Origin of the sequence: Paenibacillus xylanexedens, assembly GCF_017874615.1 — a bacterium.
GTDB lineage: Bacteria > Bacillota > Bacilli > Paenibacillales > Paenibacillaceae > Paenibacillus > Paenibacillus xylanexedens.
The window spans coordinates 1-115343 of the sequence record NZ_JAGIKV010000018.1; the positions used below are offsets into that span (position 1 = coordinate 1).

The 115343-nt window shown below is 47.9% G+C and carries 100 protein-coding genes and 1 riboswitch; of the genes, 24 read left to right on the forward strand and 76 right to left on the reverse strand.

Going from position 1 to position 115343, the window contains the following annotated elements:
• Positions 1–562: 562 nt before the first annotated feature.
• The 17 genes from J2Z28_RS21140 to J2Z28_RS21220 form a co-directional block, all read right to left on the reverse strand.
• A complete protein-coding gene (locus J2Z28_RS21140; protein WP_211084175.1) occupies positions 563–1783 on the reverse strand; it encodes a TraB/GumN family protein in 1221 nt (406 codons plus the stop codon).
• 1110 nt (positions 1784–2893) lie between these two features.
• Complete coding sequence (locus tag J2Z28_RS21145; RefSeq protein WP_036613157.1) at positions 2894–3319, reverse strand: MarR family winged helix-turn-helix transcriptional regulator; 426 nt, start codon at positions 3317–3319, stop codon at positions 2894–2896.
• 92 nt (positions 3320–3411) lie between these two features.
• On the reverse strand, positions 3412–3756 hold the full coding sequence (locus tag J2Z28_RS21150) for a DoxX family protein (protein ID WP_211084176.1): 345 nt from the start codon (positions 3754–3756) through the stop codon (positions 3412–3414).
• A 576-nt stretch (positions 3757–4332) separates the two neighbouring features.
• Complete coding sequence (locus J2Z28_RS21155; protein WP_211084177.1) at positions 4333–5628, reverse strand: ABC transporter permease; 1296 nt, start codon at positions 5626–5628, stop codon at positions 4333–4335.
• Entirely contained in the window at positions 5621–6523 is a 903-nt protein-coding gene (locus J2Z28_RS21160) for an ABC transporter ATP-binding protein (RefSeq protein WP_211084266.1), read from the reverse strand. Before J2Z28_RS21160 ends, J2Z28_RS21155 begins: the two co-directional genes overlap by 8 nt.
• Positions 6524–6543: 20 nt before the next feature.
• Positions 6544–7440 carry an ATP-binding cassette domain-containing protein gene (locus J2Z28_RS21165; RefSeq protein ID WP_211084178.1) on the reverse strand — a complete coding sequence of 299 codons (897 nt, stop codon included), beginning with the start codon at positions 7438–7440 and terminating at the stop codon, positions 6544–6546.
• 15 nt (positions 7441–7455) lie between these two features.
• The gene (locus J2Z28_RS21170) at positions 7456–7845 is read right to left on the reverse strand and encodes a GntR family transcriptional regulator (RefSeq protein ID WP_036613231.1); all 390 of its coding nucleotides are present in this window, start codon (positions 7843–7845) and stop codon (positions 7456–7458) included.
• Between the two features lie 89 nt (positions 7846–7934).
• Positions 7935–8648 (reverse strand): hypothetical protein, encoded by a 714-nt coding sequence (locus J2Z28_RS21175; protein ID WP_211084179.1) that lies wholly within the window; start codon positions 8646–8648, stop codon positions 7935–7937.
• Positions 8649–8961: 313 nt separating this feature from the next.
• Positions 8962–9333, reverse strand: coding sequence for a hypothetical protein (locus tag J2Z28_RS21180; protein WP_211084180.1), 372 nt, complete (start codon positions 9331–9333; stop codon positions 8962–8964).
• A gap of 142 nt (positions 9334–9475) precedes the next feature.
• The gene (locus tag J2Z28_RS21185; RefSeq protein WP_017690833.1) at positions 9476–9940 is read right to left on the reverse strand and encodes a DUF420 domain-containing protein; all 465 of its coding nucleotides are present in this window, start codon (positions 9938–9940) and stop codon (positions 9476–9478) included.
• A 35-nt stretch (positions 9941–9975) separates the two neighbouring features.
• A complete protein-coding gene (gene ctaG / locus J2Z28_RS21190; protein ID WP_211084181.1) occupies positions 9976–10899 on the reverse strand; it encodes a cytochrome c oxidase assembly factor CtaG in 924 nt (307 codons plus the stop codon).
• A gap of 110 nt (positions 10900–11009) precedes the next feature.
• The gene (locus tag J2Z28_RS21195; protein ID WP_211084182.1) at positions 11010–11330 is read right to left on the reverse strand and encodes a cytochrome C oxidase subunit IV family protein; all 321 of its coding nucleotides are present in this window, start codon (positions 11328–11330) and stop codon (positions 11010–11012) included.
• 3 nt (positions 11331–11333) lie between these two features.
• Positions 11334–11960 (reverse strand): cytochrome (ubi)quinol oxidase subunit III, encoded by a 627-nt coding sequence (locus tag J2Z28_RS21200; protein ID WP_211084183.1) that lies wholly within the window; start codon positions 11958–11960, stop codon positions 11334–11336.
• Entirely contained in the window at positions 11957–13807 is a 1851-nt protein-coding gene (gene ctaD / locus J2Z28_RS21205) for a cytochrome c oxidase subunit I (RefSeq protein ID WP_415841475.1), read from the reverse strand. Before ctaD ends, J2Z28_RS21200 begins: the two co-directional genes overlap by 4 nt.
• 71 nt (positions 13808–13878) lie before the next feature.
• Positions 13879–14931 (reverse strand): cytochrome c oxidase subunit II, encoded by a 1053-nt coding sequence (gene coxB, locus J2Z28_RS21210; protein WP_047840266.1) that lies wholly within the window; start codon positions 14929–14931, stop codon positions 13879–13881.
• 565 nt (positions 14932–15496) lie between these two features.
• Complete coding sequence (map, locus tag J2Z28_RS21215) at positions 15497–16258, reverse strand: type I methionyl aminopeptidase (protein WP_211084185.1); 762 nt, start codon at positions 16256–16258, stop codon at positions 15497–15499.
• Between the two features lie 133 nt (positions 16259–16391).
• Complete coding sequence (locus J2Z28_RS21220) at positions 16392–16580, reverse strand: hypothetical protein (protein ID WP_017690840.1); 189 nt, start codon at positions 16578–16580, stop codon at positions 16392–16394.
• A 399-nt stretch (positions 16581–16979) separates the two neighbouring features.
• On the opposite strand from J2Z28_RS21220, the gene J2Z28_RS21225 reads away from it, so the two are divergent.
• Positions 16980–17255 (forward strand): transposase, encoded by a 276-nt coding sequence (locus tag J2Z28_RS21225; protein ID WP_211084186.1) that lies wholly within the window; start codon positions 16980–16982, stop codon positions 17253–17255.
• 195 nt (positions 17256–17450) lie between these two features.
• Positions 17451–17789, forward strand: a complete 339-nt coding sequence (locus J2Z28_RS21230) for a DUF4870 domain-containing protein (protein ID WP_047840268.1) — start codon at positions 17451–17453, stop codon at positions 17787–17789.
• Between the two features lie 266 nt (positions 17790–18055).
• Here the strand turns inward: J2Z28_RS21230 and J2Z28_RS21235 are convergent, their stop codons facing one another.
• The gene (locus J2Z28_RS21235) at positions 18056–19417 is read right to left on the reverse strand and encodes a nucleobase:cation symporter-2 family protein (protein ID WP_036613194.1); all 1362 of its coding nucleotides are present in this window, start codon (positions 19415–19417) and stop codon (positions 18056–18058) included.
• A gap of 1 nt (position 19418) precedes the next feature.
• Positions 19419–20006: a xanthine phosphoribosyltransferase gene (locus J2Z28_RS21240; protein ID WP_036613196.1), complete on the reverse strand. Its 588-nt coding sequence runs from the start codon at positions 20004–20006 to the stop codon at positions 19419–19421.
• A 300-nt stretch (positions 20007–20306) separates the two neighbouring features.
• Positions 20307–20406, reverse strand: a riboswitch (purine riboswitch).
• A gap of 271 nt (positions 20407–20677) precedes the next feature.
• On the opposite strand from J2Z28_RS21240, the gene mscL reads away from it, so the two are divergent.
• Positions 20678–21172, forward strand: coding sequence for a large conductance mechanosensitive channel protein MscL (mscL, locus tag J2Z28_RS21245; protein WP_211084187.1), 495 nt, complete (start codon positions 20678–20680; stop codon positions 21170–21172).
• Between the two features lie 240 nt (positions 21173–21412).
• On the opposite strand, the gene J2Z28_RS21250 is transcribed toward mscL, so the two are convergent.
• Entirely contained in the window at positions 21413–21715 is a 303-nt protein-coding gene (locus tag J2Z28_RS21250) for a hypothetical protein (RefSeq protein WP_211084188.1), read from the reverse strand.
• Positions 21716–21794: 79 nt separating this feature from the next.
• Between J2Z28_RS21250 and J2Z28_RS21255 the strand changes: the two genes are divergently transcribed.
• Positions 21795–22490, forward strand: a complete 696-nt coding sequence (locus J2Z28_RS21255; protein ID WP_211084189.1) for an NUDIX hydrolase — start codon at positions 21795–21797, stop codon at positions 22488–22490.
• Between the two features lie 280 nt (positions 22491–22770).
• Here the strand turns inward: J2Z28_RS21255 and J2Z28_RS21260 are convergent, their stop codons facing one another.
• On the reverse strand, positions 22771–23574 hold the full coding sequence (locus J2Z28_RS21260) for a TrmB family transcriptional regulator (RefSeq protein WP_211084190.1): 804 nt from the start codon (positions 23572–23574) through the stop codon (positions 22771–22773).
• Between the two features lie 73 nt (positions 23575–23647).
• A complete protein-coding gene (locus J2Z28_RS21265) occupies positions 23648–24463 on the reverse strand; it encodes a zinc ribbon domain-containing protein (protein ID WP_211084191.1) in 816 nt (271 codons plus the stop codon).
• Positions 24464–24812: 349 nt separating this feature from the next.
• Between J2Z28_RS21265 and J2Z28_RS21270 the strand changes: the two genes are divergently transcribed.
• Positions 24813–27395, forward strand: a complete 2583-nt coding sequence (locus J2Z28_RS21270) for a UvrD-helicase domain-containing protein (RefSeq protein WP_211084192.1) — start codon at positions 24813–24815, stop codon at positions 27393–27395.
• Between the two features lie 94 nt (positions 27396–27489).
• Complete coding sequence (locus tag J2Z28_RS21275; protein WP_169480750.1) at positions 27490–27858, forward strand: hypothetical protein; 369 nt, start codon at positions 27490–27492, stop codon at positions 27856–27858.
• 141 nt (positions 27859–27999) lie between these two features.
• On the opposite strand, the gene J2Z28_RS21280 is transcribed toward J2Z28_RS21275, so the two are convergent.
• The 3 genes from J2Z28_RS21280 to J2Z28_RS21290 form a co-directional block, all read right to left on the reverse strand.
• Positions 28000–28719, reverse strand: coding sequence for a hypothetical protein (locus J2Z28_RS21280; RefSeq protein ID WP_211084193.1), 720 nt, complete (start codon positions 28717–28719; stop codon positions 28000–28002).
• Between the two features lie 450 nt (positions 28720–29169).
• The gene (locus tag J2Z28_RS21285; protein ID WP_047840275.1) at positions 29170–30240 is read right to left on the reverse strand and encodes a Gfo/Idh/MocA family protein; all 1071 of its coding nucleotides are present in this window, start codon (positions 30238–30240) and stop codon (positions 29170–29172) included.
• Positions 30241–30287: 47 nt separating this feature from the next.
• Positions 30288–30764, reverse strand: coding sequence for a GNAT family N-acetyltransferase (locus tag J2Z28_RS21290; protein ID WP_211084194.1), 477 nt, complete (start codon positions 30762–30764; stop codon positions 30288–30290).
• A 249-nt stretch (positions 30765–31013) separates the two neighbouring features.
• On the opposite strand from J2Z28_RS21290, the gene J2Z28_RS21295 reads away from it, so the two are divergent.
• Positions 31014–32078, forward strand: a complete 1065-nt coding sequence (locus J2Z28_RS21295; protein ID WP_211084195.1) for a copper amine oxidase N-terminal domain-containing protein — start codon at positions 31014–31016, stop codon at positions 32076–32078.
• 656 nt (positions 32079–32734) lie between these two features.
• Here the strand turns inward: J2Z28_RS21295 and J2Z28_RS21300 are convergent.
• From J2Z28_RS21300 to J2Z28_RS21350, 11 genes are all read right to left on the reverse strand, one after another.
• Positions 32735–33136 carry a RidA family protein gene (locus J2Z28_RS21300; protein WP_076332718.1) on the reverse strand — a complete coding sequence of 134 codons (402 nt, stop codon included), beginning with the start codon at positions 33134–33136 and terminating at the stop codon, positions 32735–32737.
• A 234-nt stretch (positions 33137–33370) separates the two neighbouring features.
• On the reverse strand, positions 33371–34345 hold the full coding sequence (locus J2Z28_RS21305) for a M15 family metallopeptidase (protein WP_211084196.1): 975 nt from the start codon (positions 34343–34345) through the stop codon (positions 33371–33373).
• A 240-nt stretch (positions 34346–34585) separates the two neighbouring features.
• The gene (locus J2Z28_RS21310) at positions 34586–35398 is read right to left on the reverse strand and encodes a hypothetical protein (RefSeq protein WP_211084197.1); all 813 of its coding nucleotides are present in this window, start codon (positions 35396–35398) and stop codon (positions 34586–34588) included.
• 46 nt (positions 35399–35444) lie between these two features.
• Positions 35445–38648: a DEAD/DEAH box helicase gene (locus J2Z28_RS21315; RefSeq protein WP_211084198.1), complete on the reverse strand. Its 3204-nt coding sequence runs from the start codon at positions 38646–38648 to the stop codon at positions 35445–35447.
• Positions 38649–38875: 227 nt separating this feature from the next.
• The gene (locus J2Z28_RS21320; RefSeq protein WP_211084199.1) at positions 38876–39307 is read right to left on the reverse strand and encodes a chemotaxis protein CheW; all 432 of its coding nucleotides are present in this window, start codon (positions 39305–39307) and stop codon (positions 38876–38878) included.
• A gap of 704 nt (positions 39308–40011) precedes the next feature.
• Positions 40012–40959, reverse strand: a complete 948-nt coding sequence (locus tag J2Z28_RS21325; protein ID WP_211084200.1) for an aminopeptidase — start codon at positions 40957–40959, stop codon at positions 40012–40014.
• A 94-nt stretch (positions 40960–41053) separates the two neighbouring features.
• Positions 41054–43006, reverse strand: a complete 1953-nt coding sequence (locus J2Z28_RS21330; RefSeq protein WP_211084201.1) for an alpha/beta fold hydrolase — start codon at positions 43004–43006, stop codon at positions 41054–41056.
• Positions 43007–43066: 60 nt separating this feature from the next.
• Positions 43067–43633: a TetR/AcrR family transcriptional regulator gene (locus tag J2Z28_RS21335; protein ID WP_036607516.1), complete on the reverse strand. Its 567-nt coding sequence runs from the start codon at positions 43631–43633 to the stop codon at positions 43067–43069.
• 489 nt (positions 43634–44122) lie between these two features.
• On the reverse strand, positions 44123–45421 hold the full coding sequence (locus J2Z28_RS21340; protein ID WP_036607334.1) for an ABC transporter substrate-binding protein: 1299 nt from the start codon (positions 45419–45421) through the stop codon (positions 44123–44125).
• Between the two features lie 594 nt (positions 45422–46015).
• Positions 46016–46852 (reverse strand): carbohydrate ABC transporter permease, encoded by an 837-nt coding sequence (locus J2Z28_RS21345; RefSeq protein ID WP_211084202.1) that lies wholly within the window; start codon positions 46850–46852, stop codon positions 46016–46018.
• Positions 46852–47733 carry a carbohydrate ABC transporter permease gene (locus tag J2Z28_RS21350; protein WP_036607341.1) on the reverse strand — a complete coding sequence of 294 codons (882 nt, stop codon included), beginning with the start codon at positions 47731–47733 and terminating at the stop codon, positions 46852–46854. Before J2Z28_RS21350 ends, J2Z28_RS21345 begins: the two co-directional genes overlap by 1 nt.
• A 143-nt stretch (positions 47734–47876) precedes the next feature.
• On the opposite strand from J2Z28_RS21350, the gene J2Z28_RS21355 reads away from it, so the two are divergent.
• Together J2Z28_RS21355 and J2Z28_RS21360 are read left to right on the forward strand one after the other, a co-directional pair.
• Positions 47877–49706, forward strand: a complete 1830-nt coding sequence (locus J2Z28_RS21355) for a cache domain-containing sensor histidine kinase (RefSeq protein ID WP_211084203.1) — start codon at positions 47877–47879, stop codon at positions 49704–49706.
• Positions 49707–49711: 5 nt separating this feature from the next.
• Positions 49712–51340 (forward strand): response regulator, encoded by a 1629-nt coding sequence (locus tag J2Z28_RS21360; RefSeq protein ID WP_211084204.1) that lies wholly within the window; start codon positions 49712–49714, stop codon positions 51338–51340.
• Between the two features lie 358 nt (positions 51341–51698).
• On the opposite strand, the gene J2Z28_RS21365 is transcribed toward J2Z28_RS21360, so the two are convergent.
• Positions 51699–52664 carry an arsenic resistance protein gene (locus J2Z28_RS21365; protein WP_211084205.1) on the reverse strand — a complete coding sequence of 322 codons (966 nt, stop codon included), beginning with the start codon at positions 52662–52664 and terminating at the stop codon, positions 51699–51701.
• 225 nt (positions 52665–52889) lie between these two features.
• On the opposite strand from J2Z28_RS21365, the gene J2Z28_RS21370 reads away from it, so the two are divergent.
• Positions 52890–53648, forward strand: a complete 759-nt coding sequence (locus tag J2Z28_RS21370; protein ID WP_017690869.1) for a tryptophan-rich sensory protein — start codon at positions 52890–52892, stop codon at positions 53646–53648.
• Between the two features lie 112 nt (positions 53649–53760).
• On the opposite strand, the gene J2Z28_RS21375 is transcribed toward J2Z28_RS21370, so the two are convergent.
• The 4 genes from J2Z28_RS21375 to J2Z28_RS21390 all read right to left on the reverse strand — a co-directional run bounded on the left by J2Z28_RS21375 (position 53761) and on the right by J2Z28_RS21390 (position 57796).
• Positions 53761–54135 (reverse strand): RidA family protein, encoded by a 375-nt coding sequence (locus J2Z28_RS21375; RefSeq protein ID WP_017690870.1) that lies wholly within the window; start codon positions 54133–54135, stop codon positions 53761–53763.
• Positions 54136–54283: 148 nt separating this feature from the next.
• Positions 54284–54964, reverse strand: a complete 681-nt coding sequence (locus J2Z28_RS21380) for an oxidoreductase (protein WP_017690871.1) — start codon at positions 54962–54964, stop codon at positions 54284–54286.
• A 50-nt stretch (positions 54965–55014) separates the two neighbouring features.
• Positions 55015–56172: an MFS transporter gene (locus tag J2Z28_RS21385; RefSeq protein WP_244988453.1), complete on the reverse strand. Its 1158-nt coding sequence runs from the start codon at positions 56170–56172 to the stop codon at positions 55015–55017.
• 208 nt (positions 56173–56380) lie between these two features.
• The gene (locus tag J2Z28_RS21390) at positions 56381–57796 is read right to left on the reverse strand and encodes a sensor histidine kinase (protein WP_211084206.1); all 1416 of its coding nucleotides are present in this window, start codon (positions 57794–57796) and stop codon (positions 56381–56383) included.
• A gap of 240 nt (positions 57797–58036) precedes the next feature.
• Here J2Z28_RS21390 and J2Z28_RS21395 point away from each other — a divergent pair, with 240 nt between their 5' ends.
• Positions 58037–58690 (forward strand): phosphatase PAP2 family protein, encoded by a 654-nt coding sequence (locus tag J2Z28_RS21395; protein WP_211084207.1) that lies wholly within the window; start codon positions 58037–58039, stop codon positions 58688–58690.
• Between the two features lie 4 nt (positions 58691–58694).
• Here J2Z28_RS21395 and J2Z28_RS21400 read toward each other — a convergent pair whose 3' ends face one another.
• The 7 genes from J2Z28_RS21400 to J2Z28_RS21430 form a co-directional block, all read right to left on the reverse strand.
• On the reverse strand, positions 58695–60206 hold the full coding sequence (locus J2Z28_RS21400) for an HD domain-containing phosphohydrolase (protein ID WP_127551160.1): 1512 nt from the start codon (positions 60204–60206) through the stop codon (positions 58695–58697).
• Between the two features lie 191 nt (positions 60207–60397).
• Complete coding sequence (locus J2Z28_RS21405; RefSeq protein WP_211084268.1) at positions 60398–61381, reverse strand: anti-sigma factor; 984 nt, start codon at positions 61379–61381, stop codon at positions 60398–60400.
• Positions 61378–61974 (reverse strand): RNA polymerase sigma factor, encoded by a 597-nt coding sequence (locus J2Z28_RS21410; protein WP_211084208.1) that lies wholly within the window; start codon positions 61972–61974, stop codon positions 61378–61380. Before J2Z28_RS21410 ends, J2Z28_RS21405 begins: the two co-directional genes overlap by 4 nt.
• Positions 61975–63116: 1142 nt before the next feature.
• A complete protein-coding gene (locus J2Z28_RS31315) occupies positions 63117–63428 on the reverse strand; it encodes a hypothetical protein (RefSeq protein ID WP_244988454.1) in 312 nt (103 codons plus the stop codon).
• 263 nt (positions 63429–63691) lie between these two features.
• A complete protein-coding gene (locus tag J2Z28_RS21420) occupies positions 63692–63799 on the reverse strand; it encodes a hypothetical protein (RefSeq protein ID WP_017690879.1) in 108 nt (35 codons plus the stop codon).
• A gap of 43 nt (positions 63800–63842) precedes the next feature.
• Positions 63843–63947 carry a hypothetical protein gene (locus tag J2Z28_RS21425; RefSeq protein WP_017690880.1) on the reverse strand — a complete coding sequence of 35 codons (105 nt, stop codon included), beginning with the start codon at positions 63945–63947 and terminating at the stop codon, positions 63843–63845.
• 283 nt (positions 63948–64230) lie between these two features.
• Positions 64231–64578 (reverse strand): putative periplasmic lipoprotein, encoded by a 348-nt coding sequence (locus J2Z28_RS21430; protein WP_211084209.1) that lies wholly within the window; start codon positions 64576–64578, stop codon positions 64231–64233.
• A 159-nt stretch (positions 64579–64737) separates the two neighbouring features.
• Between J2Z28_RS21430 and J2Z28_RS21435 the strand changes: the two genes are divergently transcribed.
• Entirely contained in the window at positions 64738–65142 is a 405-nt protein-coding gene (locus J2Z28_RS21435) for a hypothetical protein (RefSeq protein ID WP_211084210.1), read from the forward strand.
• A 183-nt stretch (positions 65143–65325) separates the two neighbouring features.
• Here J2Z28_RS21435 and J2Z28_RS21440 read toward each other — a convergent pair whose 3' ends face one another.
• Positions 65326–65652, reverse strand: coding sequence for an MTH1187 family thiamine-binding protein (locus J2Z28_RS21440; protein WP_017690882.1), 327 nt, complete (start codon positions 65650–65652; stop codon positions 65326–65328).
• Between the two features lie 773 nt (positions 65653–66425).
• Here J2Z28_RS21440 and J2Z28_RS21445 point away from each other — a divergent pair.
• The 4 genes from J2Z28_RS21445 to J2Z28_RS21460 all read left to right on the forward strand — a co-directional run bounded on the left by J2Z28_RS21445 (position 66426) and on the right by J2Z28_RS21460 (position 72198).
• Positions 66426–68744 (forward strand): ribonucleoside-diphosphate reductase subunit alpha, encoded by a 2319-nt coding sequence (locus J2Z28_RS21445; protein ID WP_074093315.1) that lies wholly within the window; start codon positions 66426–66428, stop codon positions 68742–68744.
• A gap of 209 nt (positions 68745–68953) precedes the next feature.
• Positions 68954–69985: a ribonucleotide-diphosphate reductase subunit beta gene (locus tag J2Z28_RS21450; protein WP_211084211.1), complete on the forward strand. Its 1032-nt coding sequence runs from the start codon at positions 68954–68956 to the stop codon at positions 69983–69985.
• 182 nt (positions 69986–70167) lie between these two features.
• On the forward strand, positions 70168–71142 hold the full coding sequence (locus J2Z28_RS21455) for an SMI1/KNR4 family protein (RefSeq protein WP_211084212.1): 975 nt from the start codon (positions 70168–70170) through the stop codon (positions 71140–71142).
• 21 nt (positions 71143–71163) lie between these two features.
• A complete protein-coding gene (locus J2Z28_RS21460) occupies positions 71164–72198 on the forward strand; it encodes a phosphotransferase family protein (protein ID WP_211084213.1) in 1035 nt (344 codons plus the stop codon).
• A 184-nt stretch (positions 72199–72382) separates the two neighbouring features.
• Here J2Z28_RS21460 and J2Z28_RS21465 read toward each other — a convergent pair whose 3' ends face one another.
• From J2Z28_RS21465 to J2Z28_RS21545, 17 genes are all read right to left on the reverse strand, one after another.
• Entirely contained in the window at positions 72383–74194 is a 1812-nt protein-coding gene (locus tag J2Z28_RS21465) for a S9 family peptidase (RefSeq protein WP_211084214.1), read from the reverse strand.
• A gap of 107 nt (positions 74195–74301) precedes the next feature.
• A complete protein-coding gene (locus tag J2Z28_RS21470; RefSeq protein ID WP_211084215.1) occupies positions 74302–75108 on the reverse strand; it encodes a 4'-phosphopantetheinyl transferase family protein in 807 nt (268 codons plus the stop codon).
• Positions 75109–75138: 30 nt separating this feature from the next.
• Positions 75139–76362, reverse strand: a complete 1224-nt coding sequence (locus tag J2Z28_RS21475; protein WP_211084216.1) for a M16 family metallopeptidase — start codon at positions 76360–76362, stop codon at positions 75139–75141.
• Complete coding sequence (locus J2Z28_RS21480) at positions 76355–77662, reverse strand: M16 family metallopeptidase (protein ID WP_211084217.1); 1308 nt, start codon at positions 77660–77662, stop codon at positions 76355–76357. Before J2Z28_RS21480 ends, J2Z28_RS21475 begins: the two co-directional genes overlap by 8 nt.
• A gap of 25 nt (positions 77663–77687) precedes the next feature.
• Positions 77688–78665 (reverse strand): LpxL/LpxP family acyltransferase, encoded by a 978-nt coding sequence (locus J2Z28_RS21485; protein ID WP_211084218.1) that lies wholly within the window; start codon positions 78663–78665, stop codon positions 77688–77690.
• A 2-nt stretch (positions 78666–78667) separates the two neighbouring features.
• Entirely contained in the window at positions 78668–79849 is a 1182-nt protein-coding gene (locus J2Z28_RS21490) for an arginase family protein (protein ID WP_211084219.1), read from the reverse strand.
• 27 nt (positions 79850–79876) lie between these two features.
• Entirely contained in the window at positions 79877–81265 is a 1389-nt protein-coding gene (locus J2Z28_RS21495; RefSeq protein WP_211084220.1) for an MATE family efflux transporter, read from the reverse strand.
• 18 nt (positions 81266–81283) lie between these two features.
• Positions 81284–82252 (reverse strand): hypothetical protein, encoded by a 969-nt coding sequence (locus tag J2Z28_RS21500; RefSeq protein ID WP_211084221.1) that lies wholly within the window; start codon positions 82250–82252, stop codon positions 81284–81286.
• Positions 82245–83402: an acyl-CoA dehydrogenase family protein gene (locus J2Z28_RS21505; protein ID WP_211084222.1), complete on the reverse strand. Its 1158-nt coding sequence runs from the start codon at positions 83400–83402 to the stop codon at positions 82245–82247. The genes J2Z28_RS21500 and J2Z28_RS21505 overlap by 8 nt, the downstream gene beginning before the upstream one ends.
• Positions 83399–84124, reverse strand: a complete 726-nt coding sequence (locus tag J2Z28_RS21510) for a hypothetical protein (RefSeq protein WP_211084223.1) — start codon at positions 84122–84124, stop codon at positions 83399–83401. The genes J2Z28_RS21505 and J2Z28_RS21510 overlap by 4 nt, the downstream gene beginning before the upstream one ends.
• Before the next feature lie 15 nt (positions 84125–84139).
• Positions 84140–85096: a 3-oxoacyl-[acyl-carrier-protein] synthase III C-terminal domain-containing protein gene (locus J2Z28_RS21515; RefSeq protein WP_211084224.1), complete on the reverse strand. Its 957-nt coding sequence runs from the start codon at positions 85094–85096 to the stop codon at positions 84140–84142.
• A gap of 20 nt (positions 85097–85116) precedes the next feature.
• A complete protein-coding gene (locus tag J2Z28_RS21520) occupies positions 85117–85995 on the reverse strand; it encodes a hypothetical protein (protein ID WP_211084225.1) in 879 nt (292 codons plus the stop codon).
• On the reverse strand, positions 85995–86255 hold the full coding sequence (locus tag J2Z28_RS21525; RefSeq protein WP_211084226.1) for an acyl carrier protein: 261 nt from the start codon (positions 86253–86255) through the stop codon (positions 85995–85997). The genes J2Z28_RS21520 and J2Z28_RS21525 overlap by 1 nt, the downstream gene beginning before the upstream one ends.
• 18 nt (positions 86256–86273) lie before the next feature.
• Positions 86274–87560: a diaminopimelate decarboxylase gene (lysA, locus tag J2Z28_RS21530; RefSeq protein ID WP_211084227.1), complete on the reverse strand. Its 1287-nt coding sequence runs from the start codon at positions 87558–87560 to the stop codon at positions 86274–86276.
• A complete protein-coding gene (locus J2Z28_RS21535; RefSeq protein WP_211084228.1) occupies positions 87561–88949 on the reverse strand; it encodes a preATP grasp domain-containing protein in 1389 nt (462 codons plus the stop codon).
• Positions 88888–89898, reverse strand: coding sequence for a 3-oxoacyl-[acyl-carrier-protein] synthase III C-terminal domain-containing protein (locus J2Z28_RS21540; protein ID WP_211084229.1), 1011 nt, complete (start codon positions 89896–89898; stop codon positions 88888–88890). The genes J2Z28_RS21535 and J2Z28_RS21540 overlap by 62 nt, the downstream gene beginning before the upstream one ends.
• Positions 89899–90019: 121 nt before the next feature.
• Positions 90020–90211: a hypothetical protein gene (locus J2Z28_RS21545; RefSeq protein ID WP_091018551.1), complete on the reverse strand. Its 192-nt coding sequence runs from the start codon at positions 90209–90211 to the stop codon at positions 90020–90022.
• A gap of 184 nt (positions 90212–90395) precedes the next feature.
• Here J2Z28_RS21545 and J2Z28_RS21550 point away from each other — a divergent pair, with 184 nt between their 5' ends.
• A complete protein-coding gene (locus tag J2Z28_RS21550) occupies positions 90396–91646 on the forward strand; it encodes a helix-turn-helix domain-containing protein (RefSeq protein WP_211084230.1) in 1251 nt (416 codons plus the stop codon).
• A 129-nt stretch (positions 91647–91775) separates the two neighbouring features.
• Here the strand turns inward: J2Z28_RS21550 and J2Z28_RS21555 are convergent, their stop codons facing one another.
• Positions 91776–91979, reverse strand: coding sequence for a hypothetical protein (locus J2Z28_RS21555; RefSeq protein WP_017690907.1), 204 nt, complete (start codon positions 91977–91979; stop codon positions 91776–91778).
• Positions 91980–92114: 135 nt separating this feature from the next.
• Positions 92115–92534, reverse strand: coding sequence for a metallothiol transferase FosB (fosB, locus tag J2Z28_RS21560; RefSeq protein WP_211084231.1), 420 nt, complete (start codon positions 92532–92534; stop codon positions 92115–92117).
• A 155-nt stretch (positions 92535–92689) separates the two neighbouring features.
• Between fosB and J2Z28_RS21565 the strand changes: the two genes are divergently transcribed.
• From J2Z28_RS21565 to J2Z28_RS21580, 4 genes are all read left to right on the forward strand, one after another.
• Positions 92690–93589, forward strand: a complete 900-nt coding sequence (locus J2Z28_RS21565) for an SDR family oxidoreductase (protein ID WP_211084232.1) — start codon at positions 92690–92692, stop codon at positions 93587–93589.
• A gap of 152 nt (positions 93590–93741) precedes the next feature.
• Positions 93742–95352, forward strand: coding sequence for a gamma-glutamyltransferase family protein (locus J2Z28_RS21570; RefSeq protein WP_211084270.1), 1611 nt, complete (start codon positions 93742–93744; stop codon positions 95350–95352).
• A 367-nt stretch (positions 95353–95719) separates the two neighbouring features.
• Entirely contained in the window at positions 95720–96727 is a 1008-nt protein-coding gene (locus J2Z28_RS21575) for a BMP family lipoprotein (RefSeq protein WP_211084233.1), read from the forward strand.
• 26 nt (positions 96728–96753) lie between these two features.
• The gene (locus J2Z28_RS21580; RefSeq protein WP_211084234.1) at positions 96754–98406 is read left to right on the forward strand and encodes a methyl-accepting chemotaxis protein; all 1653 of its coding nucleotides are present in this window, start codon (positions 96754–96756) and stop codon (positions 98404–98406) included.
• Between the two features lie 1042 nt (positions 98407–99448).
• On the opposite strand, the gene J2Z28_RS21585 is transcribed toward J2Z28_RS21580, so the two are convergent.
• From J2Z28_RS21585 to J2Z28_RS21595, 3 genes are all read right to left on the reverse strand, one after another.
• Entirely contained in the window at positions 99449–101128 is a 1680-nt protein-coding gene (locus J2Z28_RS21585; RefSeq protein ID WP_211084235.1) for an NAD(P)H-hydrate dehydratase, read from the reverse strand.
• A 202-nt stretch (positions 101129–101330) separates the two neighbouring features.
• On the reverse strand, positions 101331–101963 hold the full coding sequence (locus J2Z28_RS21590) for an NAD(P)-dependent oxidoreductase (protein WP_036607440.1): 633 nt from the start codon (positions 101961–101963) through the stop codon (positions 101331–101333).
• A 319-nt stretch (positions 101964–102282) separates the two neighbouring features.
• On the reverse strand, positions 102283–102711 hold the full coding sequence (locus tag J2Z28_RS21595; RefSeq protein WP_211084236.1) for a GNAT family N-acetyltransferase: 429 nt from the start codon (positions 102709–102711) through the stop codon (positions 102283–102285).
• A 111-nt stretch (positions 102712–102822) separates the two neighbouring features.
• Between J2Z28_RS21595 and J2Z28_RS21600 the strand changes: the two genes are divergently transcribed.
• Positions 102823–103710 carry a hypothetical protein gene (locus J2Z28_RS21600; protein ID WP_211084237.1) on the forward strand — a complete coding sequence of 296 codons (888 nt, stop codon included), beginning with the start codon at positions 102823–102825 and terminating at the stop codon, positions 103708–103710.
• 556 nt (positions 103711–104266) lie between these two features.
• Here J2Z28_RS21600 and J2Z28_RS31545 read toward each other — a convergent pair.
• Entirely contained in the window at positions 104267–106978 is a 2712-nt protein-coding gene (locus tag J2Z28_RS31545; protein WP_280530849.1) for an S-layer homology domain-containing protein, read from the reverse strand.
• A 396-nt stretch (positions 106979–107374) separates the two neighbouring features.
• Here J2Z28_RS31545 and J2Z28_RS21610 point away from each other — a divergent pair, with 396 nt between their 5' ends.
• Positions 107375–109663, forward strand: coding sequence for a helix-turn-helix domain-containing protein (locus tag J2Z28_RS21610; protein ID WP_244988455.1), 2289 nt, complete (start codon positions 107375–107377; stop codon positions 109661–109663).
• A gap of 353 nt (positions 109664–110016) precedes the next feature.
• A complete protein-coding gene (locus J2Z28_RS21615) occupies positions 110017–111555 on the forward strand; it encodes an extracellular solute-binding protein (RefSeq protein ID WP_415841474.1) in 1539 nt (512 codons plus the stop codon).
• A 96-nt stretch (positions 111556–111651) separates the two neighbouring features.
• Here the strand turns inward: J2Z28_RS21615 and J2Z28_RS21620 are convergent, their stop codons facing one another.
• The 4 genes from J2Z28_RS21620 to J2Z28_RS21635 form a co-directional block, all read right to left on the reverse strand.
• Complete coding sequence (locus J2Z28_RS21620; RefSeq protein ID WP_036607453.1) at positions 111652–111891, reverse strand: YezD family protein; 240 nt, start codon at positions 111889–111891, stop codon at positions 111652–111654.
• Between the two features lie 156 nt (positions 111892–112047).
• On the reverse strand, positions 112048–112923 hold the full coding sequence (gene cysW, locus J2Z28_RS21625) for a sulfate ABC transporter permease subunit CysW (protein WP_211084240.1): 876 nt from the start codon (positions 112921–112923) through the stop codon (positions 112048–112050).
• A 67-nt stretch (positions 112924–112990) separates the two neighbouring features.
• Positions 112991–113827: a sulfate ABC transporter permease subunit CysT gene (gene cysT, locus J2Z28_RS21630; RefSeq protein ID WP_127547780.1), complete on the reverse strand. Its 837-nt coding sequence runs from the start codon at positions 113825–113827 to the stop codon at positions 112991–112993.
• A gap of 87 nt (positions 113828–113914) precedes the next feature.
• On the reverse strand, positions 113915–114994 hold the full coding sequence (locus tag J2Z28_RS21635; RefSeq protein WP_036607530.1) for a sulfate ABC transporter substrate-binding protein: 1080 nt from the start codon (positions 114992–114994) through the stop codon (positions 113915–113917).
• Between the last annotated feature and the right edge of the window lie 349 nt (positions 114995–115343).

The following is a 115343-nucleotide window of genomic DNA, read 5'->3' on the forward strand; positions in this document are numbered from 1 at the left end:
AGCCAGGATCAAACTCTCCAATAAAGTATTGAAAAGAGCGATAAGCTCATTTTGAATCTGACGAGATTAAAAATCTCATTTGTGCTCCAGCCGATTCAAGCCAAGGCTTGTCTCAAACTTTCGCGTTCATTCTGCAAGCAGAATGTTTACTCACTCGTTGTTCAGTTTTCAAAGATCAAACTTATTCCGTTACCGAATGTTGTTCTCTTCAGCAACTCTTATATAATATCATGTCCGAACCAACTTTGCAAGCTCTTTTTTTAAGTTTCTTTCGAAGCTTATTTCAATCGCTTGCCGTACCGTGTATCTCGTGTTTTTTTGGCCGGAAATAGAATATACCATGTAGAACACACACTTGTAAAGAGTTAATTTCAAAACTTATCAAATCCACGATCTAACCATATTAAGGACCTTCAATCTACCATGAACTCTTAGGTTCAATTTTATTATCCTGCAGCTTAATCTTCTTTATTTAAATCTGTCTTTCTTCTATATATAAGAAGGCAACCCTCTCAACTCTTATATTCGAGACGAAAGGGTTACCTTCTATAGTAATCTATATTTATTTACGTTCTACTTTATATCCCTTATCCTCAAGCAGTTTCACGATGCCGTGATCGCCCAAGTAGTGTGCCGCACCAACAACAATGAAATATTCCTCACCTTTGCCGTTTTTCAAGTAACCATCGATTTTGTCCGCCATACCCATGTTACGATCAACCAGCATTGCTTTGTTATATTCCTCGTTAGTGGAGAAACTGTTTGTCAGTTCAAGCAGTTGCTCGTCATTACCCGTTTTCCACATCTCAGCCATTTCTTTCACACTGTTATCCAACACGTCGAAGTTTTCGATTGTCGCTTTCAGTGTTTCCTCTTGTGTTTCTTTGGAAAAGTCGTTAAACATGCCAAGTTGAGATTGATAACTCTCCAACTCAATAACTGGAAGTTTGCGCTCGATCGCTTTCTGGATGAAATACAGATCCACTCCTGCTGACGCTTCGTATCCTGCCGTTGTGGACTTCAAACTTGCAAGTGTACTCTCTACTACCCAAGGCTTAAATGCATCCAAGGCGTTAGACTCCAGACCATTTTTCTTCAATACATCACCCAGCTTAGTATACGTTTCACTGGAAATGTGATCTTTCAGTGTTGTTCCATCTTGATACGAACCCAGACTTAGAACCAGCTTTTGCTGCTCTTCGTCAGCGGCTTTGCTAATATCAATCTCTACCCCGAGATAATCAGCTTCCGCAAAGGCTTCTTCAAACTCCGGACGCAATGGATAGAAGCTCTCATCCGCAATATGCATGGACCCTACCAGATAGATCGTGTTGCCATTGCTTTCTACTTCCCACATGAAGCCACGTCCACCGGTTTGCGCAGTTTCAGTTGCTCCCCCTTTGGATACCAACAGCACGGTGCGCGTTGCAGCATCCCAGCGAACTTCGTAACCTGCTGCATCACCAACGATACGGATTGGCGCATACGTTACACCGTTGATACGTGTAAGCTTGCTTTTGAGTGTAATCGTTTTGCCATCTACTACAGCAGTGATCGTATCATCTGTCGCAGTTGTTAGCTTCACATCCATAGCATCCAGCGTAGTCCGCAGTGGAACCAATGTTGTACCTTTCTCCAAGATCGGCGCTCCTGTAGCATATTTCACAGCTTGGTCATTAACCTTGACGGAAGTTCCTTGTGGAGCAGCCATAGCTGGTACTGCAGATGCGAGCAACCCTACCGAGATTGTAAGAGATAAGAGCATGTGTTTCCATTTCTTCATATTATGAATTCTCCTTTATTGAATATAGTTGCCAATCCAATTTTTAATAGAATAGACATACTTAGATACTACGGTTAAAGATGGGAATTGGTGCCACTCCACAAACGGAGCAGCACGTTCTCCCTTCATTATTACTCTCATTAGATAAGAAACAATAAATAGGAAACCATCATATAGGTTCAATGTTAGATATTCGCAAAGTCTAAGCTATGCCAAGATAAATAGATACTTATCAGCGCTAGGAAAAAAAGGCTATAGAAACCTTGGGATTGCCCCACAGCTTCACTCCATATGCGACGAAGAAAATAGCGATAGCTAATTTAGAGATGCTTTGGTAGTTGCCCTGCTCTGAAAAGGCTGAACTGCTAAATACAATTGAAAGTAGTAGTGTAGTCAGGATCGATCAATGCTTTAAACCACAGAGGTTCCCTCAAAAACTGTATATAGAACCCTTTTAACTGCTGCATGATCATCGACCCTCTCCTGAACTCGATTTAATATGACCACCGACATAGCACACCACTTGTCATAATTAGTGAGAAAAAGTCATCAATAAAGCTTATCTATCAGGACATATTTTCATGATAAGTAGGAAAAAGCGCAAAACTCATTTTGCATCTTCATGCATGCTAATATATACGGATTTTTGGGATATTTTATCTTAATTATACATAGCAAAAAGACCACTATCTAGTATTAGATAACAGTCTCATTTTAGAATACTTTATTCATTTAAATTAAAATCATTCCGTCTTCTATTCTTCTACAGAAAAATAAATACCTAATCGTATGCGAATTGCCGCTATCTCAAAACCAGTTAGAATCATAATCCAGTGATCTTTCCTCCCCTTCTTTCTCTAGTAATATGTTCAGGAAAACATCAAGCAGCTCCTATCAGCTTGAGTACAACTAAAAATATTGCTGGGATAATCGAATTGATGGAATTAAATATTCAGTGAACGATGATATTCGACCATATATTTCTGATAGCTCCTTTTAAAGTAAGTAGAAGCTGGATCCTTATTCTTGCCGCTTCATTCGGAAAAAATCTCACAAATTTTGTGCTTCGGCATGTAGTTGTCATGATTCATCCTCTGGTATAGAGTCTAACTAATCTTCTTGCACATTTCGGTACAGTTTATCTAATATCGTTTTTAACTGATTTAATTCATCGTGTTCCAAACCTCGTGTAACATAGTCATGCGCGTTTTTAACTGTTAACAACAGCTTTCCTTTAACTTCTTGACCTTTAGAGGACAAATATAAATAATGTGAGCGCTTATCTTGATCATGAACAATACGTCGAACCATGCCCTTGCGTTCTAAAGAATGTATCATTCTCACTACCGTTGTTTGATCCCTATCGATGGCCTCCGCCAGCTCTTTTTGAGTCATAGCTTTATCTATATCAAGACAGGAGATAATGCTCCACTGCTCCGGTGTGACCTTGTAGGGCTTTAATTGTTTCGTAAAATAGTTTGTAAGCTTGACATCTGTACGATGGATCAAGAAGCCGGTAATATTATATAAGTCCATTGCAGTACCCTCATTTATCATTTTCTTAAATCAAATATAGTCGATCTCTCAAAGGTTACACATGAAATCCGTCAAAAATTCGTTAATTTCGTTTAGAAAAAATGATACATGGATACAATCAAGCTAAGTATGAACAAAATGAGTGCTGGAATGGCCTTCTGAAACGGATCTTTAGCTAAGACTATTAAAGTAAACGCTCCAGCAAGCATTGTTCCGGCTAGAAGCAAACCAGCTAAAATTGCTGCGACAGGCATCCAGATGCCAACGATCATACCAGCTGCCCCCACAATCTCGAACGAACCAGTCAAAACATTAAAGAACGATGGCAGTCCAAAACGTTTAAACTCATTGGCCATTTTACCGGAAATAATTTTGCTTCCTGTAAAAAGGAAAAAACCACCTAATAGAACCTGTAAAACTGTGATAAAAATGAACATATCTACCCCTCTTTCATAAAGTTATGCATATGAATTTATTACATGCTATAGCATGTATTTTGTTTGAAATTTTATATATTGTCAACCCTAAAATAAAGCTTTATAGATTATAGCCCTTTTATGTCCTTTTAATTTTTCTAAGATTATCGTTCCAAAGGAAGCTTTCTTTTTCACATATCGTTAATATTTCTAGCATGGATAATTCAATTTCTGTTCTTTGTTGAACTGTGGTAAATTTCTCTGTAATCAGCCAATTAAAAGCCTATGCTTCTTACTTTCAATAAATTTAGTAACAAACAAAGGTAATTTACTTAACTTATTGTCAATTCGACCCACGGAATGTAATTTAGCTTGTTTATACAAAAATCAACATCCCAAATTAAATATAACTTCTAAGTAATTATTCGTTCTTGACTGTTTGTATCGAACACCATTAAACAACATGTAGCGCGTTCAACATTAAATTGGCCACCAATGGCTGCAAGCTAATTTCAAATAGAGATATGCACATTTATGTATAAATATGCATATCTCACTAATTATGACAACGCACACACACACATAGCACCATCTATATTAGATCTTATATGCCTTCATGGCTTTAAACAATTCCTTAAAGGTTGGGCGTTTACCGTACATCAGCACACCCGTGCGATAGATTTTGGCTGCAAGCCATCCGAAGATGATAATGGATACGATGAGAATCGCTAAGGACGTTAGAATCTCCCAAGTTGGCGCAACTCCTGCACCGATTCGTACCAGAATCGCGGTCGGCGACGTGAATGGAATGAAGCTTGCGATTTTCAACAATAGAATGTTCGGCGTAGAAATACTGAAGATCGCAATATAGAAGGAAACAAGCGACAACATCGTAATCGGCAGAACAGCCTGACCGAGTTCCTCAGTACGGCTTACCATTGAACCAATGGCAGCGAACAACACGGCATACAGGAAGTAACCCAGAATGTAGAATATAAGTCCGTACACAATAACTGCACTATTCACATCACTCAGACTCATATTGAAGTCACCTAATACTGCACGGTTATGCGGCAGCAAGATATTTCCGGCAACTACCGCTCCGAAGATCCCGATTTGCAGCATCCCCACCATGAATATACCGATGATTTTACCAAACATCTGACTGAGCGGTGATACACTCGTAATCAAAATCTCCATAATACGTGAGCTCTTCTCAGCTGTAATCTCGGAGGCAATCATGTTACCTGTCATCATCGTTGAGGTAAACAGCAGGATGATCAGCAAGTACACCACAATATAGTTAATCGGGCTCATTGCACCTTCAGACGCAGTACCTGCTCCGCTCTCATCTGTACTCAAACTTTGCTCGGTGAGCTTCACAGGTGTTGTAATCAGTTCCTTCTGCTCAGCTGTGAGTACATCCTTCACAACCACATCCAGCTTCACACTCTGTAATGCAGCTTCAATGGATGCAATGATCTGAGGTGATACGTCTTCTGCTGAATATAAAATGGGCTGCGGGAACTCTTGCCCGGAAACTGCTTCAAACTTCAGATAACCATCAGTAACTCCAGCTTCCGCATCGGCTTTGAGAGCCGCCTCATCTTTGTCACCACTGTTGATGAATCGATAAGCCTGATCTCCTTGAGCCGCAGAGAAGCTTTCCAGTTTCTCGGAAACTTCAGGCTGCCCCGTGCTCAAGAGACCAATATTTACAGGGTTACTGCTTGAAGCTCCGCCAATGGAGCCCCCATTGAATAAGGTAATGAAATACGGAACATTGAGTCCGATTGAAATTAAAAGTGCAAGTACAATGGTCGTTACCATGAATGATTTCGTTTTAACTTTGTTTTTAAATGTAAAACCCGTAATCGTTCCCATTTTATTCATTCGACTCACCTACCTCACGAATAAAGATTTGGTTAAGCGTTGGTTCCTTCAGTTCAAAGTGTTCCACTGTCGTCTGAGTCATGGCTGTTCTCAGAATCTCTTGAGCCGCTTCCACCTGACTAATATGTATCAGGTAACCACGCTCATTCCGCTCGACTTTCTTCACACCAGGCAACTGTTCAAGTCCTTCCACACTACCAATCGTACCCAGGAATACCTGTTCACGCGGATACCGGCCCTTGATCTCCTTGATCTCTCCTTGTACCACCGTGTTGGAACGATGCAGAATAGTGATCTGACGACACAACTCTTCAACGTGCTCCATACGGTGTGTTGAGAACAGAATGGCCGTGCCTTCGTCACGTAGCTCCTTGACGGTGGATTTGAGTAATTCCACGTTGACAGGATCCAGTCCACTGAACGCTTCATCCAGAATGAGAATCTGCGGTCTATGCACTACAGCCGCGATAAAGCCCATTTTCTGCTGATTACCTTTGGATAACTCCTCGATCTTCTTATCGTAATACTCAGGTACCTCAAACCGATTCAGCCAGTACTTGAGGCTCTGGTCTGCGTCCTTACCATTCATGCCACGAAGTCGTGCCAGATAATTAATCTGTTCGCTGACTTTCACCTTCGGGTACAATCCGCGCTCTTCCGGAAGATAACCCATAATCTGTTGCAGCTCCGTATTATAGGGCTTGCCGTTGTACAGGATATTCCCTCCGTCCGGGTGAATCAGTCCGAGCACCATGCGCATTGTTGTTGTTTTGCCTGCACCATTCGCTCCGAGCAGTCCGTAAATCTCCCCCTCTTTTACATTGAGCGTGACTCCATTAACGGCTGTTTTGTCTGCATATTGCTTAACGACTTGCTTCAATTCCAATCGGTTCATCATTTATCGTCTCCCTTCGGTTATTTCCACTGTACGGGTGCATACCCGGCAATCCAGAATGCCAGCACTTCATCCAATTCCAAGTTACGGATTTTCAATACTCGGTTATTCGACAGCTCCAGCCTTTCCTGCGCTTCGCTGACCCGGGTTGTAATTACGCGAACCAGACCTCCCTCTTCTATAGAAGATTCCACAACACCAGGAATACTTTCTGGCCTTAAATCTCCTTCATACCAGACTTCCTTCCACTGATCGAGCACCATATCTTTCTCGGCCATCCCCAGTGACTGACCACGGTGCATCAATACGATGTAATCCGCAAGCCTTTTGACTTCGTCTGCAATATGTGTGGCAATCAGAATCGTGGTGTCTCCCCCCGCCATGAAGGTACGGAACTGCTCAACCATCACTTTCCAGGCAAAGGGGTCCAATCCTGATGAAGGCTCATCCAAAAGCAATAGTCTTGGGCGAGCTGCAATTGCAGCTGCAATCTCAAATTTTCGCCTTTCTCCCTTGGACATCTTGTTCAGCTTCACATCAACAGGTACTTCCATATCCTGAATCAGTTGGTCGAACAACTTCATATCCCAACGTGGGTACCAGTACGCCCGGAAATGGGCCGCTTCTTGTGCTGTTATCCGGTTCTCTTCTGAACCAGCGTTATCTGCCACAAAACCAATCTGTTGTCTCAGTTCAATGGGAAGTGGCCCATCATGTTCCTGACCAAACCATATAATCTGCCCAGCATCTGGCAGCACCACTTGCTGTAACATGTTAAGAAGGGTGCTTTTGCCTGAACCGTTGTGACCGAGAATAGCCACTATATACCCTTCCGGGATGGTCAGATCAATTGGGCCAATAACTCTGCGTTTTCGCATTTTGGATACGCCGTTCAACTGGATTGCTATCGGTTCCACGTATGAATCACTCCCTTACTTCACGTAAATAGCCTTCAGGACTTCCCGGAATAGGCTCTCCATCTCTTCTTCCGTACAGCCTACCGATTTCCCGGACTGCACCGCTGCTTGCATCGCTTCCTGTGCGGCCTTTAATCTATAATTTTCTCTGTCACCGGCTTCTACCTGGGCCACAAATGTACCTGTCCCCTGCTTCGTACGAAGCAAGCCTTCATTCTCCAGATCCTGATAGACCCGTCTAACCGTAATAACACTGCAATTCAGTGCTCCGGCGAACTCACGAATGGACGGCAAATGTGTTCCCTCCCCCAACTGACCCGTAATAATTAACGATCTTAACTGATTTTCAATTTGGTGGTATAAAGGTTCAGCGCTATTTTCATTAATTTGAATGGGTATTTTCACATCTTGCACCTCGCCCTCCGGTACACTCCAGTCTGTTACCTGACCGTGCCGGTTTCATCCTGTATTCGTACATAAGCTCAATTCTCATTTTAATTCAAATCCCGATGAACCAGCTTCTTCAGCGTAAAACGACTAGACAGCCATAATCCCGCTACGCCAGCCACCAGAGAAATCCACATGATCGGGGAAAGCAGCCCCCATGATTTACTTCCATCCATTACAATCCGCAATCCGTAACTGCCTGATATTCGAATCAGTATGGATATGCCAATGGCGAATGGTATAAAAAGCGTACTGAGAAGCAAGTATTTCTTGCCACTGTTCAGAAACTCTCCGTAAATATAGAATCCTGTTACCAAAAGGCCATAACCTGTACAGGTAAGGCTAAAGGCCAGATACTGATCCCATCGGAATCCTTCGGCATGAAGGTTAACCACGTATAACGATCCGTAGAAAAAGATTCCATTGTACGTAAACGCCATCAGAGACTGCTGTAGCCTGGACCACATCACCACTTGTTCAGGGATGGGAATTCTGCGATAGTAGGCCAGCATCTGCGTATAAGAATCCTCCTGTATGTAACGGAAGGAGCGCCTGCAGAACATAAACCCTTGAAATGGCAACATGATTAAAAAGAAGGAATCCACTACTGGATTAATAATATCTGTCTGTTGTTGTCCTAAAAACATCACACCGCTCATGCCGCCAGTGTATATCATGAATAATGCAGACCATAGCCATTGGAGCCTATCCTTACTCATCTGGCTGCGGGTCAACCACCACGCCTGCTTCCATTCGTTCATATGCATGCCTGCCTTTCACCTGTCATTCACTCACTCATCTTGCTTACTGTGATTACTGTATATATCAATATACACAGTATACAGACCTATTTCTCATTCCGTCAACCCCTAATTTTCCTGAATCAGGAAGACGGGATGGGACACTTTTCACAGCGACAGTGGTGGGGGTAGTGGCGGCGGGGATTAGGGGATTAGGGGAATAAACGAAATTCCCCAAGCACAAAAGAAGGGCTGTACCCATTATTGTGTAAACACAATTCGGGTACAGCCCTTTGCCGTTCTCTAGCACCTGTTAGGAGAAGAGGTCTTACGATTAAACGAGGTTGTAGCCACTAGGCAGACTGCGATCCCTGCGAATTGCGCGAATCTCGGCCAGAGTCAGCCGCTGATTCGTAGAGATCAGGGATTCCACGTCATCGCCACGGATCAGATCATCCAAATCTCTCAAGTTGGTGTTGCCTCGGAAGACCCGGAATCCACCTTGGAAGTTAGGACGTGTAAACACAACCAGTGTTGCATTGGAACTTGTCGAGAAGAAACGCAGGCTCTCTACCCCACCCAGGATGTTGTCCAAATTACGGAGACCCGTGTTACCACGGTAGATGCGGCTTCTCCCTCTGTAGTTCTCTTCTGAATACACGGTAAGACGTGGATAAGTCTGACTGACGTTGACTGTTTTTTTCATTTTGTTTCCCCCTCTCGAACTCATTCTATGAATGAATAAGAGAGGAAGTGTGGACCAATCATCTGCTAGATTCGTCCATTTTCATATTTTCAGAATATCATAGTGACACATTCACAATTAGCCTGAGGTTGTGTCTCTACTTTTATACGCCGAGGATAACTTCCCATACCGGACGTGTATGACCACCAGGATATAAGATATATAGAAGAACATACACCACAACACCTGTTAGCGCTGACCCGAACCAGATCATGGACGTAAACTTGCCCCAGCGACGATGTTTTCCAAACTTCTTTTTGAACCCCAGTACCAATGTGGAAATGCCAAATATTGCTGCCACGGTAGCCAAGATAATATGAAAGATCAGAAATATCCGGTAAAAGATCTCCAGATCCGGGTCCCCGCCCCAAGCTGTATTACCCACGAACACCGTGCGTGACATATAGATTACAAAGAAGATTAGAGCTGCAATCGCACCTGCTACCATGGCGGACTGATGAGCCTCACGTTTACCCCGAATAATCAGTACCCATCCAATCCCCACCAGTACTGCACTAATCACAATGAAAGAAGTACTGATCGTTGGTAGCCAAAAATACATATCCATCGTGTGTTCCCCCTCTTGTCAGAACATTGACTTAATTATTTGGCAGCCGGATTGAGCGGCCCTCCTGCGCCCCCTGCAGGATACGAATCATCATCATCTTCCTGCTTCTCTTTCCGATACCATTGGAAAAAGACATAAGCCAGCATGGAGGCAAAGATTCCTTCCTGAATAAACTTCATTACAATGCCACCGACCTGCTGATCTTCTTTCGCAGAAGACAGGAAGTTGAAGAACGCAGGCCCACCGAATGAGCGAAGTAATGCCGTAGAATCTCCAGACACACAATACCGCATTGCTTCAGCCCATACTTCCGGGTTGCTGTACGTCTGATACAACGGCTCGGACGCAAAAATAATCAATCCACACGCAGGCGTGAGCAGTACCATATTCAGAAAAATAAAACCAATCTTGGATAACCCCGATGCTTGTCTGCCTTCTGGTAACGGATTCAGCAATGTCCACCACATGAGCATCGAGGTGATGAACAATGCAATATAATACAACCGGTGAACGGTAAAATTCAGCATGACGTAATCATGTACAATCGGTAGGTGATACAGCGAGAACAGCCCGTTAAAGAGCACTGCCGCAACGATCGGATGAGCCAGGAACGATAGCTGCCGTGTAGGCAACCAGCGTACGATTCTGCGCCATACCCAGATCGGCAAACCTTTCATCATCAGCGGCGGAGCTACCAGATAGGAGAACGCCATGCTCACCATGTGGAAGCTAAACATCACGTGACCAAGCAGATTAAAGGGTCCAGCTTGAGCCAGATACAGAACGAACAGCCCTGTAATAAACATGATTTTCTGTGCAGCAGTCGCAGGTTCTGCATCCTTTATTTGCTCGCTTAACGGTCCCACAAGCACCAGATACGCCGCAGCAATGATCAGAAATAAAGCCAATATAAGCGGACTCCATAAGTCGTTGAAGCTAAAATATTGCAACCCGAGCATACGGGAAACCTCCCCGTGACCTAATTTTAATAAATGCCTGAAATTCCTGTAAGAAGATTCACTGGCCTAAAAGGGGAAAAGACGGCGGCATTGCGCCGCCGCCATCTCTTTTACCACCAGACCCAATAGAGTGCCATAATGATGCCTGTAAAGGCTACGAAAAAGCCAAAGGCCATGAACAGAATTGGCATCAGATGCCCTTTGTCCTTCAAGTGCATCCAATAACCCAATTGAACGAATACTTGAAGAATAGCCATGACGAGCAAAATAATAATAGTGAACGTTGTGTTGACCCCTCCAGCAGAAGCAGCCGCAAACGCAATCAGCGTGAGAATAATGGAGAAGATAAACACCACGACGTGTTTCTGTGGCCCTTCCGTCCGGTGACGGTGTTTCACAGGCTGTTGATCTGTCTTATCCTGTGCCGACATGTGCTACCCCACCTTTCCGAGCAGGTACACGACCGTAAAGATGAACACCCAGACCACGTCAATAAAGTGCCAGTACATTGCGGAGACGTATACTTTAGGTGCAGTTACGACCGTCAATCCTTTTTTGAACAGCTGACCGATAATGATTCCGATCCACACAATACCAAAAGCAACGTGGGCTCCGTGGAACCCGACCAGTGTATAGAATGCTGAACTGAATGCACTCGTGGTCATGCCAAATCCTTTATGTTTCACATACTCATAGAACTCGTATATCTCCAGTCCGAGGAATCCGAGACCCAGAACTACCGTGATGCCAAGCCACAAGGCGAGTTTGTTCCGGTTACCCTTATGCATGGCCTGAATTGCAAATACACTCGTTAAACTACTGACCAGGAGAATGAACGTTGCAGCGGCCACGAGTGGCAGGTGGAACAGTTCATTCGCCGTAGGTCCATCATTGGTTTGGCCACGAAGAGCCAGGAAGGTAGCAAAGAGTGTACCGAACAGTACCGTCTCGCCGCCAAGGAACAACCAGAAGGCGATAAGCTTGTTACGGCCTTCCAGCGTTGCTTTCTCCGGTTCATGTGGCAATTTGTCGTTCACCGGTTCGGCATGTGAGGTTGTCATGTTCTAGCCCCCTTCTCATCCTGATCCTCCGGTTCAATATGCCAGCCATGATCATCATAAAGTGAACGCAGTGCCATTGATCCAAATGTAATCAGAAGACCGATGACAACTACAATATAATTGTTAAACAATCCATTCATAAACGCATTACCGAATTCATCCTTGCTGAACATCAGGCCAAGTCCGGCAATAAAAATCCCTACGGACATTACAAATGGCAACGGCGTTGCTGACGGCATATGAATCGAACCTACGGGTTCTGCCGGTGTCATCTCCGTATGTCCGGCCATCTTTTCCTTCCAGTACGCATCAATTCCACGTACCAGTGGAGTCTGCTTGAAGTTGTATTCCGGTGGCGGTGAAGGAATGGACCATTCCAGGGTACGACCGTCTTCCCACGGATCGTTTGGCGCGCCAGCCGGTTTTCTCATTGTGATTACGATGTTCACGAGGAATATAATAACCCCCACACCCATCAGAAATGCACCGACGGAGCTGACCAGATTAAGCAGGTCAAAGTCCTGATTCGGCAAATATGTAACGATCCGGCGCTGCATTCCCATTAGACCGAGGAAATGCTGTACAAAGAACGTTAATTGGAAACCGATCATAAATGTCCAGAATGTCCATTTGCCCAGTGTTTCGCTGAGAATACGTCCGAACATCTTAGGCCACCAGTAATGCAGTCCCGAGAACAAGCCAAGCACCAGTCCCCCTACAATAACGTAGTGAAAGTGGGCCACAACAAAGTACGTATCATGGAACTGGAAATCCGCTGGAGCAGATGCCAACATGACACCAGTAACGCCGCCCATAACGAAGGTTGGAATGAATCCAACTGCGAACAGGTTTGCCACCGTAAAGCGAATCTGTCCACCCCACATCGTAAAGAGCCAGTTAAATATTTTGATCCCTGTTGGTACAGCAATCAGCATGGTCGAGATAGAAAAGAGCGCATTAGCTACATTTCCCAGACCCGTTGTAAACATGTGATGCGCCCACACCATGAAGCCCAGGAAGGCAATCAGGATGGTTGCAAACACCATGGAGCTGTAACCAAACAATCGTTTGCGCGCAAAGGTTGGAATAACTTCCGAGATAATACCAAATGCCGGCAAAATGAGAATGTATACTTCAGGGTGCCCGAAGATCCAGAAGATATGTTGCCAGAGTACGGGGTTACCGCCACCTGCGACATCGAAGAAATTCGCTCCCAGTATACGGTCAAACGTTAACAGAACCAATCCTACCGTAACGGCAGGGAATGCAAAAAGAATGATAGCTGATGTAATAAATGTCGTCCATGTAAACATCGGCATCCGCATGTAGGACATTCCCGGAGCACGCATCGTAATGATGGTGGCGAGAAAGTTAATGCCCCCGATGAGTGTTCCCAGACCGGCGATCTGAAGACCGATCGTGTAGAAATCCACACCGTGCGTTCCACTGTACTCACTGCCCGAAAGCGGCGTATATGAGGTCCAGCCCGCATCCGGTGCCCCTCCCATAACCCAGCTCAGGTTCAGCAACAATCCACCAAACAGGAATGTCCAGAAACCCAGCGCGTTAAGAAACGGGAAAGCAACGTCCCGTGCCCCGATCTGCAAAGGCACGACTGCATTCATAATGGCAAAAATAAGTGGCATGACACCAAGGAAAATCATCGTTGTTCCATGCATTGTAATCAATTCGTTGAAGACCTGTGCCGATACAAAATTATTCATAGGCTTCATTAGTTGAATCCGAATCAAAATGGCTTCAATGCCGCCGATTCCAAAGAAAAATCCACCCGCAACCAAATAGAGAATGGCGATTTTTTTGTGATCGACGGTGGTGATCCAATCCATCAAGCCCCTGTACCTCTTGACGCTATGCGCATGAGCCAAGGTTGTGTACCCCCTTCTTCGTCCTTGCTGTTCTATTCATAGTCCAATTTGTAGTTGGCCAGATATTCGGCAATTCCGTCGATTTCTTCATCCGTCAACCCAAGATCTTTGGGATTCGGCATGGTATTGCCCGGCTTCACGGATTGTGGATCATGGAGCCATTCTTTCATGTTATCCAGTACCGGACTACCTTCTTCCTGTCCCTCACGAGAATTCAGCAAAATGCCTGCGACAGATTCCTTGCCGCCGATTCCCGTCAGGTTAGGTGCAACCGGTCCACCTTGATCACCAACAGCGTGGCAAGAAAGGCAGTTTGTTTTGAACTTTTCGGCCAATTGAGTGTCTTCAGGAAGGACTGCGGGTGCTTTCATCTGGTTCACCCATCTGTCAAAGGATTCCTGACTCACTGCTTTTACCTTAAACTCCATGAAAGCATGCGATCTGCCACATAACTCGGCACATTTACCGCGGTAAACGCCTTCATTCGGTGCAGAGAAACTGAATTTGTTAAGTGTTCCATCCGGGTTTGTGTCCATTTTGCCCGCAAGTGACGGCACCCAGAAGGAGTGAAGCACGTCAGCGGTTTTTAATTCGAATGCGATTTTTGTTCCGGTCGGGATGATGAGATCTTGAGCGGTGGTTACGTCATATTGAGGATAAGTGAATTCCCACCAGTACTGATGCGAGGTGACTTGGACCTTAAGTGCGTTTTTGTCATTCGACAAATCTTCGCCTTGGGCAAAAATCGTTTGGACCGTCGGTACTGCCAGCACAATAACCAACAATAACGGAATGGCTGTCCATATTACTTCCAGCTTGAAATTACCTTCAACCTGTTCGGGCATCTCAGTCTGCCCGGCTCGTCTACGAAACCGGATCAGAACATAGGCCGCTATGGCAAATACAATGATGAGCACCACGATCATAATCGCGATGGATAGCTTCATCAGATCATATTGGCCTTGCGCTACAGGACCCTGAGGTTTCATTACCGACAAGTCTTCCCGCCCGCATGCGGATAGCAGCAAAGAGAACACCGCCAGCAAGGGGAGAATTCGCTTTGCAACCTGCCACTGTTTCATCATTGATCTACCCCACTTTTTTACATTTTCGTAGATTACCGTTGTCGTTCGGTAGAAAGGCAACAAAAGGTACGTTTCAGCACGATACGCATAATCCTCTTCATCATACAGAACGCTTACAAAAATAACGCTTCCAGTACTCCCGTCATTTCCTGCACAGGGCATGTCTGCGCATTCTTCCAATTCATTCTATATGCTTCAATCACTTATTAAATATAAGTTGAGGGTATGATTTTGTCAATCTTTGGACACATGTTCACAAATTGTTCACTTTATGTAAAAAACCGCTCTACAACTTGATTTGCAAACGATTTCAGTTAAAAGTATTACACTCTACATTTGAAAATTTTTGCCAAATTTCGGTGATAAAACTCGATTTATTGGTGATTTTTCTCACATTGAAAACATGTGCTATTATGCAAAAGAAAGATCAGAATTTATGGAAACCCTCTTCCATATCCATTCAGAAGACATGCCTATCGCTCCATACCGCTATCTTCAAGCCCAAAACAGCATGGAGCATTTTGGAGAAAGGTCAACTCAAGTCCTCTTCTTCACTGACTTCATCTCACGTGCCATCGGTCAGAATTAAGGGGCCATTCCCAGTAATCGCAACCGTATGCTCATACTGGACCCCCCAGCTGCCATCTACCGTCCTTACCGTCCATCCATCTTCATCCCACACAACGGCCCCGGAACTGCCTTTTGTAAAGATTGGTTCAATCGTAATAACCATGCCCTCGGTGAGCATCGTGCCCGTTCTGCGTTTGCCGTAAGGCAGCACATTTGGGGGTTCATGAATATATTGACCAATCCCATGACCAATGAGAGGCTTCACAATTCCGTACCGATACAATCTGGCTGTTCGTTCAATGGCACTTCCAATATCTCCGAGTGTATTCCCTGGAACTGCCTGGGCAATCGCCCGCTCAAGTGCCTTCTCCGTGCGTCTCATCAGCTTGCGAATGGATCTGCTTGGTTCGCCAATTCCATATGTCCAGGCCGAGTCAGCAAGCCAGCCGTCTTTGTTCACCACCATATCGATGGTCACTACATCCCCGCTCGCCAGCTCCTCTTCCCCCGGAAATCCGTGGCAGACCACTTCATTAACAGAGGCACACGTCGCGTACGGATATCCTTTATATCCTTTTTGCTCTGGTGTGGCTCCTCGTGCTGCCAGAAACTCTTCCACCCGCTCATTAATCTCTGCGGTCGTGATACCGGGTATCATCCACTGCTCAATATGCTGGTGACAACTTCGCAAAATTCGTCCAGCTTCCCGCATGTAGCCAATCTCTTCTTTGGTTTTCAAAATAGGGTCCACATGCATTCATCCTTCCTGCTGTAGGTGTACTCCCATATATATGCAGCAGGAACGCAAAAAAAACCGCCTGCCGGAGCTTATCGCCCGGGAGACGGTTCTATTCATTATCGGAACAGTATAATTAGAGTTGTGTGTTGTTTCAGGACACGGAAGAATCCATCTTGACAAGCTCATGCTCAACCACAGAAGTCAATTCTTCCTCATATCCACCCGTAATCCGGTATTTTCTCACGTACTCCTTCACGAATTTTTTTGGATCTTTAGGACGGAAAATCCGAGTCATTTCCCTCAAACTTTCTTTGACCTCATTGTGACCTTTCGTTGCCATTGTAATTCCCTCCCAAAACGTTGAAAGTGAATGCTCCGTTTAGAGAATGCCGAATAAGTCTTAAATGCCATCCATGAAGTTGTGTGCGCGGCTTAAAGCAAGCTTTAGGTCGGGAACCTCGCTAGAAAGCAAGTACCTGACACTATAAATACCCGATATGATTCGGAATGAATCATAATCTTATTGTAGCATATTCGGAAGTATCTTACGACTTGACGATTTTCTCTAATAAATATAACGGTTTTCATGCCCAAAAAGTTTAATTCCGAATCATAAGTTATAAATGCCACCATTCTATACGGAATTAATATATCCAGCATAACACTGAACTATTCGGGGGATATTATCACAGACAACCCATACAGTTAAATTACTGGTATCCAAAGGAGGCGTCTTCTCATGGACCGCAACGAACAAGATATGCTGCCCCTTTCGCATGAAAAGGTGGAAGTAGACGGAGTTTACATCAATGAAGCCGGACGTGAGGAACATCTGCACCGGGGGCAGCATTTCCCGGCCGATCCCGTTCTTGGCAAGTCGGAATGGAAACTGACCGAATATGCATATGATAATCATCACGAAGGACGAACCGATGAGCGGTTGGTTCCCAAAGAAAACGACACCGATAAAATTGGCAAGATTACAAACCCTCGCAGACAGATCGAGGGAGGATAACGATTTCGTTTAAATCAACGTTTAATCGTAAACGATAACAGGGGCAGAGCAAGCTGTACAATGGCTTGCTCTGCCCCTGTTTACTTTTTCCTATGTGTTGTATCCCGATCCGTTCACAGGCAAATAAATTCATCGGTTCAGTTCTGTCCATCTCTCTCATAGCCTAGTTAAAAAGGTCAAAGGAGGCTGGACCGGATGTCCCCCATGAAATCGTCTAGCGGTCTGGATGAAAATATTGCCGGTATGCTTTGTTATCTGTTTACCTTTGTAGGTGGGATTGTCTTTCTCGCTGTGGAGAAGCGGAGTCGGTTCGTGTTATTTCATGCGCTGCAATCTGTAACGGTCTTTGGCATCATTATGGTCGGGCATGTATTATCGGCTTTCCTTCCGTTGTTCGGACCACTGGTGGCATCGCTGTTATCCCTGCTTGGTGTAGTGGTCTGGCTTATTATGGTCGTTACCAGCTTGCAGGGGAAATGGCTAAAACTGCCGTGGGTTGGCGATTTTGCAGAAAAACAGTTACGTCATCTGTAATCCCCGCTCATCATAGTTAAACAAAACAAAAAACACCGAAGACACGACTCTGTTGAGCCTGTATCTTCGGTGTTTCGCATCTAAAAGTGTCTCTTTCATTCGTTCATGCGATTGAACATTAATAGCATAAACGATGTATGTCATAAACCATTCATGCTGTATATCATCATGATTAACCTGATTCATTATTCATCTTGTGAATCGTCTATTCATAACAGTTAACATAACAATACTGCTGGATGATAATCCTGGCCTAATTCGACTAATTAAGCTGACTTGCCCGTCTCTCCAAGGATGGCATCTGCCTGTTGTTCAGCCATCTTGGCAGCCGTTTCCTTGGTGCCAAGACCATTAAACAGCAGGTTCATGAAGATCGCCGTGAAGCTGCCTGCAATGATACCATTACCGAGCATAATCTGAGCCCAGGCCGGTGCACCTGCGAACAACTCAGGCACAACGGTAACACCCAGGCCCATACCTACAGAACAAGCGATGACAAACAGATTCTCATGTCGGTTCAGATCAACCTGACTGCCGATAATTCGAATACCTGATGATACCACCATGCCGAATAAGGCCACCATGGCTCCGCCAAGTACTGCCCCTGGAACGAGCTGTGCGAGGGCTGCAATTTTTGGTACAAATCCAATGACCACCAGGATCCCACCAGCCACCACAATGACATCACGTGTCTTCACACGTGTCATCTGTACCAGTCCTACATTTTGGGAATACGTTGTATATGGGAACGAGTTGAAAATCCCGCCTAATACAATGGCTAGACCCTCTGCGCGATAACCGCGCGCCAGATCCTTGGACGACAGGTCCTTGTCCAGGATTTTGCCCAAAGCCATAAATACACCTGTGGACTCTGCCACGCTGACAATCGCCACCAGGATCATCGTCAGGATCGGTACAATCTCAAACGTAGGTCTGCCGAAGTAAAACGGCTGAACAACATGGAACCAACTTGCATCGCGAATAGGAGCAAAATTAACCTCGCCCATAAACCCTGCCGCAATCGTACCTACGAGCAGACCAATCAATACTGAGATAGAACGGATAAAACCTGTAGTAAATCGAGTCATTAGAATGATAAAGAGCAGCACGCCGAAGCCGAGCATTAGATTAACTCCGCTGCCAAAATCTTCTGATCCCTGACCGCCGCCCAGATCGTGGAAAGCAACGGGAATCAAGGTTAAACCGATGATCGTAACCACCGAACCCGTAACCACGGGTGGAAAGAGCCGAATAAGCTTCCCAAAGATTCCGGAGAAGATCAGTACGAACAGCCCTGAGGCAATAATCGCTCCGTAAATGGCAGATACCCCACTGTTCATGCCGATGAGAATCATCGGAGACACGGCTTGGAATGCACAGCCGAGCATGACAGGCAGCCCTACGCCGAAATATTTATTTCCCCATACCTGAAGCAGTGTAGCCACACCACATGCGAGCAAGTCAATGGCAATGAGATAGGTTAGTTGTTCCTGTGTAAAACCCAATGCGTTACTAACGATCAATGGGACAACGACGGCTCCTGCATACATCGCAAGCACATGCTGTAGTCCGAGGGAGAACGTTTTGATTGGATGCCGATGACGTTGAAAGATACGTTCGCGTGCCATATTAGTTCGTGCCCTCCTCGTCCGCAAATGTAACCTGTCCATCCGACAGTGCCCCGATGCGAACCAATGATTCCACACGGTATCCTGCTTCTTTCAGCAAGCGACCTCCCGGCTGGAATGCTTTTTCAATAACAATACCGATACCCACCACTTCGGCTCCAACCTGCTCCACAATGCGAGCTAGACCAAATGCTGCTTCACCATTCGCCAGAAAATCATCAATGATCAACACGCGATCACCAGGCTTCATGAACTTCTTGGCAACGGTAATTTCATTGGTCTCCTGCTTCGTGAAGGAGTAGACCTTCTCCACCAGAATGTCTTCCGTCAGTGTGAGCGACTTCTGCTTCCGTGCAAAGATCAGCGGCACGTTCAGCTCCAACGCAGTCATGATGCCTGGTGCGATCCCTGACGACTCAATCGTCAGCACTCGTGTGATATTCTCACCTTCAAAGCGGCGAATGAATTCTTTACCTACTTCCTTCATCAGAACCGGGTCCATCTGGTGGTTCAGGAATGAATCCACTTTGAGTACTTGCTCGGACAGGACAATGCCTTCCTGTCTTACCTTGTCTTTTAACAATTGCATTGTAATTCTTCCCCCTGAATGCCCTCCGCACAGAAGCTCACATGCTCTTCCAATCGCATGGTAAAAAAGCAAAAAGCCCGCCTTTTCACACGCTGCGGAATAACCGGAGACGGGAAAGACGGACTTGTACGTATATGGACAAGCCGTATGGATGCTGCAAGTGTACTGGATGGACAGAATGACAGGAGTTCAATCCTGTTGTGAGAAACTTCAAACAGTGTAATCGGAAACAGATAAAAGCTACTTGAACCTGCTCTTCAGTCAAACTGTCTGAGAATGATCTCATGCCAACCATACAAAACATTGCAACATCTTTCCCGTAGTCCGATCATTCCGGTGATCAGGTAGAGACATGCAGGCCTATTCCTGCACATATACGAGTAACGGCATATTTAATTTTTTGGCTCCATGATTCGTTACAATGTATGATCGCGAACCTGAATGTAAAAGGTTAAACATAACTGACAATGTTAGAAGTATACCGAATCGGCGGCGTGAAATAAAGAAGTATTTTCATGGAAGTTGCGGAAACTTGTCTTAATTTGCAAACAGGGGGTGATCGGAATCTATTTTTTATGTACAATATGAGAACGGAAGCGCGGATCTGAACGGAGAATGGATGGAAACGCGACCTATATTTTGAATTGAATGATCAAAGGAGATATGCAAACATGAAAGGCGTACTTAACGAATTCAAGGAATTTGCCGTCCGCGGCAACGTCATCGATCTGGCGGTCGGTGTCATTATTGGGGCTGCTTTTGGTAAAATCGTCACATCCCTTGTGAATGATATCATCATGCCCCCGGTTGGAAAACTGATGGGTGGAATCGACTTCAGTCAGAAAATCATCAACCTGGACGGGGATATCAAAACAGCAAACGGACAGGACATCACCACCCTCGCTCAAGCCAACGAAGCTGGCGCTACTGTAATTGCTTATGGTCAGTTCATCAACGTCATGATTGATTTTCTTATCGTTGCGTTCTGTATCTTCATGCTTGTGAAGGGCATCAACTATCTGAAAAGCAAAGAACACAAAAAGCCCGAGCCGCAAAAAACGACCAAGGCTTGCAAGTATTGCCTATCGGAAATTCCAGCCGCAGCTACCCGCTGCTCGCACTGTACTTCAGAACTGGAAGCAGAAGGAACCGGCGCTCTAGCATAATCACAATGAACGTTTAAAGACGCACCGAGTTGAATTACGGATATAAATCTTGATGCGGGGGACAACCTCTCACTTGCTAGGGTTTATGTATGAAAAGCTAGCCATATGGGCTTCATTAACTATGGTTGCGTAGCTTAAAGGTTTGAAGGTTCCACCGTAAAGGTGGGGCCTTTTTTGTGCCTATCATACATGTATTACATACGCTCCCCCATGAATTTCATTCGCGCTCATGCTCATGAATTAGAAACGGCGTGGCAGCAAATGCTCCAGGATCGACTTCAGATCTTTATCTTCTTTGTAAACTTCTTCCCCAGTATCAAGCTCTGTCACGCGAATATATTCAAAGTTTGCCGAAGCATCCACTGGCTTAAACAACAATTGGGACTCATCTTCCAAACGTACATTAAATCCCATATCCTTAAACATGCTGCTTAACTGACTGTTAGCCGGTTCCTGACCTTGCCCTACAAATATAAGTCCTCTAAGACTTTTACGTTCCTGAGGTTGCGGATAAATCACCTGAAAGTGTACAATGCATTCCATACGATGGTTCCCCTTTCGTTTAAAACATACTTTGTGAAATTTTGAACTTTAAAATCTGCTATATAAGGAGATACGTTTCATGACCCCAGAACGTTTCGACATTTATGACGATCAGCAAAATTGGATCGGCACTTCACTACGCAGCGAGGTCCATGCCAAAGGATATTGGCACCGTTCATTCCACTGCTGGATCGTGCGTGACGAAGGCGAGCAGCGACGGGTTCTTTTTCAGCGGCGGCGTGATATTAAGGATACCTTTCCCGGATGTTATGACATTACAGCAGCAGGCCATCTTACCGCAGGTGAACAACTGCAAGACGCCAGTCGTGAGCTGGAGGAAGAATTGGGTGTGCATGCATCTTTCGATGCACTAACCTATCTACTCACGGCTACACAGCAGCTCCAAGGAGAGGTGCGTGGTGTTCCATTCATTGATCGGGAATTCAGCGCGGTCTATGGATTATGTCTGAACCAGCCGCTCGAAGCCTACGTTCTGCAGCCTAGCGAGGTGGATAGCCTGTATGAAGTGCCGCTGGATGATCTACTCGCTTTGTTTCGTAATGAGATCGACGTGATCCAAGCTACCGGAGTTCAGACTCAGCCGTTGACATCACCGCCACATTCCATCGGTCATAAGGACCCGTCAAGCAGTGATCATGCAGCTGATGAACCGGAACGTATCGTTCGTGAGATTCGAGCAACGGAATTTGTACCCCATGGTACAGCTTATTATACGGATGTGCTCGAAGCTCTATTTCACGTGCCCAAAGAGTGATCATGTACGATCCTGTTCAACCCGATCCTGTTCAATCGAATGTTCATAGCTTCATTTTCTCAAAAATAGCATAACTTCATACCTTTACTATCGACTTGACTGGGAACAGATGCTGTGACGAACATCACTGTCATCTCTCAAACCAGCACAAACAGGCGTCTGCCTTCGGGCAGCGCCTGCTTTATGTACAAGCTATGTACATACGTATTCGTTTCATCAAGAAAGATACCTTGTGCTGGCTTCCCCACTCCAATTCGAAGTGAGTTAGTCGCCGATCCGCCTAGTTCTGGTTGCCCTCTGAAGGAGAAGACCAGTAACGCGCAGAGAGTCCTTCGTAACGGTGTCCATAGCGGGACTCCAGTTCCTCCCCCATATCCTGTTCCAATTCGTACAACACCAGCTCTTGAGCAAAATGATTCAGCAGCAGTCCGGTCATTACCGGATGCTCCGTAACTAGTGCCTGTGTGGCGCATGATTCACCGCGCATGCCTAACATGCACCAGCGGCGATCGACCACCAGGGAAAATTTCCGACCATTACCTGTACCATACATAGGCAAACCCGGCCAAGGGACAGGCTGATCAAGCATGCCTTCGCCACCATCACACGACCATAACAGCCGCACACCCCGAGCTTCAGCCTGCTGTAAGTCATTACGTAGCAACTCTGCCTCTTCACGCCAAACGTCTACGACAATCTCATGCTGAGCCTCGGCCAATTCACGGCTCAGATTCTCAAACACATTCTTGTCCCCTTCGACGTTATAGAAGACAGGTTTCTCCGGTTCACTCTTGGGCATGCTGCTCTGAACATAATCCAGCGAGGTACGCATTTGATCGGAGATCATACGTGTCATCTCCTCTGGCTTCAGCACACTGTACTTCGCCGGTTCCCCTGGACTACACCGCAAGAACCCACGCTGTTCCAGTCGTTGCAGGGTCGCATATACATTGGAACGGGACACACCCAGCCGCTTCGCAACCTCATATCCTGAGGCTGATCCCTGACGAGCGAGTTCCACCATAATTTTAGATTCCATCTCGGTAAACCCGAGATGACGCAAATGATGCAGCAGTTGGTCCATATTCCCGTCCCCCCATGCTGTCAGCAACCCGCACTGCCTCACAATGATGCGGCAGAGCTTCTACTGCATCAGATCAGATCTGTTCGGCACCACAGCGCGGGCACCATTTCGACCCTTTGGGCAGCTCGGCTGCACAAATCTGACAATTCACCATTTCGCGTGACACTTCGGTCTGTACGTCCACCGTGTTGACAATCGGGTTATTTTCTTTCCAGTAGCGGATGCGTTCGTCCAGTTCCTGCTGACGCTCGCGTTCCCGTTGCATCTCTTCATCTCTGCGACGTTCCCACTCCGCATCGAATGCTTCCTTTTCTTCCTGGGTAAATTCCGTACTGTTATATTCGGATTCCGTCTCCAGATCCGCTATGGACGGAATGACTGTATGATACGGCTCGTCTTCCTCCAGTTCCAATTCAGGTGGCGCATCGTAGAAGTCCGGCTCCGGAGTTTGGGTCTGAGCTACAGCTGCCTCCTGTCTCGCGACTGTGGTCGCTTCTGCAACTCCTGCAGCTCCTACTTTAGGTACAGCTGTCTTGAGTTCACCCAACTTGCGTCCGCATTTAGGGCAGAAGTTGGCATCCAGGGAAGCGACGTGTCCACACTCGCACAACCGTTCATTCTTGAGCTGCGCAATCTTGTTGCGCATGCCATCAATCTCTTCCTGCAACTCGTCGCAGAGCTGCGACAGATCCACCATTTCTTTTTCCGCACGCGTCATATCCTGTGCCCGATAACCCTCATAGAAGATGCGACCCATATCTGTAAAGTGGACTTCCTGTTCCTGTTGCAAGCCCACAATCTGGTTGTTCAGTTTCCCAATCTCAACGGCGTGCTGGGCACGCTCTGTTGCTTTGTTCGCTCCGTCTTTGATGCGTTGAAGCAGTTTCATGACCATTCCTCCTCTGTCCCGTCAAAACCAATATTATCATTTCTATTTAGTAGTAAATTAGCATATTACATCTTTCATGCAAAATGCTCAGGCATATAACTTATACGATATCATGCCAAAAAGTTGCGTAATCTCGTGCAGGTGCCCGTTTTATACCGATACTGGATGAAATCGGGGGCTTTCGTCAAGACCATATGTTCGGGTATAATGAAGCTTTGACCATACTTAACCGCCTGATTAGGCGACTAACTCTATCATACCAATTTACAATGCGATTGTGAAAAGGGCAAATGGTTTACTTTTAACCGGGATAGTCCTATCCCTGAATGCATACAGAGGTGGATGAAACATGTTAAGTCCGAACTCAACGTTCTACCCCCGTCCGCTCGGGGTGACCCCGGCGGCGTCCCTGCCCCAGTCCCCGTCTGCTCCGCTGGAGACCAGTCGGCAACTTGTGGGCAATGATCAACAGGATGCCTTTTATTTTCGTTCTCTGGAAGAGGCAGGTATCAAGCTAAATGCACCACAAATCTCGGCAGTCCGTCACGGCAGAGGACCGATTCTGACGCTCGCCGGAGCCGGTTGTGGCAAAACAACTGTACTGGCGGCAAGAGCCGGCTACCTCATAGAGGTCAGTGGCGTACATGCAGCCAGTATCCTGCTGGTGACGTTCACCAACAAAGCCGCCACCGAGATGAAAGACCGGATCGCCGCATTGCCAGGTATACGCCCGGCAGCTGCGAGAGCCGTGCAGGCTCGTACCTTCCACTCTTTTGCCCTGACATTACTTCGTCATTACGGTGTGCAGGAAGAGATCTTTGGCGAGTCGCGGGCTCAGCATACGGTGCTAAAGATGCTTCTTCGCCAAAATGGCATGAGTGAAGCTTTCCAGCCTGAAAGTCTGCTGGCCATGCTGTCCGCATGGAAGATGCAAGGATCGGAAACAACCGATCTGCCTGAAAAATCACAGGAAGAACGCGATGCCAAGCGTGTCCTGCTTGGTTACGAAGCCTGGAAGCAGGATCGGGGCAAAATGGATTTTGATGATATTTTACTACGGGCAGCCGCGCTGCTTCGTGATCCTGCTGTTCTGGGGCCGCTTCAGAAGCGTTTCCAGTACATTATGGTGGATGAGTTCCAGGATACCAACCATCTGCAATATGAAATTGTGCAAAAACTGGCTTCCGCTCACCGCAATCTGATGGTTGTGGGAGACGATGACCAGACGATCTATACCTTTAATGGCGCACGCCAGGAATCGATTTTGGAATTCGATAAAGTATACCCCGGTGCGCGCATTGTGACGCTGGATATCAATTATCGTAGTGATGCACGCATTCTGGGACTCGGAAGTGAACTGGTCGCCCGCAATAAACGCAGACGTGACAAACGGCTGCGTGCCGCGGGAAACCGTGGAGATGCGCCTCGCTTCGCTACACCTTCCAATGCGGAGGAAGAAGCGGCGTGGGTCGTAAACCAGCTGTGCCAGCAGGTTGAAGAAGGACAACACACCTATCGTGATATTGCGATTCTTCACCGGACAGCAAGCAGCAGCCGGGCTGTATTTGAGCAGCTTGTGTTGAAAGACGTGCCTTTTGTACAGCATGGTGCTTCCCCGGTGTTCTACGACCAGTCTCTCATCAGACCCCTGATGGATCATTTGCGTCTGTCTCTTGATCCACGTGCCATGGATGCTCTCCCAAGTGCGCTGGGACCGCTCTATGTATCACGGGATGCAGGGCTGGAATGGATACAACGTTGTGAACAACAACAAGCGAAGAAATACCCACTCATCCATCTGGTGAAATGGGACAAGCTGAAACCGTTCCAGCAGGAACAGGTCAAGGAACGCATCAAGCTGATCAAATCGCTGCACAAACTAAAACCCATCATCGCCATTCAGGAGATGCGCAGGCAGTTCTACGACAAGTATATGGAAAGTGGTGATCCCAGCATCTTCACCCATTATAAGGAAACGATGCTGGAAACATTGGATGAATTCGAAGCTGCCGTCAAAAAATTCGAAACCGTGGAAGAGTTCATCCAATTCGCGGATGAGCTCTCCCGCAGACACCGTGAGATGGAATCTCTACGCCGCGCACAGGACAGTGATGCAGTGCAACTGATGACCATTCACCGGGCCAAAGGACTGGAGTTCCCTTGTGTGTACTGGATTGGAGCCAGTGAAGGCATTGTGCCCCACAGTACCGCACTACGCCAGGACATCCCCGAGGATCAGAAAGCTGCGCTTGCTGTGCAGCAGACAGACGCCGAACTGGACATGGCGTTGGAGGAAGAACGAAGACTCGCTTATGTTGCCATCACACGGGCCAAGCAGTACTTGTATGTCACCTCACCGGCAAGTCATCACGGAAAGCCCGCAGATGTGTCCCGTTTCCTGCTTGAAGCCTTCGGCATGGAAGTCCCGGACAAACGCAAACCGCGTGAGGAGAGCCGGACGAGCAGTCAGACTTCATATGGTAAAGGCAACGGGCAGTATGCCCGATCGTCCGGCTCGGGTGCCCGTTCCGAAGGTCGGGATGTGGCACAACGTCGTGCCATCAGCCACAATGACCGTCGTGACTACGAGGTCCACAACGAACGTGACGAGGATCGCCTTGGTGAACGGCGTGGCAGTGGGGAGATTCGCAACCATAAGGCATTCAGCACTCCGGGTGTGAGTCAGACAGCTACGAGTTCCTCCAGTTCGCAGTCGCACACTTCAGGTTCAGGTAATGCTGAGCGTACGGAGACCGTTGCGGTATGGAAGTGCAGTTCATCCACCTGTAAAGCGTGGCTAAGACAGAAGCCGGCTGTGCCTTCAAAAGCAACCAAGAAGGCATCCTCGGGCCCTCCCGCCTGTCCCCTGTGTTCTGGATCAATGGAGGCCGGTACCCGCCAGGTTCCCGTAACGGGAAGATTTGGGAAATAAAATAATACGAGCATAGTAGCTCGTTTCAGGGCGCCTTTTGCTGTTTATTAACAGTAGAAGCGTCTTTTTTCCATTTCAGAATGGGGGTTGGATTATGCAGGACGGCAAACAACATCTGTATGTATCGGTAACACATAACCTGATTGAACGAACAAAGAACGAATCTACACCCTTTGAAGTGTTGGTGGATGACGGGCAGTTGGGCCGATTGAAGGATCTGATGAAGGTGCTGGAGGATGACGATGCCTATACTTTGCAACGGGCCCCGGTACCCTACAAATCGGCAGACCATGATGAGGCAACAGAGCAATTTTCGGATGGCATGACCTTGCTGTATACCTTTCTGTATGACCATGGCACGCCGGATACCCGGCAGGCGATTGAGAGCATGAACGTGCTTCCAAGGCTGCAGGATACGGATTACGATGACCCTGGGTACGAGAATTCACCACTGAATAAATGACCTGATGCCAAAATTATGCGCATCTGCTTTGGACGTAAGCTCCCTCTTTATAAAGACAGATACAACAACATATTTAATGAGAAATAACCTCTTTCCTGAACATGCTCCTTGTTAGGAAAGAGGTTATTTCTTTGAGTATTTTTACTTGATGGCTTGAGTCCATTCTACAAATTTATTTGGTTCCTGCCAAGATCCAGAGTATGGTCCGTGAGGGTCTCCCGACAAATTCCCCTTACCAGTTGCACTCCATGTGCCACGGTTTACAAAAGGGGTTATCCAGAAAACATAGGAGGAAATACCACTTCCGACTTTAGGCCCTGAATATTTTGTGCTTATACTTTGAGTTATTTCACTAGCCAACCCTGCTTCTATTGAAGTTTTCAAACTAGCTGGAATTGTTACACTAGCAGAGACATTTGAACTAAGTTTAAATGTAGTATTAATCGTTCTTTCCTGGGACTGCCCAACACTTGTTATCTGCTGAGCTGCCAAAGGGGTATCTCTCTGGGTGACTTGCTTAGTAATATCCCAGATAATATACAGGTCATACCAAGCATTGGGCGTTACTATATTTTGTTGAGAAGATGTGGTTTGATTGGTACCTTCAATGACATTGGAAATAATAATATCTCCATTGCCGCCTGCTTGTTGTGAGATCGCTTTCAATTCTTCATCAGTTATTTTACCAGCTGCTTCAGGTGAAATTATAAAGCTTTGTCCATTAATAATTTTCTCTGTATTACCAGTAAACGGAACGATTACATCGTGATTTTGTTGAGCCATAGCAACTGAAGAAAACGTTCCTCCCACAAGCATAGAAGCCACAACAGCCGGAATTAAAATTTTTTTTGTAATATTCAACACAAATTACCTCTTTTCCTGTATAATTTGGTACATAATTCATAATAAAGGAAAATAATAAAATGTCAAATTTTGAATAAAAAGGAGATAATGATGAATTTACGAACAACAGGTATACTTCTTTTGATTATGGCTGGATTTTTCTATACTTTAGAGCGAGTTATTGCTTATTTATCCACTTATATTGTAACAATTGGAAAAACAGGGATATCTGTCGATTTAACAGTGCTATATCCTGGATTCTTCGATAATCTCTTCGTTCCAATTTTCGCTTTTTTAGGATCAGTTCTATTCATTGTCGATCTCATAATTAAAAACAAATAATACCCACTAAAAAAGAGTTCTGAGGGAACGCGCACCCACCAGAGCTCTTTTGTTAATAACATTTTCTTAATCGAATTAGAATATATCGAATTTAACTATTTTTCAAATGCTTTTTAACATGTCTAATTAATCAAGTCTGATCTCCTGCCCTTTCTCAGCGGATTCGTAGATTCCGCACAACATGCGCGTGGAAGCCACACCATCCGCAATTGGGCTGATCGGCTCTGTCCCGTTCAGGCAGCAATCCACAAAGTGGTCAATCTGGTTCTGGAATGCACTATGAATATGGAGACCCGTATTGTCCGTCTGGGGTTCAATATTCAGAATTGTGTTATTTTTCTCCGTGACGATCAGTGTCTCCGGCTCCAGTTCGAACCCACCACGCTCACCGTATAATTTCACCGATGACTCATCTCCGCGTGCATGCAGGGTAAAGCTCACATCCACCGCCAGCGAAGCCCCGTTTTCAAACCGAATAAGTGCATTCGCCATATCTTCCACGTCATTCACAGCTGCGCTGTAGTCGGCTGCTTTGTAAAAAGAAAGATGTTCGATATGGGCACGATTGCCCAGCTTCCGATACGTATTACCACTGACCGAAACAGGTTTCGGTCTGCCCATGAGGTACCAGCATTGGTCGATGATATGTACGCCCAGGTCAATCAGAGGACCACCGCCGGAACGGCTTTTGTCAGCAAACCAACCGCCTGGATTGCCGTGACGCCGCAGAATGGAGGCTTTGGCATAATACAGTTCACCAAACTCCCCGGCATCAATGAATCTGCGCATCATCTGCATATTGTTATCATAACGCCGCACAAATCCAACGATAAACGTACGTCCGCTCTTCTTCACCGCTTCTTCAATCCGCAGCGCATCCTCCACATTGGTTGCCACCGGTTTCTCCAGCAACACATGCTTGCCTGCCTCCAGTGCAGCAATGGCAAATTCGGCGTGTGTATTATTCCAGGTACAGATACTGACGGCATCCACATGCGGGTCCTCCAGCATCTCCCGATAATCGGTGTACACGGATTGAGCATCATACTTCTGTGCCGCAGCTTTAGCCCGTTCTTCGTTCAGATCGCAGATCGCATAGATGACGGCATCCTCGTTTTTGGCATAACACCTCATATGAAGATCCGAGATTGATCCTGTACCGATCATTCCGATGTGCAACATTTGTTTCGTGCTCATCATCGTCCTCCCTTCCTTTTCCACAGCTTCCACAACATCATTATCGTCTAGTCTGCCCGCAGCATACCTTCGTAAATACCCGGCGTTGAATTTTCAATCTTCACTGCACCCAGCGTCCGCGCATAGAAATCCACAGGTCCCGCTGATCCAATAATCGCATACCCGTAACCGTCCGCCTTCATCGCATGCATACAGGCCAGTAACAAGGCTGTGCCTACACCTTTGCCTCGTGCATCCTGGCTCACACCTGTCGGTCCAAAGAAGTTGCGACATGTCGCTTCGTAACAGGCAAATCCAATCATTTTCCCATGCTCAACCGCAATATAACAGGACACCGGCTGACGCGCAAAAGCGACCTCACATTCATCCACCCAAGCCTGACTAAAATGTGACCTCACCCAATCCAGTACATGCTGTTTCTCTGGGGCAATGGCTCTTCGAATCACAATGGAGGATTCCTCCAACGCTCTCAGTCCACTCTCTTGCTCCGGCAAACGATAGAGCGCTACCAACATATCACTCATCTAATCCGTTCCTCCTCGTACTTGAATGTGAAATAGGACAAAGGTTTGGCCACTTACCTGAAATTAACCTGATCCTGCTGCGGATAACCTGCAATACAAGCGATATTTCTAATTTAAGCTAACCTACCGCTTACATTCATTGCATTTCAACTGCAACACTTAGACGATTTGTCCCGTCTATTAACTTGAAGCGCGGCCCTAAGGAAGATTTTACCGCGTCAGTACACAGATTAGAAGGGATGAATATTGATGAACAACAACATGAAAAAAGTAAGTGCACTGATGGCCCTATCCATGGCATTGGGTGGTGGAGCCGCTTATGCAGCAACACTGGACAACACACAACCAGTCCATCAAACATCCGTTTCAGCAGATAGTAACGCAGCGAGTGTAGTAAACGTATCCGTGAATGGTGCAGCCATCTCTGATGGATATTGGAACAAGGATGGCAAAGTAGCCATGATCCCGCTGCGTGATCTTACCGACGCACTGGGTATTGAACTTGAATGGAATAAAGAAACTAAAACTGCAGAGCTGACTCGTGGTGCTCTCTGGACGCAGGTAATCACAGGCAAGGATCAATATTCCGTGAATAAAATGTCGCTCACGCTGGGTACAGCGCCCGAAATCACAGGCGGCAAATTGTATGTACCGGCTTCTTTTGCTGAGAAAGCACTGCATGGACAAGTGAACACAACAGGAAATCAGGTGACTATCTCCAGTGAAGAGGACGTGAAGACGGTTACTGAACGTGGTGTAATTACCAGAATCTCGAACCAAGATAAATATAAGTCCATCCAGATTGGCGGTGCAGGTACGGATGGTATTGTGCTCAATCTGAGCGATGAGACGAAATTCATCTCAGTTGAGGGGAAAGAGATTGCACTGACTGATCTGGCCATTGGCATGAACGTGGAAGCTGAGCATTCCCTGATCACCACCCGCAGTCTGCCACCACAAACGCCGACCTATACAGTCACTGTACTGGATGACGCTGCGGAATCACAATTAAAAGACGTTCTGGGGACAGCGGGTACGATTGAAAATGTAACATCAGCTGAAGGCAGCATCTCACAGATTGAGATTACAGGTACACGGTTAACTGAGACGGCTCCTGACCATGTCGTGCTGAACATCGCTAAAGACACGCTGATCGTGAACCACGAAGGAGAAACAGTGAAAGCTGAAGAACTGACCAAAGGCGCTAAAGTCATTGGGTTCTACAGCCCTATGCTGACACGCAGCCTGCCTCCAATCGGAACAGCTTGGAAAGTGGTTGTTGAAACACCTGCAGCAGAGCTGGAAGGGAAATAATACGGTTAGAAAAACGTCTGGCTGAAACACATGTTATATGTTGTTGCAGACGACCGCGTGCATCGCTTAGCACGGGGTCATGAGTGTGGAGCATCATAATGACCAGCCATCCGCATGTAGCTCCTGCCGCACGGTGTCATGAGTTTGGCGCATCAAGAGCTCAGCCGTGCGGCCAGGCGGCGAAGTCAATTCAAAAAAACCTTATCCGCTTGTCTTCTGACAAGCACGGGTAAGGTTTTTTTTGGAGGTTTTTAGTTTTTGGTTTGTTTTGGTTTTGGTTCTGGTTCTGGTTCTGGTTCTGGTTCTGGTTTTTTAGAGTGTGTCTACAAACTGCTTCAAACTGAAGCGTACCTGAAACTTGTCCGGAGCAGACACGTGCGATGTTCGCTGCATACGAAATACGTTGCATACTGAATGTAAGAGCAAGCGGAGTTAACGCTAAGGAATCTGAGGCATCTTATTCAAGGATTTGAAGCACCCGCAGAAATCTAAGGAATCTCAGGCACGCTAATTTGACTAAATAGCTGTTTATAGCATTTTTATCAGAGGAATTCGGGAAATAAAGTGTCTGATGTTCCTTACATTTTAAAAAGAGGACCTGAGGGCCAAATAAGACGTCCTGTGTTCCTTAGAAAATCCTCAGACCATTCGCCAGATCAACCAGCTTGGGTTTCATCTTCAACAATCGCTTCCACTTCAATCTCAACCATCAACAAGGGATCAATGAGTGCGCTAACTTCAACCATGGTGGCTACAGGCTGGATCTGTCCAAAAAATTCACCGTGCGCCTTGCCAACTTCCTCCCATCTGGAGATATCGGTCACAAACATCCGGGTTCTCACCACATGCGACATGTCAGCACCCAACTCTTTTAATGCATTTTCAATCGTCTGCAAAACGAACCTTGTCTGTGCATACGGATCACCTGCCCCAACAACTACACCATCTTGCATCGCGGTTGTACCCGCCACTTCAATTCGGTTCCCTACACGGATGGCACGGCAATATCCCACCAATGGTTCCCATGGGGAGCCCGTAAATACCTGCTGTCTGCTCATTCTCTCGTCCCTCGCTTTGGTTGTATTTGTCTCTTCAGATTAAACATGAATTATATCAGTCCCCCATCATCTCGGACAATGGAATCAAGTTTAATTCTATCTTAACTCCATTAACATTTTTGCACAGAAAAAAATCCCCTGAATGACTGCCCATTGGTTAGATCAAGGACGGTTCATTCGAGGATTTATGAGAATTAGTATCTTTTCTTTTTCTTTAAGGATGAAACATCCAAATTACAACTTGATATTAGCCTCATCAAAGTATTCTTCCAGAGTTAACCCACTCTTCGCCACATCCGGTGCCAAATCTGTACCGATGTACCGGATATGCCAAGGCTCATAGACGTAACCTGTGGTATCTTCTTCACCTTGCAGATAACGGATGACATATCCATATTCTGCAGCGTGTTCAGCCAACCACTGGCCTTCCTTCGATGTGCCAAATACCTCTTCCAGCACATTGCCCACACTCGGGCTGGATACATCAATGGCAAGACCCGTCTGATGTTCGCTTCGGCCCGGCACAGAGCTCACGCGATCTGTGTATTCTTGACCTTTGGTTTTGACATTATTGTTATAGATGGATACCTGACGCTGATATGAACGATAACCGGATACCGCACGAAGCTCAATGCCATCCGCCTTTGCACCTGCAAACAACTTCTCCAGTGCCTCCGCAGCTTCCTTGCGCATATGCCGCTTCTCGTGTGGTTCGTCGAAAGAAAACGGTACATTCGGCTCTACCAGATCGTCCGGCTCGTACCCGTCAGGCAGACTCCGTTGCTTGTTCACAATGACGGTCATAGACTCCTCATTGGTCACCACAGATTGTGCATCAATCGTCGTTTGCAGTGCGCTGATACTGCGTTTCTCCAGCAATGGATCTTCCGCTGTCGCGCCATTCCCATTGTCTGAAGAGCCCTGCCCTTCGCCCGCTGAAGCATTCCCAGACTCGCTATTCGTGCCTTCACCGCTGTTGCCAGAAGATGATGTGTCCTCCCCGCCAGCATTGTCGCCGTCCGTTCCTTTATCCTCCGTAAAATGAACCGTTGTGCCGTCCGTCTCCTGTTGTGTGTTACCTGTTCCATTCGGATTCTGGCTCTCCTCTGTGCCTGAACCGTTCTGGCACGCGGTAAGCAAAGCTCCGCATATCATCAATGAGGACAGCATAACCACCATACGGCGCTGTCTTCCTGTAGTTGATTTCATGTAAAAACTCCTATCGCAATAATATAAATGTTATATAGTTCTCTGCGTGCAATGTTCCCTGCGACAGTATACCTTAATTGGGAGCGAAGCTCCACCGGTAAAGACCTCCTTTAGAAGAGATCCGAATGAACATATACGGGCTGTACAGCCTGTATGAACGTTTTTTGGACTTTTAGAGCAACATGATGCAATAAAAACAAGCAGGGGTGATCTGAGATCTCCCCCGCTCTGATGGATGCATCATTTGGTTGCCGGGCTGTCCGTCTTCTTCTGGACAGCCTGCCACATCCGCGCGGCTACACGCTCGCGGATCAGATCCAGCCCTGCGGTGGCCGGCACGCCCGGCAGCAGCGCCGTCAGCTCCGGCAAGGCCGGCGGCTTGCCCGGCGGCGCGAGGCGCACCTCAACGGCGCCAAAGCCCGGCCCCGGCTGGTGCATGGCGCCGTCCGCGGCGGCCTCGGCGATCCACTCGCCGACGGCTGCGCCGCCTTCGCCGCCCCGCACCTGCGGGCGGCCAGCCGTTTCCGCTGCGCGGCCGGGGCCGCTGGGATCATGGGCGAGTTCCTCCGCCCATGCCCCCAGCACGCCGGCGAGCAGCGCTTCGCGCGGCAGGCCGGCGTGCGCCAGCTGCAGCAGCGGCTCGGCCGCGAGGCGCGCAGCTACGGCGCGCTCAGCGGCCGCGGCATGCGCGCAGCCCGGGTGGCCGCAGGTGCATGCCACGGCCGCGCTGGCCGTTGCTGCGCCTGGCGAACCCTCGGGCGCTTGCGTAGCCGGCAGCAGCCCGGCGAGCTCCTCGGGCGCCGGGCCGCCGCGCAGCAGGGCGTACAGCGTCAGCGGGCGCTTGCGCAGCTGAGCCAGTACAGCCTCGCGCTGGGCTTCGCTCAGTCGGGCGGGCGTTCCCGTGACCGTGAACATGCCTGCGGCCGATCCGGTCTTGCCCTCAACAGCGGAAGCGGAAACGGAAACTTCCTGGTCCGCATCCGCTGCTGTATTTACTTCTGCTGTCCATCCACCGGGGGACATATGCAGCTCGATCTTCCATTTTTCGCTCACAATAATCCCCCTTTCTCCACATCTATATTCCTCTGAAAGTTCAAGGTCACAGCCACGTCTCACCCTGAAGAGAAATCAGGCCACGCAGCTCATCATCCGACATCTCGGTAAGCCAATTCTCACCCGAACCAACGACCTGCTCGGAGAGTGCCTTCTTGCTCTCAATCAGTTCATCAATCCGTTCCTCCAGTGTTCCCTGACAGATCAGCTTGTGCACCTGCACGTTGCGATTCTGCCCAATTCGGAATACACGGTCCGTCGCCTGGTTCTCGACCGCGGGATTCCACCACCGATCATAGTGAACCACGTGACTCGCGCGTGTCAGATTCAGACCTACACCTCCAGCACGAAGAGATAGAACAAACATGGATGGTCCCTCTCCTTTTTGGAAAGTCTCCACCATATCGTCTCTTTGCGACTTCGATACACCGCCATGCAGGAAATAAGGTTCTTCCTCGTATCGCTGTTTCAACCTCGACACTAACAGATCTCCCATGGCAACATACTGCGTGAAGATCAGGGCAGATTCCCCGTTATCACGGATGGCGTCCAGCAGTTCAAGCAAACGCTCCATCTTACCGGATGCCTCAGCCTTGCCATGGTCTTTCCGAGTGCTGTCCGCCAGCACCGGATGGTCACAGATCTGCTTGAGCTTGGTCAGAGAGGACAGAACAATTCCCTTACGGGCGATGCCATTTCTGCCATCCAGACCACCCATCAGATCGTCCACCACACGTTGATACAACACCGTCTGCTCCGGGGTTAGAGAACAATACGATTTCAGTTCAAGCTTCTCTGGCAGATCCTTGCGAATATCCGGATCACTTTTCAGCCTGCGCAGCATGAATGGAGATACCAAACGATGAAGCTCACGCAATGATGCTGCATTTTCTTCAGATGGTCCCAGTCCCGTATAACGCTGACGGAACGATGAAGCGGTGCCCAGATACCCCGGATTGAGGAACTGAAAAATGGACCAGAGTTCGCTCAATCGGTTCTCTACAGGCGTTCCTGTCATCGCAATACGATGAAGTGTAGACAGACGCATCACACTTTGCGCTTGCTTGGTACGGTAGTTCTTAATATATTGTGCCTCATCCAGCACAATGGTGGACCAGTGCAACGAAGCCAGATCCGGTCCATCTCTGCCTGCCAGATGATAGGTCGTCAGTACAATGTCATGCGTCTGCGCTTCTGCCTGGAATTCGTTCCCGTGCAGCCGTTGTCCGCCATGATGAATATACAGCGACAGATCCGGGGCAAACCGCTTCAGCTCACGCTGCCAGTTTCCAAGCAGCGAGGTAGGACACACAATAAGTGCAGGCAGATGAACAGGCTGCTCATTCGTGTGCTGATCCGCCGGGAAAGAATGATCTGATCCATTCAACAGCTCATTCTCACGGGCTTCCTCTTCGGCTGCCTGGCGTTCCTCGTGTTTGCGGTCCAGCAGACAGGTAATTACCTGAATCGTCTTCCCAAGTCCCATATCGTCCGCGAGACATACGCCAAAGCCCAGCTCACGCATCGCGGATAACCATTGGTAACCTCGTTCCTGATAAGGTCTGAGTTCACCATGCAATTCTGCCGGAACCTGCCGAGGCTCAATGCTGCGAAGCACCTGTCCATCGAGCAGGAAAGCAAGCATCCCATCAGATTCGGCACCAAAGACGGAGAGGCCCTTCCATGCGGAATCCTCCCCTTCATCCGCTGCCAGATGCAGCCATTCGGAGAGAGGCATATATTGTTCTTCTTCTTTTTTCATATAACGCAGGACTTGGCGAATCTCTTTTGTATCCACTTCAATCCATTCACCACGGAACATAACATACGGAACTGTGGATTCAGCCAATGCTGCCAGTTCCTCCGCCGTGACCGGTTTACCATCCAGCATAGGCTCCGCTTTGAAAGCAACCAATTGTTCCATGCCCAGTGCCGATGTGGCTCCAGGCAACCGCTCTGTTCCCCGATTCAACATCTGCAGACGCAGTCCCGCACGACGTTTCCCGGCTCGACTCCACCTTGAAGGCATAAGAACGGTTATCCCGGCCTTCTGCAAACGTGGAACCGCATGCGTGAGAAACTCAAAGAAACCCTGCTGCTCCAGCTTAATTTCCTCCGGACGAGCGATAAGCAGCGCCGTCTCCAGTTCAGGTGCCATTTCTGCTGCTTGCCCGAGTGCCATCAATAATTGCTCTGCCGCCGAGGTATATAACACCTTCCCTCGGTCCAGATCTCGCTCTGGATGTGCCCAGACCGTCCGTGCAGGCAACCTCAAGCTTGGTTCCTGCTCACTGTCCGCCCAAAAGCTGATCCCCCAGATCGTTTCATGTTCGCCCAGCGGCGGCTCCAAGCGGAGCACCAGCTTCAATTGGCCTTCAGCAGGCGCCAACTCTTCTGCTCCCACGATCGGCATCGACGTTCCACCAACTTCTTGCAGCGTATGAATAAACGCTGTCATATCGTCCGTCGGCCCTTGCACCGTCACAGGACGGAACATTGAGATCAGACTATTCCACCAGAGTTCGGCTACTGGCGAAGATCCGCGTCGATATGGCGTGCGGTAACGGGACAGTTCACTGTCCATGCTCTCCAGTTCACTTGTCACTACAGCATGAATCATGCCACTCATGAATGAAAATAATACCGCAGCCCCTGCTTCTTCACGCGTTTCCGGTTCCAATGAAGCATAAGCTCCAGGAGCAGCCAATCCAATCGGAGGCATTGCTTCAGCAAGATCGCGGAAGCGTACAATGTCCTCCTCCTGCTGCAAACGTGGCCGCCATACGCCTGTTAATGTCTCTTGCCCGGTCCGTCGCCGTGCTCCGGTCTTTGCTGCGAATTCAGCCGATGGAGCAATTGCTCCCCGCAACAGCAGCTCCTGTGTGAACTGCGCCGCCTTGATCCAGTAACGCATCTCTTCTCCAACCTGAATTCCAGCTGCATTTAACAAACGGTCATCCCATTGCAGCAGCAGCCTGAAGGCATCCTTAGGCGAGACTGCCAATCCTTCCAATGTGCGTCCCAGCAGTTGACGCCGCTTCGTGTTCTTCGCTTCAGCCGTGTTCCTCAGCGGATTCGGCCAGCGCAACTCCGCAAGACGCAGAGCGGCAGGCTGAAACAGACGACCCCCGTCGCCAAAATTCAACCTTCTCACCACGTGGCTCCATGCATCCACACGTGGTTCCGATGTTTCACCGGAAAAACAAAAAAATACGTCACCAAGCCATACTCCATACAGCGATTGCATCATTAAAGTCTCCCGTCATCCCTTCGCATTGTTACTCTCCATCATATACGAAAATGACCGGATTTAAAAACCTTTGCCCATAAAAAGTGGTTATTCCGATGGTTAGGGCGTGTCTGAAAACGCCCTAGCGGCACAAAAAAATGTCCCTTCTCCCGAAAAGCGGATGAGGAACATTTGGGTCAACCGAAGGATAATACTGAATATTGAAAGAATTACGGATCGTTATACTCCTATGATCTGATCAAGCTGCCCAGTAATACATCGAGGTTCAAAATACCTGCACGATGATCTTCACAGAACCCGATTTTGTCAAAAACGCCAAGCATGAAACGACGGTGTTCCTCAGCTGGTTCCTCGAAACGATCGTAACTTACGACAGAATCGACCATATCTACGATCAGCGGTACAAATCCACCTTTGTAAGGCACCACAATAATACGTGTAGAAGAGGTATCCTCCTGGTCTGGCATGCCTAACAATACACGAAGACTCACCACCGAAACGACCTTACCGTACAGCGAAGCAAAACCTCGGATCTCCGGGCTTCCAAATGGAACTGTTGTTACCTGTATCATTCTGATGATCTCATGAACTTCATCAATTCGTAGTGCAAAGATCTGGTCTCCTACCGAAAAATTAATATATTGCATTCCCTCGTCCATAGTTATCCCCATATCCTCTCATTCCGTAAATTCAGATCATTATAAAATATAAAAACAAAACCACATGAAGAGCACTTTATTTGGCTAAATGACCTGCTTGTGGTTCGCATTCACCAAGTCACCACAGGTACTTTCGTCCCATTAGATGTTACTTTGGTGTATCGGTTATTTTTGATCAAATGTTTAGGCTTCAGATCAATTTTGCCAACTTCAACAGACGCTGCATTACGGTTGCTGTCTCTGCTCTGCTCATTTGCCCTGCTGTGGAGGGTGGTGGAAGTTAGTCGTTTTAATATTGAGCGTAAGTAACCTGACATCGGATTGAAAAATTATATTCAAAAAAAAGACCAAAGATCAGCTTTATGCCGATTTTTGGTCTTTTTTATCCCCATATATTATGGATCTGTTTCTATGTTTTCAAATACTTGGAACAAAAAAGCGTTATTCCTGTGGATAACTTGTTTAATTACTCCAAAACGACTGTTTTATCACATGAAAACACGAGTTATACCTGATTTGTGGATAAGTTGTGCACATATTGCACACATGCTGTGGATATCTTTGGCGTTTCATGTGGATATTCATTAATTTAATGTGGACATGTTGTGTATTTGTTTGTAAATCTGACGTAAAATCTTAATTTCCGCTCCAGTTATCCATTACTGTGGACACGTTGTGGACATGCCCAATTTCCTTCGCTGTAGTTATTCGACCAATTCACCCTGACGCATGATCAGCTTGTCATCGATGTACACGTCCGGCTTTTGTACAACTGCATCAATATGAACACCTGCGGCAATCGTTCCACCAAATGTGTTATTGCTGCCAAAGGCCACATGAATTGTGCCGTACACCTTCTCATCTTCCAGCACCACACCCGTGATTCGCGCCTTGTTATTGGTACCGATACCGAATTCGCCGAGAAAGCGACCATCGCCTTCGCCAAGTGTTGTGAGTAATTGAGCCCCATCTGGTCCTTCAGCTGACACCAATCGTCCTTCCTTAACGGTTAATAACATCGGTTCACGGAGTGCCCCAATTCCAGCTACGGATCCATCTACAACAATACTACCCTCGCCCGTGCCCTCAACCGGAGCAATATAAGCTTCTCCTGACGGCAAGTTGCCCGATTCACCGGGGTTCAAATACATACCTGTGCTTGGTACACCGTTACGATCTTCAATGGAAAAGGAAAGACTATGGCCCTGCTTCTCTATTCGCACATGGCGACCTGCGGTTAATAGAGCCGTTACCTTCTCGGTCAACGCCTTTACTTGCGAATATTCAGCTGTAATGGCTCCGTTCACAAACATATCCTCTGTCATACCAGGCATGGTTGCCACTCGGGTCCCTGAAGCAGCGGCTTGTTTGCGTGCCTGGGTATGTGTTAATGAATATTTCGTTACACACACGGCTACATCTGCTCGAATCATTGCTTCTGCAATCGGCGCCGGTGGCTCTTCTCCAGATCTGCTGCGTTTCTCCATGATTAACAGGACCGACTCAGCACCAAGTGCTTTTCCTGCCTCATAGATGGATTCAGCCAAATCCCGTTTCATATCGTCTGCAACAACCACCAGATTCTCTCCGCTGCGCAGTCCCAGACACTCGATTAGCACATTTTTACTGATTTCCACACGTTGCTTGCTCATACATTTATCTCTCCTGTCTTGGTTTCAGCTCTTCACAACTCGACTTGACCCTTTCGACAATTGGCACGGGATTCCTGCATGTCCAAACCTGAACTCACCTCAAGGTATCGGCCCATTCGGAGAGGATTGCAGCTGTTTCCTTATACTGAAACGTCGGAAAGTAATGTCCATAGGGTACATCTATCCGTTTGACCTGTGAGTTCATATCCTGGGGATAGTGATATTCCTGATCTTGATTGGCCCATACAACTAATACATTCTTGGCATAATGCTGACTTTCCATTTTCGCCCACAACGTTGATCTGGCGCCTTTCCTCTGACCCGAATGGATCCAGCGCAACAAGTCTGCATGTGCTCCTGCAATGCGAGGGGATTGTAGACTCGAGCGTATTCTCTTGCCCATGGTATCGGCCATAACACTGCTGTCGCCTACGCCGCTATGTGAGCTGAACATTTGATTCCAACTTTTCTCCGATCTGCCACGCAGCAGGGAGCGCATCACCCCTCTTGGCAAACGGGAAACCCATCTCAGCACATTCGGATTCGAATTGTTGGCAACTGGCTGGAGCAACCCCAGCCGAATGTCTGTCCGCCCGCTACGCATCTGTGCCGCAGCTGCAATAGCAGCCCCGATCGAATGACCAACAAGCTTCACCGGACCTTCAAACTCACCAAGAGCCGTAAGCAGTGCATCCACCTGACCTTCAAACGCTTCATCTCCCTGATGCACCGGGGACCGTCCGAATCCAGCTAGATCGATTAACCATACCGGGTTCCCGGTCCGGTCCCTAAGCTGTTTTCCTAACGGTAACATCTCATCTGCAGATTGAAGCAAACCATGTACAATAATCCAAGGCTCTCCCTCACCCTCCCAACCAAGCATAGCCATATTTCCGCTCCGCGACCGAATATAATCTGTCGGAAAACCCTCAGGTAACGGCGTATACCGAAGACGATAGTCCAGATCGGCTGTAACCAGCGGAAGCTGTTCCCGGATGTCCGGCCAGGATTGCCCCATACGAGTGAACAGAGCCTCCGTCTCTTCAACCGGGAATGACCTGTTGGTAATAAAAGCGACCGACTCCGCTGGAACACCACTGATGCGTGAACCACCTGATCTCATGATCCATTGAATCCATGGTAGTGGCACAGCCCCTTTGGGCTTGGGTACGTCCAATTGCTGCGCCAAGAGTTGCAGCAGTTCCTTCATATTGGGACTGTCTTCCTTCCGCGCCAACAGTGGATAAGTTCCTCCGACTGGAGCAGCTTCCCTGGATAGAAAAACAAGCGTCTGTGCAACAATGTCATTCTCCACAAGCGGTAACCAATAGGATGAACCTCCCGGTACTACCGGCATAAGTCCTTTCTGAATCGCCTGAATGAGCAGTCCAATCCCACCCGTTTGCTCAGTTTCACCGGTGGGACGTGGCCCAACCACTGTACTCGGATTTACAACGGATAAGGGATAGTGATGCTGTTCAGCATGCTCGCGAATATGAAGATCGGCATGGAACTTCATCTCTTCATACGCACTTTCATTGTTATCCACATGCTCAACCTGTAGATAATTCCCCTGTTCATTCCGTTCTCCATAAGGACTCATATAACCAACAACGTGGATAAAGTGTCTCAATCCATGAGTACGGTGGATTTCCTGCGCTAGCTGTGCCACTTCTCTGGCCCCGTTCATGAATATCTGCTCGGCTACTTTTCGTTCCAAAGTGACGTCCATCGTTCCACCCGCATGAATGATCACATTCGCTGCAAGAGCACGCTCCCGATCCGCTGCGGTAAGGCCAAGACCCGACATGGACAAATCACCTGTAATAAAGGTAATTCGGTCAAAATCCTTCACTCCATAAGCCTTCAGCACAGTTCTGGCTCGCTGTTCCGAACGAACCAGCAAGAGCAATGGTGCGTCTCCCTGCGTGAGTTGTTTGACCGTTTCTTTGCCGATAAAACCTGTGCTTCCTGTCATAAAAATGGTCGTGGCTGCAATATCAGACTTGCGTATTACCTGATTTATGTTTGTTGTATGTACATTCATTCTGTTACGGCTCCTTTTAGTACTATATAGTACTAGTTATATTCAAAAAAAGAGCTTCGATTAACGAAGCATCTGACAAAACGTGCGCGCCGATTGTTCTATAATCCCTACATCACGGGCAGTTCCCGCTAGGATTAGTGAACCTTCCAATGCTGCAATAAACAACAACGCAGCCGGCCCCGGTTCGATTTCTTTGCGAAATTCACCGCGATCCAAACCTTGCTGAAACAACTTCTCCACCATAGGTCTAAGCTCACGAAAGAATCTGGATATGCTTTCCTTCACTTGGGGTGCACTGTCCGGTGTCTGCATATATAACGTAACAAAAGGACAGCTCCCTTCGTAATTTCGGCCCTCAATGCCTGCCGACAACAATGCCATGAATGAGTAGATACGCTCCTCCACTCCTCGCTCACGCTGACTGAGCAGCAGATACAGCTCCGACTCATACTGGGCAATCCAGTATTGTACCACGGCCTGGAGCAGCTCCTCCTTGTTTTTAAAATGATAATAAATATTCGACTTGGATACCCCACTCACTCGCACGACTTCATCCATGCTGACGTAGCTGTACCCCTGACGCAGAAATAATTGTGCCGCCACTTCAACTGCCTTGGTCCGGTTCACCGGATTGGAACTCTTGGATTTGGCGGGTCCCGTATTCATTTTTGAATTTGTCATACTTAGTACTATACAGTACTAATCAGTTGAAAACAAGTATTTCTGTTAACAAAAGAGGACCTCCCACTCCAACTACTCCATACTTGTCCACATTTAGAGTGTTATACACACAGGATATCCACATATAGTATTAACTCTGTGTTAAATACGTCATGAGATCGTTAAACTACTTTTGGGTTATCCACATTTCAGGGATATTACCAACTTTGGAACTTTTCAGAGAGCGTTATTGGCTCCTCGGAAAAACAAAAACAGGCCCACCAGAATAAGATTTCTGGTTGGCCCGTTTCAATTAACTTATATATCCGATAGACTAATTTTTCTTTGGTAACCTGTGGATACTAGTTAATGTGGATAACCACCCTAAATTGAAGCTTCGGTCGGATCATCCTTTTTAATCAATATGACCAGATAGTATACCGTCCATGATCCGGTTTACTTTTTCAGACTATCCCAGTTCTGTTGCAATGCGTCGAGCAATCCGGCTTTATCCGATTTGCCTGCAACGTAAGCCTGAATTGTGCTGCCATACTCTTGTGGAACCCCTTCAGGGAAACGGTTGAAGTTCCAGCTGAGTGTTTTATTTTCCTGGCTATACTTCATGATCTCTGTGGCGAGGTCACCCAGATCCTCTTCGGATGCCGTGATGGAACTGAAAGCCGGGATGAATTTGAACTCTTTCGTCATGTATTGTTTCCCGATATCCGAAGTTACGAGCCACTCCAAAAACTCTTTTGCTTCCGGTTTCACTTGAGAGTTCTTGTTCACAACCCAATAGTTCGGCACGCCGACAAACAATTTGTCATTAGGTTCATTATTAATTGGCATCGGCAGGATACCCAGATTCAGATCCGGATCGATTCCATCGATCTGTACTTGAGTCCAGTTTCCTTGTTGCATCATCGCCGCTTCTCCACTCGCAAACAACGTAACTTGCGTGTTGTAGTCGGTTGTCAGCGGGTTTTTGTTGCTATATTTCAGCGTTAAGTCTAGCAAGTTGATCCAGTCGGCGAACACTTGGTTGCCAGGAATTTTCTCCGTGCTTTCGTTGAGTCCTTGGATGAATTTCACCGGATCTGCCTGATTTGCAAATGCCACGTTTACGTTATGATTGCCCAGCACCCACCACTCCTGATACCCGTTAGAGAATGGGGTAATGCCTGCGGCCTGAAGTTTCTGTGCCGCTTGATCCAATTGTTCCAGTGTTGTTGGAATTTCGGTAATACCTGCTTTTTGGAAGAGGTCTTTGTTATAAATGAAACCATAACCCTCCAGCGCGAGCGGCTGTCCGTAGAGCTTGCCGTCTTTGGTCATTGGCTCTTTGGCTACTTCGAGTGCATCCTTGGCCCATGATTCTCCAGACAGATCTTCCAGATATTCAAGCCATGTATCCAATTCACGATAACCACCTACGTTGAAAATGTCCGGTTGTTCGCCAGCGGCAAACTTGGCTTTCAGTGCAGCACCGTAGTCACTGCCGCCACCTACAGTTTGAATGTCCAGTTTGACGCCTGGATGGGAGGATTCATATTCCGCTTTGAGACGATTGAGCGCTTCTGCGATTTCGACTTTGAATTGGAAGATTTTAATGGTTTTATCTCCAGCAGCAGCCTCGCCACCACCTTGAGCATCCGTGTTGACCGGACTGCCACTCTTGTCTCCATTGCCACAACCCGCGAGCATTACCGAAAAAGCAATCAGCATAAGCAACGTCAACTTTGTCATTCTTTTCATACATACACTCTCCCTATAGTAGTTTCATTATAACAGTTCCACTAATGCATATTTACACTGGCACTCCGATGACAGGATAACCTTCCCTTGAAGTGTATTTTCATTCTAACGAACCGAGCCCACGTTATTCGCACCTATTTGCACAGGTTCCCATACTAACGAATCACAGCGACGTTATTTCGTCGATTTGGTCGAATTTTAAGCCTCTGACGCTGTTTTGTAACCGAATAACGTTGCAGAGATTCGTTACAATTTGTATTCCTTGATTATCCACCTATTAAGATGCGGTGGATTCGTTAGCTTTGATCCGAGTATATCTTTTCTCCTAGAAGGAATGTCCAGGCTATCGAACTTCCCTAGGAGTCATGCCCAAGCTATGCGGGCATGACTCCCTTTGCACACCTCCATGCGAGGTAGGAGCAAAGGGATCAAGGATGCGATGTAGGAGCGGAGCGTTCGCCTTTGAACCTCGGTGGCTTCCTTGCCCCAATACATTCAGGCCACCGAGGAGCAACAGCGACCGAAAGCGCAACTTGAGCCCGCCAGCGACCCTTCCCTCGCACTCGCACCACAGCGACCCTTCCCTCGCAACCCTTACCCTTTAACTGATCCAGCCGTAATCCCCTGAATGATGTACTTCTGCATCAGCAGGAAGAAGATAATTATCGGCATAATACCGAGCACAAGTGCCGGCAAAGCCAGATCCCATTGCTTCGTATATTGTCCGAAGAGTGCAAAGGTCGCAATCGGGATCGTACGCAGGTTGGAGCTTTGCAGGATCAGGGATGGGAGAAGATAATCATTCCAGATCCAGAGTGTGTTCAGAATGATGACGGTTACATACATCGGTTTCATGAGTGGAAATACGATCCGGAAGAACACCCCGTAGGCAGAGCTTCCATCCACTCGGGCCGCTTCCTCAATCTCCAGTGGGACGGATTTTACGAATCCGTGGAACAGGAAGACAGACATGGGTGCCCCGAAACCGAGATAACAGATGATGAGTCCGCCAAGGCTATCGATCAATCCCAGATTACTGGTTACAGTAACAAGTGGAATCATGATAGACTGGAACGGAATCACCATGGCGGCAATGAACATGCCGAACAAAATCCGGTTGAACCGGGTATTGCTACGGACCATTCGGTACGCGGCCATGGAACTGATCAGCACAAGCAACAGATTGCTGACTACCGTAACGATAAGCGAGTTCATCAGCGCAGACGGGAAGTTAATTTTCTCCCAGGCGTTCGCATAATTGCCCCACTGAAACACTTCCGGCCATGCAGCCGAATTGGTGAGCAGATCACCGAAGGTTTTGACCGAATTCACGAACAGGAAGTAGAACGGAACCAGGAATAAAAGTCCAAGGAGTACCATGACAATCTCGGTTAAAATGGTACTGAAGCGGTAATTTTTCGTCGTCTCCATTAGGCTTCTACCTCCTTGCTCTTCGTCAGACGTACCTGAATCATGGTGATGATGGCAACGATTACGAAGAACACGAGTGCTTTGGCGGTTCCGATGCCATATCTGTTATTCACAAAGGCTTCATTGTAAATATTAAGTGCAACCGACTCTGTTGATCCGAACGGTCCACCTTTGGTCAGTGACAGATTGAGATCGAACATTTTGAACGACCAGGAGATCGCCAGGAACAAACAGATCGTTACACCCGGCATAATGAGCGGAAGAATGATGCTCCGCAGTACCTGCCAGCGACTTGCGCCATCAATCTCGGCGGCTTCCAGCAAATCAGGGGATACATTTGTAAGAGATGAGATGTAGATGACCATCAGATATCCTGCGGTCTGCCATACAAACACAATCACGATTCCCCAGAAGGCGGTTGGTTCGTCTCCCAGCCAAGGAAGGTTGAAGAAGGACCAGCCGGTTACATCGCCTACTGCTGAAAACCCTTTCACAAATATGAACTGCCAGATAAAGCCGAGCAACAACCCACCGATCACGTTAGGCATAAAAAAGATCGTACGCAGAATGTTTCTCGTCTTGAGCGGTTTGGTCAGGAAATACGCCAGGAAAAAGCCAATCACATTGGTCAGTACTACACCAACCACGGTGAAGCGCACCGTAAACCAAAACGCCGTTTGGAACTTGGGATCATTCGCAAAAACATGCACGAAGTTATCAAACCCTACCCAATTAATATTCTCCGATACCCCGTTCCAATCCGTGAAGGAATACACCATGCCAAGCAGGAAAGGGACCACGATGATGAGAATAAAAAACACGATGGAGGGACCCACGAACACAAGCTGCTGTAACAGCTGTGAAGATTTGCGATGCTTCATATCGTTCTCCCCTTCTATAGATGGATGAAATTGGTCTCTTTTTCTATTAAACCCCATTATCACCGAGGGAAACACCGACCCTTGTGAACAGTTGGGGGTAAAATATTGTCCTCTCTTAACCTGCAACCAGAAGGGGTGTTCCGATGTCCAAATACTACAGTATACGTACCAAATTGATTGCCTTTATGCTCATCGCTACCACCCTTCCGCTGCTCGCATCGATCAGCATGACGTTTATCCAGACCAAGACGGCCTTGCGTGAACAGGCTGTTGAAGAAAACAAACGCCTGATCTACCAAGCGTCCACCAATCTCAACAATTATGTGGATAACGTGGCCAGAGCGTCGCTCGCTGTGTATAACGACCCGAACTTTCTGCGTAACTTAGCAAAAATTCCTGGTGATTATCGTGCGGTTGCCGAGGTGTATACCACTTTGCAGACCATCCGCGCGGCTGTGCCGGATGTATTCCAGCTGTATTTGCACTCTTTTGCCGCCAATCAATCCACCTTAATTACAAATCCCTTTCCGAAGCGGGAGGAACGCAAACAGGCCTATTCCGGCTCGCTCCATGGAAAAACAGGCGGTGACAGCCCGGACATCTGGGTGGAATCGGCACATATGAGTCACACGTACGGATTCAAGGCCGCCTCCCCCGATGACCCTGCCAGAACGGTCATTACCCTGCATCGGGTGATCAAGGATATTCCGTCCACCGAGCGTCTGGGTGTACTCGCCATTGACTTGAATATGAATACCATTGCAGCAATCTGTGGCAGGCTGTATGATCCGGCTAAGGAACAGATCTATGTGGTGGATGGTCAGAATCAGATCATTTACCAAGGACGTTCCGAGGTCAATCATACGGATGCACTACGAGAGGAAACCGCTAGTGAACTGAATATCGCGCGATCTAGCGAAGGTACAGCCCAGAATGTCGCAGGGCATTTTGAACAGGATCGATCCATGTATGTATACCAACAACTTGGCAGCACATACGCCGACTGGACCATCGTCAAACAGATCCCGAATGAGACGTTATATGCCAGAGCCACCACACTTACATGGAATAATGCGATGATTGCCATTGCGGCACTTGTATTGGTCATTGTTGCAACCTTGTTCATCTCCATCCGAATCACCGGTCCACTCAAGCAACTCATGCGGTATATGAACCAGATTCAAGCCGGGCGTCTGCATGTGGATATCCATCTATCCAGCCGAGATGAATTCGGGGTACTCGCTCGTCATTTCCGGGATATGATGGATACGGTAAATAACCTAATTTTGCGGGAATATCGACTCGAAATCGCCAATAAAACGAATCAACTCAAAGCGTTGCAAGCGCAGATTCATCCGCATTTTCTGTATAACACACTGCAGTCCATCGGTACACTTGCCCTTCAACAGCAAGGACAGCGGGCGTATACCCTACTCTCTTCCCTATCGAAAATGCTGCGCTACAGCATGCGGGATCAGACCTGCGTGACCTTACGCGAAGAGGCGGAGCATGCCCGCTTATATCTGGAACTGCAACAGGAGCGGTTCGGAGACCGCCTTGAGGTCGATTTGGATTTTGCCGAAGATACCCTGTCTGTCGAAATGCCAAGAATGACGTTACAACCTTTAATTGAGAACTATTTCAAACATGGAGCAGATATTCAGCCAGGCAAAGGCCACATCTCCCTATCCAGCCGCCGGATCGATGATTGTTGGATTGAAATAGAACTGAATAATAACGGACCTTCCATACCTGAAGATAAATTACTGGATATCCGGGGATGGCTGCACCAAAATCACACCTCAACCGGGTTAGCCACGCAAGAATCCGATGAGTCCGAGTCCATCGGTCTACGAAATGTGATGCGCAGACTTCAATTAAACTCACATCCCGGTCACTCTGCCAGACTTGAGATCAGCAATCGGGAACCCCATGGTGTGAAGATCACGGTTAAACTATACGCGGGAGAGTGAACAACATGAAGGCACTGCTTGTAGATGATGAAAAACATGTCCGCGATGCCATAAGGTTGCTTGGTCATTGGGAAGACTTTGGTATTGATACATTACTTGAAGCAGCAGACGGGGATGAAGCCATCGCCGCCATCACGGCACATCAACCTCAAATCATACTCAGTGACATGCGTATGCCGGGCAAGGACGGTATGGCATTACTTGAATGGATATCGGCTCATGCCCCCCACAGCAAGGTGCTGGTTATTAGTGGATATGACGATTTTGAACTCGTGAGGCATGCAATCAGGCATGGTGGCATGGACTACCTCCTGAAACCTGTGGAAGCAGATGAGCTGAATGCCTCTCTATTAAAGGCCGTTACAGCTTGGGAAGAGGAAGACGCCATTCGGATACAATCCACCAGACAATCCATTGTCGTTAATCGAATGCGCCCCCACTACCAGGATCGTCTGCTCACCGAACTTGCCGTCGGAAGAGGCAGCAGCCCATCACACATGCAGCGATTGCAGGATGAGTTAAATCTCCCCTGTCTAATCCCTGTCTGTAGTGTCGCTGTCACCAGCCTGTCCCATCTGGATGCAGATTGTCTGGCGAAATACCGCAGTCAACCGGACCTGCTTGTGTTCTCGGTGCTCAATATCTGTGCCGAGATGTTATCCACACCAGACGAAGGCGTAATGTTTCGCCAGTTGGATCAACCGGACGAGATTGTTCTGCTGCATTGGGGCCCATCCACTTCATTGGAACATATTCTGGACAAGGTCAATCATGGATTGGAGCAGACGATTCAGCGCCGGCTTCATTTTGGTATCTCCATCTGTGAGTCCTACCCTGGCGGAATCTCAGCGGCCTATCTGGAAGCAAGTTCAAGGTTGTGGCGACGTAATGCTGTGCAAATTAAACAGCGGACCCATGCTTCAGTGGAATCATCAAATGGGAATAAAATCAGGCGTTTAACCGCCCATGAAGAACCCCTGCGTATGGCAGCAATGAGTTGCCGGGCTTCCAGTGTAGCTGCTGCGGTCGCCGAGTGGCTTGACCCGATTACTGATCTTGAGGTTGTCAGTGCTGAGCAGATCCAGCAATGGATCGACGAGCTGGAATGGATGCTGAGCCACTGGCTTGATGATACGGCAGGTTCGTCATTCAATGAGGAAGAAGTGACGGAGGAACGGTCTATTCCATTTGCCGAGTTACCTTTGGACTATGAAGGACTGTTATCCTTCCCCCTCCTTCGTTCATTATTGGAACAACGACTGCTTGCCGCAGGAAAGGCGCTCACCGCTCATCACCACGCCAATCCTGATCCCATGAGTGAGATTGCGCGTTACATGGACGCCCATTATCAGGAGGACCTGTCCTTGCAGCAGATTGCCGCGCGTTTCTACCTGAGCCGGGAGTATATTTCACGCAAATTCAAACAGCAATTTGGTCTGAACTGGTCGGAATATCTGGGCAAACTGCGAATTAACAACGCCAAGCTACTACTCCAAAATCCTTCTCTGCGAGTCGCCAAAATCTCAGAGATGGTTGGATTCCAGGATGAGAAGTATTTCAGCAAAGTGTTCAAAAAGATGGAAGGCATCACGCCAGCGGAATATCGTAAAACAGTATTTCAGCCTGGTACGTAACAAGTACCTGATCCGAATTCAAAAGAGTACTCCTGGCATGGCCCATCGGAAGTACTCTTTTGAATTTTACTTTTACAGAAAATAGCCTATATCATGACGACTTGTTGGCTCTTTCTTTTCTAAGATAGAATACGATCCGAAAGATTGCGGCTACAGCTATCCCCAGGTAGAGATAATAAACTTTATTTCCCGTTGTATGAGCTGCTATGGGAAAAAAGACTACGATGAACAGAACCAGTGCAATATCCAGGTAGAACATGATCTTCCGATAAGTAAGAACTCTCATCTCCCCCTTTGATTTACCAAAAATGGTTTTATTAATTATATTAGATCATAACATAGATACGTCCTAGTCCGCTCAACGATCCCGCAAAATCACCTCAGGTACAAGTCGAATGTAGAGTAGCTCCCCTGCAAGCTCCACCATCGTCTGTGTAACGATGACTGCTGCAGCTATGGTTGCCCATTCTGGAGGGAGTGCCAGCGCCAGCGGCAAAACAACCAACGAATTCCGTGTGGCTGAACTGAAAATCAACGCCCGCCCTGCACTTGGATTCAATCGAAATCCATTGGCAATGATCCGAGATATCCAAGGCATAATGATTAGAAAAGCAACGTAGATCGGGATCACATTCACGATAATCGCCATATCATTGTAGACTTTGCCAATCTGGGAAGCGACAACCACGATCAGCGCAAGTGCCATCATCGGAACCTGTAGCCATGCCATCGCATTCATGACCCGCTCCCCGCTCGCTTTACCTCTGAAGAAAACTTGTGTAACAACAGCGAGCAGCAGTGGAATAACGATCAGGAACAGAAAAGCCTCTACAAACGGCCCTACCTGCATGATCTGTGCCATCTCGGTACCCAACAATAGCCATAAATAAAACGGCAACAGGATCATTTGTATAACAAATAAAAGAGGTGTTGCGGCGAGCATCAGTTTCTCATTGCCTCTGCCGAGTTGCGTGAACACAATGACGTAATCAATACAGGGCGTTAGCAATACCAGATAGACTCCGATCAGAACGCCTGGTGATTGCGGAAAGACAAGTGTGAGCAACCATACAACTACAGGTACAACGATAAAATTAGCTACCAGTAACGCGCCCATAAATCGCAGGTTGGACCAGGACTCTTTTAACTGTAGAAAGGGAATCTGTACGAACATGCTGTATAACAGAATGGCAAGTATCGGAGACACGGTGTAATGCAACATGTTTCCCCATGCCGGGCTGCTTAGTCCTATCGCTGCTCCTACGAACAGTGCAACTACATAGAACCAAGTCTGCTGTTGCTCCATCGTTTCTCTTGTGAGCATTCTCTTCCTCCTCTTCTAGTGGGACATCGTGGGCATGGACATATTTCTGCTTCGTTTCGCGTATATTGGGACAGAGTGCCGTTCCAACATAGCGGCTGAGCACAAGGATCTGAAAAATCAACTTGTGAATTTTTTGCGGCTGTTATTAGAATGTGCAAGAACTGGGTATATTCATTGTAGACTGACCCGTGGTTCATTCATTCGTTAAACCAAGGAGGAAACACAATGTCACGTAACAATCCGTACAAGTGGTTAAACGCCATTGGTTTTATCGCTGTAATTATCGTGAACTACCTCTCCAACGCTCTGCCGATCGGGGGCAAGACCAATAAAGAAGTATCGGATATGTATCCTGTGCTGCTCACACCTTCTGGATATGCCTTCTCTATATGGGGTCTGATCTACTTGCTGCTGGCAGGATTTGTGATCTATCAGTTCGTACCCGCTTCCTGGAAAAGGGATTCGATTACCCGTCTCGGGTATTGGTTTCTGGCAAGTTGTGCCTTCAACGTAGCCTGGATTTTTGCTTTTCAAAACTTGCAGACCGGTCTCGCTTTACTGATTATTGTACTGCTTCTGTTGTGCCTGATCATGCTGTATGTAAAAACACGTACCATTACTGTTCCAACCACTGCTGAGATCTGGCTTGTGAAGCTGCCATTCAGCATCTATCTTGGATGGATTAGCGTGGCAACGATTGTCAATGCAGCGGTACTATTATATAAAATAGGCTGGGATGGTTTTGGTATCAGCGAACCGACCTGGACGATCATTATGCTGATTGTCGGTATGGTGCTAGCTGTACTCGTTAGTTTCCGTTATCGGGATAGCATATACCCACTTGTATTCACATGGGCATATATCGCCATCGCACTTAAACAAAAGGATGTCACTTCCGTATATTATACGGCAATCATCATTGCAATCGTACTGGCCATCTATGCGGTATGGCTGTTCTTCGCCCGGAATCAGGATCGCGATTGAAATTCCCCCTTCTATATAGCGCTTAAATATTACGTAAAAATGCAAAAAGCCGATTCTGGTCATTCGACCTGAAATCGGCTTTTTATGTATACCCGAACGAATGAAGGTTGTCCTATTTCAGGGCAATAACTTCAATCTCCACCAGTGCATCTTTTGGCAAACGAGCAACTTCTACTGCACTTCGTGCAGGGTACGGCTGTTCAAAGAACGTGCTATACACTTCATTCACAGGAACAAAATCGTTCATGTCCTTCAGGAACACTGTCGTTTTCACGATTTTATCCATACTTGTACCTGCTGCTTCAAGAATAGCCTTCACATTGCTCAAGGACAGACGTGTCTGCTCTTGTACATCTGCACCGAATTCTCCCGTTTGAGGATTCAGGCCAAGCTGTCCGGAAGTGTAGATGAAATCGCCTGCATCAACGGCTTGACTGTATGGACCAATGGCGCCTGGCGCCTGATCGGTAGAGATTGGTTTTTTCATGGACGACTGCTCCTTCATGTTCGTTATCCTGCTGCCGCATGGAGTCAGGGTTCGAACTCATTTTTGTTGCCTATTATACCACGATCTACCTCAAGCGAGAAACGCTCATCACTAGCCACATGAAGCAAACAGCTCGTTCAAAGGTTTCTTAGCCCCCGTCCACACCAAGGACATGAATGACTTCATTTGAATACACATGGTTTCCCTCGGCTTGCACCAGTGCAATATTTGTCATGGCCTGTGCAATGGTTGCGGCGTGGACCGCCCGGTATTTGTCCGCTCTGCCTTTCATCCAGCGATCCAGAAACTTCATGGCATAGGCAGCCATCTGCTCACCGAACCGCTTCTCGTTTCGATCTCCCAGAATTAAGGAAGGGCGGAAGATATGCAATGACGGAAAACCGATATCGGACAATGCACCCTCCATTTCCCCTTTGGTCCGACTGTAAAAGACACGGGAACCTGCACTCGCTCCCATGGAGGAGATCACCAGCATCTGTGATACTCCATGCTGCTTCGCAATGGTAGCTGCACGAACCGGGTAATGGTAATCCACCTGACGGAAACTCTCCTGACTGCCTGCTTTTTTGATCGTTGTACCCAAACAACAGTACAGGTCATCGATTCCATCGAATAATTGATCTTGGCTCTCCAGCTGTTCCCAGTCCACTACATGCTGTTCCAGTTTGGGATGTTGCAGCTCAAGTGGACGTCTAACCAAAACGCGAACCAGGCTGTATGCCGAGTGCTCCAGCAGATGATGAACCAGTAATCCGCCTACAAGCCCCGTTGCTCCAATCACCATGGCTTTCCGTTCGAGACGATTCATATACATCCCTCCACTTCGCCATCGTTATATTAAGTCATGCGTCATAGTTTCTATTTTAACAGTACACGACGTCCAAGGGTAAATGTAAGAATCAGCATTACTACACCAACCCCCACCTGAAATCCGTAGGCAGAGACCCAGGCCAATGCATCGGACCAGGTTTCCATCTTTTCATACAACCAGCCACCCATCAGCGGCCCAAGAAATGAGGTCACTCCCGTCAGAGCCGAATACACCGCGACAAACATCGGTCTTTCACTTTTGGGTGTATCTCCGATCGTAAAGTTAAATGCCAGCTGATTGAATCCACCTACACCGATCCCAAGGAAGATATGAGATAGAAATAGTGCGATCAATACGGGCATGAACGACATTAACCCCCACGACAGACAGGAGAGTGCAATGACTGGCAATGTCCAAAATAGGAGGGTTTTGTTGCTGAATCTGGCATTCAGATTGCCCCAGACATAGAAACCGACCATCATAACCAGCGTCTGGACTACCGTGATCAGGGATACAGTCTGATAATTAATGTTCAATAAGTCCAGCATAACATAGGAATAGAGCGGAACAATCAAGGTCTGGATCAATAACCAGACAGCCAGGAACAGCGTTGCTTTCAGGAAAGAACGATCCTGGAACGGCTTGATGAACATCCGCCAGAAAACCTTTTCGGTAGAACGTTCAAAGGGAACGTCCGGATAGAAAAAATAGATGACTGTATTGGCAATCGCACATATCCACACCGGAATAAACAGGATTAGAAAACCCATGTCTCCGGGGTAACGGTCCAAAACAATACCGCCTGCGAATAAGCATACGCTTCCAAGAGCATTCAGAATCGTATTTCGAATACCGAAATAGCGTCCCCTGACCTTGGCAGGTACAATGTCTCCAATCAATGAAGTCCAGATCATACCGCCGATGGTATTCGATATAAAAGCAACCGTATATACAGCAATATATACGCTTACCCACCACTCTTTGGGAAAAATAAACGGGATCAGTCCCGTTGCACTCCATAAGATGCGATGAGTGCCCACAAATAACAGCAGCATGCGTTTTCGGCTGCGAATACGCTGCATCCAGTAAGCTGCTCCGATTTGGGCAATGTTTACGAACGTCGTAATCGCGAGCACAAAGCCGATATGTCTCGACCCGGCCCCAAGGTACAGCAGAAACCCGGTTAAGAACGGGCCTCCCAGCAATGTCTGTAAAATAATTGCCGGTACGCCCTCCCATGTTGCAATCGATAAGTTAGTGCGTTGTGTCGAACCCTTGCGCCGTGGTTTGCTATCTAACGGGAGAGGGTTAACGTTGACCGTCTTCTGTATGGGAATACACTCCTTAGACCGGGTTTCGAATGCCGGCCGATGCTAGTTGTCATCCCAAATTGTACTCACGGCGCGAAGGTTGTCAACTCATTTTTTCCCGGTTCAACGGGAGATAGAGATGGAAGGTGCTTCCTTTACCTTCAGTGCTCTCAAGTTCAATCGATCCCCCCAGTAGTCTCGCTAAATCCCGACTGATCGACAGGCCAAGTCCGGTACCGCCAAATTTTCGACTAATCGACCCGTCAGCCTGCTGAAATGCTTCAAATATGGAATGATGCTTGTCCTCAGAAATGCCAATGCCTGTGTCCTGAACGGAGAAAATAAGCCATCGATTCTGAATACCTGCATTCTTAGTCTGCTTGGTGCTTACGGTCAGCGTAACCTTCCCTCGGTGAGTGAACTTGATGGCATTGGACATCAGATTCCGCAAAATCTGTTGAACCCGCTGGGGATCAGACCAGAGCGTCTCGGGCAGTCCCTGTTTTTTGTCCAGAACCAACAGAATACCTTTTTTCTCGGCAACAAGCTGAAAGTGGCTCATGGCATCTTCTGTAAGTTGTGCGACACTGATATCCTCCAGTACAATATCCAGCCGCCCCGCTTCTACTTTGGAGAGATCCAGAATATCGTTAATGAGCGTAAGTAGTTCCTGCCCGGAGTGGTCGATCATATTGGCAAAACGTACAATATCCTCCTGATCCATCGTGTCGGTATTCTCGCTGATCATCTGGGCAAAGTTAATGACACTGTTCAGTGGTGTACGCAGTTCATGGGACATATTGGCGAGAAATTCGGATTTGTACTGTGAGGCAATCATCAATTGTTTCGCTCGATCCTCCAGTACAATCTGGGCTTTCTGTAACTCCTCCTTTTGCACAGACAATAGCCGGTTTGTACTCTGGATCAGCAAAATTCGATTCTGTTCATTCTGAAAATCACGTAAAATAAATGCAAAAATAAGGCTTAATACAATGCCTGTAGGGAGTGTATAAGGCATAATATGTGAAAAAAAGTATGTAGCCGGGATCACGCCAACGATAGCAATGTTTACACTATTGACCACATTGACGATAACTGTAACAAGGATTCCTTTAATAATCAGCCTGTAGTTGCTGCGTCTCATCCATATATTTAGACCTGCACATATCACGCCCAAAATAGACATGTTAAGTACTGCCGCCAATGTAGCATCCGTGATGCCAAAAGTCAGCCTCGATAGCCCAATTCCAATACCCACGATGATTATGCTATAGGGTTGTCTATACGTTAGAACGGCAACAATTAAAGGAACATATCGAAGATCAAAGACCACTTCATCGGTGAGTTGAAACCCAAAAACCGTACTGATCCAGCCTGCAAATATAAGGACAAGCACGGAACTGACCTGCTTCACTCGGGAAGAGGTACGTATTACGACATATTTATAGAACACACTAGCAAGATATGCAATGGTAATAAGCATCCCCATATTCAATACGAACATTTTTGAGAATTGCATTAACTCACTCCTGTTGTACCGACTTTACTGGCCAAATTACCTTCGTCCGTATGTGTCTCTATCATATCATGCCCATTGAAGCTTCGACATTCCTTCTTCGTCAAAAAAATACACAAAAATACACAAATCAGGATTCAATTTGTGCGCTGGTCGTAGTAGAATATATTGTTGTTTAAATTTGAATTAGTTATTTGCTGGGGTCATGTTCCTCTGGAACATGAATGAAAGGAGAAAGATGTTGTGCAATTGTTAAAAAGCAAATCCTATTGGCTGTCACTGAGTTTAATGCTGTCTTTGGCCGTCATGGGGCTCTTCTATGATATTCTTAATAGTCCAGAACGCGGGTTCGCAGTGCTTGATTCGCCGCTTGACCGGATCATTCCCTACGTGCCTGGCATGTCCATTCCATATTTGGGCTGGTACCCGTTTGTATTCGGTGTGCTCGCTTACCTGTGTGCCAAGGATCGCCTGACGTATTACCGCGTCTTGTTATCCATGAATATCTGTGTCTGGATATGTTATCTGATCTACTTCAACTTTCAGACCATGGTACCGCGCCCGGAACTGACGGGTACAGGCCTGGGAGCATCTGTTCTCGGATGGCTCTATAGCCAGGATCGTCCTTATAATTGTTTTCCAAGTATTCATTCTCTTCACTCTTATCTGGTTATGCGTGCCGTTCTCTCGGTTCCAAGCATTCGCAAACCCATCAAGATTTTGGTGGCCGCCGGGGCAGCAACTATTATAGTATCCACGCTAATGATCAAACAACATGTAATCTATGACGCCTTGGGTGCAGTCATACTCGGCGAATGTGTTCTCACCATCATAACTGGCCTCGCTCTACACCGGAGACGCAGAAAAGAATCGAAGTGGACAGAGGGAATCAGCTGATCCCTCACTTCGATGGTTTCTGAAGATGCTGTTGTCGTCTCCATTCATCAATAAACAAACCTGCAAAATAGGGGTCCCATTGGGTCCCTTTTCCTTCTTCCAAAATCGTTAGCGCTTTCTCGTGACTCATCCCATTCCGATATGGTCGATCAGACGTCATGGCATCAAAGGCATCCGCTACCGCAATGATGCGGCCAAATAGCGGAATCTCATCGCCTGCCATCCCATCCGGATATCCTTTGCCATCATATCTCTCATGGTGAGATCGTACACCTGGCAGAAAATCCGCCATGGCATCAATGGGTTCTATCTGAAGCAGAATGCTCTCTCCCTGTACGGGATGTGTCCGAATAATTGCGAATTCTTCATCGCTTAGTTTTCCATCCTTCAGCAGTACCTCATCAGGTATGCCGATTTTCCCGATATCATGAAGCAGGGCTGATTTGTACAATAAATCCGCCTGTTCCTCACTCATTCCGCTCAGCTTACCAATCATCAGCGAATACTCTGCCACACGCATGGAATGTCCTGCCGTGTACTTATCTCGGGCGTCCAAAGCAGCAGCCAGCGTAGAAAAATAACTTTGCAACAGCTGTCGATTGCGTTCCTGTCTCATCTCCAGCCGATTAATCATCATATTAAAACCGGAGATCAGTGCCGAAAACTCATCCGCATATAGATCCGGAGCTCGTCTGCCAAGATCTCCCCCCTGAATTCGGTTCATCTCATGCGTCAGTTCAGCAACTGGATCACGAACATCACGAATCAACAGCCAGCTTCCCACCAGCGCAAACCCCGCGCCCAGAACAACGATGAGAATTCCCCACAGTATGTACTCTTTCGCAAATTCACTGTCCATATACTGAAGTCTGATATATGTAGCCAGGAAAAATAGAAATAGAGGAAATAAGCCAATCAGTGCCGTACTTAGCTGAAATTTACGCTGGATCGATACCAGGATGCGCCCTCCCAGTGAAGGTTCCATCCCGTATTGGACTTTGCCTCGATGACGAATCTCAAGTAACAGGGGTCTAATCGCCCGCACCGTTAGGTAATACTCAATCAGCGCATGCATGATGGCAATCAGAAAGGCACACGCAGCGGCCACGACAGTATAGAAGTAAGGAAATTCAAGCCACCCTGTGGATATCATCCATAATGTTAATCCGGCTGCCGGAAGTGAGAAGCCAAGCATGTGCGGACCCATGATCCGATATATGGTCTGACCCGGGAAACGATGAATTTTCTCATACATGTGGTTCAATTCGTCTCTCTCGTGATGCTCGGAAGTGAAAAATTGTCTTATGGGGCCAAGCTGTACCCACAGCGTAATTAATTCTGCAACCAGCATGAACAAGAGTGAAATCAGTACAATGAAGATGAGTCGAACAAATTGAATATTGGGTATTTGCAGAGTAGATACCATAACTACTGTACCGACAACAAAAACAGCTGCCAGTGAACCGATCAGATAATTGCGTATTAGGCGAAAGATAAATGAACGGTATGCTTCCAACTGAACCCCTCACTCTCTATGTGCAACCAGTTCTCCCTTGAGACACAGGGAGATTAAGGGTATTGCCTTCTATTTGTTTATCGGTTGCTCCGACTAAAAAAATTAATAAAATCCAATGGGTGGGCATCAGAACTAAAAAACACAAAAAGGCTACTCCACGACGGAGCAGCCTTTGGTAATATGTCCTATATTTATCCTTTAATCTTGGCAGCCAGAATCATTGTGCCGCGCGGCTCATCTCCCATTGCATCCGGTTCTAGCGTGATGGCAACCGTATCATAGTCGTTGGCCGAATCCAATGTGTAGTATACTGCTCCCGTTCCGTCACGACTAAGGAAAGTACCCGCATTCTGAGGGGTATCTCCTTTGATCAACCAGACCTGAAAAGCCTCGTTGCCTTCCAGGTTCGGCAGGTTCTCAGCCTGCACAACCAGGTGAGTGCCTTTGCTGTCAATAACGATGGTTGCGAGACCCTGAGCTACAATGTCCTGCGTTGCAGGATTCAGCTTCACTGCCTCGCCAGTCTGCATGCCCTGTGCGGGCTTCAGTGCTGATGCCAGCTGCTCTTGCAGCTGTGCATTCTGCGCCTGTGCCTGCACCAGTTGCTCTTGCGTAGCCGACGAGCCCTCCGCTTGCTGCGTCAGCGAGTCGATCTTGCTCTGCAGCTGCGCCGTGTACACGCCCAGCAACAGTGCCGCGGCCGCAAGGCCGGCACTGGCTATGCGCCAGGCGCTGCTGCTGCGCGCACGCGCGCGCGCTTGTGGCTGCCATGGCTGTGCCTGGGCAGCCTCTTCCACCCGGGCCGCAGGCACCGCCGTTACCGGCGGCAAGCCTGGCCCGGGCTGCGCCGCACGTTCGTGCTGCGGCGCAAGGTCTTCCTGAAGCACCACGGGTGCTTCAGGCTCTGCAGGAGTAGCCGCTGGCTTCGCCTCGGCGCTCTCCTGCACATGTCCGAGCACGTTGCCCAGCACACGTGCTCGCATGCCTGGCGGCGGTGCTACAGGTTCCGCCGCAAGTGGCAGGAAGCCAGTCACTTCCTGCAATTCCCTCACCTCCTGGCGACAAGGTTCGCAAGTTGCCATATGCGCTTCAAACGCCGCCACTTCCTCTGCTTCCAGTCCGCCCAGCACATACATCGGTGCCAGATCAGACCACTCCTCATGTCGTTCTATCATGGATGTATGCCCTCCCTTCCCGCGTCCGGATGCAATTCAGCATCGGCCAGCAACTTTTGGAGCTGTCGCATGGCAAGCCTGACACGGCTCTTTACGGTACCCAGCGGAATCCCGAATCGGCTGGATACTTCCTGCTGGGTTAATCCCGCATAATAAATCGATTCTATAACTTGTTGCTGATCACCGTTCAATTGGGACAACGCCTCTTTAATCCGGGTACCTTCCCATTTTCGCTGCACTTCTTCTTCCGTGTTCGTATGCTCATCGGCATAGGCCGCCAGTGTCTCGTGTTCAACTGAAGTAGCCGCTGCCCCTTTTGATTTCCGCCTCAGCATATCCACTGCAATGTTACGCGTGATCGCAAACATCCATGTGGTCAGCTTCCCCTGTGAGGCATCGTAACGTTCAGCATTATTCCAGACCCGCAGGAAAAGTTCCTGAACGGTCTCTTCTGCCGTCATCGGATCGCCAACAATCCGGTAGGCAAAAGAATATACCGCTCGCTCATAACGGTCATATAAAAGCTCCAGTGCGGAAGCATCACGTTCCGCGATCTGCCGCATTAACCTGCTGTCCTCCATCGATTCAGTCATGCGAGGGCCCCTTTCTGTTTCTTCCCTCTTATTATAACCTACGCAGAAACTTTTGAAGAGGATTACCCCTATGAAGAAATAGTTTGAAATTTTTTCTGTATCTTTTCAAACTAACCTTTCACTTTTTAACATACAAACAGTCCGAAAACATGTTGCTTTGGTCGCGCTTTCCTTTTTATTGCAGAAAATTACAACCTGTGGTATACTATAAGAGTTGTATTAAACAACCTCATATGATTTCTGTCTTCTTTAAACCCCGGAATATTTTCTTCATGCTGCGACCGCAGCGAACTTTAAGCACAATTAACCTATGAAGATTGAAGAACCTGAATCACAATAACCCGGTAGTACAGAGTTTCACAAGATGTTCCCATTCACACTGGCGCGGTCATCGGAGCCGCAAGGACAAAAGAGAGGTAGGGCTTTTGTTGTTTTGGATATCACTTATTCTTGAGAAGATTGAAAACATACACAAAGCACCCGGAATTGGGTTCCGGGTGTTTATCCATGTCTACATATTCAATTTAGCAACATCTACAGACTGTCGGACACTGTTCCTTCATTGAGAAAAGTCTTCCTTTCATTATCAGACTAACCAGATAAATTCGGTTCTGCTTTTAAAACTTTTCCGTTCCCCCACTTCCTTACTTCCTTACTTCCTTACTTCCTTACTTCCTTACTTCCTTACTTCCTTACTTCCTTACTTCTCCAATTGTGCAAATAACGCCGGCTTATAAAGCAAATGTTTACGCTCACCAGGCGCTAACGAATCCTGTACACCTTATATTGAGGATTTCTATGTTATGTAAAATCTAACGAATCTCAGCCACGTTAATCCATGTCACTTCATGAATATAGGCTCTAAACATGCCCAGATACAGATAATAAGACGTCTACGATTCGTTAAACTTGTGAAATGGCAAAAATGCATGGCATAGCGTCTGTGGAGTTCGTTAAAGAAAGTAATCCCGACGCTCCTTCACTTAATTCTAATAAAAAGGGACACCGCAGGATGAAATCCTACGCTGTCCCTTTCTGAATCATAGGTACGTTATGCCCCAACATGGAACTCAAAGGAGTTTATTTAGAGCACCTATCGCAACGATCGACGATCAGCAAAGTCTCCTTGCACTCACAAATACTTAGATAAACATCGTTTTGGAGATGATGACCAGCAAGATGAACAGTACGAGGATCGTACCCATCGAACCCCAGCTTCCGCCGCCTTGACCATAGGATACTCCACAACCTTGTTGATAACCGTGCATCATTGGAGCCTGATTGGCATGGTGTCCGTATCCATAGCCATATCCCATTGGCATTGTTCCACAACCATATCCATACCCATGCATTTCATGACCTGTGTATTGGTATCCTTGCATATGCTCATAACCTCCCATATGTCCGTATACGTGTCCCTGTCCGTTCGGTGAATTCGGTTTTACTTCGCTCATTGTTCATTCCTCCTTAACATTTGCCTACACCCCTAAGCTATGTATTCAGCCTACCTCTGGACCGGGCTATTGCCCTCATTTTGATAAAATGGGCGTTTAGCCATTAGGTACCTTCCCCATTTTCGAAGCATACTCCGTCATTCCATTACTTGAATTCCACCATTTCTTCCGTTCAACCACACGCTATCTTATCTTCCTGGCTCTCAACCATGCTTGTCCTTTAGAAAAAAAACCCCACCGGTTGCCCGGCAGAGCTCGTCATATTATACCCAAAATGATTTAGTGATGATTACGAGAAGAATGAACAGAACCAGGATTGCTCCAGTCGATGTCCAGCCGCCGTATCCTACGCCTTCAACTACGTTGCTCATGCAGAACCCTCCTTTACGAATATATTAGGGTCCAAGCGGTTTATTAGATCAAGAATGCTTTAGAGATGATGACCAACAAGATAAAGAGAACCAAGATCGCGCCAGTCGATGTCCATGCGCCGCCGTATCCACCTACTACTCCACTCATGTAAACCCCTCCTTTGATTTGAGGTACAGTTCACTATATGCACTAATCACACATGGGACCGGGCTTTGGTCGAAAATGGGCAGTTCCTTTTGCCACAGATTATTCTCTAATTGCACCTACATAAAGGGTTAGTTCTTAAGTCGGAATGTTATGTTCAAATATGTTTAAGTCATAAATAAATCCCACGGTTATATCAACCAAATGTATGTACTATCGTTCAAAATGGATACCAATACGGTATATTATTAGCTTTTAACTTGTTAAATACAGATAAATTACCTTTTTAGTAATTATGAATACTGAAATCTTTATTTATACCGGTTGAGCTGGCCTCAATCGTCAGATTCATATTATCTGCAAATGTGACTGATGAAGATTGGTCTGAAAAAGCAGCTTTAATGGATGGAGCATTCATTTGAATTGTATCTACGCTTTTCCAGGATTCAGGATATGCAAAAGAAAATCCTTCTCCACTATATGTAATGTATTTCGTAGCTTTTGCTTCTGTTGAGACAGTTTCAGTTGCCTTGGATGCTTCGGACGCTTGGCTATTGGTTGTTGTGTTTGTTTCTGAATTACCACAAGCAGTAAGCAATGTGGCTAATGCCAAAATCGTAATAAGTTTCTTCATTATGTCTAATTTCTCCTAATGTGCCTCCCATCGGTTGGGATTTTTTCTTCTCTGGAGCAAACAGCACCAACTGCAACGACTGGAAATTCATCTGTTACGGCATCAGCTGCGGATTTCTTTAATGAGTTAACTCCGTACATTACAGAAGACACAGCCTTTATGGAGCAGGCATCTTATGATTTCTTTGGTAAACATAACGATGTATTCCCGGCCATTACGGCAGAACTAAGCAAAAAGGTACAGGGGCTCGTTGACTCCAATGTAACGACCCGTCATCTGAATAAAAATGTAGCCAACTATTACAATACTTTCGTACAAGTTAACGGGGAAGTCATTTCCGTTGAAGAAGATAGCTCTCTCGGAGCAACTTTCTCTATCGTTCATGTCATGGATGAGAACGGAAACGATATTATAGCGTTGTACCCTGCAACGACCGGAGATCTGCTTGATGGTGATTATGCCACGGTTATCGGTGCGCCAATTACTAACTTCTCTTTTGAAAATGTTGGGGGTGGTTACACCAACGCCACGTTGATTGGAGCCTCATTGGTAATTGCAGATTAATTGAAATGTTAAATGAGTATACAAAAAGACCAGCTTAATGAACGTTAAGCTGGTCTTTTTTGTCTTTCAGTTTTATAGATGTCAGAAATTCACGTTAATTACACAGACAGACACAATCTAACCTTTAATTAATGACTTATAACATACCGAATAACCGTATATACGGATGTTTATACTAAACCATTAGTTAGGTCTTGCCTGAAGTGACGTCAGTTTATCCTGAACCGATTGTAACTTCTGTATACTTGAGGCATCCGGTTTATCACGACGGTCGTCAATCTTGACGGATGTGGAAACACGCTGAGCTCCTGACAAAAACGGCGCTTCATGCAGAGCCGCAATTGCTGTAAAGATCTCGTTAAGCGGTCCCTCAATAATGGTGCTCATGGAAGTTAACTGATATGTAATGCCCCGTTGATGTTCCAATACCTTTTGCATGTCCGCCACATAACTGCTTAGACTGGTTGTACCCGTTCCGATTGGAATTACAGTCACTTCTGCTATTGCCATTTTGCTCCGCCTCCTCTGGGCCCCGTGAACAACCGCTGCCGCTAATTTTAGTCGATTTTTGACTATTTTTATTCTACCAGTTGAATGCGTTACAATTCAAACTGACGTGATGACGTCATTCAAATTAGTCAAAAATTTTTTTTGATAAATCTTCGAATCTTCCAGTCCTTTTCCTTTGCGGAATCCTGGCTTAAATGGTATACTCGGAATTACGTTTTACTGGTTCTGCCCACTTTACAAACACAATATGTTGGGTTACAGTATGTTGACAGCTACAAAATGTAGTAACACTAGATTTCTCCGCTTCTAATAGTCACCTTCTGCAATCTCGCGAAAAACAGGATGAAATCACCTCCAAAGGCACGTCCCTGTAGGTGTAAATCGCTTTCTCGAAACAGAGTTGACACGGAGGTTAACGGGGCTGTTTGGACTGCATCCGGTATCCTCAATCTACAGGCACATCTGCAATAGACCAAAGCTTACATAAGCACCCTTTTCTGTCGATATCCAGAACTTCTAAGACAGTAAGGAAGACAGAGCATCCATGGGCATTTTCAGCCGCGAGGCGGGAGAATGCTTTTTATATGAGCATGTTCTGAATTGTGCTATTTTGTGCTCCTCAAGTTGAGCGATTTAAGACATGAACTTGTCACCGCCGTTTCAGTCTGCCAAAATCAACCTTTACCTTTTTCTCACCGTAAGACAACACTCAATTCTTTATATAAAGAATTTCTCCAATTTATCTCTTAAACATGCGAAAGCGAGGAATATTCATGCCACAAGTTGTGACCAAGCCGAACAACCGCCAGCTTGCCTTTGATGATATGCGCATCTCGGTATATGCCGACCGTACTCTGGAAGGACTGGAAATGCTGGACAAGGAACGTCTGGTACGTGGGGTAAACAGCAAGCTCCGCCGTGATGAAGTTACCGGAGACGAAATCAGCAACGCTTTTATCATGAGCGCACTGGAACTGGTAACCAAAGAGGAGCCTAATTGGAAATTTGCAGCGGCACGCTCCCTGCTCACTTCCCTTTACAAAAAAGCGGCTACCAACCGCAGATACAAGTCTTACCCGGACGAGCCTTATGGCGCATTCCATCCCCTTCTTGTAGATCTCGTGAAGAAAGGTATCTACCGCGAAGAATTGCTGGAATGTTACACCAAAGAACAGATCGACGAACTTGCTGAGTGCATTGACTACCGCAACGATCTGCTCTTCGATTACATCGGCTTGCTCACACTGGCAGAACGTTACCTCGCTCACGATTTTGATGGAAAAGTAATGGAATTGCCGCAAGAGCGTTATATGGTTATCGCCATGTTCCTAATGCACCAAGAGCCTGCCGAGAGACGTATGGATCTCGTCAAAGAAGCATACTGGGCAATGAGCAATATGTACATGACCGCAGCTACCCCTACGATGTCCAATGCAGGTAAAAAAGTAGCTGGACAGCTCTCCAGCTGCTTCATTGATACGGTGGATGACTCACTCGAAGGTATCTTCGATTCCAACACGGATGTAGCTCGTCTGAGCAAAATGGGTGGCGGCATCGGCGTTTACCTCGGCAAAGTCAGAGCTCGTGGTTCGGATATCCGTGGTCACCAAAATACAAGTTCCGGTGTAATCCCTTGGATTCGCCAACTAAACAATACAGCGGTCAGCGTAGACCAGCTCGGTACGCGTAAAGGTGCCATTGCCGTGTACCTGGACGTTTTCCACAAAGATATTCTGGCTTTCCTCGATCTGAAGCTGAACAACGGTGACGAGCGTATGCGTGCACATGACGTATTCCACGGCATCTGTCTGCCTGACTTGTTCATGGAGCGGGTATCCACTCGCGGCGAATGGAGCCTGTTCTGTCCGCACGAAACAAAGAAAGTGATGGGCTGGAAGGACGAGAATGGTCGTGCACTCGGACTGGAAGATTTCTATGATGAGTCCTTTGGCGAAGGTGCGTTCCGTGATAAATACGAAGAAGCGGTGAATCACCCACTGCTGTCCCGGATTACAGTACAGGCGATTGACATCATGAAGCGCGTACTGAAATCCCAACTGGAGACAGGTACGCCATACATGTTCTACCGGGATACGGTTAACCGCTCGAATCCTAACCGTGCACACGGTATGGTATACTCCTCCAACCTGTGTACCGAAATTATGCAGAACCAGTCTGCCACTGTGATTGAAAAGGAAGAACTCGTAACCAAGGATGGACAAACTCGCATCGTGATTTCCAAAGTGCCTGGCGACTTTGTTGTCTGCAACCTGAACTCCATCCATCTGGCACGTGCTATACCTCATAATGTATTGGAGCGTCTCGTTCCAATTCAGGTGCGCATGCTGGACAACGTTATCGACATTAACAACATTGAAGTGTTGCAAGCCCAATATACCAACAGCCAATATCGCGCAGTCGGTCTGGGAACGTTTGGACTTCACCACCTGCTTGCTCTCGAAGGCATTCATTGGGAGTCTGACGAAGCGGTAACGTATAACGATAATCTGTATGAAAAAATTAACTACCTGCTCGTGAAATCCAGTATGGAGCTGTCCAAAGAAAAAGGACATTATCCGAAATTCAAAGGTTCCGATTGGGAAAGTGGTCATTACTTCGACCAACGCGAGTACACATCAGGTGAGCGTGTAGGTGAATTCGTGACAACCGAACAGTGGAAAGAACTGCAAGCCGAAGTACGACAAAACGGTGTACGTAATGCTTGGTTGTTCGCCATTGCACCTAACGGTTCCACGTCCATTATTGCCGGTTCAACGGCTAGTATTGATCCGCTCTATGAGCTGTTATCTTATGAAGAGAAAACAACTTACAAAATTGCCAATCCGGCTCCGGATCTGTCCGAAAAAACAAGCCCTTATTACCAAACGGCGTTCCAAGTGGACCAACATGCTTCCATTAATATGGCGGCTGCCCGTCAGCGCCACGTCGATCAGGGACAAAGTTTCAACTTCTACGTTCGACCAGATATTAAAGCAACAGAATTCCTGGAATTGCATCTGCACGCCTGGAGAGCCGGCATGAAATCAACTTATTATGTTCGTAGCCGTGCATTAACGATTGAAGAATCTTGATTTTTACGCAAGTTACGTTTTATCCATGGTAGAGAAGATTTACTAGATTCAAGGTGACCACCAGGGCATCCTGTTTTGATTGCAAAATGGCGTTGCCCTGGTTCTTTTTTGCCTAAAACACGATCACAGCATCGCAAGATGTTGATATAGATGATTTCCCAAAGTTCTGTCGGCAGAACATTATGAAATTTCAAGGAGTGAACGGAACAATGCAAGTACAGAAAATTTTTAACACCGAAGCCCCTAACCAATCGACCCGTATTATTGAAGGTGAATGCTCCGGTATCCTGAACTGGAACGACATTCGCATGCCTCATATGTACAAATTGTACAAAGTACTGCTGCTTAACCACTGGATCGCAGACGAGATTCCAATGTCCAAAGATGCTTCCCAGTTTGCTCAACTGGACGAGGAAGAGCAACGTACGTTTAAAATCAACATCTCTCTGCTCGCGGTACTTGATTCCATGCAAACGATGTTTGTTGGTGACGTAAAACGTTACTTTACCGATTCTTCACTCGAAGCGATCTCAGCCATTATCGGACAACAGGAAGTCGTTCATAACCAATCGTACTCCTACGTCCTGTCTTCGATCGTATCTGATCGGGAGCAAAAGGAAATTTTTGAATATTGGAAACATGATCCAGTCCTGCTTGACCGTAACCGTTTCATCGCAGACATCTACCAAACTTTCCGGGACGAGCCGTCTCCACAGACGTTCTTCCAGGCTATGGTAGCCGATCTGGTACTCGAAGGTATCTTCTTCTATAGTACGTTTGCCTTCTTCTACAATCTGGCCCGTGACCAGAAAATGATGGCAACCAGCCAGATGATCTCGTATATCCAGCGGGATGAAAACCAACACTGTTACTTCTTCGCTGAAGTGTACAAACAGTTACTGGTGGACTTCCCTGAACTGAACACACCTGAGAACATGGACTACGTATACACAACAATCCATCGTGCTGTTGAGCTTGAAACCAACTGGGCACATTACACACTTAGCAACGTGCGTGGTATTGACCTGAACGAGTTGGAAGATTACATCAAGTACATCGCTAACAAACGTCTGCGTCTGATGGGTATGGAAAAAGCATATGAAGGTGTAGATGTAAACTGCATGCCTTGGATCAAACCATTCTCCGATGATGCACTAAATGCAACCAAAACCGACTTCTTCGAAGCTAAATCCCGTAACTACGGTAAAGTTGGCGACGATAACGGATTTGACGATTTGTAAAATCTTCTGATCGGGTATCTACTACTTGAGTATATCCGGTATAAATAAACACAAATTAAAGCACTCCCTTTGATAGAATGCCTTCATGGCTATCTACATGCGGGAGTGTTTTTTTGTCTCTTAACCTTGTAAGATAGTTTTGAAAGAGATTCATATCCCTCCTACGGAAGTGAGGCCTATTCATGGAAAGAGAACTGCTGGAACAAATCAACTTGTGGCATGAGCAGGACCAATACAGTCTCATTATTGAACATATTGAACGAATCCCCGTCTCAGAGCGGGATTATGATCTGATTGGTCAACTCGCCAGAGCCTATAACAATGACGCACGTTACCGCGAAGCCGTTCAACATTTATTGTCTGTCCAGGAGCGTGGAGTAAACGACCCGCTCTGGCAATACCGTTTGGGTTATGCATACTGTCATATAGCGAGTTATGAACAGGCATTACTGGCTTTTGAGAGAGCTGATGAACTTCTGCCCCATGATGAATCTACCCTTGAATTCCTTCGCGAGATTCGTCCCGAAGCGGACAAGATGCGTCAAGATCGCCAGCGTCATGAAGAGGAGCTTGCCGCATTCGAGCAGAGCGGTATACAGAACCATCTAAGAGCTGCTTCAGGGACTTATGATCCCGCAACGTTCTGGGTACAGAGTGATTATGCGCAGGACAATCATGTATCAGAACCTTTTCATGAAGAAGAGATTGTGTCTATTGAGAAGGAATTGGGTTACAAGCTGCCCGCTTCCTATATTCAACTGATGAATACGCAAAACGGCGGTATCCCTGCGCTCACTGTATTTCCCACCAAAGAAGCGACTTCCTGGGCTGAGGATCACATTGCCGTTTCAAGCATTATGGGAATTGGACACGATAAAATATACGCACTCGGTGGTGAGCTGGGAAGCCGGTTCATGATTGAAGAGTGGGGATACCCCGACCTGGGGATTGTGATCTGTGATTGTCCATCCGCTGGTCATGATGTTGTTATGCTGGATTATCGTTTCTGTGGTCCTGAAGGCGAACCCTGTGTGGTTCATGTGGATCAGGAAAATGATTATGAGATTACATATCTTGCGCCGAATTTCGAAGCTTTCATCCGTGGCTTGGTCGATGAGGATACGTATGACCTGTCTGACGAAGAGAATGAGGACTAAACCCCAGGAGGGTCCGACCATATGACAACCCGTATATATTTTGGTTCCAATCAACTTAACGAAGTGGCCGCAGTTTCATTGCAGAATGCGCTGAATGAGCTTGACCTGGGAACCCTTGAAGATTATCGACGAACAGATAAAGGTGTTATGGGTCAGACACTGCTCATTCGCTCTTCCCGTGGAGAGTATATTCTGAAAGGTAATCCGTTATATGCAGGACAGTTACAGGAAGAAAAGTTCTTTGTAGAACAACTGGCGAAGCATACGTCCATCCCTGTCCCTGATCCATATTTGTTACATGAAGATACCCATCTGCTAGGCTGGAGTTATGCCATCATGCCGCGCCTGCCGGGGAATCACTTGTATGATCCATCATTCCAGGACTCACTGTCACAGCAAGATCAGGAAGAGATCGCCTGTATGTTTGCCCATACTTTGGCTGAACTGCACCGCTGGAAGGTACCTGATGCTGGGGAATATGATCCTGTTGCGAAGCAAATTGTTTCTTTTGCAGGCAATTATCTGGACTGGTTATACGGAACCATTCGCCACTGGTTACATGATGCTGAACAGTACTCGGTGATTACGGATGAAGATGTTCAGTGGATGGACGAGCAATTCAAGAATGCTGAACCGGCATTTCGGTCCAAAGCTGTTCCGTGTTTTGTCATGGGAGACTTCAAGGTCGAGAATATTCTGATTCAAAATCCGAATGACCGTTCTTCAGGGTGGCAGATTAGTGGTCTGTTCGATTTTACAACCGCCTATTTCGGAGACGGCACAGCCGACCTAACCAAAATATCCACCAGGTATGTTCGTGAGGGTCAACCAGAACTGGCCGCACAGTTCCTTCGCTGCTACCGGGATCTGGTCTGTGCAGCAGATGAGGAGAAATGCCAACACTTCCGCACACGTCTCCGCATGCATCTGCTCTATCAACGTATCTTGTGGTGGGGGGAAGCCAAAGCGACAGGACAAGTGACGTGGGCAGCCGACCTGCCTTTTACACAGTGGGCGCAACAGTCCATCGATTCGATTGTCGCATTGCTGGATTAGTAGATTAGTTAGTAGATTTGGACAGGTCGCTCAATGGATAGCGGCCTTCCAAACTAACGTATATATCGTTCCATATATGCCGCCCAATATCCGGGCGCACGTATAAAACCGCCAGAGATCATCCTTGATCTTTGGCGGTTTTCCTCATCTCACTATATTTCAGTCAACGCTGGAATCTCTCAACTTAAGCTTGTGCAACGGGTGACTCCTGATGTTTCTGCAAAAACTCCAGCATCCGGCGATACACGAGAATCTCGTTGGTCTTTCTGGAGAAGCCGTGGCCCTCATCGTCCAGAACGATGTATTCCACATCCAGTCCCTTCGACTGAAGCGCAGCCACGATCTGATCGGATTCGGCCTTCACGACTCTTGGATCATTAGCCCCCTGAATGACCAGCATTGGGTTCACCATCTGATCCAGATACGTAATCGGTGAATCCTTCGTTAAACGTTCGCGGTCACGGATCGGATCACCCAGCCAATTATCCATCATCGGCTTCCAGTCTTCCGGCACGGATTCCAGAAATGTGAACAAGTTGCTCGGCCCAAAAATATCAACCGCAGCCCTGAACAGCTCTGGATGGCGCCCTGCTAGTAGCAGGGTCATGTATCCACCGTAACTTCCACCCACCACAAACAACCGCTCTGGCGAGGTAATTCCTTGATCAAATAACCAGTTGATTCCGGCAACACAGTCCAGCCTTGGGCCTTCGCCCCAATCCCGCTCAACCAATTTGACGAATTCCGCACCATATCCGGTACTGCCACGGAAGTTCGGTGCAAAGATATGATAGCCCTGAGCGAGCATCATCTGGAACATCGGCCGGAAAAACTTTGCTTCCGATGCTTGCGGCCCGCCATGCGGCCAAAATACGGTGTAACCATTGGCCTGCTCTGGTTTTGCTTTGAACAAGAGAGCTTCGATCTCCAGTCCGTCGCAGGAGTTGTACCGAATAACGTCAGGGTACACGAGATCACTTGGGTCCAGTCCGGTTACCCGATTGGCAGTCAGCGGCTCCCAGGACTCAGCACCTGCTATTTTGCGATAAATGTTATGCGGCTGGATTGCTCCACGTCCGAGGATATACACATTGCCAGCCTTCGTAACGTTCACCTGCTCTATCGTATCCAGCGGCATATCTATGCGCCGAGGCTCATCGGCATTTTTTCCCAATACGTACATGCGATTCTCCGGCCCTGTAAGTGTCCAGAAATATAAGGTCTCGGAAGCCTGATGCCAGCGGATAAACTCCACATCTTCCCCTTCGATTCTGCACAATAAACGGAATTCGCGGGTATCGATACGGTACTCAGCCACATAGGCGTGTGCGGAGTCATCATTGGTAATGAACAGAAGGCGATTATCATCTGCAAAAATCAGATCAGATACCTGACTATAACGTTCTGAGACTGGCAGAATCACCATTTCTTCATTGTTACGATACAGATGTGCCGTCTGATACGTATTGGAGTACATTTTTAAAATGACATAACTTTTCTCGTCAGGACTTACAGCAAACAGGCTGCTCGTAACCTCTTCTCCACTGTATAACAGTTCATCTTCCCCTGTTTCCAGATCGATGCGGCGTGAATTCAGATAATTCGGATTACCCGCGCTGGTGACATAATAGAGACGCTGTCCATCCTCGGACAACTCAGCGAAATAACAGCGATCATTCGGTTCCGCCGGAACCACAGGCAGTGGGACACCACCCTCGGGTGGGAGTGCATATAGATGATAGTTCTCATCTCCATCCCGATCAAACGCGGTAAGCAGATGACGTCCTTGCGGGTCTGCTTTGATAAATTGACTGCTCTGATTCAAGTACGTTAAAGGATACGGGTATCCTCCAGGCAAATCCATCGCCCAAATATTCGGCTGACCGTTCAGATTGCTGTCCATGAACAAACGTTTCTCGTCTGCCGACACGGCAAAATGCGAAATACGGTACGTCTGAAAATATTGCTCGACATCCGGTTTAGGGAACTGAATCATGACAAACCTCCTTGGAATTGAACCAACGAATTTAACATTGGTAAATTAAGGTACCATTTGTCCATATTATAGGTAATGCCAATGTTTAGACAATAGATATGTAAGATTTAAATACTAACTCCCTCATAGCTTTGTATATTATTATCCATATTCATCCAGCGTATGAGCGGTATCTCCCTCCCTGTCACGCATAATGATGCGGAGTAGCTTTTGCCCATTTTCAGAGACTGCAGCACATAATTCTGTCCGGCCCATTCCAGCAATTGCTCATGATTACGTATCGCTTGTATCGTATTTAAATTTCTCCACTGTCCACATAAAGATTGACCGGAAGCCTTGATCCAGGCCTCCTTGCTTGTGAGGACTTTCCACAGCAGGGAAGAAGAATCCTCCCCGGAACATATGGCTTCCAGCACATGATCCCGCTCCTCTTCCGTCAGGAAACGTTGGATGATGGTCTGCTCTCGCAACAGCGGGCGTACCCATTCCACATCTACGCCAAGCTCGTTGTTACTGGATGCAATCGCTAGTACACACAGCCCATTTGTATGCGAAAGGCTGAATTGCGGACCTCCCACGAGATAAGGCTTTCCGGAAGTGCCGTATTCAAATCGAATATCCCTTGCCTGAAGCTGCATGTACTGTGCCAGTACTCTTCGCAAGAAAACCCTTGAAATCATCCAGCAATGAGCCTGTAGACGTGAGGTTCTGCTGATTCTGACCATACGTTCATGTTCTTCTGAAGTCATTGCATCGGAGTCCATGTCAGCCGCTGTCTGCAGTTGATCCTCCCTTATGGGCAAAGTCTGTGTCCAAATGTGGACCTCCGGTTCTCCTGACAATGGCGTGAACGCATCATTCCCTTGTTCCCTCATTGCTAGAAAGCTGTTGATTGTTCCGGTGCTGGAATCCATAAAGCCCTCCTCCCTATGCGGGGTTACATGCTAACGTATAACAACCATCCGCAGACGAGCAGACGTTGCAATAGTTCTGAGACCACTCCTAACCTCTTCTTCTGTCAATTCAAGTGCATACTTGCTGAGTTGCATATAATCCAATCCGATCACCTCATATTCGGAGACGTGCATGCATCGCTGTTTTAACGAATCCATGTCTGAATAATGCTTGCTTAACCACTTCATCCGTGCATAGTTCAAATTGGATAGGGACAGCGTTCCGTTCTGAATATGCTCACACATCTCCTCAACCCGGTTATATAAAGAAACGGGATCTGCTGAATACCCACAAGCGTTCGAAAAGGCAAATTCCTTACGATAATAGTGGTCCCATTCTGCACCCTTATGAAGCAGACCCAACTCCATACATTCCGCGTAGAAATCGGAAGTTTCACCCAGTAAAGCTTCAATGCCGATCATGCAAGCGACTTGCTCTTTTAACTGCATCCCATCTTCGGCACGGAACCCATACCTTACAAGCGGCAAGGACAATCCGCATTCAATCTCCCGATATTGCTTATTGGAGTCCTCGCCCAAATAGTGGAGTGTAACTTCTGGCAAGTAGGCACCATTCAGTGGTTCCATTGCAGGGAATTTTTCCAGCATATCCACAATGAACTCTGCTTCGAACGGACCGGCTACCGCTACTGCCATTCTCCCTGTGACATAGCGAGTATTGTATGCATGGTTCAGCTCATCCGTTGTCATTTGGTATATACTATCCGGTGTGCCTGCAACATCCATCGTGATGGGGTGATTGCTGCCATACATCATCTGAGTCAACTGCTGCAAAGCTCGCCAGGAGGGCTGGTCTGCATACATGGACAGCTCCTGATGAATGGCGGACCGTTCCTGTTCCATATGCATCGGGGTGAAATAGGGAGCAGCAAGCATGCCGGAGAACAACGCCAGACTTCGTTTCAAATCACCTGTGCAGGCCATTTGATAAGTCGTTACATCGTAACGCGTCAATGCAGATGTCGAAGCTCCCATAGTATGAAATAGCGGCTTGACGGGCCGTTGATCCGGATTGTAGAACATCATATGCTCAAGGAAATGTGCTCTGCCAGGCAGGGCTGCATCATGGATTGAGCCATAGGACACGGACCACGAAACAAAAGTATGATGGAACTGGGGTTCGGGGAAAATGTGGACCGACAGACCATTGGACAAGCGCCTGCGGACAGGTGCGATATTCACAATACTATTCATGAGTCACCTCCTGCACTGGTGCGGAATATTCACTCTCAGGATACAAAATCCAGGTGACAGCCTTTTTCATGCCAGAGGCTACCTCGGCCACTTGTTCCGCAGTAACGCAGGATATGGCTTCCAGGAATTGCGGAGTTGTCATCTGGACCCGGTTGAGCATTCGATCGATATGAAGGTTGACCACCTGCTCAGGCAGATCGTAGCCCACTTGCACATAATGCATCACATTCTGAATCGCTCTATTCAGCTCCACTTCCTGAATGTCTCCGCTGCATATCCTCAGCCATTCAGCATCTATCGCTTCAAGCACCTCTGTCACATATTCACTGCTTGTTCCCGTTGTCACATGAAGCGTCCCCCGATAATCATCCAGTGTGCTGTAGATCTGATACACCCATTGCTTTCGTTCACGAAGCTCGGATTGAAGCCTGGACGCAGGCGTAGCGCCAAACAGGGAATGAAACAGAAACAGCGTAGGATAATCCGACGATCCATACGTCAACCCGGTGGTGAAGGTCACATTAATCTTGCATTGCTGAACATCCATCAGTTCAAGCATCATCTCGCCTTCCTCCCGGTGCTTAGTAGGCTGACCATGCCCGATCACAGATGGAGTTTCTCCCCCCTCAGCCGTGACAACCGAAGGCAAAAAGGCCTCCATGACCTGAGCTATCATCACATCCGACTGGAAATCACCGATCACATGAATATGTAGTGGGCTGCAAAGCACCTCCCGGTACCATTGCTGCAATTCACCATCACGCACACAATGTTGCAGTTGCTCCACGTCGGCATCCCTGCTTCGTTCCGCATACCCAAGCCATTCCAGACTGCGCCCCTGTACCACCTTGTCCCAATTGGAAACATCATAGCCCGCATGATGTTCTGCCCAAACAAGTTCCTCCTGGATCTGCGCTTCATCAAAATCAAATCCGCCCTTAAGGCTCGGTTCGAACATCATGTCTGCGAGCAGCTTCAGCGCATCGAGCGTCCGTGCATCGGTCCCGGGCAGCAACCCTGCAGGGATACGCAACCGGATGGATGCAAGCTGATTCTCCCCCTTCTGCTCCAATTCGCACCTTAGCTCATCGGCATACATAGACCATAGTTGCTGCTGTAGCTTTCTTTTGCCGAGAGAATCCTGCCTGAAAAGCAGCCGCACAATGACTGCAAACACCGCTGATGGAATCCTTCCCTGCTCGTTAACGATACCCAGATGGAGATAACAGTTGGCGTATTGGCTTGTTGGCATCACATGGACCGATAGACGATTGTACTGCTCCGTAATGAAAGACTGCATCCTTGCCTCCCCCCTTATCTGACGGTTAACCCAAATTGTAGATCATGCCACTCGCGGTGTTCAGTCCAAGCTGACCGAATCCCTCCAGCGGCTTGGAGAACCAGTCCACCTGACTCTCAGCTTCCGCTGAATGAAGATTAGTCTCATCCTCTTTCCAGTGAATCACTTGCTGATGGTGACGGTCCCAGAATCTCCATAATGCAGGCTGCTTCAGCAGTTGATTGCGAAACGGCTCATATACACGTCCTGCTGATTCCTGAATATCCCCTTCTAATATGAAAGGCGGCAAGAAGACAATTTTGGAACGAAAATCTTCAGTCAATGTCATGAAATAGGGGCATACAGGCTTGCGTGTCTTGGCTAAAATACGAAAAATACCGCTCCTCGTCCGGATGCGTGAACTCAGGAAAGGAAGCTCCACTGCGCGATTATCCGCGTTGAACCCGGTCTGACCATCTACGAAAAGGTTGAATGAACCTCCCTTCCGCAAATGAGAATATAATCGTATGCCAATCATCTCATCCTCGGCATTCAACAGATCAGCACCTGCAAACTGACGTAGGGTATTCCAGGACGACAGCTTCTGTTCCTGCTCTACGGTGCCCTGCTCAGCCACCAGATAGAAGGGTAATCCGGACTTCATGTGGCCTGCGCGAATCTCCTGTCCGATGGTAATCATGTTATGCCGGACGAATCCGTAATGCCAGGTCAACAAGGCCCCACCTTCCTGCAGCGTCGCTTGCAGATGTTCAAGCCCCTCGACTTCATCCCAATCCATAAAGGAGTACGGGTTTTTTTTGTGTTCATCAACCGTCCGCAAAAAAGCCAGATAATCCATCCAGATCAACTCCGGTGACGTTTCCAATTGAAGAGGCGAAAGTTCCTTAACAATATTCATTAGCGCATAGAAGAATCCAAGTCGAATTCCGTCTGTCTTTTCCCGATACAGCTCCTCCCTGACCTGTTCCCGATGTAACGTATATAATGTACGAAAATCCTTCATCCTTACACCTCCTGTATACCCTGATTCATGGATACTCCCGCTCCCGACAGCATTCCTTCCCTGGCTGCGCCAGTTCTTGAAGACAATTCAAACTGCCGACGATTCCGGTCGATACCATCCATCATATAGACCAACATTCGAAGCGCCAGCTCATATTGTCCAGGAATGTGTCGATCCGATTGCACACCCTGTCCTTCAACCATATCCATCCCTTGATAAGCTATCGGTACTTCCAGTGCTGCAGTAACGCAGTCTCGAATGTTCTGCCACGTCGGCCCTGCAGCAATTGGAAAATCAACAAAGGGGAAGCTACCCGGATCAAGGGAATCCAAGTCAAAAGTTAAATAAGCCGAGTCGACATCGTACTTCTGCCTTACCTCGTTCAGAACACGGCTCACCCTCTCGGGTGTCATATGCTCTGCCGATATCTGAATCAAGCCAGGATGGCTATACATCTGATCTGCTGAGCGAAGACCACGCAGGCCGATCTGTACAACAGCAGCAACCGTACCCTGCTCTAGCAGATGTCTTACAAAATTGGAGTGACTGGGATGCTCCTGATGAATGGCATCGATACCGCAATCATGATGGGCATCGAACTGTACCAGCACCCTTCGACTGCCCGTGGCCTTTGCCATCATCTGAAGCACAGCATGCGTAATAGAATGGTCTCCGCCAATGCAGCATAATAGCGCCTGTTGATCCAGCGCATGATCCAGTGCGGCCGCAAGCCCCTTTTGATAAGGAACAGCTGTATCCGCCTCCGCTTCATTCATAAGACAAGTACCCCAATCCTGCATGGCTACACTCTCAAGCAATCGTCTCCCACTTCCAATATCGTACAAGCTCGAATTCCCTGACTCTTGCAACGATGGATAGATGACCTTTTTCCACGATTCTACACGTAACGCATGCGCAAGTCCGGCAACGGAGGAGTTTAACATGCTTGTCCCACCAGAATGAGGGATACCCAAGATCCCCAGTTGAGGAGCCCGATGACCGATGAGAGGCTCATACAAAAAAAAAGGCGCTTCCGCAGGTTCCACCCCCGGCAAATCCGGGGGGCGTTGTGGCTCCAGCTCTTTCGCAGGTTCCAGCTCATAAAACTGGCTGAACGTTTCATCCGCAGCGATCCACGTATCTGCAATGCGACGTACCAGATAAGCAGGTTCTGATGTTGTCATGCAAAAACCTCCTGTATGTAGTTAGAGTCAAGTCTGTGTGGAATAGCTCTTATTCGGCAACGTCGCTTCACCTTCTGTACTGATGTCCTTATCCGCAGACGATTCCACATATTCCCGCTTCAGCATTCGCATGAAAGGCAGCAAGAACGACGACATGCCGACCACATTCATGCCAGCAATCACCGCATAGAAGTAAGTAACCTCATTGAAGGCCCGAGTCAATCCCCAGCCAAGTGCGATAATAATCAGAAAATATACCGCATTCAGGATTATGGCCTGATATCCGCGCCCGCTCTGTTCCATCGTCAGCAGGGTTGTCATCATGGGACCCATGCCAATATAGGAAAGAGCTACGATGGACAGATACCGTGCTGCTTCTGCTCGGGTTGCCGCGTCTTCGATCAGGAATGCGATAAGTGGATCTCGCCAGATCCAGACGGCAACGGCAATGATTACGTATAGAGCAAAGGATTGCAGCAGACCTTGGCGATAGCTTGCATAGGCCCTTGGCCGGTGTGGTGACTGCAAATTATGATTGATGATAATGCCGATGGCCGATCCAATCACGATACCCGGCAGGATCGCCATCGTCTGAATTCGATAACCAACGCCAAAGCCAGCAACCGCCCCTTCGCCAAAGTGACTGACAATTTTATTGAAAAAAAATGTACTCAGAAAAATCATGCAGTACGAGATGAACACAGGAATACCGACATGTCTGAGGGCCATCAGATGTTTTTGGGCAAAAACAAAGCGTTCAAAGATCATTTCCCGACGAATGAACAGAATCAGCAGGGAGATGGCCAAGGACAAGACGGAAGTGATCAGGTTGGCATAGATGATGCCCTTCAGATCCAACCGGAAGACCGACACAAATGTATACACAAGAGCAATGTTTAGCATCGCCATCCCAACCGCGTTCCACGAAGCTGCCTGTGCCCGGCCCAGTCCTCGTAACGCCGCACTGGTCACCGCCGCCAGGACAGCCGGGATGCTCACTGCCATCATGCCCCCTACGTACAGCGTAAACATGGGCCCAATGTCGGCAGGCACACGGTAAAACCATGAGAGCACAGGGGTCAGTAACATCACCATGCCCCCGGTCAGAATGGCAAGCAGCATTGCACTGCCCATCATGTGCACGAACAGTTGGGTAAATGCACGAGAGCCCCCGGCACGACTGCGCGCCACCGCGACCTGAACAGACAGCTGCATCGCTTCGATGATGGCAATCATGACGAATGAGACAGGAATATACAATGAGAGCACATATAATACATTTTGACTCGTATGACCCAAGAAAAATACATTGGCCAGTTGTGTAATCACGTTAACCAGAGAAGCGAGCAGCATCGGAACGGCCGTACGGAATAACAAACGATGGATCGAGCCGGCCGTATAATCGATCCCCTGCATGAGGTTCACCTCCACAATTCATGAAGTCTTGATTTCTTGATTCATTGTAAGCCTGCTGAGGATCGGCAGACGTATCACATGCACGCAACAAGCCGATATCATCCGATCGTCATCCCATGAGACGAGCATGACTCGATCATCTGGCCTGATAATCCCCCGCTCTAGCTTATCTGCCAGCTGTATCCATACATCACCGCTCTGATAATCGGTTCGTGGTACGCAGATGGTCTTGGAAGGGGAAATATGCAAAACAGAACTGCCATTGAGACGTAATCCCAGTCTCGACTGAAGAATGACATGCACGGCTCCATGGCTATCCATCCATTCGCGGATCATGCCGAGTGCCTCGGATGAAAAAGCCGTGGCATCATCCGATCTGATGGTCCGTTTTCCCGCATAGTGTATCTGCAACGCTCCTTGACCAAGGCCTACCTCAAGCGCCACCGCCATGTCGCCCAAATCACCCTTAGGTTCAGATGGTTGACCATATGCAATCTGTCCATCGTCATGGAGAATTCGCTGCTCCACCAGAACAATCGCAGTCCGTTCGTTAGGAAGCATGCTCCAAAGAGCAGCCTGAATGGCCTCGGTGCCTGCGAGCGCACCCATATGGGTAATACCGAGTGGATGATCAACTCGCCACGGAGCCGTTTCAAGCATTCGGGCAAGTGGAGCATTCAATGCATGTCGTTCGGGACAGGTCTGGGCAAGGATCAACCAATCCCAATGCGGCTTTGTGGACAACTGCTCCAGCACCATAAGCGCAAGATCACCCGCTGTCACCCGTCTCCCGTCTGCCATAAGGGAGCGAGTCAGTGTTCCCACGCGACCATAGTAGTGATCCTCCATGTATATGTGCGGCGATACGTAAACATAATCATCCGGTGTTGGCCAATCCAGTGTATACAGATGATCCTCCGCAGTAAGCCAGCAAATATGATCCACATAGATTGGTGCGCCAATATCACCATGAAGTGAATCAGACATGCTGCATCTTCCCGTTGGCATACGCCTGAAAAACGCTAATCTTCTGAATGGACGTTGTGCCTTCCATGAACTCAAAGGCCCTTGCATCGCGATACCATTTGTTCAACAGAGGATGCTCCAGCATGGAACCTGGCCCCATCATCTCCAGTGCCCATTCCGTCGCTTCCTCGGCAACTGACGCAGCCCGTATTTTACTGAGGGAAGCCAGATATCCCTTATTCGCATCATGGTCAATCTCTGCTGCTGCATTCCGAATCATGCTGCGCAGCGCGTGCAGACGCATCTCCAATCGCTCCAATTCTGTCTTTTCACGTTCTGTGAAGATCGTTCTGTGCTCCACAACATAATCATAAGCAGCCTGTGCAACACCAAGCGCCAATGCCGCCACACTAGGGCGCATCCGGTGGAATGTACGCAGTGCTCCCCACAGTCCACGCTTGGTTGGGCTTAAATGACGACCCAGAATATCTTTCTCTTCCAGTGGGAAAGCCTCGAATTGCAGATGGCTGAGTTGCAGACCGCGAAGCCCCATCGTGTCCAGCGGCGTTGCTGTGAAACCCGGCAGAGAAGGATCAACTATAGCCACCTGAATGCCCAGAGGCGTACGATTGGTCTGAGCGAATACCAGTCCAATACTCGCCCGGTGTCCGTTCCCAATGTAGAATTTATGTCCGGTTAGCTCCATTCCCCCATCCGGATGTCGCGTAATCCGCGTGCTGATCTCGGTTGCATCTGAACCCTTCTCCGGCTCTGACAAGGCAAAAACAGCCCAGGCCGGACCTTTCAGAAAGTGGCTATAAAAGCGCTCCTTCTGTTCCTCATCGCCCAAGTCAATCATGACGATGCTGGACATGGAAGGCCCAGGTCCTCCCAGAAAAACGCCCGCATCTCCTGCGGACAACTGCTCGATCGTAATGACTCTTTCCAGCGAAGAGAGTCCATAATATCGATCCTGACCTATGGTTACAATTGGCTGGCCGCCATACTCCGGGGGAATCATCATATGATTGATGGCCTGCAGGGCAGACGTGTGCAAAAAATCGGTGAGTCGGTCTGGCTCCCGGTCAATCGTCTGGCCGATCTGACGAAGCTCCACAGCATACTGCTTCATCACATGCTCGAATATCGCAATCGTTGATGGAGTAATCATGAATATTCCTCCTTAGCTGGCAACAGCATGTTTTTCACCAGTTGGCCTGCATATGTATATGCAGATACGCCATGTCTCAAAAAACCGAAACCGCCGCCAAGACGTTGAATCTGTCTGAAAGCTTCGTCCAATTCCTGATGTATCCACGCATGAACCCGGACCGATGGAAGACCTGGATTTGCTGAGAGGAAGCGGTCCTCAGGCAACGTTTCCGCCATGTAGAGCGTTGTCAAGATGTCAGCGACCATGCCTTTCACGAGCTGGTGCTGAAACGTGGATTGTCCGCCCGATATTCGCACCGACAAATGCCTGCGAACCTGCTCCAATCCAGCCTTGCACAGCTCTACGCGGAACTCAAGCAGGCGTGTTCTCAGCTCATTCGAGGTCACTTTCTCGCCTGATATCTCAGCCTTCTCACCCTCATTCGGCTGTACCTTGTATAACAGTAGTCCAGAGGGCTCAAGCATCCGATCCTGCACATGAACGGCATGTAGTTGGTTCCAACGATACAGCCCTGCTGATTGTTCATGCCAAAGTAAAGCATCTTGTTCCATGAGATGAGCGGTTGCGAGCACGTAGGGACCTGTTGCCAAAAGCACTGGACGATTGTTCACCAGCAAGGTTTTTGCCTCCAACATTTCCGATATCGGAGCTACGGGGTTGCCTGCTGCCTTTGATCCGACGGGCTTAGCATCTGGGCCCTGGAATTCAATAACGTGCATTGTCATTCCTCCTGTTCATTCTTCTTCGCATCCTCCATGCTCCACCAGTGCAAAACCAAAAAAACTGCCGAGCCCGATACTGACCATGATGGAGCGTCCCTTCCTGCACACCCAGTCCTGCTCCAATCCCGAACTCAGGTTAATGAACGGGTCGGTGGAAAAGGTATGTCCGATTCGCTGAATGTTATCCAGATATATCCGTTCAAGTCCAACTCCCGTACGTCGCGAGAATTCCTTCCAGGTAGTCCAGTTCACATTATGGGGAAAAATATGATTCACATCTTCGAAACTCAGGCCTTGCGTTGACAGCAGCTCTTCCATCCCTTGAATGATATGGTCCACATACAATCGGTTAAATGCCGAGATCTCATCGGCGGTTGCATGATAACCAGTATGGAACCGGGTATCTCGCAGCACATGAGCCGCCTGAACGACATGCTGACAGCTCTCTCTGCTCAATAGAACAGCTACGGCAGAATCACCCAGAATGGCCGATTTGCGCAGATAGCGCCATTCGGGAGGCAAAAAATTGAATTGATCCGCACAGATCAACAACACATTCCGAATGTGAGGCTGCGTTTGCGAGATTCGCTCAAGCCATTGAAGAGCGGCTATCGACGATGCACAGTTCATTTGCGATATGCCATAGAACGGTACATGTTCCAGCCCGAAGCGCTGGAGGACACGCTGCACAAGCCTGTAATCGCCCGGTGTCTGCACCTGGAAGGAATGGACATAGAGAACAAGGTCGATTCCGGAAAGGGCAGGTCTGGTCTGGAGTCGTTCCACAGCCTGTGCGATCGTATCGTCAAGCATCTGGCCCGGTTCCGTTACAGGCACACCTTCCAGGCGGTGGTACTTGCGCAGAAACTGAAGCTCGCCTTTCCCAAGCTCCAGGGCAGCCAGCACCTCTTCCGGCTGCTGAATCTGTTCAGGCAAATAGACGCCAATATCCACAATACCGAACCCCAATGTTCTCCCTCCTTCTGCGATTAGTGTCCATTCATACTCCATTCACAAGTTCGGATCAGCAAGGCGTGAACAAACGAATCCGTCTGCTCCAGATGCATAAGACATATGTACTCGCCCCCGTCCTTCTCTTCCAGTAACTCCTGTAATGCGAAGAATGGCGCTGCACTCCAGCGCGATGGATCATAATTGCTCTTCGATCCACATTCGCTGTACCAGACAGCCTGATTGCACTGCTGCTCCAGATCAGGATGGATAAGCAGGTTAATCTGATTCCGGTGAATGGATGCCTGGGCACATAATCGATCCAGTACCATCTCCGCAGTATCGGCTATGGAATTCTCGGCATGTCGCATCTCTACCCCAAGCAGGGAAGGTCCTACGCCTGTCATCCGATCAAGGTATATGGCTGCGGCCGTGTCCGGTCCAGGCGGTGAAACAAGTTCCATCGTTTCATAGGGGAGAGCCGTCTGGTCCATAACCAGCAGCATGCCTTTCATGTAACCTTCTCTGCCCAGATAATGCTGAAGCATGTGGAGCGCCGCAAAAGGAGCACCAAAACCAAGATCATTTACAGCAAAACTGATAAAACGGGCCTGATAACGATCCATCAAATAATTCACAATTGATATATCCGGGCGGGTATTCGGAAAATTGTATGCCAGCAGCAACACATCCACATCTTGCATGACCCGATCAAGTCCCGTCTCCTCCAGCAATTCCACACTCATCTCGTGATAGGCATTGTTGTTACGCCCCTGCAAAAGTTGAACATCGTACTTGATCGGAGTACCCGCGAGCATGTCCTGATGAAATCGCAACAGTTCTGGATGATCAAACGGAGGCTTCTTCTCCGAGAAAAGCCTGACTCCCATCTCCCGTATGGCAACAGGCGAAGCCATCAGGCCGCAATGAGTTGCTTCTCAATATAGGCAGCCAGGGAACCTACCGTATCAAATACATCGGGCTCCAGATCATCCGGGTTAATCTCCAGACCTTCAATCCGGTCTTCCAGCGTCATAAGCAGTTCCAGAACCGAGGTCGAATCCAGATAGAGTTCGTCAAATAAAGATGTGCTTAATTGAATATCCTGCCTGGCTTCCGTATTCAACACTTCAGCAAGGGCACCTTTGATCTCTTCAAGCAATACTGCAGTTGTCATGATCATCATCTCTCCTCATCAATTGGTTATTGCCGTGTCGGACACTTGAATCAAACGTTGCTTGGACAGTAGATCCTGCGGAGTATCTCGCTCACGGATCAAGTGAGCCTCCCCAGCGACAATCAGCACTTCCGCCGGACTTCCATGACTCAAAAAGTGTGTGGGAGAAGCCGTTGGTCCATAGGCTCCCGAATGAAAAACACCGATTAGATCGCCCCGTTCAACAGGAGGAAGCAATACCCGTTTCCCAACAACATCATTCGGCGTACATAAGGGACCCGTAATATTGTATTCGGCTACAGGGGACTCACCATAACGCGTCAGGGAGGCAATCGGAAAGTTACGCTTCACGTAAGAACCTGTTCCCACCGCTGCCATATGGCAGTTCGTTCCACCATCGGTTACAACGAAGTGCTCTCCATACGATTGCTTGACGTATAGGGCTCGACTGACCAACATACCGCAGGTGCCTACCAGATACCGCCCAAGCTCCATGAACAGCCGGGTGTTGGCATGACTATTCCGAAACGATTCGAACATTGGATTCAACTGTTCTGTCAGTGTGGCTATGGATAGGGACTGCTCACCTTCATGGTAGGGCACGCCCAATCCCCCGCCTACATCGACCATACGCAGCGTGATATCCAGCTCGTTCTCGATTCGATCAGCCAATTCCAGAATATGACGGGTATTCTGAACGATCGGTTCTACATCCAACATGCGGGTTCCCATGTACACGTGAAGTCCCATGATCTCCACATGGGAGTAGCTCTCGAACTGCTCTTTCCCCTGGAGCACACTTTGCTCATCCATACCAAACTGACGTGGTTTTCCACCCATGGTCAGCCTGGAGCCTTTAACAGAAAAGGAAGGATTCACTCGCAGGGCCACCGGCACGATTCGCCCCTCACTTGCAGCGATGATCTCTATGCGCTCCAGCTCCTGGAACGATTCACATACAATCGCATATATCCCCAGACGTATGCATGCCGTAATCTCGTCATCGCTTTTTCCGGGTCCAAGGAAAATAATGCTTTCTGGCGCTACTCCAGCCTGTACGGCCGTATGTAATTCTGCCAGGGAACATACCTCTGCCTGCGCGCCCATCTCCTGCAACATGTGCACGATCGAAATATTCGGATTGGCCTTCAATGAATAGAACAGCTCCACTTGAGGCGTAAGCAATCCCCGAAGCTCCTGATACACCTGCTGCAACACATCCCCGTCATATATATACAGCGGAGTTCCGAATTTCTCAGCGATGTCCGAGACACGCAACTGCTGAATCTGATATTCCGTAGACACTCACATCACCTCGTTAATGGAAGATAGGACGGCTTCTATCGCTTCGTTGATCGCTCCCAGCCGTTCAGGGGAGGACGCAATAATCACGCCATACAGACGTCCGGAGAACAAGGTCCCCTCACTTCTGAATGCCGCATTGACTGTGGCAAAATTATTGATTAATAATCCTTCGCCGCGTTCCGGTTCGAACATCAACGCACCCAACCGGGAACGAAGTACTCCGTATTCCAGCAGGTGATTGAGCCGGAGCGTATATTTTTTTGCCAATCCACATTGATCTTCGGGCAGCCATTGATGCTGAATGTTGGTCTGATAGGTGGACATATTAAACCTGGCATTAATCTCAAGATTGGGCCAGATTGTACCGTCCTCGTCCAGAATGGCGTCCATGCCGGCAAGGCCGTAATATCCATCTCGATACAAGGCTGCTCCAATTCGCATGGCCGCTTCGCGAATGACCTCAAGTTGAACATCGTTGAGCCGAGAAGGCATGAGATGCCCCTGATGTACGCCTTGCTCTACCAACGATTCCTTTACGCCAAGAAACTCAACTCCGCCGGATCGATCGATGAGAATCTGGTAATTCAGGTCACAGATTTTATCAATCCATTGTTCAAGCACGTAGTTGATTTGTCGAATTCCTTTTTTGCTAGCCTGTTTCTCCAGCATGCTCATGCATTTGTGGAACCTGGCTTCATCGGCAATGACGGTAATTCCCTTACCTGACACACCCATGGAGTCCTTCAGCACAAGCCGTCCACCCTGCTCTAGCACAGACTTCAACTGATCGAAACCGGACACCAGTTCATCCAAAGACGTGCATTCAACGCCTGGGATCTGACGAATACCCAGCTCTGCGTTGAGACGGCGGGAATACCCCTTGTCATTGACCTTGCGGAAGATATCTGAAGATGGAACAGCCAGCGGAATGCCGGTCAGCCGTGAGAATTCCTCTTCCTGGTCCGAGGTACCAAAGGGAACCAGATAAGCATTTGTTCCAGCAGCCTGTGACAGCTCTCGCAGCTTGTCCACCGTTTTTGGACAATGCAGAAGATTCGCGGTAATATTCATCGCCGGATCATTGTGCTCCACCGTTATGCATCGGGAGCGACCAAACCCAAGCGCCTGTGCATCTGCCATGAATTCCTGATTCGGCGTATCCTTGAGCAGGATGATATCGTTCTCTCCAGCAAGGAAAACACCCAGTTCCTCCATCCGATTAACAACGTCCGCAGCCGAGCCTATGCTTAATGAGGGCAGCTTGAGAATGCCCGTTTCACTCCAGTACTCCTCTACCTCAAAATTGTTAAGATACACAAAAGTAACGTCATGCTGGCCCGTTAACGCCCACTTGAGCTTGCTCGAAAAATCCGTCAATACGGTGGTCACGGACATTCCCTCCTATTCCTGCATATTGCATCACTGCTACGCTGAATGTAACCCCAAGTCCGACCGTAACAAGCAGATAATACTCCTCTGGTCGCAACAACTTCTGCTCTAGAATGGCTTGCAGATTAATAAATGGGTCCGAACAGAAACAATGTCCGATTTCCTGTACGTTGGACGTATATATTCGTTCAAGGGGATAGGATAAACGGATAGCCACCTTCTTCCACGAGGATAGATTCACATTGTGTGGGACGATGTATCGAATATCCTGCAGTGTCAGACCCGCCTGCTCCACGGCTGCAACAATGGCTTCACATAACCGAGGCGTGTAGATTTCCTGAAACTCCCTTAGAATCTGCGGGGTTCCCGTTAGTACATTACAGAATTGGCCCAGGGTAACACTCGTGAGTCCAACGACACGACTTCCGTTGCCCTTGTTGCCCACCAGCACGGCGGCTGATGCCTCTCCCATCACGGTGGTATTGGGGATTAATTGCACAACTGGACTAAAGGTTTTTTCACCTGTCAAAATTAAAATATGATCATCCGCTTCCAATGAAGGCAGCAATGTCTCGGCAACATTCAGGGCGATCAAGCCCGATGCACAGTTCTGCTGCGTAAGCGAAAACGCGATGGCATGCTGCAACCCGTAAGTCCGTTTCAGGGCTTGCAAAACTTTCATAGGAAAGGGGAAATTTTCCTGAATTGTGTGGCAATAAATGATATACTTGATCGAGTTAGGAGCTACCTCAGGGTTATTCACCACCTGGGTTAATACACGTCCAAGCAACGAAGCCAGATCTCCATCCCTGTCTTGCCGAACCTGTTTTAAACCGTGAATTTTTTCCAGTACCTTCGTCTGGGCATTATTGAGTCCCAGCACCTCGTTCAGTTCCCTGATCGGCACAATGTGCTCCGGAATGTAAGACCATATTTGCTTGATATGCATCGGCTTCAGACACCTCGTTATCACTAACGTACGAATCTCACTGAAATATAGGGAGATAAAGAGCTTCCGCAGAAGCTCCCATCTATGAATCTAGCGTAATACGAAAAGTAAGTAGGAAAAATCAGGCACGAGCCGCCGCTGCACGAGCTGCTACAGCACGAGCCGCTACAGCACGGGCTTCAACTGCGCGAGCGGAAACCGCGCGTGCACTGACTTCACGTGCCTCGCCCAGTCCACTCGTTTCCAATTGTGCTGCTTCAACTTCTTTGCGCTTCAGTTGCTCCAGTGTAATGGGAGTCGCTTTAATGACCATTCATATCTCCTCCTTTCATCTTGGATACTCTGATTCTATAATCTCCCAAATTGGATTTAAACTGTAAATGGAGGTAAATGAACCTCTCACTCTCCTTACCCCTGCTTCTGCACGTTCGATGGACCCAACATACCAATCACATCTCCATTCCAATCAAACTATATTCAAGGGACGGTGAACGATCATGCTCGGACCCAAAATCCGGCAAATCCGGGAGCAGCTTGGACTGTCTCAGAAGCAACTGGCAGGTGAGGATATGACGCGTTCTTACATCAGCCTTATCGAAAAAGGCAGGGCCGTTCCCTCGCAGCGTATGTTGAAAATTATTGCCAGAAGGCTCAATACACCCATGGAGTTTTTTTTGGGAGGAAGTGCATCGACAGATTCGGATATTGGTGAGGCTGTATTGGAAAAGGCCAAAGCCTGTTACGCCGAGCAGAATGATTCTGCCTGCATCCGCATAGCTCATAAAGTGCTGACACTGACGGAGGATACATCGGATCAGTCTGAAGCCTACCTGCTCATTTTGCGAAGTCACAACAGACTTGGGGATTATCGACAAGCCTTGGATGAAGGGGAAAACGCAGCATTTACGGTCATTCGAACGGGGGACAGGGAACGTATTGTTGAATATTATCTGGAAATGGGGAGAGCGGCTTTTCATGCAGAGCTGTTTCATGCTGCCCGGAAACATTATGAACAGGCGTATACGTACAGCAGCAGACTCAAACATCTACAGGAAGAACACATCCAATCGCTGACCTTTCTTGGCACAACTCATTTAAGACTAGGCAATGTGAATGAGGGGTTGAACTACTATCTCAAAGCGGAGAAGGAAGCCCAGATGGCCGGACAACCGGAACTGTATGGCGAGATTACGCTGGGTTTGGGCAAAGCCTATTATATGTCCGAACAGGACGGACACATGCTGTTAAGTTATGACTGGACCAAGAGATCCGTACAGGCCTATAAACAGGCGAGCAGCGAATCCTACGTTCTGGCACTCCACAACCTCGCCGTGATCCAGCTTCATATGGGGCAAAAAAAAGAAGCCCTCCCCTTGCTGGATGAATGCGCACGAATTTACGATAAACGCAATCTTCCCCACAAGAAGGCTTCCATATTGGAGGAAATCAGTAAAATTTATCTGGAGCAACGCGAGCCAGAACAGGCAGAGGCCATCATCAAAGAAGCCCTTCAACTGCTGGATCAGCAAGATGAAGGGATGCTTCGTGCCAAACTGTATCGCTTGCTTGGTATTGTATTTCATGAGAAAAACAACAGCAATGAAGGTTATTATTTTCTAAGAATGAGTCACGATCTGCTTAAACGCATCTCTGCAAACCGCGAGGCTGACATCAGCCAACAACTTCTTCTGCTAAGCCTTCAGGATCGTAAAATGAACTACGACGACTATAAGTCATTGATCAAATAAAGCGGATGCGTTCTTCATCTAACAACTGAGGACACGGGAAAACAAAATGATGGAGTTCAGGGTCTCTTCAACTAGAGGCCTTAATTCCGGGAATACATGGTGACAAGGCATAGGATCATCTTAAACCGCTCATCGAGTAGGAACAGGATCATTCAGATCAAGCAGCGTTTCCGTAGATACGGCATGTTTTTGTCCCTGCTGACCACTAAACTTAGCCGATCCTGCATATGCCTCCGAAACATGAAGCTGTCCTGCAATAAAAGGTAGAAGCATGATAGTAACCATGCAGAGTTCACTTGCCGTTGTAACGAATTTGCTTCCTTTACTCTCCATGCTCATCTCTCCTCATGTTTATAATTGGGCAGCATAATCCACCATCGATTCCTGGCAACCTAAGACGTATTTTACGGATAATCGCAATGACTTTAAACACGTTAATCCCCATTTACCTCCACTTGCACAACCATTTCACGGATAAAAGGTCATATGAGCTTTGTCTTCGCGATAATAATCCAGCCTTTGCTTCATCGTACCTGTATGCAGTTCGAACAGATGACCATCCGGATCGGTAAAATATACAGATGCTGCATCCCGTGGATCTCTTGGCCTTCCGGGAAGAATGTCCGCCCCGGCTGCTCGCAGCTGTTGCACAGACGCATCGAACTCCTCTTCTGTAACGGTAAATGCAATATGGGTATAGGTTCGTTCCGTATAGTTGCGAATAACATCCTCCTGATTCAAGGCGATCCACAGACCGGCAAGCTCAAAATACGCCAGTTTGCGTCCTTTCACCTGAATCTGGGCACCGAGAGCCTGCTCATAAAAGGTAATGGACCGCTCCAGATTGGATACGGAAAAACACAAATGATTGATTCCCTGAATATTCATGTGGCTCCTGACACCTCCATCGATTTAAGGATCTATCCTTATTATGGTATATTCTCTGCAAAAAACAACCGCTCTACTGCCTCCTCTCGCACCTTCTTCTGGGCGAATGCATAGGTTATCCGTATCAATGAACGCTCGAGGAGGATGTAAAGCACATGAATCCTGTCTATCCTTTTTATGGTGAGAAAACGGTGTGCAAAGAGCAAAAGCTGGCATTCCCACCCCAGCATCAGGACCAGCAACCCGGTCTGGAAACCCTGATGGTGCCTGAACCGATCAGTGAAGATCCTGCCTATATCGGTAGCTGCAAACTCCAAGGTAAAGTTGCCATTATTACGGGTGGCGACAGTGGAATCGGCCGGGCGACCGCCATTGCTTTTGCCAAGGAAGGTGCGGATATTGTCATTGCTTATCTATATGAAGTGACAGATGCCGAAAGGACTCGCGAGCGGATCGAAGAACTCGGACAGCGCTGTCTCTTAATCGAGATTGATCTCCGCTTAAAGAAAAACTGTGAAGCCGTCATTCGCACAACCATGGAAACCTACGGGAAGATCGATATTCTGGTCAACAATCATGGCGTACAGTATGTGCAGCCAAGCATCGTTGATATTACAGAGGAACAGCTGTATCACACCTTTCAGACAAATGTGTTCGCCTATTTCTTTCTGATCCAGGCCGCGCTGCCGCATCTATGCAAAGGTGCCTCCATCATCAATACAGCTTCTATTACAGCATATAAAGGTAACATTCAGTTAATCGACTATTCCTCCACCAAAGGAGCTGTCGTGTCGCTGACACGTGTACTCTCCCAATCGCTCGCTGCACAGGGAGTCCGCGTGAATTCCGTTGCTCCTGGCCCCATCTGGACACCGCTCATTCCTGCCAGTTTCTCGGCGGAGGATGTGCAGGTATTTGGAACGGAAACGCCTATGGGTCGAGCTGGTCAGCCTTACGAACTGGCGGCAGCTTACGTCTATCTCGCCTCCCGCGATTCATCCTACGTCACAGGTGAATGCATTCATGTAAATGGCGGCGATATGGTAACGACCTAGGCTAGTGTGGAATATGGGTGATATCGTTGCTGATGTCAGGTTGGATTTGGCAGGTGTGGCAGGATATCGGTTGTCCGGTTGCGAAGAGGATTAGGAGTATGATCCGGTTATACCGGAGCCTGACATCTTGCGACAAGGAGCTGAACAACCTGATGAACTTCGATCCACTCTACCAACCGTACCCCTCTTACCGCGTGCCTGTGTATGCCAAGCAAGGCATGGTCGCCACGTCTCAGCCACTGGCTGCACAAGCAGGTCTCGATGTATTGAAAAAAGGCGGCAATGCCATCGATGCCGCCATTGCAACTGCGGCAGCACTCACCGTGCTGGAGCCAACGTCCAATGGCATTGGCGGCGATGCTTTTGCCCTCGTCTGGACCGAGGGCAAACTGCATGGCCTGAATGCCAGCGGCCCTGCGCCTCAGGGCATATCCATTGAGGCGCTTCAAGCGGCAGGCTATACGGAGATGCCGAAGCTCGGGGTTGTTCCGGTGACGGTGCCTGGCGCACCGGCGGGTTGGGCTGAGCTGAGCCGCCGTTTTGGGCGGCTCACGCTGTCGGAAGCGCTGGAACCGGCCATCCGCTATGCGGAGGAAGGTTACCCGCTTGCGCCTGGGCTGGCCCGCCACTGGGCAAGGGCAGCCGAGATCTATGCACGCCAGGGTGATGCGGAGGCAGGGCGTGCGTGGTTTGAGACATTTGCTCCAGGCGGGCGTGTTCCCGCAGCTGGAGAGATATGGCGCTCGCCGGATCATGCGGCGACTTTGCGCCAGATTGGCGAGAGCGAAGCGCGAGACTTTTACGAAGGAGAACTGGCAGAGCGCATTCATTCCTTTATGGCAGAGCACGGTGGTTATCTGACTCGCGAAGATCTGGCGGCATTCCAGCCCGAGTGGGTTGATCCCATCTCCGTCTCCTATCGTGGTTACGATGTATGGGAGATTCCGCCGAATGGACAAGGATTGATTGCTCTGGCGGCGCTTAATCTCCTGAAGGGATATGATTTTGACGAGAAAGAATCCGTTCTTGCATATCATCAGCAGCTCGAAGCCATGAAACTGGCATTTGCCGATGGGGAGAAATATATTACTGAAGAACGCAAAATGGGTGTGACGGTGGAGGAACTGCTGTCCGAGGCATACGCGGAAGAACGGCGCAAACTCATTGGGGATACCGCACGAGCACCTGAGGCAGGTGATCCACGTGCAAGTGGAACAGTGTATCTGGCTACGGCTGATGGTGAAGGCAACATGGTTTCGTTTATCCAGAGTAACTATATGGGCTTCGGGTCTGGATTGGTTGTTCCGGGGACAGGCATTGCTTTGCAAAACCGCGGACATAACTTCTCACTGGACCCGAATCATGCCAACGCCCTGGAGCCGGGCAAACGGACGTATCACACGATTATTCCGGGGTTCCTCACCCGTGGCAGTGAAGCGGTTGGGCCATTCGGTGTCATGGGTGGTTTCATGCAGCCGCAAGGTCATGTGCAGGTGGTCATGAATACGGTCGATTATCATCTGAACCCACAGGCCGCCTTGGATTCTCCGCGCTGGCAGTGGACGAAGGGCAAAACAATTCTCGTGGAACCGGGTTTCCCGCAGCATATCGCTCAGGCACTCGTCCGCAAGGGACATGATATTCAAGTGGCACTCGATCCATCCCAGTTTGGACGCGGTCAGATCATCTGGCGCAACCCGGACAATGGCGTATTATGCGGGGGTACGGAAACCCGAGCGGATGGCTCGATTGCGGCTTGGTAAAACTCGCTTAATTTTTATAATAGGATGATCACCTTATCATCCGTATAGGGTGAAATTTTAAGGCACAACAGAGATGATTCATGTCATCTCTGTTGTGCCTTTTTTCGACTTCTAACATCAGTAAACAACATACTGTAGATATTTATGTACCCTTTTAACCAAAGAAATGTAAAAATAATGTGTAATTCATGAAAAATATTTATTTTTTCGTAAATTTTCACTACATACCATAAATCACAGTGCCTTTCTGACCGATATAGATAAAGGGAAATCCTCACCATACGTGTCATCATGTACACGTCATTCCCTGGAGCTAAGGAACCATGCAAAACAGAAAAATGCGACTACAGAAATGAGGGTACCACACATGAAAACAAACAAGAACAGACGCGCAGGTCTAGGTCTCACCCTAATGATGATCCTGACGGTACTGATCCTGGGGGCTTGTTCAGCCAACAATACAACAACGGCAACAGACACAAGAACAAAGGTTGGGATCGTGCTTACGGAAGTGGGTCTGGGTGACCGTTCTTTTAATGATGCTGCTTTTGATGGACTGGTTCAGGCCAGAAATGAGAAAAGCATTGTCTTTGACTATCGTGAACCGGGCGACAATGCCGAAGCTGCATTTGAAGAGTTTGCGGAAGCCAAATTCGATCTGGTTATCGGCCTGAGTGATGCTGTCCAAGCGGATATGGAGAAAGTTGCAGCCAGATATCCTGACCAGCAGTTCCTCATGATTGACAGTCAGTCCGAACTGCCTAACATTGCCTCCATTTCATTCCGGGCGGAAGAAGGAAGTTATCTGGCAGGTGTTATTGCCGCTATGGCTTCAACGGAAGATCATGTTGGCTTCCTTGGTGGACTAGAGATACCGGTCCTTCGTAATTTCGAGCAGGGTTTTAAACAAGGTGTTCTGGCTGTCAAGCCGGATGCAACCGTTGATGTCGTCTACGCAGGGGACTTCGGTGATGCCGATCTCGGTGAACAATTGGCTGCACAGATGATTCAGGAAAAGGGCGCTGACGTGATCTACGTTGCTGCTGGTCTCACAGGCGTTGGCGCACTGACGGAGATTCAGAAATTAGGGAAATACGCCATCGGTGTAGATACCGATCAATTCTTTTTGGCGGAAAAATCCATTCTTACGTCCATGCTGAAAAATGTGGATGTCTCTATCTATAATGCCGTTAACACGTTTGTTCAAAACAATCATACCTTCCCTCAAAAGGAAATCGTGGAGGGGCTGGCGGAGAACGCCGTGGGTCTGACTGCTCTACATAATATCACGCTCAGTGACGAACAACAGCAAACCTTCGAAGATCTGAAGGCAAAGATCTCTTCCGGTCAAATCAAAATTACGCTTGATCAATAACCCATCGGATACGAGGAGGTACGCACATGAAACTACAGGGAAAACTGATACTTAATGCTCTAATTTCACTACTTCTATGCCTTGTGCTAGTCGCTTATATCATCATGCAATTGCTCAACATGAATGCCAAAAATCAAAATCTGGTACCAGCCATGCTCAAGGTGAGTGAACTGAACGCCAATCAGATTCAGACCCAGCAAGCGCTGGATGTCTACTCATTCTCCATGACAGCAGGAAACCAGGACGCCGTGCTTCGCTTGCTGGATGAAGGCCAAACGATGATTCAGGAGCTTACGGACGGATTGCTCGAAACAGATCAGCAGTTACAACTTATTCAGTCCATCGAGACAAAATTAGAAGCTCTCAACCAGGGAGCCACCGAAGCGATGAGTGCGATGAACAGTGCGGAAGCGAAACGTTACAGCACTCGGGTTCGGGGCATACAGAATGATATCTATTCGTTAGATGAGATGACTCGGGATCGTTATGATCAATATACCGTCGATTTGGAACGTGACATTCAGCAAACGTGGCAAACCGCTCTGGTAGGAGCCATCGTATTGCTCGTCGCCGTAATGCTGTTTAACATGTATACTTCACGTCAGATCGCCAAGCGTATTCGAACACTCAAAGACGCCGCGGGACAAATTGCGGACGGTGACCTGACCGGACAATTACCGGAAGCTCGGGGCAAAGATGAACTCGATGACCTGAGTCGCTCCTTCGGTATCATGACTCATAATATCCGCGGCATTATTCAATCGATTGGTGCGGCGGGTCATCGTGTCGATCTGATGGCGCAAGATATTGACCGCGGTAATGATACAGCCCAAGCGATTGTGCAGCAAGTATCCCGCACCACGGAGGAACTCTCGATTGGCAGTCAAAAGATTGCTGAGGATCTGAGTGAAACGGTGATGGTTGTGGACAAAATGCAGTCTACCTTCAATAGCAATCTGGAGGCCACTTCCCAATCGGTGATCGATGGTCGTGAAGTATTAACTACCGTTGAGGAAGGTAATAAGGCTGTAGCAGAGCAACTCCGCTTGGCCGAAGTGAATCGTATGGCGATGGCCGAGGTGGAACAAACGGTACGGGAACTGGAAGAAAGCGCGGTTCGAATCACTACGATGACGGCATATGTATCGGAGATTGCCAAACAAACGACCATGCTCTCGTTAAATGCCTCCATAGAGGCTGCTCGCGCTGGAGAAGCCGGACGTGGCTTCGCTGTTGTTGCGGGCGAGGTGAACAAACTCGCCGAACAATCTGCGCAATCGGTTAAACATATCTATGCGGCTGTGGGCGAGATCACAACCTCCATGGACAAGGTGAAGAACTCTGTAGCACAAAGCATGCAGTTATTCGGCGAACAGGAACAAGCCACTGGCCAGACTCGCGAATCCTTCTCTGCTATTCGTGAAAGTGTGGAGCGCATCAGTACGGGTATCCATCAGCTTGCTGAGGACATGCAACACTCCAATGAACTCAGTACACAGGTGCAACAGGCCATCGAAAATATCAGTGCCATCACCGAGCAGTCGGCTGCCAGCAGCGAAGAAATCACCGCCTCCACGTCGGAACAACAACGTTCCTTCGCTGATGCAAGTATCAAGGTGAAGTCATTGCGTGATATCAGTGCAGAGATGCATCAGGAACTGCTGCGATTCCGGCTGTAAGCAGGATGCCGGAGAATTCGGCCCGGACGTAATTCGGATGTCGTTTAGATGCAGATTATGGGCATGTTATGGGCAGGTTATAGCCGAGCCAGGATCAGGTAGCGTGAACATACAAACAAATAAAGGGGAGCCTCCGTCATGGATCATGACAGGGCTCCCCTTTTCAGTAACTAATCGTTGTCGTTTCATCTAAAAATTATTTGTTTCAGAGATATGAAAGTATTTAATTGAACTAAACATTTACTCAAAACAGAGAGGACAGAAAGAACCTGAAGTAGCGGAGGTAAAAGCTATCTGAGAGAAAGCTGACACGGAAGCATATACTTCGCCTAAAAGCTTTTTGAAGGAAAGCTGCTTCGGAAGCATACGCTTCGCCTAAAAGCTTCTTGAAAGAAAGCCGCTTTGGAAGCATACGCTTCGCCTAAAAGCTTCTTGAAAGAAAGCCGCCTCGGAAGCATACGCTTCGTCTAAGAGCTTTTTGAAAGAAAGCTGCTTCGGAAGCATACGCTATCCCGGATTTCCTAATTTATAAAAGAAAAAACTGGGGATAACAGCGATCGGAAGGTTGTTCTGTCAACAGAGTGTCTAGTGTAAATATTCTTTAGTTCAACTTATATAGATAAAAAGGCATCAGCGTTTCAGATCCAAACGTTTAACGAACTGAGCAAACCTTATTGGGCCATTAATTGCAGATTATAAAATCTAACGAATCTCAGGCATTCTATTCCCTAATTTAGTCCGGTTTTTCAGGTGTTTTATCTGAAATACACAGAAATAACGTGGATGAGGTTCGTTAGCTTTTGCTCCTCGATGTAAACCGTGGTATAAGGTGTATCAGGTTCGTTAGGGCACTGGGAATTGAGCAATGGGTATTGAGCAATGTTCATTGAGCAAATGAGTACTGAGCAATGAACAATGGACAATGGACAACGTTCACTCATTTACTTTTGGTGCCTGCTTCGTTGGATCACTTGCAGTCTGAAAACGAACCGTCATAGGTAGTAACCCAAAACCGCGAGTTTGTCCCACACCTGCCCCATCCTTACAGTGCGTCGATGATGTCTCCGGCCAGCAGGGACGATGGGTCACCGCGCAGCAGTGCTGCACGTTCAGCGGCCTGTCCGTGGAGATATACGCCGAACGTGGCGGCTTGCTCCGCGCTGAGCCCTTGGGCAAGCAGACCGGCGATGATGCCGGTCAATACGTCTCCGGCACCGCCAGTCGCCATGCCGGCGTGCCCGGTGGTGTTGATGTACGCCTCGCCGGACGGCGTTGCGATGACCGTTCGTGCTCCCTTGAGCACAAGGGTCACGCCCTGCTCGCGGGCGTATCTTGCAGCGTGTCCTATGCGGTCACGCTGCACCTCTGGGGTCGACATGCCCAGCAGTCGGCCCATCTCGCCAGGGTGCGGCGTCAGAATTGTCGCCGCACTTCGCTGGCCCCAGTCGCGAGGCCCATGTGGGCCAGCGTCTGCCAGCATGTTGAGGGCGTCCGCGTCGATGACGAGCGGACGATCCGTATGTTGCCACAGACGGCGCAGCCAGTCTGTGTCGCCCTTGAAGCGGCCGAGGCCGGGGCCGGTCGCGAGCACGTCGCGGCTCTCCGCGAGACGCAGCACGGCGTCGGCGGAAGCCGCGTTCCATTCGCCGCTGTCGCCATCGGCGGCGGCAGCAAGCATGAGCTCGGGCACGGTGCCGATGACATGCGGCAGCAGTGCCGCGGGCAGCGCCCATGTGGCGAGCCCGCAACCTGCGCGCAGCGCGGCCTTGGCCGAGAGCAGGCCAGCGCCGCTCATCGGCAGACTTCCTGCGGCCAACAGTACGTGGCCGTAGGTGCCCTTGTGGCCGTCCGGTGCCCGTAGACGGCCTGTATCCACGCGCAGCGCACCGCGCAACACCTCGTCCGTCAGCAGACGGACCGAGGGGCCATGCTCTGGCGCAAGCCGCGCGGGAATGCCGATGGCGCGCACCACAATGCGCCCCGCGGCAGAAGCGCCCGGGTACTGCACCAGCCCGCGCTTAAGCAGCGCGAGGCATACGGTCACCCGGGCTTGAATGCAGGGCTCGTACACCTCTCCGGTGTCGGCGTCCAGCCCGCTTGGCACATCGGCGGACACGACCGGCTTGCCGCTGTCGTTCGCCGTCTCAATCAGCGCCGCGTAAGCTCCGCGCGGCGCCCCCCGCGAGCCGGTGCCCAGCAGCGCATCCACGATGCCTGTGCACCGGCTGAAGTCCACGGCTTCGCGCCCGTGGACAAGAGCAGGGATGCCAAGCTTCGCGGCGGCATCCCGTTGCACTGCGGCTTCGCCCCGCAGTGCATCAGGGGCATCGGCGTAGACCAATGTCACGCCAAGCCCTGCTTCAACCAAATGGCGCGCGGCCACCAGCCCATCGCCGCCATTGTTGCCCTTGCCGATCAGCATGTACCACAGCTGATCTCCCGGGCGCTCCATCACCAGCGCCGGATCGGCGATGATGTCGCCACCATAACCTTGCCGATCACCGGGCCCGGTGTGTGCCCGCCTAGCATCGGTCTTGCTGCTATAGCCAAGCTGCCCTGAATCCGCAAGCCGGCCTTCTGCCTGCCCTTCCCGGCACAGCTTGATCACTTCCTCAGCAATGGCTCGGCCTGCATTCTCCATTAGACTGGCAGCAGGAATACCCAGCTTATGAATGGTATACTCGTCCACAGCTCTCATCTGTTCAGCGGTTACGATAAACAACGTTCATCCCTCCCCGTGACAAGCTCATCTCATACTTAAAAGTAGCAACTTTGCACCTAAACTCTGCATCTTATATGTGTATCGCTATCTTTCCTCTTACCTCATCCAGTTACCACAATCCACTCGATACATCATCGAAAACTCTATCGATCCGTGTACGAGACCTTCAGATTAAATCATCCATTCCAAAGCCTGTCTACGCTTAATAACCTACCGTAAACCGTGCTTGGATAAATTGCGGATCGTCCAGTTCATCCACCAAAGCCGCTGCAAAATCGCCAACGGAAATCGAGCTTTCCCCGATATCATCCGTAATCACCCGGTTCATGCCAACCCGGAACTGGCCTGTCCGACGTCCTGTTGTGATTGTCGCAGCAGGGCTCATGTAGGTCCAGTGAATACCTGATGCTTCAATCAGGTCATATGCTTCTGCATGGGCTTTTGCGAGTGGTTTGACTTCTTCCGGGAATCCCGGCGTATCCATCAGCATATCCCCGGAATCGGTTAGCAAGCTTCCCGCTCCACCAACTACAACCAGACGTCCTGCTTTTGCCCGGCGCACACCCTCGATCAACGAACGTGTCACTTCCAGCATCTCTTCTTCTCCACCAAACTTCGGTCCATATGCACTCACAACCACTTCCTGACCCGCTGCAAAATCAGCAACCTGATCCGGGTTAAGCAGATCTCCCTGTTCTACACGCAAACGCTCATGAACCATCTCAACCTTCGAAGGGTCACGCACCACCGCTGTCACTTCATGCCCACGATCCATCAGCTCCCACAGTATCATCTTGCCGATCGCTCCGGTTGCTCCAAAAATGGCTACTTTCATATGAATTCCCTCTTTTCTGTAGATATCATCTTGTCAACTTACCGTTATTTTAATACTTAATCCTATTGTTATATACCTTAAACGGCTCACGCCATCTTAAACCGGATGTGACATCTTGTAAACCTATCTCTTATAGCTTATATGTAGAAAAATAATCTTTACTTCAACTAGCGGAAGAAGCACCGACACTCTTAAGTATCCCCTCTCTCCGCAAGCACTCAACACGAATCATGAAAAAAGCCGCTAAATGCGGCTATAATAAGATAATTTCATACGACATAGAATCTATTCTTATCTCAAGATTTCAGTTTTCGTTCCGCTAGGTAGTCGGTCCTTCTTCTCCCTGCCTCCACCACATACCCTCCGATTTTGGGCTGGTGTATTCAAATCCAAATTGAGCATAAAGTTGATCTGCCGGAACATCCGCCAACAGGCTGACTAAACCACGGGCAGGTACTGCTTTACGCAGATAATTCATAATCTCGCTCATGATCAGTTTTCCATACCCCATTCCTTGAACATCCGGGTGTACAGCAATATCGACGACCTGAAAGAAACAACCTCCATCTCCAATCACTCGCCCCATGCCTATCAGCATATCCTCTTCACGCAGACATACGGCAAACAGGCTATTCGGTAATCCAATCTCCGCCCCTTCCCTGCTCATCGGGCTAAGACCCGAAACCTGCCGTAAGGCAAGATACTCCACCGCTGCGGGTGGTGTGTGTTCAATACTCACATGATCCATGAATTGTGCCCCTTTCTGCTTGAATTCATCTACTTCCTGTGTAATAGTGAGAGAAAGCTTACGTGAAGCGTGTTTCATGATACGTGAAGTTGGTGCAAAGGAGGAACAAGTGTGTTTCAACGTTGGATTGAAGATCTAACATCGCGCCCAGGCGCTGTGGCTGTGCTGTTTGGAGTCATGGCTTTGCTTCTGGGGATATACATATGGTCTGCCACTGAAGTTCGCCGCAGCCACGAAAGGCGAATGAGAAGGATACGAGATACATTATACATAAGTACAGCCCTCTTGGGACAACTTACCTTCCAGGAAAATCGGAATTATGAACGATCGGAACACGAACATGACGATCTGATAACAGCAATGTTAGCCTGCAAAGCTGCATCTTACCTATCCCCTCAGCTACAGGACCAGATCCGTGACTGTATTAAGGATCATGATCCTGCCAGAATCGGACTGATGCACAGAGCACTGGAACGGGAATGCACCGTATTATCGGATGAACTCAGCCGGGAGACTCATGCAGATCATTGGGGCACAGCGGTCTGGACCATCCTTCGGCCCGTAGCCGAACCAGCCGCACTGGCGGCTACAGGGTTTCTAGTTTCAGATCTGGTATTTCGTCAGTGGATGTTGGACGTCCATGTAGACTCATGGGACAGCATCTTGCCATGGATTCGCGCAATTTCCCTGATGATCACCATAATATATGGTTACCTGCTCTGGGCCAGCCCACGACGGGATAGGTCAAGTACAGTAACCAAAATGCTCTCCTTGCTGATCGCGCTATGCTCCTTGCTCCATCTGATTGGACCTGTTGCTGCACCCTATGCACTGGGACTACAGCTGATTATATTCACTTCGGGCTTCGGGTTGACTGGGACACGCTCTCGAAGTGATCGCCCCTACGCAGGACATACGGATATGGAACCAACGAAGCAAGTCTCTACGGAGATGGAAGGAAATACACGTCGTACATCTGGTACCAACACCGACGAATAACCTACGATTCAGCCGCTTCCGTATGATTAAACTTAGATACCCACATCGATGATACGAGACTTGGCCCTCCCTCGGCTGGATTTTCACCGATCAGGTCGTGTCTCCTTACTCGGCATGCTATACGATGATGGATGTCAGTGTCCCAAAATTATGGAACTCCCGTCTGGATGTTCCTATTGAGTAACCAGTCGATTCTCTAAGGAACACAGGACGTCTTATATTACCTCTACAGCCTCTTTCAAAATTGTAAAGAACCTCAGACACGTTATTTTCAAAAATCGCTCGATAAAAACGCTCTAAAACGCCGTACATTTCGATATAACGTGTCTCAGATTCGTTGCGCTCAATCCCTGCTCATACTCTGTTCCAAGCGCGCTGAGAGGACACGCTCTAAATTCTTCAAGTACGCAAAAAGGGCTGAAACTACATTGTAGCTTCAGCCCTTTTCTATATTACTAATCTTGTCTTGCGAAAAATTATCCGAAGGTTATTCTGTCATCCAAGTAGCATGTGTGACATTCTTTAGTTCAATTTATATCATGGATAATTACTTCACTTATTTGGCTACAACATGTGCAATGACGCGGCCCTTTTCGTACGTGACAGTCACGTCATAACCATCTGCCGTTACACTGTCGAATTCACCTGTAATTCCATTAGCCGTGATTAACGTAATATCTTTGGCACCTTCAATCTTATGCTTGGACAAGTCGAGTTTGAGACTTCCTCCATCAATATAGAGCTTTCTGCCGACATTCAGTTGACTGTTGTTGTCAGCCACTACCAATTCCAACGTACCGTTATCCATGGTAAAGTTTCTATTTAAGTTGAGTGCTCCGTCGACATCGACGACAACTGTTCCATTTTCTACATACAGATCACCTGTACCAAAAGCAGTTTCAGATTCAGCTACCAGCGTTCCTGCTTGCAGTAATGTTCCGCCAGTGTAGCTATTTTTCCCTGTCAATGTAAGGGTGCCTGTCCCCTTTTTCGTGAGCATTCCACTACCGGTGATATCATTTCTCCACCAGTCTTGTGCATTGAAGCGCCCTTTGGAAGCGTCCATATCCACAGTTACATTGTTCAAGAATGCGCCGTAGCCATCCGCAGCCGTGACCAGATCAATTCTACCCCAGCCCTTGGATTCATCCAGTACAGGATATCCAGAGTCAATGGATGTTGTATACAATACTTGTCTGCGTTGCTCATCTGTTAAATACGGTTGACGTGTTTCTAACAGGGCTTCTGCTCCTTGCGGTACAACTGGAGCCAAACCTTTGGTTCCGGTTTGTGGTAGACCGTAAGTCATCTTTTCTCTATAGAAGGCTTTATTGGCATCATGATCTTCCCATTTGTGTTCATCGTAAGCACTCTTGAACGTGTAATCCTCAGTTACGGTGTGTGCATACTCATACAGACTCAACTTTTTTTCCTTGGCTGCAGCTCCAAATACTTCTCCTGCATTCTCATAACCTTTCTCTAACACATCTTTGTTCTCAGCCTGATTAAGTGCATATGCAGCCATGGCTGTGGATTGTATTCTTCCTCCGATAACATCAAGCGGTGAGTGCATCCCCGTTACAATTCGATTCTCGCCCAACTGAGCTGCTCTCGTTAACAATTCAGTGAATCGTTCTGGTGTAGCGTATGCCAAAGGAAATACGGATAAGTAAGCTGCACTGGTATGTCCGCTCGGAAATGCGCCATCTTTCCCTCTTCCATCCTCAGCGATTCGTTTGACATAAGTTAACGCAGGAATAAGTTTAACGTTAGTTTCGTATTGCTGGTAATGTTTTTCTCCTGTTGATTTGGTGCCGCCTGAAGCCAAAGGTACTTCTTTTTTCTCACCTTCGCCCAAGGTTTCCCATACAGGCAGTCCTTTGCTGTCAACAACTTCTTTCACTTCTCCATTGGAATTCATTCTCCACGGTCTAGGGGAAGAGTAGAAATATTTAGAGGGATTAGATGAGGCAGGAATTTTGAATCGAACCAGATCAACTAAATGAACCAAGTCTGCAAGTTCCGTCTTTGCTTCCCAATCTCCAATGCCTTGGCTTTCATCTTCCACTGTTTCTTCGGTCAATACCACATTCATCTCGTCCACCGTTCGTTCAACGTTTGTCTTTGGCTTGATGATATCTACATACGTGTTAGCCAACGGACCAAAGCCCTCCATCACGCTATAGATCTTATCTCTTTGGTCATCATAATAGGCTGCCAATGTCTCTTCACCTGTGCGATTTTGCGTGACCTTTTCTACATATTTGATATTGGCTTCCCAAGTCGCTTTGTTTCGGATCTCTTCATTTGCATATGTTTTCTGATCAGCAACAGCTACGGTTGGATCATTCTTAAAGCCGTCATAATATGGAGTCGGTCCATCTCCATACTTTGCATTTTTCCCGTCAGCTCCAATTTTAGTTGCCGCTGTTCCATCTCTCCAATCCGCTAGGTTCATGGACCATACTTGATCAAAACCGTCCAAAATATCAATAAACGGATTGGTTTCCACAATATTTTTCAAGGTGTCGTCTCCGGCATTGGCTCCGTGCTTCACGGCGGACAACCGAGCTTCATCTGCCGGGGGATTAACATTCAGTGCGGTTGCCGTTCCTTTTGGCTTAGCTGGTTTGGCAGCTGTAGTAGCATCTGTTTCCACAGCTTTAACGAGCGCAGACACCACTTCGGCACGAGTAATGGAATGAAGCGGTTTGAAGGTTCCATCTGCATATCCGGAGATAATTTTCGCTGCTACCGCTCCACCTACAGCTCCCTTGCTCCACGCCGCTATAGACGATGAATCGCTAAATACATTCGCTGCTGTTTCATTTAACTCCAGATTCAAAATGCCAGCGATCACTTTAGCTGCTTCTTGACGGGTGATCGAATCTTGCGGCTTCATTGTGCCATCGGTGTATCCATCTATATATCCATTCGCATTTGCAATAGAAATTGCTTCGTAATACCATGCACTCTCAGACACATCGTTAAAAGTAATTTTAGCTTGTCCGGAATATCCAAAAGCACCGTTTACCAAATTCATAAATTCTGCTCTGGTAATATACGTATTCGGTTTGAATGAATGATCCAGGTAACCTCGAATTAATCCTTTATCACCCCATGCTTGAATATTCGCTTCCGCCCAGTGTCCCTTAATATCAGAGAACTGAATCTTCTGATCGGCTGCAAAACTCTTCTCTGCAAATGTCGGACCTACCATAGACAACATTAGAAGTAATGCCAGTGACTTTTTAAGTGGTTTTCTCATGGCTTGCAAATACACGCTCCCATTATGGTAAATTATTTTTTGCTTCTGCATCTGCAAATGAGTAAGAAAGACTCTATACAGATGTCTGATCTGCCGTTACTGTAGCATTAGGGAGCGTTTCGCATCTATAGAACAAATTCCGTTTTATATCAAAATCGTACGTTCCGGAGCTTATATGCCAAGAAAAATGGAGTTAGATACTACATTTATCAATTAAAATACCTGCTTTTGTAAACGCTTTATTAACTGAAAGTAAATTATGGAGTGGGAGTTTGTTAAATTTCGATCAACATGATTTCTAGTCCTCGGCCTGCTATATAATGATGAAGTTGTTTAGAAAAGAGACATGAAGGGGGAAAAAGAATTCATAAGCCATTTCAAACTGTAAGATCCAAGATGGTTCTTTCCTACCTTGCTGTTGTTCTTGTCATTGCGCTTCTTTTCGGCTCCATTCTATACCTCTTCTTCTCCCATCAATACAGCAAAGAGATTCGAATCAATAATCAGCTGTCACTGAAAAGCACTGTCAATTATATTGAGAGCTCCGTTATCCAGAAGGTGAATCAGGTCTATCTGTCCCTGGCACTCGGTAACGCCGCTAGTATCGATTTAGATAGCTTAAAAGGAAACCATAGCAAAATCCTGGACATCGAACAGTCCCTCAAAAATATGGTACAAAATTACTCCGATCTCATTGAAGCTATTCATGTGTACGATACGAAGAACCACTTCATCGTCTCATCTGTATATGGGCTATTGCTCTATGAGGACACGCCTTCGAGTGTGGATCATACGACGGATTGGATTACTGCGATGAAAGAGACTCCAGAAAGCTCCTTATGGATGAAGACCCGCATGGTGCCTCAGGATGTTTATATCGAATCACGGGAACAGGGCAAGATGAGTCCTCTAATTTCCTATGTCCATAGTTACCCGTTTCAATCGTCTGGACAAGACAGTAAGGCCATGATTGCGATTGATATCAAAGAATCAGCGATCAGTCAGATCATTAAAAATATGCTCCCTGCTGACTATGCGAATACATTGATCATCGATCAGGACGGAACTGTCATATCTGCCGCGGACAAAACGTTGATAGGCAGCTCCACGGAGGAGAATCTGACGCAGTCGCTGCTCACCTTTCATTCTTCAGATGAGCGCTTCACACCTGTATTTAACTATGACTCTCATGTGGTTACCCAAGATCAATTTAAAGGAAATGCATGGAGAATCTACACAACCACACCTAATGAAAGCTTCTATTATAAATTGGATAGCTTGAAGGAGATTTCGGTTCTTCTCGGTTTATTGGCTGTTGCGGTTGGAATAGCGATGTCGTCCATCTTTACCAGGGCCAACTATAGTCCTCTTAAACGAATCATGAATAACATCAAGAGCCGGATGGATAGCCCAACCAGCTTAAAGCAGGACGAATATCGTTTCATCGATACAACGTTTAACAGTCTGTCCAATAAAGTTGATAGTCTTGAAGAAACCTTACAGGCCAATCACAGAATGATTAAGCATAGTATCATGCTCAATATGTTAAATAATCGATTTACACCCGAGGAACTTACGGAACAGCTCCAGTCTGTTCACATTTCAATGGCCTACTCTCGCTTCCGTTGCATCGTCATTGACCCTGTCAATGAGAAGTGGAAGGATCTGCAGCCACGACAGTTGCAGCATACGTTGTATACGATGATCCAGCAACTGGAGATCGCAGAAATGGATGGAACTCAACTGCTGGCAGAGGAATTGCAGGATCACAAAATAGCAGTAATTATCTGTACCAACCAACCCGCAGAACCTCTCTCTGATCACATTGTAGACTTTATTCACGCTGAGGCGCGCAGCAGATTTGGTCTGGAATTTGTACTATCGTTAGGCGGATGGGTAGAACACTTCACGAAGATTCACACAAGCTATCATCAGGCGAATACCCTGATTCGATACAGCTACTTCTTCCCCGAGCAATCTGCTATTCAGGATCTTGATCTTCTGAACAGGGAAGCCAGCAGTTTGGAAATCCCGGAGTCATACCTCGTAAACTTTGAAAAGAAATTGCAGACTCGGGATGTGCAAGGTACGGTTCAGGCCATTCAGGAATTGGTCGCGACAATAAAGGAAGGCCCCTATTCCGCCGAATACAGTCGGATCATCTTATTAAAAACGGTATCTATTTACGCTGAGTGTATTAATCAGGTGCGCCTGCAACCCACCGAGGCGAGTTCATTGAATATGTACAAGCAATTTTCATTGTTCTACAATATCAACCGATACTCGGAATGGATGATTCATCTCGTGACCGAATTTGTGATGCAGATGGAGAAGCGAAGCGAGGTACGAAGTGTGGATACCATCTCGGCTGTCAAAGCCTATATTCACGAGCACTTATCAGGCGATCTCACGCTGGATCATGTCTCAGAGCAAGTATTCATCAGCCCTAAATATCTGAGTAAACTTTTCAAGGAAGAAACCGGGATTGTTTATTCCGAATATGTTACGAATCAGAGAATGGAACGCGCACGGGAACTCATGACACAGCGTGAAATTACGGTTGAGCAGGTCGCAAGTACGGTCGGTTACCGTACCCCTGCCTATTTCATTAAGAAGTTCAAAGAAATTCACGGCTGTACACCAAAAAACTTCATGCGCAATCTAATGGAGCAGGGATCTATATAGGATCAATTTAACATTTACACAAAAACGGAGAGGACAGAAAGAACCTGAAGAAGCGAAGCGTTCGCCTAAAAGCTTTCTGAAAGAAAGCTGCTTCGGAAGCATACGCTATTCCCGGATTTCTCCCTTTAGAGAAGGGATCAAAAGAAATCTGGGAATAACAGCGATCGGAAGGTTATTCTGTCATCGGAGTGTCCGTGTAAATATTCTTTGATTAAACCTATATAGAATTTAAAATTAGTAAAGGAGCTGCTATGAACCTTAACCTTTCAAGAAAGTTATGTCTATATTCCGCAATGCTCCTCCTTCTCGTATTTACAAGTGGGTGTACCTTTTTAGGGAGAGAAACAGCACAAGTGCAACAGCAGGACCATCTAGCAAGTGCTGAGAAGGAGACAGCACCGCAGTATACGATATCCTGGACCATGCATCAAAATATCCCTGTTCCTGAAGACGCCGAGATGATTGCATATATTGAGGATCGGTTTGATGTCGATCTGGAGGTGTGGAATCTTGAGAACAAGCGGTACGAGGAACTGCTGGACCTGGAGCTTGCTCAAGGGAAAATACCCGATCTGTTCCGAATCAGACAACCGCATGATCTGCTTAAGTATCAAATGCAAGGGGTCTTAGCGGAAATCTCCCCGGAAGTCCTTGAACAATATGCGCCAAATATCGTACAGCGAATTCGCGATTATGATTCACGTTATTTAGAGTATGGAAAAATAAACGGTGGCTTATATGGAATTCCGGCTATTAATCAGACCAACATCTATCGAACCCCTGTTGTATACCGAGAGGACTGGCTTAAGCAGCTTGGTCTGGAGGTGCCAAAAACATTAGATGAATTTGAAACGGTTATGTATGCTTTTGCCAAAGATGATCCAGACGGAAATGGTAAACAGGATACGTATGGCCTATCCAGAGAGGGCTTAAATGTCGTGTTTGGCGCTTTTGGACAGTCCGTTTTCACCGAGCAACTGTATTTTAATGAAAAAAAAAACCAACTTGTGATCGGTGCTTTGGAGCCTGAGATGAAAAAAGCATTGGCTTATATGCAAAAGTGGTATCGGGACGGAATTATCGACCCTGAGTTCATAACCGGCGAAAATAAAGGCGGCTATAAACATCTATCCCATGCTTTTATTAATGGAAAAATTGGGATGACCTCGATGGGCAACTATTATCATTGGAATCAAGAGGGAGACTACAGTGTCCTTAATGAAAATGGCCAAGAAACCCCTGTGGGAGCCTCGTTCAATGTTAATGAGCTGTTACAGAAAAACGCAACTGCAGAGGTTGTATTTGGTTCTCCTGTTATTGGTCCTGATGGACATAGCGGTTCAAAAGGGAACAATCTGCTGATGAATTTTATTGCTATAGGAGCTGAGGCTGCGAAGGAGCCGGGAAAACTGGAGAAAATTTTGGAGATACTCGATTATGTAAGTGCCAACCCCGATCCGGAGGAGCAGATCAAAATGGAGTATGGCCTTCCAGGAAAACACTGGAATTGGAGCGCTGAAGATTCAAACTCGTTCCATTTACTTTACCCATACAACAGAATGGAGAATTATATTAATATGATCGGCTCAAGTATCGGCATGACGGTTCCAGGTACACCCTCGGACAAACGTGAACAGTGGGCTGCATCTGCAGGGTTGACGGAGAATGGTATCTATAATCGCCTGGAGGTTGCAACCCCTGCCCTGATTCAATATTCATCTGAATTGATTCGCATGAGAGACAGAGCGTACATCTCCATCATCACTGGCGATCAGCCTGTGGGGTATTTCGATACCTTTGTGAAAGAATTCATGGATGCAGGTGGGCAACAGGTATTGCTTGAAGCGAATCATTGGTATAAGGAGCATATGGAGACAAGTCGCGCACAATAAGTAGGAAGATCTGGAACATGCACTTCCCATGAGTTTCTGAAAAGTATACATTTGTGTGTTTCTATGCACCTATCTTCGCTTCCCTCACGTCACTCTCTATCCCTTTGCACTCGCATTTGATCCGCGTAGTGAACGGGCTGAACTGCTTCGTGCCGTGCTTCCGGATTTGGAGGCGCTGCCTGAGGGCGTGTTTTCAAAACGCTTGCGTTCGGTCCGCTCCATCTGCACAATCTGACCTTCGTGCACCACGATATGCAAAGAACCAAACTCCATGTCATTCAGCTGTCCGGCAATTCGGTCCAACCATACCTCATCCACTTTTAACGGCTTAGCCATAGAGCCGCCTCCTCTTCTCGGGCTATTGCCCGCCATATTCCTAAGTACGCTGTCATCCAACGGATTTATAAATCATTCTTATCCAACCTATATACTTGGTTTATACATTAGCAGGGCTTCCAGTAGCTGTCAATCTGTATTTTCTTCTTCTCATCATCACTTTTCTGAAACGGCTTTGTGTCCAAGCCAGCTCTTGAGCAGCAACGTGGCGAGAGCCAGAATCAGGAGCAGGGATGCTACGGCAAACGAAGCCGAGAATTGATATTCGTTATACAAAATCTCCACATGAAGTGGTAACGTATTGGTCTCCCCGCGGATATGTCCGGACACCACAGATACGGCTCCGAACTCACCCATAGCACGAGCATTACACAGAATAATGCCGTACAGCAGCCCCCATTTGATGTTGGGCAAGGTTACACTCCAGAAGATTCGCCACCCGGAAGCACCCAGCGTAACCGCCGCTTCCTCTTCCCGGGTTCCCTGGTCCTCCATTAATGGAATCAACTCCCTGGCTACAAAGGGGAAGGTAATAAACAACGTTGCAATGACAATGCCTGGCAGCGCAAAAATGATTTTGATATCATGTTCGGACAGCCACGGCCCAAACCACCCATTTGAACCAAAGACCAATACAAAGATCAACCCGCCCACCACAGGCGAGATGGAAAAGGGAAGATCAATCAGGGTGATCATAAGTCCCTTGCCCTTGAACTGGAATTTGGTAATGACCCATGCAGCGGCCACACCAAATATCGTATTCAGCGGTACGGTAATCACCGCAACTAATAACGTGAGTTTCAGTGCAGACATGGCATCCGGCTCGGTAAGAGCCGCGATGTACACACCCCAGCCCTGCTTCAACGCCTCCATGAGCACAATGGCCAGTGGCAAAATAAGCAGCCATATGAGTACCAGGCTTGCCAGTCCAATCAACAACCATTTGACCCATGGAGCCTCCGTTGTTGCACGGTTAGTTCCACGCCCGGTCTTTACGGGTGGAACAGGGCTCAGTGGGATAGAACCCGCCATATGCTGCACCTCCTTTGGTTTCGGTGAGTGACGTCTTTTAATATCCTTATTCCACCATGCTTCATTGTCATGCTCTGCCCGCCTTTCGGCTCCAACGTTGCAAGGAATTAATGATCAGTAGCAGAATGAAAGAAACCAGAAGTAACAGCAAAGCTACAGCTGTAGCGCCTGCATAATCGAACTGCTCCAGCTTGGCCATGATCAGCAAGGGGGCAATCTCCGTTTTCATCGGCATATTACCTGAGATAAACACAACCGAGCCATATTCGCCAATGCCCCGGGCAAATGCCAGAGCAAAACCCGTCAGCAGCGGTGGAATCAGATCTGGCAACAGAATCGTGCGGAATATCCGCCATCTTCCTGCCCCCAGTGTAGCAGCCGCCTCTTCCACCTCTGCCTCCAGCTCCTCCAACACCGGTTGCACCGTGCGAACTACAAACGGAATTCCAATAAACATCAGCGCCAGCGTAATCCCGGCCTGTGAATAGGCGAGCTTGATGCCCAAAGGTTCTACAAACTGCCCAATCCAGCCATTGCCGGCATAGATCGCCGTAAGAGCAACCCCTGCTACCGCTGTCGGCAAGGCAAAAGGCAGATCAATGACCGCATCAAACAACCTTTTGCCCGGAAATTCATACCGAACAAGCACCCATGCCAGGAGTAACCCCAGCACGAGATCAATCAGCGCCGCTGCACCTGCGGTCAGGAAGCTGACCTGGAAGGAAGCCAGTACCCTGGGGTTGGTCGCAACCTCAATCATGGTTGCCCACGTCAACCCTGTGGAGTTAAACAACAGCGCAGCCAGTGGAATAAGTACAACCAGGCTCAGGTAGAACACACTGTAACCCATCGTTAATCCAAATCCCGGCAATGTGCGTCTCCGCGCCACAACCACCTTGCTCATGCACGTTCATCCTCTCTGCCTTCAGCCGGTAAGGCTGGTTGGCCGCTCACAGCGCGATTGATCGGGTGTTCATTGAACAGAGCAACCTTAGCTGCCTGGAACATAGATCTGGTCGAAGATACCACCGTCATTAAAATGTTTGGCCTGAGTATCCCGCCATGTGCCAAATACATCTTTCAATGTGAACAGCTCAAGTGCCGGGAACTGATCTTTGAATTTTTCCTCCACGCTGTCCAGCGTTGGGCGGTAATAATTTTCAGCGGCAATCGTCTGTCCCTCTTCACTGTACAAATATTTCAGATAGGCATCCGCCACGTCGCGGCTTCCTTTTTTGTCTGCATTTTTGTCCACAATCGCAACCGGTGGTTCGGCCAAGATACTAACCGATGGCACGACAATATCGAATTTGTCCGGACCCAACTCTTTTACCGATAGGAAAGCTTCATTTTCCCAGGCAAGCAACACATCACCAATGCCACGTTCAACAAACGTTGTCGTAGATCCGCGAGCACCCGAATCCAGCACAGGCGCATGTTTGAACAATTCACCAACAAATTCCTTCGCCTTCTCTTCATCATTGTTATTATGCTTAAGGGCATATCCCCATGCCGCCAAGTAATTCCAACGCGCCCCGCCGGACGTTTTAGGATTCGGGGTGATGACTTGCGTATCCCCTTTGATCAGATCATCCCAGTCCTTGATGCCCTTTGGATTACCCTTACGTACAAGGAAGACAATCGTAGAGGTATACGGAGAGCTGTTATGCTCGTATTTATCCTGCCAGCCTTCATTAATCAGACCTTTATCTTCAATCGCATCAATATCGTATCCCAATGCCAGCGTCACCACGTCTGCATCCAGTCCGTCAATAACAGAACGACTCTGTTTGCCCGATCCCCCATGGGATTGCTTGATGGTTACTTCCTGGCCCTTCTCTTTCAACCAATGCGCCGCAAACGCTTTGTTATATTGTTCATAGAGTTCCCGCGTTGGATCGTAAGAAACATTCAGCAGTTCAATGGCCTTGGCCCCTTCTGTGCCGCCTTCCGCTCCCCCCGATGTTCCTGCCGCACTGGACCCGCCGCTATCCGATCCGCATGCTGCCAGAACTCCTGTTAATACCAGTGCCAGACCAACCAAAATACCCTTGTGAATTCTCTTTTTCATAAATAACACTCCCCCGATATAGATCTGCATGACTACCTCAGGCCGGCTGAACAGGATCAAACGCCCCGTAAAAAACAAGAAGACGGAGGAACCCCCGCGCACTTCTCCCCATAAAGTCATGCCGGCTTAAGGCCGTGCATGCTCCATCTGAAAAGGATGCGCTGCGGTGTTCCTCCGTCTATACGGTGAGAACGTTATTCTGTTCAGGTTGCATGGTTGCATCTGTCTGTAAAATGACCGTTTTCACAATGAAAACAGATTCATTTTTATTATTCCTACCTGTTTAGTAAGTTATATACGTATAATAAAGGCAGTCTATATACCTGTCAAACGTTTTTTCCGATTTTTA

What these genes read in the sequence shown, in the direction of transcription:
- cysW (WP_211084240.1), bottom strand. Translation starts at nt 112,923, where the DNA reads ATGGCGGGTTCTATCCCACTGAGCCCTGTTCCACCCGTAAAGACCGGG.
- J2Z28_RS21595 (WP_211084236.1), bottom strand. Translation starts at nt 102,711, where the DNA reads ATGGATCATGTGAGTATTGAACACACACCACCCGCAGCGGTGGAGTAT.
- map (WP_211084185.1), bottom strand. Translation starts at nt 16,258, where the DNA reads ATGCATGTGGACCCTATTTTGAAAACCAAAGAAGAGATTGGCTACATG.
- J2Z28_RS21340 (WP_036607334.1), bottom strand. Translation starts at nt 45,421, where the DNA reads ATGAAAAGAATGACAAAGTTGACGTTGCTTATGCTGATTGCTTTTTCG.
- J2Z28_RS21430 (WP_211084209.1), bottom strand. Translation starts at nt 64,578, where the DNA reads ATGAAGAAACTTATTACGATTTTGGCATTAGCCACATTGCTTACTGCT.
- J2Z28_RS21405 (WP_211084268.1), bottom strand. Translation starts at nt 61,381, where the DNA reads ATGATAGAACGACATGAGGAGTGGTCTGATCTGGCACCGATGTATGTG.
- J2Z28_RS21260 (WP_211084190.1), bottom strand. Translation starts at nt 23,574, where the DNA reads ATGGACCAACTGCTGCATCATTTGCGTCATCTCGGGTTTACCGAGATG.
- J2Z28_RS31545 (WP_280530849.1), bottom strand. Translation starts at nt 106,978, where the DNA reads ATGAGAAAACCACTTAAAAAGTCACTGGCATTACTTCTAATGTTGTCT.
- J2Z28_RS21545 (WP_091018551.1), bottom strand. Translation starts at nt 90,211, where the DNA reads ATGGTCATTAAAGCGACTCCCATTACACTGGAGCAACTGAAGCGCAAA.
- J2Z28_RS21290 (WP_211084194.1), bottom strand. Translation starts at nt 30,764, where the DNA reads ATGAGTGATATGTTGGTAGCGCTCTATCGTTTGCCGGAGCAAGAGAGT.
- J2Z28_RS21320 (WP_211084199.1), bottom strand. Translation starts at nt 39,307, where the DNA reads ATGGACGAGGGAATGCAATATATTAATTTTTCGGTAGGAGACCAGATC.
- J2Z28_RS21635 (WP_036607530.1), bottom strand. Translation starts at nt 114,994, where the DNA reads ATGAAAAAGAGAATTCACAAGGGTATTTTGGTTGGTCTGGCACTGGTA.
- J2Z28_RS21510 (WP_211084223.1), bottom strand. Translation starts at nt 84,124, where the DNA reads ATGCACGTTATTGAATTCCAGGGCCCAGATGCTAAGCCCGTCGGATCA.
- J2Z28_RS21480 (WP_211084217.1), bottom strand. Translation starts at nt 77,662, where the DNA reads ATGCAGTCTTTCATTACGGAGCAGTACAATCGTCTATCGGTCCATGTG.
- J2Z28_RS21220 (WP_017690840.1), bottom strand. Translation starts at nt 16,580, where the DNA reads ATGGCAACGAAAGGTCACAATGAGGTCAAAGAAAGTTTGAGGGAAATG.
- J2Z28_RS21580 (WP_211084234.1), top strand. Translation starts at nt 96,754, where the DNA reads ATGAAACTACAGGGAAAACTGATACTTAATGCTCTAATTTCACTACTT.
- J2Z28_RS21360 (WP_211084204.1), top strand. Translation starts at nt 49,712, where the DNA reads ATGAAGGCACTGCTTGTAGATGATGAAAAACATGTCCGCGATGCCATA.
- J2Z28_RS21145 (WP_036613157.1), bottom strand. Translation starts at nt 3,319, where the DNA reads ATGGACTTATATAATATTACCGGCTTCTTGATCCATCGTACAGATGTC.
- J2Z28_RS21265 (WP_211084191.1), bottom strand. Translation starts at nt 24,463, where the DNA reads ATGAAACTGCTTCAACGCATCAAAGACGGAGCGAACAAAGCAACAGAG.
- cysT (WP_127547780.1), bottom strand. Translation starts at nt 113,827, where the DNA reads ATGAGCAAGGTGGTTGTGGCGCGGAGACGCACATTGCCGGGATTTGGA.
- ctaG (WP_211084181.1), bottom strand. Translation starts at nt 10,899, where the DNA reads ATGCTCGGGTTGCAATATTTTAGCTTCAACGACTTATGGAGTCCGCTT.
- J2Z28_RS21575 (WP_211084233.1), top strand. Translation starts at nt 95,720, where the DNA reads ATGAAAACAAACAAGAACAGACGCGCAGGTCTAGGTCTCACCCTAATG.
- J2Z28_RS21460 (WP_211084213.1), top strand. Translation starts at nt 71,164, where the DNA reads ATGACAACCCGTATATATTTTGGTTCCAATCAACTTAACGAAGTGGCC.
- J2Z28_RS21240 (WP_036613196.1), bottom strand. Translation starts at nt 20,006, where the DNA reads ATGCAATTGTTAAAAGACAAGGTAAGACAGGAAGGCATTGTCCTGTCC.
- J2Z28_RS21275 (WP_169480750.1), top strand. Translation starts at nt 27,490, where the DNA reads ATGCAGGACGGCAAACAACATCTGTATGTATCGGTAACACATAACCTG.
- J2Z28_RS21610 (WP_244988455.1), top strand. Translation starts at nt 107,375, where the DNA reads ATGGTTCTTTCCTACCTTGCTGTTGTTCTTGTCATTGCGCTTCTTTTC.
- J2Z28_RS21420 (WP_017690879.1), bottom strand. Translation starts at nt 63,799, where the DNA reads ATGAGCAACGTAGTTGAAGGCGTAGGATACGGCGGCTGGACATCGACT.
- J2Z28_RS21350 (WP_036607341.1), bottom strand. Translation starts at nt 47,733, where the DNA reads ATGAAGCATCGCAAATCTTCACAGCTGTTACAGCAGCTTGTGTTCGTG.
- ctaD (WP_415841475.1), bottom strand. Translation starts at nt 13,807, where the DNA reads ATGGATTGGATCACCACCGTCGATCACAAAAAAATCGCCATTCTCTAT.
- J2Z28_RS21445 (WP_074093315.1), top strand. Translation starts at nt 66,426, where the DNA reads ATGCCACAAGTTGTGACCAAGCCGAACAACCGCCAGCTTGCCTTTGAT.
- J2Z28_RS21200 (WP_211084183.1), bottom strand. Translation starts at nt 11,960, where the DNA reads ATGACAACCTCACATGCCGAACCGGTGAACGACAAATTGCCACATGAA.
- J2Z28_RS21305 (WP_211084196.1), bottom strand. Translation starts at nt 34,345, where the DNA reads ATGAAATCAACTACAGGAAGACAGCGCCGTATGGTGGTTATGCTGTCC.
- J2Z28_RS31315 (WP_244988454.1), bottom strand. Translation starts at nt 63,428, where the DNA reads ATGAGCGAAGTAAAACCGAATTCACCGAACGGACAGGGACACGTATAC.
- J2Z28_RS21485 (WP_211084218.1), bottom strand. Translation starts at nt 78,665, where the DNA reads ATGAAGGATTTTCGTACATTATATACGTTACATCGGGAACAGGTCAGG.
- J2Z28_RS21620 (WP_036607453.1), bottom strand. Translation starts at nt 111,891, where the DNA reads ATGGCTAAGCCGTTAAAAGTGGATGAGGTATGGTTGGACCGAATTGCC.
- J2Z28_RS21345 (WP_211084202.1), bottom strand. Translation starts at nt 46,852, where the DNA reads ATGGAGACGACGAAAAATTACCGCTTCAGTACCATTTTAACCGAGATT.
- J2Z28_RS21365 (WP_211084205.1), bottom strand. Translation starts at nt 52,664, where the DNA reads ATGCTCACAAGAGAAACGATGGAGCAACAGCAGACTTGGTTCTATGTA.
- J2Z28_RS21185 (WP_017690833.1), bottom strand. Translation starts at nt 9,940, where the DNA reads ATGGATATGTATTTTTGGCTACCAACGATCAGTACTTCTTTCATTGTG.
- J2Z28_RS21180 (WP_211084180.1), bottom strand. Translation starts at nt 9,333, where the DNA reads ATGAAAAAAACAGTCAACGTCAGTCAGACTTATCCACGTCTTACCGTG.
- J2Z28_RS21455 (WP_211084212.1), top strand. Translation starts at nt 70,168, where the DNA reads ATGGAAAGAGAACTGCTGGAACAAATCAACTTGTGGCATGAGCAGGAC.
- J2Z28_RS21195 (WP_211084182.1), bottom strand. Translation starts at nt 11,330, where the DNA reads ATGTCGGCACAGGATAAGACAGATCAACAGCCTGTGAAACACCGTCAC.
- J2Z28_RS21255 (WP_211084189.1), top strand. Translation starts at nt 21,795, where the DNA reads ATGACCCCAGAACGTTTCGACATTTATGACGATCAGCAAAATTGGATC.
- J2Z28_RS21555 (WP_017690907.1), bottom strand. Translation starts at nt 91,979, where the DNA reads ATGGAGAGTAAAGGAAGCAAATTCGTTACAACGGCAAGTGAACTCTGC.
- J2Z28_RS21150 (WP_211084176.1), bottom strand. Translation starts at nt 3,756, where the DNA reads ATGTTCATTTTTATCACAGTTTTACAGGTTCTATTAGGTGGTTTTTTC.
- mscL (WP_211084187.1), top strand. Translation starts at nt 20,678, where the DNA reads ATGAAAGGCGTACTTAACGAATTCAAGGAATTTGCCGTCCGCGGCAAC.
- J2Z28_RS21590 (WP_036607440.1), bottom strand. Translation starts at nt 101,963, where the DNA reads ATGAAAGTAGCCATTTTTGGAGCAACCGGAGCGATCGGCAAGATGATA.
- J2Z28_RS21230 (WP_047840268.1), top strand. Translation starts at nt 17,451, where the DNA reads ATGTCCCCCATGAAATCGTCTAGCGGTCTGGATGAAAATATTGCCGGT.
- J2Z28_RS21410 (WP_211084208.1), bottom strand. Translation starts at nt 61,974, where the DNA reads ATGACTGAATCGATGGAGGACAGCAGGTTAATGCGGCAGATCGCGGAA.
- J2Z28_RS21490 (WP_211084219.1), bottom strand. Translation starts at nt 79,849, where the DNA reads ATGACAACATCAGAACCTGCTTATCTGGTACGTCGCATTGCAGATACG.
- J2Z28_RS21250 (WP_211084188.1), bottom strand. Translation starts at nt 21,715, where the DNA reads ATGGAATGCATTGTACACTTTCAGGTGATTTATCCGCAACCTCAGGAA.
- J2Z28_RS21300 (WP_076332718.1), bottom strand. Translation starts at nt 33,136, where the DNA reads ATGAGCAGACAGCAGGTATTTACGGGCTCCCCATGGGAACCATTGGTG.
- J2Z28_RS21330 (WP_211084201.1), bottom strand. Translation starts at nt 43,006, where the DNA reads ATGAATGTACATACAACAAACATAAATCAGGTAATACGCAAGTCTGAT.
- J2Z28_RS21235 (WP_036613194.1), bottom strand. Translation starts at nt 19,417, where the DNA reads ATGGCACGCGAACGTATCTTTCAACGTCATCGGCATCCAATCAAAACG.
- J2Z28_RS21520 (WP_211084225.1), bottom strand. Translation starts at nt 85,995, where the DNA reads ATGGCTTCGCCTGTTGCCATACGGGAGATGGGAGTCAGGCTTTTCTCG.
- J2Z28_RS21160 (WP_211084266.1), bottom strand. Translation starts at nt 6,523, where the DNA reads ATGAACCGATTGGAATTGAAGCAAGTCGTTAAGCAATATGCAGACAAA.
- J2Z28_RS21225 (WP_211084186.1), top strand. Translation starts at nt 16,980, where the DNA reads ATGGACCGCAACGAACAAGATATGCTGCCCCTTTCGCATGAAAAGGTG.
- J2Z28_RS21470 (WP_211084215.1), bottom strand. Translation starts at nt 75,108, where the DNA reads ATGGATTCCAGCACCGGAACAATCAACAGCTTTCTAGCAATGAGGGAA.
- fosB (WP_211084231.1), bottom strand. Translation starts at nt 92,534, where the DNA reads ATGAATATTCAGGGAATCAATCATTTGTGTTTTTCCGTATCCAATCTG.
- J2Z28_RS21325 (WP_211084200.1), bottom strand. Translation starts at nt 40,959, where the DNA reads ATGAGCAAGCAACGTGTGGAAATCAGTAAAAATGTGCTAATCGAGTGT.
- J2Z28_RS21315 (WP_211084198.1), bottom strand. Translation starts at nt 38,648, where the DNA reads ATGATGCAATCGCTGTATGGAGTATGGCTTGGTGACGTATTTTTTTGT.
- J2Z28_RS21285 (WP_047840275.1), bottom strand. Translation starts at nt 30,240, where the DNA reads ATGAGCACGAAACAAATGTTGCACATCGGAATGATCGGTACAGGATCA.
- J2Z28_RS21565 (WP_211084232.1), top strand. Translation starts at nt 92,690, where the DNA reads ATGAATCCTGTCTATCCTTTTTATGGTGAGAAAACGGTGTGCAAAGAG.
- J2Z28_RS21475 (WP_211084216.1), bottom strand. Translation starts at nt 76,362, where the DNA reads ATGAATAGTATTGTGAATATCGCACCTGTCCGCAGGCGCTTGTCCAAT.
- coxB (WP_047840266.1), bottom strand. Translation starts at nt 14,931, where the DNA reads ATGATGAAACAGTGGCAGGTTGCAAAGCGAATTCTCCCCTTGCTGGCG.
- J2Z28_RS21380 (WP_017690871.1), bottom strand. Translation starts at nt 54,964, where the DNA reads ATGAATCGTCTCGAACGGAAAGCCATGGTGATTGGAGCAACGGGGCTT.
- J2Z28_RS21540 (WP_211084229.1), bottom strand. Translation starts at nt 89,898, where the DNA reads ATGCATATCAAGCAAATATGGTCTTACATTCCGGAGCACATTGTGCCG.
- J2Z28_RS21450 (WP_211084211.1), top strand. Translation starts at nt 68,954, where the DNA reads ATGCAAGTACAGAAAATTTTTAACACCGAAGCCCCTAACCAATCGACC.
- J2Z28_RS21500 (WP_211084221.1), bottom strand. Translation starts at nt 82,252, where the DNA reads ATGTCTGATTCACTTCATGGTGATATTGGCGCACCAATCTATGTGGAT.
- J2Z28_RS21375 (WP_017690870.1), bottom strand. Translation starts at nt 54,135, where the DNA reads ATGAAAAAACCAATCTCTACCGATCAGGCGCCAGGCGCCATTGGTCCA.
- J2Z28_RS21370 (WP_017690869.1), top strand. Translation starts at nt 52,890, where the DNA reads ATGTCACGTAACAATCCGTACAAGTGGTTAAACGCCATTGGTTTTATC.
- J2Z28_RS21355 (WP_211084203.1), top strand. Translation starts at nt 47,877, where the DNA reads ATGTCCAAATACTACAGTATACGTACCAAATTGATTGCCTTTATGCTC.
- J2Z28_RS21425 (WP_017690880.1), bottom strand. Translation starts at nt 63,947, where the DNA reads ATGAGTGGAGTAGTAGGTGGATACGGCGGCGCATGGACATCGACTGGC.
- J2Z28_RS21570 (WP_211084270.1), top strand. Translation starts at nt 93,742, where the DNA reads ATGAACTTCGATCCACTCTACCAACCGTACCCCTCTTACCGCGTGCCT.
- J2Z28_RS21390 (WP_211084206.1), bottom strand. Translation starts at nt 57,796, where the DNA reads ATGCAATTCTCAAAAATGTTCGTATTGAATATGGGGATGCTTATTACC.
- J2Z28_RS21140 (WP_211084175.1), bottom strand. Translation starts at nt 1,783, where the DNA reads ATGAAGAAATGGAAACACATGCTCTTATCTCTTACAATCTCGGTAGGG.
- J2Z28_RS21550 (WP_211084230.1), top strand. Translation starts at nt 90,396, where the DNA reads ATGCTCGGACCCAAAATCCGGCAAATCCGGGAGCAGCTTGGACTGTCT.
- J2Z28_RS21175 (WP_211084179.1), bottom strand. Translation starts at nt 8,648, where the DNA reads ATGAACGAATGGAAGCAGGCGTGGTGGTTGACCCGCAGCCAGATGAGT.
- J2Z28_RS21440 (WP_017690882.1), bottom strand. Translation starts at nt 65,652, where the DNA reads ATGGCAATAGCAGAAGTGACTGTAATTCCAATCGGAACGGGTACAACC.
- J2Z28_RS21155 (WP_211084177.1), bottom strand. Translation starts at nt 5,628, where the DNA reads ATGAATAAAATGGGAACGATTACGGGTTTTACATTTAAAAACAAAGTT.
- J2Z28_RS21505 (WP_211084222.1), bottom strand. Translation starts at nt 83,402, where the DNA reads ATGATTACTCCATCAACGATTGCGATATTCGAGCATGTGATGAAGCAG.
- J2Z28_RS21295 (WP_211084195.1), top strand. Translation starts at nt 31,014, where the DNA reads ATGAACAACAACATGAAAAAAGTAAGTGCACTGATGGCCCTATCCATG.
- J2Z28_RS21435 (WP_211084210.1), top strand. Translation starts at nt 64,738, where the DNA reads ATGGAGCAGGCATCTTATGATTTCTTTGGTAAACATAACGATGTATTC.
- J2Z28_RS21270 (WP_211084192.1), top strand. Translation starts at nt 24,813, where the DNA reads ATGTTAAGTCCGAACTCAACGTTCTACCCCCGTCCGCTCGGGGTGACC.
- J2Z28_RS21495 (WP_211084220.1), bottom strand. Translation starts at nt 81,265, where the DNA reads ATGCAGGGGATCGATTATACGGCCGGCTCGATCCATCGTTTGTTATTC.
- J2Z28_RS21465 (WP_211084214.1), bottom strand. Translation starts at nt 74,194, where the DNA reads ATGATTCAGTTCCCTAAACCGGATGTCGAGCAATATTTTCAGACGTAC.
- J2Z28_RS21525 (WP_211084226.1), bottom strand. Translation starts at nt 86,255, where the DNA reads ATGACAACTGCAGTATTGCTTGAAGAGATCAAAGGTGCCCTTGCTGAA.